The sequence below is a fragment of the Flavitalea flava genome, from assembly GCF_054461575.1.
Map to the genome: position 1 here is coordinate 287,682 of NZ_JBTLQH010000002.1, position 115,343 is coordinate 403,024.

At 46.6% G+C, this 115,343-nt stretch carries 92 protein-coding genes, 1 tRNA gene, 2 pseudogenes and 1 riboswitch (2 of these 96 cut by a window edge); of the genes and pseudogenes, 53 read left to right on the top strand and 42 right to left on the bottom strand.

Annotated features, from left to right (window positions below; translation table 11 throughout):
- The 5 genes from ACX0G9_RS03750 to ACX0G9_RS03770 form a co-directional block, all read left to right on the top strand.
- A protein-coding gene (locus tag ACX0G9_RS03750) for an ATP-binding protein (protein ID WP_459063510.1) crosses the window boundary here: on the top strand, positions 1-319 show its 3' portion. 1,307 nt of this gene lie to the left of the window's left edge; 319 of the gene's 1,626 nt are visible here — the last part of the coding sequence; the start codon falls outside the window, past its left edge; the stop codon is at positions 317-319.
- A 38-nt stretch (positions 320-357) separates the two neighbouring features.
- Entirely contained in the window at positions 358-1,320 is a 963-nt protein-coding gene (locus ACX0G9_RS03755; protein ID WP_459063511.1) for a DnaJ C-terminal domain-containing protein, read from the top strand.
- 104 nt (positions 1,321-1,424) lie between these two features.
- A complete protein-coding gene (locus tag ACX0G9_RS03760; protein ID WP_459063512.1) occupies positions 1,425-2,726 on the top strand; it encodes a formylglycine-generating enzyme family protein in 1,302 nt (433 codons plus the stop codon).
- A gap of 42 nt (positions 2,727-2,768) precedes the next feature.
- Positions 2,769-3,986: a Bcr/CflA family multidrug efflux MFS transporter gene (locus tag ACX0G9_RS03765; protein WP_459063513.1), complete on the top strand. Its 1,218-nt coding sequence runs from the start codon at positions 2,769-2,771 to the stop codon at positions 3,984-3,986.
- 138 nt (positions 3,987-4,124) lie between these two features.
- Positions 4,125-4,406, top strand: a complete 282-nt coding sequence (locus tag ACX0G9_RS03770) for a hypothetical protein (RefSeq protein ID WP_459063514.1) — start codon at positions 4,125-4,127, stop codon at positions 4,404-4,406.
- Here the strand turns inward: ACX0G9_RS03770 and ACX0G9_RS03775 are convergent.
- Positions 4,358-6,331 (bottom strand): tetratricopeptide repeat-containing sensor histidine kinase, encoded by a 1,974-nt coding sequence (locus ACX0G9_RS03775; protein ID WP_459063515.1) that lies wholly within the window; start codon positions 6,329-6,331, stop codon positions 4,358-4,360. The two genes, ACX0G9_RS03770 and ACX0G9_RS03775, sit on opposite strands and share 49 nt — an antisense overlap.
- Positions 6,332-6,804: 473 nt before the next feature.
- Between ACX0G9_RS03775 and ACX0G9_RS03780 the strand changes: the two genes are divergently transcribed.
- From ACX0G9_RS03780 to ACX0G9_RS03800, 5 genes are all read left to right on the top strand, one after another.
- Entirely contained in the window at positions 6,805-7,791 is a 987-nt protein-coding gene (locus tag ACX0G9_RS03780; protein WP_459063516.1) for a PhoH family protein, read from the top strand.
- A gap of 110 nt (positions 7,792-7,901) precedes the next feature.
- The gene (locus ACX0G9_RS03785) at positions 7,902-8,309 is read left to right on the top strand and encodes a nuclear transport factor 2 family protein (RefSeq protein ID WP_459063517.1); all 408 of its coding nucleotides are present in this window, start codon (positions 7,902-7,904) and stop codon (positions 8,307-8,309) included.
- Between the two features lies 1 nt (position 8,310).
- Positions 8,311-8,378, top strand: a riboswitch (Fluoride riboswitch).
- Between the two features lie 27 nt (positions 8,379-8,405).
- A complete protein-coding gene (locus tag ACX0G9_RS03790) occupies positions 8,406-9,827 on the top strand; it encodes a voltage-gated chloride channel family protein (RefSeq protein WP_459063518.1) in 1,422 nt (473 codons plus the stop codon).
- A 92-nt stretch (positions 9,828-9,919) separates the two neighbouring features.
- The gene (locus tag ACX0G9_RS03795; protein WP_459063519.1) at positions 9,920-10,465 is read left to right on the top strand and encodes an inorganic diphosphatase; all 546 of its coding nucleotides are present in this window, start codon (positions 9,920-9,922) and stop codon (positions 10,463-10,465) included.
- Positions 10,466-10,512: 47 nt separating this feature from the next.
- The gene (locus ACX0G9_RS03800) at positions 10,513-10,884 is read left to right on the top strand and encodes a TSUP family transporter (protein WP_459063520.1); all 372 of its coding nucleotides are present in this window, start codon (positions 10,513-10,515) and stop codon (positions 10,882-10,884) included.
- 8 nt (positions 10,885-10,892) lie between these two features.
- On the opposite strand, the gene ACX0G9_RS03805 is transcribed toward ACX0G9_RS03800, so the two are convergent.
- Positions 10,893-11,663 carry a C40 family peptidase gene (locus ACX0G9_RS03805; protein ID WP_459063521.1) on the bottom strand — a complete coding sequence of 257 codons (771 nt, stop codon included), beginning with the start codon at positions 11,661-11,663 and terminating at the stop codon, positions 10,893-10,895.
- A 113-nt stretch (positions 11,664-11,776) separates the two neighbouring features.
- Here ACX0G9_RS03805 and ACX0G9_RS03810 point away from each other — a divergent pair, with 113 nt between their 5' ends.
- The 6 genes from ACX0G9_RS03810 to ACX0G9_RS03835 all read left to right on the top strand — a co-directional run bounded on the left by ACX0G9_RS03810 (position 11,777) and on the right by ACX0G9_RS03835 (position 17,766).
- Entirely contained in the window at positions 11,777-12,358 is a 582-nt protein-coding gene (locus ACX0G9_RS03810) for an RNA polymerase sigma factor (protein WP_459063522.1), read from the top strand.
- Positions 12,355-12,723, top strand: coding sequence for a hypothetical protein (locus ACX0G9_RS03815; protein ID WP_459063523.1), 369 nt, complete (start codon positions 12,355-12,357; stop codon positions 12,721-12,723). The genes ACX0G9_RS03810 and ACX0G9_RS03815 overlap by 4 nt, the downstream gene beginning before the upstream one ends.
- A 68-nt stretch (positions 12,724-12,791) precedes the next feature.
- A complete protein-coding gene (locus ACX0G9_RS03820) occupies positions 12,792-14,651 on the top strand; it encodes a M61 family metallopeptidase (RefSeq protein WP_459063524.1) in 1,860 nt (619 codons plus the stop codon).
- Positions 14,651-15,148 carry a GNAT family N-acetyltransferase gene (locus tag ACX0G9_RS03825; RefSeq protein ID WP_459063525.1) on the top strand — a complete coding sequence of 166 codons (498 nt, stop codon included), beginning with the start codon at positions 14,651-14,653 and terminating at the stop codon, positions 15,146-15,148. Before ACX0G9_RS03820 ends, ACX0G9_RS03825 begins: the two co-directional genes overlap by 1 nt.
- Before the next feature lie 40 nt (positions 15,149-15,188).
- Positions 15,189-17,156, top strand: a complete 1,968-nt coding sequence (locus ACX0G9_RS03830) for a sensor histidine kinase (protein WP_459063526.1) — start codon at positions 15,189-15,191, stop codon at positions 17,154-17,156.
- A 151-nt stretch (positions 17,157-17,307) separates the two neighbouring features.
- Complete coding sequence (locus tag ACX0G9_RS03835) at positions 17,308-17,766, top strand: DoxX family protein (protein ID WP_459063527.1); 459 nt, start codon at positions 17,308-17,310, stop codon at positions 17,764-17,766.
- 93 nt (positions 17,767-17,859) lie between these two features.
- Here ACX0G9_RS03835 and ACX0G9_RS03840 read toward each other — a convergent pair whose 3' ends face one another.
- On the bottom strand, positions 17,860-18,975 hold the full coding sequence (locus ACX0G9_RS03840) for a hypothetical protein (protein WP_459063528.1): 1,116 nt from the start codon (positions 18,973-18,975) through the stop codon (positions 17,860-17,862).
- A 574-nt stretch (positions 18,976-19,549) separates the two neighbouring features.
- Between ACX0G9_RS03840 and ACX0G9_RS03845 the strand changes: the two genes are divergently transcribed.
- Together ACX0G9_RS03845 and ACX0G9_RS03850 are read left to right on the top strand one after the other, a co-directional pair.
- Complete coding sequence (locus ACX0G9_RS03845) at positions 19,550-20,776, top strand: sterol desaturase family protein (protein ID WP_459063529.1); 1,227 nt, start codon at positions 19,550-19,552, stop codon at positions 20,774-20,776.
- A gap of 11 nt (positions 20,777-20,787) precedes the next feature.
- Positions 20,788-20,858, top strand: a tRNA-Cys gene (locus ACX0G9_RS03850).
- Between the two features lie 138 nt (positions 20,859-20,996).
- Here ACX0G9_RS03850 and pgi read toward each other — a convergent pair.
- Together pgi and ACX0G9_RS03860 are read right to left on the bottom strand one after the other, a co-directional pair.
- Positions 20,997-22,652: a glucose-6-phosphate isomerase gene (gene pgi, locus ACX0G9_RS03855; protein WP_459063530.1), complete on the bottom strand. Its 1,656-nt coding sequence runs from the start codon at positions 22,650-22,652 to the stop codon at positions 20,997-20,999.
- Between the two features lie 117 nt (positions 22,653-22,769).
- A complete protein-coding gene (locus ACX0G9_RS03860) occupies positions 22,770-23,789 on the bottom strand; it encodes a threonine aldolase family protein (protein ID WP_459063531.1) in 1,020 nt (339 codons plus the stop codon).
- A 235-nt stretch (positions 23,790-24,024) separates the two neighbouring features.
- Here ACX0G9_RS03860 and ACX0G9_RS03865 point away from each other — a divergent pair, with 235 nt between their 5' ends.
- Positions 24,025-24,483 carry a cold-shock protein gene (locus ACX0G9_RS03865; RefSeq protein WP_459063532.1) on the top strand — a complete coding sequence of 153 codons (459 nt, stop codon included), beginning with the start codon at positions 24,025-24,027 and terminating at the stop codon, positions 24,481-24,483.
- Between the two features lie 303 nt (positions 24,484-24,786).
- Here the strand turns inward: ACX0G9_RS03865 and ACX0G9_RS03870 are convergent, their stop codons facing one another.
- Positions 24,787-25,089, bottom strand: a complete 303-nt coding sequence (locus tag ACX0G9_RS03870; protein WP_459063533.1) for a YtxH domain-containing protein — start codon at positions 25,087-25,089, stop codon at positions 24,787-24,789.
- Between the two features lie 731 nt (positions 25,090-25,820).
- Here ACX0G9_RS03870 and prfB point away from each other — a divergent pair.
- From prfB to ACX0G9_RS03890, 4 genes are all read left to right on the top strand, one after another.
- Positions 25,821-26,907, top strand: a protein-coding gene (gene prfB / locus ACX0G9_RS03875; protein WP_459063534.1) for a peptide chain release factor 2 whose coding sequence is annotated in 2 segments (ribosomal slippage) — positions 25,821-25,880 and positions 25,882-26,907 — 1,086 coding nt in all. Because the reading frame shifts where the segments join, the coding sequence is not laid out codon by codon here.
- Positions 26,908-26,982: 75 nt separating this feature from the next.
- Complete coding sequence (pruA, locus tag ACX0G9_RS03880; protein WP_459063535.1) at positions 26,983-28,614, top strand: L-glutamate gamma-semialdehyde dehydrogenase; 1,632 nt, start codon at positions 26,983-26,985, stop codon at positions 28,612-28,614.
- Positions 28,615-28,829: 215 nt separating this feature from the next.
- Entirely contained in the window at positions 28,830-29,420 is a 591-nt protein-coding gene (locus ACX0G9_RS03885; protein ID WP_459063536.1) for a porin family protein, read from the top strand.
- A 134-nt stretch (positions 29,421-29,554) separates the two neighbouring features.
- Entirely contained in the window at positions 29,555-30,196 is a 642-nt protein-coding gene (locus ACX0G9_RS03890) for a porin family protein (RefSeq protein WP_459063537.1), read from the top strand.
- A 99-nt stretch (positions 30,197-30,295) separates the two neighbouring features.
- On the opposite strand, the gene ACX0G9_RS03895 is transcribed toward ACX0G9_RS03890, so the two are convergent.
- Complete coding sequence (locus ACX0G9_RS03895) at positions 30,296-30,901, bottom strand: YciE/YciF ferroxidase family protein (protein ID WP_459063538.1); 606 nt, start codon at positions 30,899-30,901, stop codon at positions 30,296-30,298.
- Between the two features lie 316 nt (positions 30,902-31,217).
- On the opposite strand from ACX0G9_RS03895, the gene ACX0G9_RS03900 reads away from it, so the two are divergent.
- The 7 genes and pseudogenes from ACX0G9_RS03900 to ACX0G9_RS03930 all read left to right on the top strand — a co-directional run.
- Positions 31,218-31,754, top strand: coding sequence for an outer membrane beta-barrel protein (locus ACX0G9_RS03900; protein WP_459063539.1), 537 nt, complete (start codon positions 31,218-31,220; stop codon positions 31,752-31,754).
- A gap of 165 nt (positions 31,755-31,919) precedes the next feature.
- Complete coding sequence (gene pyrR / locus ACX0G9_RS03905) at positions 31,920-32,447, top strand: bifunctional pyr operon transcriptional regulator/uracil phosphoribosyltransferase PyrR (protein WP_459063540.1); 528 nt, start codon at positions 31,920-31,922, stop codon at positions 32,445-32,447.
- 75 nt (positions 32,448-32,522) lie between these two features.
- Positions 32,523-33,509 (top strand): aspartate carbamoyltransferase catalytic subunit, encoded by a 987-nt coding sequence (locus tag ACX0G9_RS03910; RefSeq protein ID WP_459063541.1) that lies wholly within the window; start codon positions 32,523-32,525, stop codon positions 33,507-33,509.
- 59 nt (positions 33,510-33,568) lie between these two features.
- The gene (gene coaD, locus ACX0G9_RS03915) at positions 33,569-34,051 is read left to right on the top strand and encodes a pantetheine-phosphate adenylyltransferase (RefSeq protein ID WP_459063542.1); all 483 of its coding nucleotides are present in this window, start codon (positions 33,569-33,571) and stop codon (positions 34,049-34,051) included.
- Positions 34,052-34,061: 10 nt separating this feature from the next.
- Positions 34,062-34,496 (top strand): PaaI family thioesterase, encoded by a 435-nt coding sequence (locus tag ACX0G9_RS03920; RefSeq protein WP_459063543.1) that lies wholly within the window; start codon positions 34,062-34,064, stop codon positions 34,494-34,496.
- Positions 34,497-34,621: 125 nt separating this feature from the next.
- A complete protein-coding gene (locus ACX0G9_RS03925) occupies positions 34,622-34,885 on the top strand; it encodes a hypothetical protein (RefSeq protein ID WP_459063544.1) in 264 nt (87 codons plus the stop codon).
- 155 nt (positions 34,886-35,040) lie between these two features.
- Positions 35,041-35,238 (top strand): annotated as a pseudogene (locus ACX0G9_RS03930) (type II toxin-antitoxin system RelE/ParE family toxin); the annotation flags it as partial.
- An 11-nt stretch (positions 35,239-35,249) separates the two neighbouring features.
- Here the strand turns inward: ACX0G9_RS03930 and ACX0G9_RS03935 are convergent.
- A complete protein-coding gene (locus ACX0G9_RS03935) occupies positions 35,250-35,882 on the bottom strand; it encodes an NUDIX hydrolase (protein WP_459063545.1) in 633 nt (210 codons plus the stop codon).
- Positions 35,883-35,954: 72 nt separating this feature from the next.
- Between ACX0G9_RS03935 and pyrE the strand changes: the two genes are divergently transcribed.
- Together pyrE and ACX0G9_RS03945 are read left to right on the top strand one after the other, a co-directional pair.
- Complete coding sequence (gene pyrE / locus ACX0G9_RS03940) at positions 35,955-36,605, top strand: orotate phosphoribosyltransferase (RefSeq protein WP_459063546.1); 651 nt, start codon at positions 35,955-35,957, stop codon at positions 36,603-36,605.
- 82 nt (positions 36,606-36,687) lie between these two features.
- Positions 36,688-37,053, top strand: a complete 366-nt coding sequence (locus tag ACX0G9_RS03945; RefSeq protein WP_459063547.1) for a heavy-metal-associated domain-containing protein — start codon at positions 36,688-36,690, stop codon at positions 37,051-37,053.
- A 78-nt stretch (positions 37,054-37,131) separates the two neighbouring features.
- Here ACX0G9_RS03945 and ACX0G9_RS03950 read toward each other — a convergent pair whose 3' ends face one another.
- From ACX0G9_RS03950 to ACX0G9_RS03990, 9 genes and pseudogenes are all read right to left on the bottom strand, one after another.
- Complete coding sequence (locus ACX0G9_RS03950) at positions 37,132-39,648, bottom strand: TonB-dependent receptor (protein ID WP_459063548.1); 2,517 nt, start codon at positions 39,646-39,648, stop codon at positions 37,132-37,134.
- Positions 39,649-39,778: 130 nt separating this feature from the next.
- Entirely contained in the window at positions 39,779-40,123 is a 345-nt protein-coding gene (locus ACX0G9_RS03955) for a hypothetical protein (protein ID WP_459063549.1), read from the bottom strand.
- A gap of 130 nt (positions 40,124-40,253) precedes the next feature.
- Entirely contained in the window at positions 40,254-41,882 is a 1,629-nt protein-coding gene (locus tag ACX0G9_RS03960; RefSeq protein ID WP_459063550.1) for a hypothetical protein, read from the bottom strand.
- A gap of 47 nt (positions 41,883-41,929) precedes the next feature.
- On the bottom strand, positions 41,930-44,320 hold the full coding sequence (locus ACX0G9_RS03965; protein ID WP_459063551.1) for a TonB-dependent receptor: 2,391 nt from the start codon (positions 44,318-44,320) through the stop codon (positions 41,930-41,932).
- Between the two features lie 113 nt (positions 44,321-44,433).
- Positions 44,434-44,814 carry a hypothetical protein gene (locus ACX0G9_RS03970; protein WP_459063552.1) on the bottom strand — a complete coding sequence of 127 codons (381 nt, stop codon included), beginning with the start codon at positions 44,812-44,814 and terminating at the stop codon, positions 44,434-44,436.
- Positions 44,815-44,901: 87 nt separating this feature from the next.
- Positions 44,902-45,273 (bottom strand): hypothetical protein, encoded by a 372-nt coding sequence (locus ACX0G9_RS03975; RefSeq protein ID WP_459063553.1) that lies wholly within the window; start codon positions 45,271-45,273, stop codon positions 44,902-44,904.
- A gap of 59 nt (positions 45,274-45,332) precedes the next feature.
- Complete coding sequence (locus ACX0G9_RS03980; RefSeq protein ID WP_459063554.1) at positions 45,333-46,751, bottom strand: GntP family permease; 1,419 nt, start codon at positions 46,749-46,751, stop codon at positions 45,333-45,335.
- Positions 46,748-47,341: pseudogene (locus ACX0G9_RS03985) on the bottom strand (hypothetical protein); the annotation flags it as partial. The pseudogene ACX0G9_RS03985 and the gene ACX0G9_RS03980, both read right to left, overlap by 4 nt.
- Positions 47,342-47,546: 205 nt before the next feature.
- A complete protein-coding gene (locus tag ACX0G9_RS03990; RefSeq protein WP_459063555.1) occupies positions 47,547-48,311 on the bottom strand; it encodes a hypothetical protein in 765 nt (254 codons plus the stop codon).
- Positions 48,312-48,392: 81 nt separating this feature from the next.
- On the opposite strand from ACX0G9_RS03990, the gene ACX0G9_RS03995 reads away from it, so the two are divergent.
- Both ACX0G9_RS03995 and ACX0G9_RS04000 read left to right on the top strand, forming a co-directional pair.
- Positions 48,393-49,439 (top strand): LLM class flavin-dependent oxidoreductase, encoded by a 1,047-nt coding sequence (locus tag ACX0G9_RS03995; RefSeq protein WP_459063556.1) that lies wholly within the window; start codon positions 48,393-48,395, stop codon positions 49,437-49,439.
- Positions 49,440-49,450: 11 nt separating this feature from the next.
- Positions 49,451-50,125, top strand: a complete 675-nt coding sequence (locus ACX0G9_RS04000; protein WP_459063557.1) for a 4'-phosphopantetheinyl transferase family protein — start codon at positions 49,451-49,453, stop codon at positions 50,123-50,125.
- Between the two features lie 41 nt (positions 50,126-50,166).
- On the opposite strand, the gene ACX0G9_RS04005 is transcribed toward ACX0G9_RS04000, so the two are convergent.
- Entirely contained in the window at positions 50,167-50,526 is a 360-nt protein-coding gene (locus ACX0G9_RS04005) for a SnoaL-like domain-containing protein (protein WP_459063558.1), read from the bottom strand.
- Between the two features lie 246 nt (positions 50,527-50,772).
- On the opposite strand from ACX0G9_RS04005, the gene ACX0G9_RS04010 reads away from it, so the two are divergent.
- Positions 50,773-53,418: a T9SS type A sorting domain-containing protein gene (locus ACX0G9_RS04010; RefSeq protein ID WP_459063559.1), complete on the top strand. Its 2,646-nt coding sequence runs from the start codon at positions 50,773-50,775 to the stop codon at positions 53,416-53,418.
- Between the two features lie 50 nt (positions 53,419-53,468).
- Here the strand turns inward: ACX0G9_RS04010 and ACX0G9_RS04015 are convergent, their stop codons facing one another.
- Genes ACX0G9_RS04015 through ACX0G9_RS04025 form a run of 3 tightly spaced genes read right to left on the bottom strand, consistent with a single transcriptional unit; the run spans position 53,469 to position 57,510 of the window.
- Positions 53,469-54,545, bottom strand: coding sequence for a glycoside hydrolase family 88 protein (locus ACX0G9_RS04015; protein WP_459063560.1), 1,077 nt, complete (start codon positions 54,543-54,545; stop codon positions 53,469-53,471).
- Positions 54,546-54,601: 56 nt separating this feature from the next.
- Positions 54,602-56,056 (bottom strand): alpha-L-fucosidase, encoded by a 1,455-nt coding sequence (locus tag ACX0G9_RS04020; protein WP_459063561.1) that lies wholly within the window; start codon positions 56,054-56,056, stop codon positions 54,602-54,604.
- 8 nt (positions 56,057-56,064) lie between these two features.
- A complete protein-coding gene (locus ACX0G9_RS04025; RefSeq protein WP_459063562.1) occupies positions 56,065-57,510 on the bottom strand; it encodes an alpha-L-fucosidase in 1,446 nt (481 codons plus the stop codon).
- A gap of 207 nt (positions 57,511-57,717) precedes the next feature.
- Between ACX0G9_RS04025 and ACX0G9_RS04030 the strand changes: the two genes are divergently transcribed.
- Together ACX0G9_RS04030 and ACX0G9_RS04035 are read left to right on the top strand one after the other, a co-directional pair.
- The gene (locus ACX0G9_RS04030) at positions 57,718-57,894 is read left to right on the top strand and encodes a hypothetical protein (protein ID WP_459063563.1); all 177 of its coding nucleotides are present in this window, start codon (positions 57,718-57,720) and stop codon (positions 57,892-57,894) included.
- A 31-nt stretch (positions 57,895-57,925) separates the two neighbouring features.
- Positions 57,926-58,519 (top strand): hypothetical protein, encoded by a 594-nt coding sequence (locus ACX0G9_RS04035; RefSeq protein WP_459063564.1) that lies wholly within the window; start codon positions 57,926-57,928, stop codon positions 58,517-58,519.
- A 15-nt stretch (positions 58,520-58,534) separates the two neighbouring features.
- On the opposite strand, the gene ACX0G9_RS04040 is transcribed toward ACX0G9_RS04035, so the two are convergent.
- A complete protein-coding gene (locus tag ACX0G9_RS04040; RefSeq protein WP_459063565.1) occupies positions 58,535-60,229 on the bottom strand; it encodes a sodium:solute symporter family transporter in 1,695 nt (564 codons plus the stop codon).
- A 59-nt stretch (positions 60,230-60,288) separates the two neighbouring features.
- Positions 60,289-61,182, bottom strand: a complete 894-nt coding sequence (locus ACX0G9_RS04045; RefSeq protein ID WP_459063566.1) for an inositol oxygenase family protein — start codon at positions 61,180-61,182, stop codon at positions 60,289-60,291.
- Positions 61,183-61,326: 144 nt separating this feature from the next.
- Here ACX0G9_RS04045 and ACX0G9_RS04050 point away from each other — a divergent pair, with 144 nt between their 5' ends.
- Positions 61,327-62,337 (top strand): LacI family DNA-binding transcriptional regulator, encoded by a 1,011-nt coding sequence (locus ACX0G9_RS04050; protein ID WP_459063567.1) that lies wholly within the window; start codon positions 61,327-61,329, stop codon positions 62,335-62,337.
- Positions 62,338-62,371: 34 nt separating this feature from the next.
- On the opposite strand, the gene ACX0G9_RS04055 is transcribed toward ACX0G9_RS04050, so the two are convergent.
- The 6 genes from ACX0G9_RS04055 to ACX0G9_RS04080 form a co-directional block, all read right to left on the bottom strand.
- Positions 62,372-62,914, bottom strand: a complete 543-nt coding sequence (locus ACX0G9_RS04055; protein WP_459063568.1) for a DUF1415 domain-containing protein — start codon at positions 62,912-62,914, stop codon at positions 62,372-62,374.
- Between the two features lie 34 nt (positions 62,915-62,948).
- The gene (locus ACX0G9_RS04060) at positions 62,949-63,269 is read right to left on the bottom strand and encodes a hypothetical protein (protein ID WP_459063569.1); all 321 of its coding nucleotides are present in this window, start codon (positions 63,267-63,269) and stop codon (positions 62,949-62,951) included.
- A gap of 32 nt (positions 63,270-63,301) precedes the next feature.
- On the bottom strand, positions 63,302-65,482 hold the full coding sequence (locus ACX0G9_RS04065; protein WP_459063570.1) for a multicopper oxidase domain-containing protein: 2,181 nt from the start codon (positions 65,480-65,482) through the stop codon (positions 63,302-63,304).
- A 17-nt stretch (positions 65,483-65,499) separates the two neighbouring features.
- Positions 65,500-65,718: a heavy-metal-associated domain-containing protein gene (locus tag ACX0G9_RS04070; RefSeq protein WP_459063571.1), complete on the bottom strand. Its 219-nt coding sequence runs from the start codon at positions 65,716-65,718 to the stop codon at positions 65,500-65,502.
- Positions 65,719-65,743: 25 nt separating this feature from the next.
- Positions 65,744-68,089: a heavy metal translocating P-type ATPase gene (locus ACX0G9_RS04075; RefSeq protein ID WP_459063572.1), complete on the bottom strand. Its 2,346-nt coding sequence runs from the start codon at positions 68,087-68,089 to the stop codon at positions 65,744-65,746.
- 382 nt (positions 68,090-68,471) lie between these two features.
- Positions 68,472-69,032, bottom strand: coding sequence for a helix-turn-helix domain-containing protein (locus ACX0G9_RS04080; protein ID WP_459063573.1), 561 nt, complete (start codon positions 69,030-69,032; stop codon positions 68,472-68,474).
- A gap of 105 nt (positions 69,033-69,137) precedes the next feature.
- Here ACX0G9_RS04080 and ACX0G9_RS04085 point away from each other — a divergent pair, with 105 nt between their 5' ends.
- Positions 69,138-69,755 (top strand): DUF2306 domain-containing protein, encoded by a 618-nt coding sequence (locus ACX0G9_RS04085; RefSeq protein ID WP_459063574.1) that lies wholly within the window; start codon positions 69,138-69,140, stop codon positions 69,753-69,755.
- A gap of 54 nt (positions 69,756-69,809) precedes the next feature.
- On the opposite strand, the gene ACX0G9_RS04090 is transcribed toward ACX0G9_RS04085, so the two are convergent.
- The gene (locus ACX0G9_RS04090; protein WP_459063575.1) at positions 69,810-70,379 is read right to left on the bottom strand and encodes an ester cyclase; all 570 of its coding nucleotides are present in this window, start codon (positions 70,377-70,379) and stop codon (positions 69,810-69,812) included.
- Between the two features lie 111 nt (positions 70,380-70,490).
- Positions 70,491-73,700: a VIT domain-containing protein gene (locus tag ACX0G9_RS04095; RefSeq protein ID WP_459063576.1), complete on the bottom strand. Its 3,210-nt coding sequence runs from the start codon at positions 73,698-73,700 to the stop codon at positions 70,491-70,493.
- 244 nt (positions 73,701-73,944) lie between these two features.
- On the opposite strand from ACX0G9_RS04095, the gene ACX0G9_RS04100 reads away from it, so the two are divergent.
- Positions 73,945-74,580 carry a hypothetical protein gene (locus ACX0G9_RS04100; protein ID WP_459063577.1) on the top strand — a complete coding sequence of 212 codons (636 nt, stop codon included), beginning with the start codon at positions 73,945-73,947 and terminating at the stop codon, positions 74,578-74,580.
- A 2-nt stretch (positions 74,581-74,582) separates the two neighbouring features.
- Here the strand turns inward: ACX0G9_RS04100 and ACX0G9_RS04105 are convergent, their stop codons facing one another.
- Positions 74,583-75,491: a DUF6515 family protein gene (locus tag ACX0G9_RS04105; protein WP_459063578.1), complete on the bottom strand. Its 909-nt coding sequence runs from the start codon at positions 75,489-75,491 to the stop codon at positions 74,583-74,585.
- Positions 75,492-75,741: 250 nt separating this feature from the next.
- Here ACX0G9_RS04105 and ACX0G9_RS04110 point away from each other — a divergent pair, with 250 nt between their 5' ends.
- The 3 genes from ACX0G9_RS04110 (at position 75,742) to ACX0G9_RS04120 (ending at position 79,808) form a co-directional block, all read left to right on the top strand.
- Positions 75,742-76,668 carry a family 2A encapsulin nanocompartment shell protein gene (locus ACX0G9_RS04110; RefSeq protein WP_459063579.1) on the top strand — a complete coding sequence of 309 codons (927 nt, stop codon included), beginning with the start codon at positions 75,742-75,744 and terminating at the stop codon, positions 76,666-76,668.
- Entirely contained in the window at positions 76,652-78,802 is a 2,151-nt protein-coding gene (locus tag ACX0G9_RS04115; protein WP_459063580.1) for a family 2A encapsulin nanocompartment cargo protein cysteine desulfurase, read from the top strand. Before ACX0G9_RS04110 ends, ACX0G9_RS04115 begins: the two co-directional genes overlap by 17 nt.
- Before the next feature lie 127 nt (positions 78,803-78,929).
- Complete coding sequence (locus ACX0G9_RS04120; protein ID WP_459063581.1) at positions 78,930-79,808, top strand: MBL fold metallo-hydrolase; 879 nt, start codon at positions 78,930-78,932, stop codon at positions 79,806-79,808.
- A 26-nt stretch (positions 79,809-79,834) separates the two neighbouring features.
- Here the strand turns inward: ACX0G9_RS04120 and ACX0G9_RS04125 are convergent, their stop codons facing one another.
- Both ACX0G9_RS04125 and ACX0G9_RS04130 read right to left on the bottom strand, forming a co-directional pair.
- Positions 79,835-80,251, bottom strand: a complete 417-nt coding sequence (locus tag ACX0G9_RS04125) for a helix-turn-helix domain-containing protein (RefSeq protein ID WP_459063582.1) — start codon at positions 80,249-80,251, stop codon at positions 79,835-79,837.
- Positions 80,252-80,356: 105 nt separating this feature from the next.
- Positions 80,357-80,812 carry a helix-turn-helix domain-containing protein gene (locus tag ACX0G9_RS04130; RefSeq protein WP_459063583.1) on the bottom strand — a complete coding sequence of 152 codons (456 nt, stop codon included), beginning with the start codon at positions 80,810-80,812 and terminating at the stop codon, positions 80,357-80,359.
- Positions 80,813-81,368: 556 nt separating this feature from the next.
- Between ACX0G9_RS04130 and ACX0G9_RS04135 the strand changes: the two genes are divergently transcribed.
- Positions 81,369-82,475: a saccharopine dehydrogenase family protein gene (locus ACX0G9_RS04135; protein ID WP_459063584.1), complete on the top strand. Its 1,107-nt coding sequence runs from the start codon at positions 81,369-81,371 to the stop codon at positions 82,473-82,475.
- Between the two features lie 295 nt (positions 82,476-82,770).
- Here ACX0G9_RS04135 and ACX0G9_RS04140 read toward each other — a convergent pair whose 3' ends face one another.
- The 3 genes from ACX0G9_RS04140 to ACX0G9_RS04150 form a co-directional block, all read right to left on the bottom strand.
- Positions 82,771-86,070 (bottom strand): TonB-dependent receptor, encoded by a 3,300-nt coding sequence (locus ACX0G9_RS04140; RefSeq protein WP_459063585.1) that lies wholly within the window; start codon positions 86,068-86,070, stop codon positions 82,771-82,773.
- A 210-nt stretch (positions 86,071-86,280) separates the two neighbouring features.
- On the bottom strand, positions 86,281-89,478 hold the full coding sequence (locus ACX0G9_RS04145) for a TonB-dependent receptor (RefSeq protein ID WP_459063586.1): 3,198 nt from the start codon (positions 89,476-89,478) through the stop codon (positions 86,281-86,283).
- A 222-nt stretch (positions 89,479-89,700) separates the two neighbouring features.
- The gene (locus ACX0G9_RS04150; RefSeq protein ID WP_459063587.1) at positions 89,701-90,618 is read right to left on the bottom strand and encodes a hypothetical protein; all 918 of its coding nucleotides are present in this window, start codon (positions 90,616-90,618) and stop codon (positions 89,701-89,703) included.
- A gap of 158 nt (positions 90,619-90,776) precedes the next feature.
- Here ACX0G9_RS04150 and ACX0G9_RS04155 point away from each other — a divergent pair, with 158 nt between their 5' ends.
- Positions 90,777-92,108: an FAD-binding oxidoreductase gene (locus ACX0G9_RS04155; RefSeq protein WP_459063588.1), complete on the top strand. Its 1,332-nt coding sequence runs from the start codon at positions 90,777-90,779 to the stop codon at positions 92,106-92,108.
- Between the two features lie 94 nt (positions 92,109-92,202).
- Entirely contained in the window at positions 92,203-93,048 is an 846-nt protein-coding gene (locus ACX0G9_RS04160) for an oxidoreductase (RefSeq protein ID WP_459063589.1), read from the top strand.
- A gap of 3 nt (positions 93,049-93,051) precedes the next feature.
- Here ACX0G9_RS04160 and ACX0G9_RS04165 read toward each other — a convergent pair whose 3' ends face one another.
- Positions 93,052-93,972, bottom strand: a complete 921-nt coding sequence (locus ACX0G9_RS04165) for a sugar phosphate isomerase/epimerase family protein (RefSeq protein WP_459063590.1) — start codon at positions 93,970-93,972, stop codon at positions 93,052-93,054.
- 168 nt (positions 93,973-94,140) lie between these two features.
- On the opposite strand from ACX0G9_RS04165, the gene ACX0G9_RS04170 reads away from it, so the two are divergent.
- A complete protein-coding gene (locus ACX0G9_RS04170; protein ID WP_459063591.1) occupies positions 94,141-94,881 on the top strand; it encodes a hypothetical protein in 741 nt (246 codons plus the stop codon).
- Positions 94,882-94,961: 80 nt separating this feature from the next.
- On the opposite strand, the gene ACX0G9_RS04175 is transcribed toward ACX0G9_RS04170, so the two are convergent.
- From ACX0G9_RS04175 to ACX0G9_RS04190, 4 genes are all read right to left on the bottom strand, one after another.
- Complete coding sequence (locus ACX0G9_RS04175; RefSeq protein ID WP_459063592.1) at positions 94,962-95,321, bottom strand: hypothetical protein; 360 nt, start codon at positions 95,319-95,321, stop codon at positions 94,962-94,964.
- A 10-nt stretch (positions 95,322-95,331) separates the two neighbouring features.
- Positions 95,332-97,242 carry a beta strand repeat-containing protein gene (locus ACX0G9_RS04180; RefSeq protein ID WP_459063593.1) on the bottom strand — a complete coding sequence of 637 codons (1,911 nt, stop codon included), beginning with the start codon at positions 97,240-97,242 and terminating at the stop codon, positions 95,332-95,334.
- 69 nt (positions 97,243-97,311) lie between these two features.
- Complete coding sequence (locus ACX0G9_RS04185; protein ID WP_459063594.1) at positions 97,312-98,778, bottom strand: T9SS type A sorting domain-containing protein; 1,467 nt, start codon at positions 98,776-98,778, stop codon at positions 97,312-97,314.
- Between the two features lie 294 nt (positions 98,779-99,072).
- Positions 99,073-101,688, bottom strand: a complete 2,616-nt coding sequence (locus tag ACX0G9_RS04190) for a glycoside hydrolase family 9 protein (protein ID WP_459063595.1) — start codon at positions 101,686-101,688, stop codon at positions 99,073-99,075.
- A gap of 103 nt (positions 101,689-101,791) precedes the next feature.
- On the opposite strand from ACX0G9_RS04190, the gene ACX0G9_RS04195 reads away from it, so the two are divergent.
- From ACX0G9_RS04195 to ACX0G9_RS04220, 6 genes are all read left to right on the top strand, one after another.
- Positions 101,792-101,953 (top strand): chryseobasin-related MNIO class RiPP peptide, encoded by a 162-nt coding sequence (locus tag ACX0G9_RS04195; RefSeq protein WP_459063596.1) that lies wholly within the window; start codon positions 101,792-101,794, stop codon positions 101,951-101,953.
- A 9-nt stretch (positions 101,954-101,962) separates the two neighbouring features.
- Positions 101,963-103,087 (top strand): multinuclear nonheme iron-dependent oxidase, encoded by a 1,125-nt coding sequence (locus ACX0G9_RS04200; protein ID WP_459063597.1) that lies wholly within the window; start codon positions 101,963-101,965, stop codon positions 103,085-103,087.
- Positions 103,088-103,612: 525 nt separating this feature from the next.
- Positions 103,613-105,382, top strand: coding sequence for a Hint domain-containing protein (locus tag ACX0G9_RS04205; RefSeq protein WP_459063598.1), 1,770 nt, complete (start codon positions 103,613-103,615; stop codon positions 105,380-105,382).
- A 62-nt stretch (positions 105,383-105,444) separates the two neighbouring features.
- Positions 105,445-106,365 (top strand): hypothetical protein, encoded by a 921-nt coding sequence (locus ACX0G9_RS04210; RefSeq protein WP_459063599.1) that lies wholly within the window; start codon positions 105,445-105,447, stop codon positions 106,363-106,365.
- Between the two features lie 84 nt (positions 106,366-106,449).
- Positions 106,450-113,088 (top strand): RHS repeat-associated core domain-containing protein, encoded by a 6,639-nt coding sequence (locus ACX0G9_RS04215; protein ID WP_459063600.1) that lies wholly within the window; start codon positions 106,450-106,452, stop codon positions 113,086-113,088.
- 64 nt (positions 113,089-113,152) lie between these two features.
- A protein-coding gene (locus ACX0G9_RS04220) for an RHS repeat-associated core domain-containing protein (protein WP_459063601.1) crosses the window boundary here: on the top strand, positions 113,153-115,343 show its start. The gene runs 6,656 nt beyond the window's last position; 2,191 of the gene's 8,847 nt are visible here — the first part of the coding sequence; its start codon is at positions 113,153-113,155; its stop codon lies off the right edge, out of view.

Below are 115,343 nucleotides of genomic sequence, written 5' to 3' on the forward strand. Positions count from 1 at the left end.
CACCAATTCCATAAAATTTCATAAACTGGATCAGGTTCCCGAAGTATTTATCCGGGCGGAAAAAGAAGAAGGACACTGGAAATTTTCAGTCCGGGACAACGGCATCGGAATTGAGCCCAACTCCCTGGAAAGGATCTTCATCATCTTCCAACGTCTTCATACCCGTACACAATACCAGGGCGCAGGCATCGGGCTGGCCCATTGCAAAAAAATAGCGGAGTTGCACAGAGGAAAAATATGGGTAGAATCCAAGTTTGGAGAGGGTTGTCAGTTCTTCTTTACGGTAAGCACCGAATTGACCCTGGAAGAGCAGCAGTAAATTGGCGGAGAATACGGAGATTTGTAAAAAAAAGAAACATGGATTTCATAGATTATTATAAGATACTGGGAATCAATAAAACTGCAACAGCCGATGAGATAAAGACCGCCTACCGGAAATTAGCCCGTAAACATCATCCTGACCTGAACCCAAACGATAAAGAGGCCAACAAAAAGTTTCAGCAGGTCAATGAAGCCAATGAAGTACTGAGTGATCCGGATAAACGGAAAAAATATGATCAGTATGGGAAGGATTGGCAGCACGCCGATGCCTTTGAAAAAGCAAAACAATCGGGTGGACGGACCCGCCAGCGGAAAGGAGGAGCTTATTCCGGAACCGGGGCCGGAGGGTCAGGCGACTTCGGAGGAACGGAGTTCGGCGGAGGTTTCTCTGATGAGAATGGAGAGTTTTCCGATTTTTTCGAATCCCTGTTTGGCCGTTCTTCGGAAAGTTCCTCCCGGAATTCCCGGGCGAAGTTCAGGGGTCAGGATATTCAGGTGGAATTCGCCCTAAGCCTGGAAAACGCCTATACAACTCATCAACAGGTATTCACGGTAAATGGAAAAAATATCCGGATCACTATTCCGGCGGGAGTGGAAAACGGCCAGGTTATCAAATTAAAAGGCCATGGTTCCCCCGGAGGGAACGGAGGGCCCGCAGGAGATCTTTATATTACCTTTACCCTTAACCCTGATCCCCGATTCAGAAGGGAGGGTAATGACCTGCTGGCTAAACAATCCCTTGATCTTTATACTGCCGTACTGGGGGGTGAGATAACCGTAGATACCCTGAATGGAAAAGTAAAGCTGAAAGTGAAACCCGAAACACAGAACGGGACCACCGTACGTCTTAAAGGGAAAGGTTTCCCTGTCTATAAAAATGAAGCCCAGTACGGTGATCTTTATATAAGCCTGGATATCCAATTGCCGGTCGGTCTGACGGAAAAAGAAAAAGAGCTTTTCGGCGAACTGGCGCAGATAGCCGGCAAAAAAGAAGGTTAAGAAAGGGATATACTTTACCGGGTATACTCTATTATTTTTGTAGACTATTATTTAGACGTATTTTTGCGGTTTATCGTAATTTCATCAGACCAAATCTCTCTTTTATGTCGTTCCGGATTCCAAGGGTTAACAGGTTGTTCCGTTCCAGCGCAGAATTCCGCACCTTCTTGTTATCCGGAGCATCTTCGCCCCTGGTGACCATTGCGGCCATTGCAGCTATCGCGGCCTTTGCAGCCTGTCATTCAGGGTCAAACAAAAACGAAGGCCAACCGGATACACTGGCAACGAATGTCGGTCAGGCTGCGGCCTACATCGTTCCGGTAAAATTAAACAGATCAAAAATCGAAGCGGCGGTCTCCTGTACAAAAGGTTTATCCGCCAGGGACAGCATCACCTTTTTAAAAGGAGGCGGAGCGTCTTTTCAACCAACGATAGAAAATAAGATCAGTAATGAAGGCAAAAATCCGGATGGCATGGTACTGATACCCGGAGGAGAATTCTCCATGGGAGGCGTGGATCCGATGGGCATGGAGGATGGCGGGCATGAGAAAATGGATGATGCCAGACCCATCCACCGGGTGTATATTGACCCTTTTTTTATGGATGAACACGAAGTGACCAATGCCCAGTTCGCTGCTTTTGTAAAAGCAACAGGCTATATTTCCGTAGCCGAACAAAAACCCGGCCGGGAAGAGTTCCCTACTGCCCCGGAAGAAAACCTCGTAACCGGCTCCGTTGTCTTCTCCCCCCCGGATCATGCCGTGCCGCTGGACAACAATCTCCTGTGGTGGCAATTTTTGCCAGGCGCCGACTGGAGGCACCCCCGTGGAAGGGCTGCCAGGGAGGAAATAAAACCCGATTATCCGGTGGTACAGGTTTGTTACCAGGATGCTGCCGCTTATGCAAAATGGGCTCATAAACGGCTTCCATCAGAGGCGGAATGGGAATTTGCCGCCCGGGGCGGTAAAACAGGTAATCTTTATCCCTGGGGAAACGAGTTCAAACCGCAAGGGAAATGGATGGCCAATATCTTCCAGGGTCAGTTCCCCGATAAGGATATCGCCGCCGATGGTTACGGGGGGATCGCTCCAGTGGAAAGATTTGCCCCCAATAAATACGGTTTGTACGATATGGCGGGAAATGTATGGGAGTGGTGCAATGATTGGTACCGGCAGGATTATTATGCCAGCCTTGCAGCAGGGGGAATAGTCAAAAATCCCCGGGGTCCGGATAAGCCGCTGGATCCGCAGGAACCTATGGCCAGAAAAAAAGTCCAGCGAGGCGGATCTTTTCTTTGTACCGACCAATACTGCACCCGTTACATGGTTGGTACCCGGGGGAAGGGCGAATGGAGATCCGCAGCCAATCATATCGGGTTTCGTTGTGTGAAAGACAGGGAAAAATAAAAAAGGCAATCTTCCTGCAGGTGTCTAATTTTGCCCTTTCTTATGACCCAGCCCAAAAATAGTTCGTTTTTTCTCATCGTAATCCTGGGATTGCTTTCGGCGATCGGTCCTTTTTCGATCGACATGTATTTGCCCGGATTTCCGGCGATTGCTGAAGACCTCCATACGACCATAGCAAAAGTGACCCTTTCCTTATCCAGTTTTTTTATAGGCATTTCAGTCGGGCAATTCCTGTATGGCCCTCTGCTGGACCGCTATGGCAGGAAAAAACCGCTCTATATCGGTATTTCTGTCTACCTGATCGCTTCGGGCTGCTGCGCCCTGGCCCGAAGTGTCGAAATGCTTATCGTTCTACGCCTTTTCCAGGCACTGGGGGCCTGTGCAGGCCTGGTTGCTTCGCGGGCAATGGTAAGGGACCTTTTCCATGTAAATCAGAATGCCAGGGTTTTTTCCCTACTGATGCTGGTGGTTGGCGTTTCTCCGATCATCGCCCCCACCCTGGGTGGTTATATTGCGGCCACTATCGGCTGGAAATACATTTTCCTGGTCCTTACTCTTATTGCAGCGGTAATACTGACGGCCGTTCATTTTGCTCTTCCGGAAAGCCGGAAGCCGGATCCGGGTCTTTCCCTCAAACCCGGGCCTATCGTGAAAGGCTTCTGGCAGGTTTTTAAAACCCCCCAATTCTATACCTATGCCCTGACGGGCGCCTGTGCTTCGGCAGGGCTTTATGCCTATATTGCCGGTTCACCTTATGTATTTATGGAGTTGTTCCGGGTAAGCGAAAAACAATATGGGTGGATATTCGCCCTGGTGGCCCTTGGCCTTATCGGTTCCAGCCAGTTGAACAGCCTTTTGCTAAAGACCTATAAAAGCGAACAAATAATACGCGTGGCTTTATTTCTTCAATCCATCACCGGCATCACCCTTTTTATTGGCAGTTTATGGGGGTTCCTGGAGCTTTTCAGCACGATCTTCTTTATTTTCATTTTTTTATGCTGCCAGGGATGCATCTTTCCAAACTCTTCCGCCCTTTCCTTGGCCCCTTTCAGCCGGAATGCTGGCACGGCCTCGGCCCTGTTGGGTGGGATCCAGATGAGTATCGGCGCCCTGGTTACCGTGATTGTAAGCGCACTCAGCAATCATACCCCCCTTCCCATGACAGGAGCCATGGCCTGTTGCGCCTTATTGAGCTTTTCCATCCTGATGACCGGCAGCCGGAAAATTCAAAAAGGAGCAGAAATGGGGACAACTAATTGACCCTCCCCCTCCGGACTAAATAGTTTTTTCCTAAATTTGTCACAACCCTCCAATCCTGCGTAAAAATTTCGCTTTTCTTTAAGAAGGCTTTACAGATTTGTAGCACAAGAATTGATTATCATAATTAAAGTCGCACTTATGCAAGTACAATTCATTAGAAACATCCAATTCAGTAAACTGGTCAAAGCCGATGGACGGCAGCGTGAATTTAATTTTCGGAAATCGAATGGACTAAGAGAAGGTTTATTTACCGTGGATGTGAGTGATGATCGCGGTAACCGGATCATTTATTCCATGCAGAAAGAAGACGGGATCTGGAAGATCGTAAAACAAAACCTTCCACCCTGGATCTGGGAGAACGAGGCGACTTTTCACACGCTGATCGAAGAAGAGCTGGCTGCTACCGGTATGGCGAAATAGAACCGGCTCCCTTCCCCCCAACTGCTCTTTATCCAGAATCGTCCATTATTTTTTTCGGTGAATTCCCGGCACAGGAGCATACCCAGTCCCGTGCCTTTTTCTTTTGCCGTACCATAAGTAGTGACGCTTTCATTACGGTTTATTTTTTCCAGAACATCTGCTTTAATACCTATACCTGAATCTGCAACACAGATCTCTATAAAGACGTCATTGACCGCTCCGGTAATGAAGATGGAATCTCCGGACCGGCAGAACTTAATGGCATTGCTGAGTAAATTCCTTACGACTACCTGGATCATATCTTTATCGGCGTAAGCCACCCAGGTGGAGGAGATCTCCGTTTGCACCACAATTTTTTTATCAGAGATCTGCTTGGAAAATAAGGCCAGGGTTTCCTGGACCAGTGGGAGAACCGGTAAATCGACCGGATTAACGACCAGGCCATCCAACTGGCTACTGGCCCAGAAAAGAAGATTACTGACCAAATCAGCCGAATAGTCCACATTTCGTTTCAATTCGGCCATCATATTCCGGATCTCCGATTCCGGAAGAGATTTTTCCTTTAGAAAGTCCAATAAGCCTTTTAAGGAGTTCAGCGGTCCACGGAGATCATGAGCAATGATCGAAAATAATTTATCCTTTTGCTGATTGTTGAGCAAAAGCTGAACGGCCTGATGTTCCATCTCCTCCTTTTGACGGCTGATCTCCAGGTTCTTTGTCTGCAGCAATTGATTGGCCCTTTGTTTGTCTGCCCTGCTGCGAAAAAGAATAAAGGTCACGATGCTCAGGAATACGATCGCAATCACGGCAATAAAGATCTGCAGGGCATGATTGCGCACGATATGCTGATGCAGGGCCTCTTTTTCAGACGCATCTTCTTTCATCAGCGCTTCCTTTCGCTCATACTCGTACTTTGCTTCCAGTGCAAAAGTCTTCCTTCTGTTCGTTTCATTAAAAAGGCTGTCTGAAAAATCCTTGTAGAGTTTAAAATAGATCAGCGCACTACGGGGATCGCCTTTGGCTTCATAGACTTCCGACAATACTTTCCCTGCGTCGCGGATCTCCTTACTGCGTTTCAGTTCCCGGGCTAGTGACAGCCCCTGCCGGCCAAACTGCAGCGCCTTGGGATAGTCCTTTAATAATAAATAGGTTCGGGAGAGAAAATTACTGGTCTCTGTCTGCCCGAGTTTGACCCCTGCCCTGCTATAATAATCCATGGCCTTTACATGGAAATCCAGAGATTCCTGAAATTTTCCTTTTACCGCCAGAATGGAACCTATGTCGTTACGGATATCAGCCACAATAGAGGAATCCCGCATTGTCATCGCGATCTGCAAAGCCTGGTTACTATATCCCAGGGCCTTATCGTACTGTTTCTGCCTGAAGGAAATTTCCGATTGGTGAGATAATAAATTTTCCAGCTGAATACTATCCCCATTCTTTTTATAGACTTCACTGACTTTCGTCATCCGGGACAATGCTTCATCGTACTCTTCCATCTGATCGTAGAACAGGGCGATATTGAGGTTTGCCAGTGCAATCAACCTGGAATTTCCGATGCTTTCGGCGATATCCAGGGACTTATGATAAGAGGATAACATGTTCAGGTAATCACCGATGAATTCATAGGTGTTTCCGATCATTCTCCAGCTTAGTGATTCTCCTTTCCGGTAACCCGATTTTTCAGCATATTTCAGCGCTTTTTTTGCGAAGGAAAAAGCACTGTCGGCATTAATGCCATAATATGCATGTGCCATCGAGTTCAAATGATCTATATAAGAAGTATCCTGCTGAAATCCTGCAGTTTGTTCTCTTTCCAGGATAGTTTCCTTTATTGCCGCAATCTCCATAGACTGCGTGAAACTCTTACCGGACAACAATAGCAAAATAAGCCCCAGCCCAACTTTCATACAATACCCCTTCATGCTGCATGCGTATTAATTCAGATTACAAAATGTCGACAGTAATGATAAACAGGCAATTTCACCGGTGAATGAATCCAAATGAACAAACCCCTGACATAAATGTTGTTCTTTTCAGGATCAGGTGAGAGCACTTTAACAAGGCGGACAGGTGTGGGACTGGAAAATTAAAGAAAAAAGTTGACGATACAATCATGTTAAATACAGGACCTGAAGTTTTAACAGATTGCCAATTGAATGAGCAAGACCATTCATCAGCAGTGACCATCAATATTCACATGTTGTTAATAAGTATCAGTAGGAAATTAAGGTGAGTATTAGTTATATTTGAAATAGGGCGGGAGCCCAATAAAAAAACCAGATGGATGCCAGCTCATCCGGCCAAAGGCCTGTAATTAGAACGTTTTCAAGGAAGGATTTCATTGCCGGTAGGTCCGTAATTGAAAACAATTGATAACCCTAAAAAAGGACTGAATTTGACTGAGACAATTATTAATCTGGAAACCGTTAATCCCATTGAATTTTTAGGCGTGAATAACGGGAAGTTAGACCTCTTGAAGAAAAAATTTCCTCTTTTAAAAATCCTTTCCCGCGGAACCCAGATCAAATTGAGCGGCGCTCCGGAACAGGTGGAAACGGCCAAGGAAAAAATCGACCTTTTAGTGCAATACCTTCAACGAAATGGTCATGTCAGCGAAAATTATTTCGAACAGATTCTTGGCGGAGACGATGCCGAGACGGTAGACCATTTTGTAGACCGTCATCCGAACGATATCCTGGTCTTCGGTCCAAATGGGAAAACTGTTCGCGCCCGGACGATCAACCAGAAACGGATGGTGGTGGCAGGTGAAAAAAATGATGTGGTATTCGCCGTCGGTCCTGCCGGCACGGGTAAGACCTATACGGCAGTTGCCCTGGCCGTACGGGCCCTGAAGAATAAACTGGTCAAAAAGATCATTCTGACCCGTCCTGCGGTGGAAGCGGGTGAGAACCTCGGCTTTCTGCCCGGAGATCTCAAGGAAAAGATCGACCCCTATCTTCGCCCGCTATATGATGCGCTGGATGATATGATCCCTGCGGACAAACTCGGTTATTACATGAGTACCAGGACCATCGAGATCGCTCCGCTGGCCTACATGCGTGGCCGCACCCTGGATAATGCCTTTATTATCCTGGATGAGGCACAGAATGCAACGGATCTTCAGATAAAAATGTTCCTGACACGTATCGGTGCGAATGCCAAGGCCATCATTACGGGTGACCTTACGCAGATCGATCTTCCGAAAAATCAGAAAAGTGGTCTGGTAAAAGCCCTGAACATTCTCAAAAATATCGACGGAATAGCCCAGATCGAGTTAGATGAGGAAGACGTGGTACGTCACCGGTTGGTAAAAGCCATCATCAGGGCGTATGAAAAGGATAAGAACGAACAGCCGGAATTTCCGGAAAGGAGATCTTCTTAACCGTATAACCGTATTAAAAAAAAGAAATCTATACCTCCTTTTCCGAAAGGGGCCTTAAAACAATTAAGGCCCCTTTCGGAAATTTTGCTCTTTTGCTATACATTTGCCCTATGACAAGAAAGATCATCCTTCCGTCATTGATCCTTTTAGCCTTGGCCGCCTGTGGGGATCCACATTCCTTTAAAAAGGCAGAAGATGCACAGGATGCAGGCAGGGAGTTCATCCGGGCCTCCCTGGACGGAAATTATGAGAAGGCCTACTTTTATTTGTTTGCCGATTCGACCAACCAGATGCTGCTCGGAAAATGGAAAAAAGATTACGACCGGTTGGACCAGGACAAAAAAAGCAGGTATAAAGAGGCGGATATAATGCCTATCAATATCAATACGCTCAACGATTCTGTCACTACCTATACCTATGCCAACAGTTATAAAAAAGATACGACTACCTTTAAGATCGTTCGCATTAAAGGGGAATGGCTGGTAGATTTGAAAGAGATCCTCAACCCGAAGAAATAATTAATAAACAGGTGATGGTGTTCCACCTAATCAACCGCCCGTAAAAAGGCTGATGACGCCTACAACTTTAAATCATTAAGGTTTAACCCTGTAGGTATGATACAAATCAAGAAATTCTCCGAACATTATTCCATTGCCGCTCATCTGTTGCGCTGGACCATTCTTGTCATTCCGATCGGCCTTACAACCGGCTCCGCTGTCGCCCTCTTTTTATGGCTTTTAGATCAGGTCACCCAAATCCGATGGAATCATCCCTGGTTATTGTTCCTGCTTCCCGTTGCCGGAATACTAATTGTATGGCTGTATAAAAAGCTGGGCAGGAACAGCGGGAAAGGCAATAATCTCATCATGGATGAAATTCATCAGCCCGGGGGCGGTGTTCCCCGGCGAATGGCTCCCCTGGTATTGTTCGGGACCCTTGTCACCCACCTATTCGGCGGATCCGCCGGACGGGAGGGCACAGCCGTTCAAATGGGGGGCAGCATTGCCGGAATGTTCGGTAAATGGTTCCGTCTGAAGGGATTAGACACCCGTATGCTACTGATGGCAGGAATCGCAGCAGGTTTTGGAGCCGTATTCGGTACTCCCCTGACGGGCGCCATCTTTGCCATAGAAGTTTTACTGATCGGCCGTTTGCAATACAATGCCTTTATTCCCTGCCTGGCGGCCTCCCTGATCGGGGATTTCACGTGTACAGCCTTGGGGATCCACCATACCAGTTATCAGATCCTTTTTTCGGCTTCTGCCCCTCTTTTTTTCAAGGGATTGTCGCCTGCCAATTACGTTCTGTTGGGAAAGGTCATCCTTGCAGGAGCCGCCTTTGGCTTAACGGGTTTTTTATTTGCTGAAACTACGCACAGGCTTAAAGCGCAGCTGCAAAAGACGATTCGCCCTCCCCTGCTGATCCCGGTGGCCGGAGGATGCCTCATTATCGGTCTTACTTATCTGTTGGGTACCCCCGATTATCTGGGTCTCGGCGTTACGTCGAACGACCCCGGAGCCGTAAGTATCGTTTCGGCATTTAAAGCCGGAGGAGCGCATTCCTGGAGTTGGTTCTGGAAATTATTGTTTACCGCGATAACCCTCAGCGCCGGATTTAAAGGAGGAGAAGTCACTCCGCTCTTTTTTATCGGCGCGACCTTAGGTAATACCCTGGCCATTTTGCTCGGCGCTCCGGTAGACCTTTTCGCAGGGCTGGGATTTATTGCCGTCTTTGCCGGAGCCAGTAATACTCCTCTTGCCTGTACGCTTATGGGAATCGAACTTTTCGGGGGAGAATACACTTTATATTATGCCGTAGCCTGTTTTACCGCTTATTTCTTCAGTGGCCATTCAGGGATTTATACGGCTCAGAAGATTGCTGTACCAAAAATCTATGACGCTTATTTTTCCGGAGAGACCTCGCTGGAAGAATCCATTTTCCGGAGAAGATCGTTTGCAGAAGGGAAATTTTCTACCTATAAAGATCGAATTAAAGCTAAATGGTCAAAATGGTCCCAAAAAGGCCAGGATAGCTAAATTTACCAAACCGCCCGGGTTTTGTATAATGGCTGTTTTCCAGTAGGTTTGCCATATTAACCTTACTTCTTCACTAATATTACTACCGAACTATGATGACAGTTTCCCACCCATGGCATGGAGTGCCCGTCGGACCCAATGCCCCAAGGAACGTCAATGCGATCATTGAGATCCCCCAGGGCTCCAGGTGCAAATATGAGATAGATAAAGACAGCGGATTATTGAAATTGGACCGCGTAATCTATTCTTCTTTCTACTACCCGGTGAATTATGGTTTTATCCCGCAGACCTATGGAGATGACAAGGATCCCCTGGATATCCTGGTTATTACCTCCCTCCCGGTTCAGGCACTTTGTCTGATGGAAGCCAAAGTAATGGGAGTCATGCAAATGATCGATAACGGCGACTCTGATGACAAGATCATTGCCGTAGCGGCCCATGACCCCAGCGTCAATCATTATAATAACCTGGAAGAACTGCCCAAACATTTTTTTGAAGAGCTGCGTCATTTTTTCGAGGAATATAAAAAATTGGAGAATAAAACCGTTGTCGTGGAAGAATTCGGAGACAAGACAACTGCCCTGAAGGTTATTGAAGATGCCATTGCCCTCTATAATGAAAATTTCAGGAAAAAATAAGGGGGCGCAGTAATGCGGCCTTTTTATCAACCGATAATTTTTTTTGCATGTCCATTCAAACGATTGTTATTCTTTTGATAGTCGGCCTGTTGGCCGGCATGTTAAGTGGATTGGTAGGCCTTGGCGGCGGGGTGATCATTGTTCCTGCCCTGGTATTTTTCCTGGGCTTCAGCCAGCATCAGGCAACAGGTACTTCTTTGGGTATCCTTTTATTACCTGCGGGTATTTTTGCCGTTATAAATTATTACCAGAAAGGATATATCGATGTAAAAGTGGTCCTGATGCTCTTTGGGGGCTTCCTGGTCGGAGGATTCCTGGGCAGCAAATTATCGCTAACCCTGCCGGAAGGAACGCTGAAGAAAATTTTTGCCGTTGCCCTGATCCTGATCGCAGGAAAAGTCCTGTTTTTTGACAAATAAACAGATCGCTATGTTAATATCCGTCGGATAATCCTCAGGTGATGGGTCCGTTCCAGGGTATCCGTGTTCAGGATTCCCTGGTTATCGATCTTATCGATCCGCACTTTTCCCGAGGCGTGAATGATCTCCTGAGTATTCAATAATAAACCGACGTGAGTGATCTTTCCATCTGCATTATCAAAAAATGCCAGATCCCCGGTCTTCGTTTCCTCCAAAAAACCGACAGGCTCTCCCTGCGTAGCCTGCTGGCAGGCATCCCGCAATAAGGGAGTATCCAAAAACTTAAAAATGGTTTGGGTGAACCCGCTACAGTCCGTCCCGAAAACGGTTTTTCCGCCCCATAAATAAGGCGTGTTCAAAAATTTGAAGGCCAGTTGCCTGATCGACTTCGCATCCTTTTCCCCGTTAGACGCATCCCAGGTCTTACCTTTATACCAGACCTGGTTCTTTCCCCAGACGGCATGCCCGTTCTTCATAGCCGTCAGGACGCTGCCCATCGGGACCGTCATAGGATGTCCGTTATACTCCAGGACGGTAATCCAGTCCGGGGTCAGGATATTCCCTCCCCGCTCATACTCCTCCCCGATTGGTGCCAGATGGCTTGCCTGGCACCAGCCTTCATAACCATCATAACTACACTGTACCTTTACCCAGTTATCCGGAGCCTTATCCAACAGCTCACACTCTTCTCCGAATACCAACTGGGTAACCATTTCTTTTCGATGCGAAGCCTCTACTCTTAAAGGACTAACCGGAACGCAACAAATGGCTCTGCTCATAAGGACAATTATAGGTTAAAACGTCGAATAAAAGTTAGAACACCGACATACAAAGTTTGTGCAAATTATGGAATCCTGCATCTTTAATACAGGTATTTTCTTATTTTACTGCTGTGAATAAAGACCCTTTTTCCCATATGACCGATCAGGAATTACTGGACCGATATTATACCGACCGGAATAATGAATGGCTGGGCTTATTGCTTCAACGCTATACCCTGTTACTCTTCGGTGTCTGTATGAAATATGTGAAACAGGAAGAAGAAGCGAAGGACTGTGTCCAGCAGATCTTCGTAAAGATCATCACCGAACTGCCAAAGTATAGGGTAGAATACTTCAAATCCTGGATCTATACGATAGCCCGTAACCATTGTCTGATGAAATTAAGGGACCGGCATCATAAACCGGTTGTTTTAACGGATTCCATGCTGGCAGAATGGGATGAAGAAGGGGGCAGGAGCAAACACCTGGAAAAAGATCAATTATTGGAATTGATGACCCTTTCCCTGGAAGAATTAGGAATGGAGCAAAAACAGTGCGTAATTTTGTTCTACCTGGAAAAACGGACCTACCAGGAAATTGCCGATATTACCCAATTTACGCTCATGCAGGTAAAGAGCCATATTCAAAACGGAAAAAGGAACCTGAAACTGATAATGGAGAAAAAGGTAAGGGAAAAAAGTAAATTGCCATGAACAAAGATCTGCTGAACATATTGTCAAACAGTAATAAAGAAATAGATAACCAACAATTGATGGATTATCTGAGCGGAAGGCTGTCGGGCCCTGAAAAACACGATGTGGAAATGTCCATGGCAGACAGTGATTTTATGAATGATGCGGTGGAGGGTCTTCAGACTGTCAACCAGCAAAACGATATCCATACCTACGTCGAACAACTCAATAAAGACCTCCGTAAAAAACTCCGGAAGAAAAAGGGCCGTCGGGAAAAAAGACGCCTGAAAGAGGGCCCCTGGGGCTATGTCGCCATCCTGGTGATCATCCTTTTATGCATCGCGGGCTTTTTTCTTGTCAGGAAGGCGCTGCTCTATTTCCATTAAGGATGATTTCATTAAGCAGATTTCCGTAAAGCGGAAGAATTGGCTATTTTGAGGGCAATTCTTTTCAGATGCCACAATTACAAAGTTCTACTTTCCTGCGGGGTCTTATCAGATCTTGCTTTCCGGTCTTTATTTTTGTCTTTTCGGCGACAACCTTATCCGCACAACGGATCAGTTATATCGTTAGCTTCCCCAATCTTGCCCACCATGAAGCAAAGGTGGAACTAATCATCAGTGATGTTCCTTCCAGGAATGCTCAATTCCGGATGAGCCGGTCTTCACCGGGTCGTTATGCCACCCATGAGTTCGGTAAAAACGTGTATAATGTCAAGGCCTTCGACGCACAGGGAAAATCATTATCCGTCAACCGGGCGGATGGGGATATATATGAAGTTTCCCGCCACAGCGGTTATATACGCATACAATATACCCTGTACGGGAATTATGCCGACGGCACCTACGTGGGGATCGATCCTTCCGGCATTCACCTGAACATGCCCGGTGCATTTCTTTGGATGAAGGGCGTGGATAATATCCCTATCAGTATTCATTTTACCCTTCCTGAAGAACTCCACTGGAATGTGGCGACCCAATTGCAGCCCACAAATGATCCGCAGACTTTTACTGCACCCGGTCTTCAATATTTTATGGATTGCCCGGTCCTGATCGGAGACCTCCGTTACCGGAAATGGGAAGTAAAAAACCCTGACGGCAAAACATATTCTTTCCGGATCGCCCTGGATGGCCATGGTGAGGATAGTGTATTCACCAATTTCAGCGCGAAGGTTCAAAAGATCGTTCAGCAGGCGCAGGCCGTGTTCGGCGAAACACCACGTTATGATTATGGCAACTATACTTTTCTGGCCAGCATCAATCCATATGTTCACGGCGATGGAATGGAACACCGCAATTCCACCATGATCACCCTCCCGGTAGATTTTAAGGGAGAAGACTTTTTATTGGGGGCCTTCGCCCATGAATTCTTTCACTGCTGGAACGTGGAAAGGATCCGCCCAAAAACCCTGGAACCCTTCAATTTTGAAAAGAGCAATATGAGTAATGAATTGTGGTTTGCAGAAGGGTTCACCCAGTATTACGGCGATCTGTTGGTCCTCCGCTCGGGAATCGGTAAGGATACGGATTATGTGACAAGTAAACTTGCGGGGCTTGTAAATACCCGGCTAAATACCCCTGGTGCCAGGAATTACTCGCCGGTAGAAGCCAGCCGGATGGCAGTTTTTGTGGATGCCGGAGTAGCCATCGACAAAACCAACTATTCCAATATATTCACCTCCTATTACCCATATGGCGGGTCGATTGCCCTGGCCCTGGACCTGGAATTAAGAGGACATTATCAAAAAAACCTGGACGACCTGATGCAGGCAGCCTGGAAAAAATTCGGAAAAACGGAAATATCGTATACCCTATCCGGATTACAGGATCTGCTGGCCGCGGTAACGGGGGATAAAAAGTTTGCCGATGAGTATTTTACCCGTTTCATAAATGGTCATGAAACTACCGATTATTCCGCCTTACTCGCCCCAGCAGGTTTTACCCTTCAAAAAACGACGCCGGGAAAGGCCTGGATCGGCAGTCTCCGGTACACGGAGAAGGAAGGACTGGTGATAACGTCCAATACCCTTCGGGAAACTCCTCTTTATGAGGCAGGTCTGGATATAGATGATAAAGTTATAGCTGTCGATAATCAGCCGGTTAAATGGATGGCCGATCTTACCCGGATCCTGGAAGGCCATCGTCCAGGAGATAAACTGACGATCCGATTTATTCATCGCGGAATAGAAAAGACGACAACGCTTGTCGCTCAGGAGAATCCGTCCTTATCGGTAATTAGTTTTGAAAAGGCCGGTCTACCGGTGACCCCGGCCATTTTACAATTCAGAAAAAACTGGCTGGGAGGTAAAGAGTAATGGGAATAAGAATCGCCACACCCCAGGATGCGAAGGCCATCCAATCCTTATTGGAACAATTGGAATACCCCGGTACAGAAAACTTTCTCGTTGCCAGGCTGGAAAAACTCCTAACCGATCCAGCGGAGCAGTTGCTGGTGTATGAAAAAGAAGAGAGTCCTGGGGGGGAGGGGGGGCGTGCAGGAGAAGAGAGGCCTTGGGGAGAGGAGAAAATAATGGGAAATATCCTGGGTGTTCTCTCTTTGCATTTTATTCCCCAGCTCGCCGTTGAAGGGGATTTTGCGCGGATCAGTTATTTTTCGGTGGATGAATCTGCCCGCAGCGAAGGCATAGGCAAAAAAATGGAGGAATATTGTGCCAGAATGGCCAGGGAAAGAGGATGCCAACTGATCGAGGTACATTGTCATACCCGCAGGACGGAGGCGCACCGGTTTTATGCCCGCCAGGGGTATGAGGAATCGCCAAAATACCTGGTAAAGCGGCTCAGGATTGAATAGTATTTTTTATTTTTGAGGCAATTTCAGTGTAATTTGTAGTATGGAGAAGATCCAAAACCAGCCTGACACGACACTTTTCGAAAATCTGCCTGTTGCCATCTATACCTGCGATTCCGACGGTTTCATTACCTATTACAATAAAGCAGCTGCCAGTCTTTGGGGGAGAGAACCGGAGAAAGGCAAAGACCAATGGTGCGGTTCCTGGAGAATATTTAGCCCTGACGGCGACCCTCTTCCTTTGGATTCCTGTCCCATGGGCCTCGCGCTGAAAGGCAAAAAAATAATTCATGGGGATGAAATTGTCATACAAAGACCCGATGGTACAAAAAGGGTTATCCTCCCCTACCCGGATCCCATCTTGGATTCCGACGGAGAACTGACCGGCGCCATAAATACACTGATAGATATAACCGAACTAAAAAAGGGAGAAACCAGGCAGGCCATGTTGGCTGCCATCATTGAGTCTTCTGAAGATGCGATTATCAGTAAAACATTACAAGGAATAATCACCAGTTGGAATGATGCTGCCGAAAAGTTGTGGGGGTATACGGAAAAAGAAGCCCTGGGAAAACATATCAGCCTGCTTATCCCACCAGATAGGATAAGCGAAGAGGCGGTAATTATTGAAAAAATCAGGAAAGGGGAAAGGATCGACCATTATGAGACGATCCGGCTTACCAAGGCAGGAGAAGAGATTCCCATATCCTTAACGGTCTCACCCATAAAAGATAAAACCGGCCGTATTATCGGGGCCTCCAAAATCGCCCGGAATATCAAGGACAAAAAAGCGGCAGAAGAAGCGCTGAAACAGCATTCCAAAAATCTGGAAATTCTTAATACCTTAGGACAGCTTGTATCCAAAGATTTGGACGTTCAAACCATTTTACAGAAAGTGACGGATGAGAGCACCAAATTAACAGGCGCCGCCTTTGGCGCCTTCTTTTTCAATACGATGGACGAGAAAGGTGAATCGATTATGTCGTTCACGTTTACGGGTGCGCCGAAGGAAGCCTTTGAGAATTTTGGGATGCAGGGGAATATTCCGTTTTTTAATACTACCACCAACGGAGTGAGCGCCTTGAGATCGGACGATATTACCAAGGAGCCCGGGTATGGAAAAAATGCACCCCATCCCGGAACGCCGGAAGGACATTTACCGGTGGTAAGTTACCTGGCCGTACCCGTGACCTCTCCCTCCGGCAAGGTTACCGGTGGCCTGTTCTTTGGCCATCCAAAACCCGGTATTTTCAATGAAGAACATGAAAAGCTGCTGGTTGGAATTGCCGTCCAGGCTTCTATTGCTTTGGATAATGCAAAATTGTATGAAGAAATAAAAATACTGAACGCCAAGAAAGATGAATTTATCGGAATAGCAAGCCATGAATTAAAAACGCCACTGACCAGCATGAAAGGTTACCTGCAATTGCTGGAACGGAATTTATCGGAGGATGTCGATCTGAGCTTTGTAAAAAAAACGCTGCGGCAGGTAAATAATTTATCCGGTTTGGTATCCGATCTGCTGGATGTTTCAAAAATACAATCCGGAAAACTTCAGTTGTCCATGGAACTCTTCGATTTCCATGGCTTACTCACGGAAACTATCGGGAACATCCAGGAGTCAGTTTCCTCGCACCAAATAATCTTACATGCTGAAGAACAGCCCTTCTTTATCCGGGCAGACCGGCAACGATTGGAACAGGTACTGAATAATCTGATCGTTAATGCGATAAAATATTCTCCGGGTTCGAACCTCGTCAACATTGAACTCCTGCCATCCGGCCAGGAAATTTCCGTTTCGGTAAAAGATTATGGAATCGGCATTTCAAAAGAATCTCAAAAAAATATATTCGCTAAGTTTTTCAGAGCCGAAGATCTGGATTCACATATGTCCGGTTTAGGCCTGGGATTGTATATCACTAAAGAGATCATCGATCGACATAAAGGTAAGATCTGGGTGGACAGCGAGCCCGGCAAAGGATCTGTCTTTTATTTTTGCGTGCCGGTCTAAAAGGCGGCCCTTGCAAAACGATGATTTACAATAGGCTATAGAAGCAAAAGATCAACATCCCTTCTCAACACCATTCAGCCGGTATCCGAGGCATTGGAATTGCATACCTTTAGGTAGATAGTTTTATTGTTCTTTCACAAAATCAATTGTTATGGGTACACTACGACACATCCAGGACTGGAGTGCCACCCATCATCCAAGATGGCTAGTGGTATTGCGGATTGGTTTAGGCCTTTGTCTGTTTGCCAAAGGAATACTTTTCATGAGTAATTCTGTTTATCTGGAGGAATTGATCGCCAGAACGCCGATGGCAGAATATTCAGGCTGGCTCCCCATTCTCATCACCTGTGCCAATCTGCTGGGAGGATTCCTGCTCATCGTCGGTTTGTTGACGCGTTGGGCGGCCTTAATCCAAATCCCCATCCTTTTAGGGGCTATAATTTTTATAAACGCACAAAAAGGCAGCGGATTGGTTAATGGCTCGGAATTGAGCATGGCAATCGTCGTATTAGTGCTGCTGATCGTTTTCCTGGTGGAAGGAGGCGGTCCGTTATCGCTGGACTCCTATTTTTATAAAAACCGGGGAAATTCGAGGGGAACTAATCTGTAAATTAGTTCACAGTAAATGTGGTTCAACCATAAAAAAAGACCCGGGCTAAACCCGGGTCCAATATTTTGCTAAACTGGTTATTGATATTGTTGATTATTGGTATTGTATGTAAATAGGTGATGGCTTCTGCTTCAATACCTCTTCGGGTGTGAGCATCCGGCTATTCTGTTTACGGATATCATTCTTATAGAATAATTTAAAGCCGGTGAATTGAACAGGTTCGTTAGCTACATAGGACTTATAGCTATCACGTTTTAAGGTTGGCTCTCCCCATCCATCCATATCCATTACGATCTGAACATCGGGACGCAGAACGATCTGCTTATAATTGGTGACCATCTTCCTGGTAAAACGATGTACTACCAGGATCTTGGGAGGCAGATTGTTCGCCTTGGCCAAACCTTCCAGATAGCCGGTAACAAAATTTACATCCGATGCATCCATGGTTCCAATCACCGTACCCGGTTTTTTACCTGTTTTCATAGAAAATTCAGGATCGATTCCAAGGTGCACATTTGGCATTTTCAGGTATTTTTCCAACTGAGGGATCTCAGCCTGAACATTACTGAAACCAACCTGAACGTCCAGGAATACCAGGGCATTGATCCGGGCAGCCAGGCCTATTGCGGAATCGATCTGTTTGAACGGCATCCGTAACCGGTATTTGCCATCTTTGCCTGGACTTCCCTGAGCCGTGGCGGCAATATAGTGAATAGCCGGTCTGACCGGAATGGAAGGATCTGCAGCTTCCCATTTCTTAACTTCGACTGCTAATTTTTTCAACATTTCATCAGGTGGATATTCCCCCAGCACGCCCATTTTTTTGGAGTAAAAATTCCCGTAATAAGCGACAACCCTTGTAAAGGGAAAAACTGCCCCTGGCTTAGGATAAGCAGCCTTTACCGGCCAGCGGCCCGAAGAATCGCCATTTGCGAGGTGCAGTACCAGTTTGTTATAAAGAGCCGTATCGATCGGTTTGAGTTCAATCTTCACGGCGGCATCTTTCGGTGTTTCTGCCCCAGGAACGGCTGCTTTGGGTGCTGTGGAATCGATGCTCCCCCCCTTCTTTTCTCCTTCCGAATGACCGCTGTTACAACTTCCTGCCAGAATCGACAGACAGCAGAAGCTTAAAAGCCCTGCCACCCTGAATGCCTGAAAAGAATTACGATTACCTGCTTTCTGCCCGAAACTGTGCTGATACTGCTGCATGGGTTTTAAATAGTATTTTAAATATTAATGCGAATTAAACTCATAACGTGCCCCTTGGGGTTTTATTTCATCCGTTAATGAATGTCTTTTTGATGAACGGATGATTTTTTAATTCGCGGGCAAAGCTATGTTTTTTTTGGCCGGACAGTCCTGTTTTTCGGTAACAAATGCCCACATCTGTGGAAAACTATTCTACAGGAGTCCGCCTGCAAGGACAATCAAAATACCCCTGGCGGACAGATGTAACGATGGTTTGGGGAATTTTTGCTGTAAAAAGGCTTAATACGGGCTAATCCGAATAAGCACCGCTCCCGGAGGACCTGTTCATCCGGGGGCAGCCCTGAAGACAGGGAGAAACTGGGACAAACCAGGTGAACCTGGAACAGACAGGAGACTAACCTGGGACAGACAGGAGACTAACCTGGGACAGACACTGTGAACCAAATAGCAGGACTAAAAATTTATTTATAGCAGAATAATTTATTAGTCTACTTTCTTTGTAGACTAATAAAAATGTTTTAATCTTGCCTAAGAATTAATAATCCAACTATAAATGACTTAATGTACCGGAAGTATGAAATTTAATCTAATCGCCTTTGCGGTCCCGTTTTTTGTTTCCTTTATCGCACTGGAATATTTTGCGGCCAGGCGCAAACGGCTTTCTCATTTTCTTTTGCAGGATACGGTAGCCAATCTCAGTGTAGGCATTTCCGAACGTTTGCTGGATGTTTTTACTACGGTGTTCTTTTTTTCGATCTATGATTTCATCCAGAAGAATTATGGTATTTTCCACATACGCCCAAGCATACTTCTTTGGATCCTTTTATTACTCTGTACCGATTTTCTTTGGTATTGGTATCATCGTCTGGCACATGAGATTAATATTTTCTGGGCAGTACATGTCGTACATCATCAAAGCGAGGATTTTAATTATACCGTTTCAGCCCGGATCACGGTTTTCCAGGCCTTTGTCCGGACCGGATTCTGGGCCATTCTACCGTTACTGGGTTTTCCGGCAACAATGATCACCAGTATGCTGCTCGTTCATGGTCTTTACCCTTTCTTTATCCATACACGGCTTATAGGAAAATTGGGCATACTCGAATATATACTGGTCACCCCCTCCCATCATCGTGTGCATCATGCCTCCAATGAAAGATATCTGGATAAAAATTACGGGGATATGTTCATTATCTGGGATAAACTCTTCGGAACCTTCCAGGTGGAGGACGGCAAGGAAGAGATCGTATATGGTCTGACAACACCTTTAAAAAGTTATAGTTTCCTATGGCAGCATTTTCATTTCCTCATCGAGCTGGCCTTCGCCGCCCGCGAACAAAAGGGGTTTCAAAATAAGCTGCGTGTTTTCTTCGGCAAACCGGATTCGCTCGATCCGGCTATGCGTGAAAAAGCCGAAAAAGCATTTAATATTTTTAAAATCGATAAGCCTGTGGATAAGCCCCTGAACCGGTACGTTAAATGGCAGATTACTTTGGTGCTGGCGGCTTTGTTCACCTTTATCCTGCTGGAAAAGAATATACCCGTCAGTCAACAGGTATTGATCAGCCTGGTTATAATGGTCACCCTTATTAATTGCGGAGCGATCATGGAACAAAAGACCTGGATCGTTTATCTCGAATTCAGCCGGCTTCTCCTGGTCATGCTCGGTATCGGCCTGCTTTATCCGACAGGCTGGATTGCCCTGTCCCTTATCCTTCCCCTGCCCCTGATTTATTTTTATTTCCGGGATCTTCAATTTCAATATCTAAAACTGGTGTATGCTAATCCTAATTCTCATTAAATTAATATACGAGTTACGTGGCCGAGCGGAAAGGCGGAGGTCAGCAAGACCTTTTACGGAGGTTCGACCCCTCCCGTAACTGCAAACCTGTGGTGAAGCGCTGTTCGATCTATAACAGTGCTACACAAATGATTTTATGGCAACAATGGTTAGACCTTAAGGGTGGTGTTTCTACACTGCCCTTTTTTTATTGATCCAAATAAAAAAAGATAAATGAATTTTATACCCGCAATTTCTTATATGCATTGATCAAACCGTTCGTGGAAGAATCATGCGAGCTCACCTCTTTGTTATCCTGCAATTCAGGGAGGATTTTTCCGGCCAATTGTTTGCCTAACTCAACCCCCCACTGATCAAAACTGAAGATATTCCAGATAACTCCCTGAACGAATATTTTATGCTCGTACAAGGCGATCAGTTGCCCCAACGTAAACGGTGTAATTTCTTTTAAAAGGAAAGAATTGGTGGGGCGGCTTCCGCTGAATTGTTTGAAAGGACGTAATTCGTCTATCTCCGACTGGTTTTTTCCCGCTGCTTGTAATTCTGCGCTCACTTCTTCTGCTGTCTTGCCATTCATCAGGGCTTCTGTCTGGGCAAAGAAATTGGACAGGAGTTTTACATGATGGTCTCCGATAGGATTATGACTGTTTGCAGGAGCGATAAAATCACAGGGGATAATCAATGTACCCTGGTGGATCAATTGATAAAAGGCATGTTGGCCGTTGGTTCCGGGCTCGCCCCACACCACCGGTCCTGTCGACCAGGTCACCGGGTCTCCGTTACGGTCAACGGACTTTCCGTTACTTTCCATATTCCCTTGCTGGAAATAGGCGGCAAACCGGTGCATGTACTGATCGTAGGGAAGTATGGCCTCTGTCTGGGAGCCAAAGAAATTGGTATACCATAACCCGACAAGGGCCATGATAACCGGAACATTTTTTTCAAAAGGAGCTTGCTGAAAATGGTTATCGGTATGATGTGCGCCTTTCAGCAAAGATTCAAAATGGTCATACCCTACGGTCAGGGCTATGGATAAACCTATTGCGCTCCACAGGGAATAACGTCCCCCAACCCAATCCCAGAAAGCAAACATGTTGACTTTATCGATCCCGAATTTCACGACTTCTTTTTCATTGGTGGATAAAGCCGCAAAATGTTTGGCCACTTCTTTTTCATCCTTTGCGGAATCCAGGAACCACTTACGGGCAGTATGGGCATTGGTCATGGTTTCCTGGGTGGTAAAGGTCTTGGAAGCAATCAGAAAAAGTGTTTCTTCCGGATTTACCTTTTTCAGGGTCTCAGCTATATGTGTCCCGTCGACATTGGATACAAAATAGGGCTGGATCCCTTCTATCCAATAAGCCTTAAGCGCTTCAGTTACCATGACGGGCCCGAGATCGCTTCCGCCGATACCGATATTGACGATATATTTTATTTTTTTTCCGGTATATCCTTTCCATTCCCCGCTATGCACTTTTGCACAGAAGGCCTTCATCTGGGCTAACACTCCCAATACATCCGGCATCACATCCTTTCCTTCGCTATACACGGATCCGCCGGACAAATTGCGTAAAGCCGTATGTAATACGGAACGGTCTTCGGTACGGTTGATCTTTTCTCCGGAAAACATCGCGATGATGGCCTCCTTTACGCCGGACTCCTGAGCAAGCTGTCTTAATAATCCGATCGTTTTATCGGTGATCAGGTTCTTGGAATAATCGAAAAGAATATCATCGAACTGCAGGGAATAGTTGGAGAAACGTCCAGGATCTGCTGCGAACAGGGATTTCATCGCCGTCCCTTTGATTTCCGAGTTATAATGGTCTTGTAATTTTTGCCAGGCTTCAGTGCTTTTGGGTGATTTCTTCGGGAACATAGCTAATGCTTTTTATTGGTATGAATTTATTCTTTATACAGATTTATTCTTAAACAGGCTTATTTTTAAACAGGCTTATTCTTAGACAGGTTTTCCTTTTTTTGCGTTCCGAAGATACTACAAATGGTCAATAATGCCGATCGTCTGCTCCACCATTTCCGCTGTTATATCCAGGTGGGTGACAAAACGTATCTGGGTTGCGGAGATCGCTATGGTCAGTACTCCTTTTTCCTTTAATTCCGCTGCGATAGTTTTGGAACAGTAGGCTTCCTTTACAGTAAGAATGACAAGATTGGTTTCTACCGGCAGGATCGATTCTGTAAAATCCTTTTTAGCCAGTGCGGCAGCGATCATTCCGGCATGCCGGTGATCTTCCGCCAGGCGATCCACATGAAACTCCAGCGCATAGATCCCGGCAGCCGCCATATAACCGGCCTGACGCATCCCTCCTCCGAAAATTTTGCGGACCCTCCTTGCCTGGCGGATGAATGCGGTTGTTCCCAACAGTATGCTACCAATGGGGCATCCCAATCCTTTATTCAGACAAACGGATATGCTATCGAATAAGGGGCCAAAGCTGCTTGCCTCTTTTTGTTGGGCTACCAGCGCATTAAATAGCCGGGCGCCGTCCAAATGAAGTTTAAGGTTATTGTCACGACAAACCTGGCGGATCTTTTTTATTTCTTCCGGATCATAACAACTTCCTCCACCCCGGTTGGAGGTATTTTCCAGGCAAACCAGGGAAGTCCTGGCTTTATGTACATCGTCCGGATTAATGGCGGCGGCAACCTGCTCCGCTGATATGCACCCACGATCTCCTTCGAGGGCGCGGACCTGTGCGCCCGAATTAAAAGCAATCCCCCCGCCTTCATAAATGTAAACATGCGCATTGGAGGAACAGATGACCTCATCACCCGGCAACGTATGGCATTTTATGGCTATCTGGTTGGACATCGTACCGGTAGGGCAATATAAGGCAGCCTCCATTCCAAAAAGACGGGCTGCCGTCGTCTCCAGCAGATTGACGGAAGGGTCTTCTCCAAAAACATCATCGCCGGTTTGGGCTTGCATCATGGCGGCTAACATGGCCGGAGTAGGTCGGGTAACAGTATCGGAACGAAAATCGATAGGCTTCATGCGATTGATTGTACGATTGTTTGGTTGATTGGCTGCAAATTAATACGATTTCAGCAGATTGATGGTTTCGCTGAATAGTTCGGCAGATAATCTGTGCAGAAGCTGGGAAAACGACTGGGGAAAACGGCAATAAATAATTACAAATCAGCATGTTATATATATATTTTTACCCATTTTCGATTTTTTGCTATAAAAAGCCGACCTTCACCCATCACCAAATTAGAAGTTAGAACATATGAGTAAATCCCAGGAAACGTTTAGTAAAAAAGAAAAAGAAAAGAAAAGAGCCAAACAACGCCAGGACAAGGCGGAAAAAATGGAAGAACGCAAGGCAAACGCCAAAAAAGGCAAATCTCTTGAGGATATGATGGCTTATCTGGATGAGAATGGAAATATCTCTTCCACTCCGCCCGATCCCAGGAAGAAAAAGGTCTTTAAAGCGGAGGATATGCAGATCGCCATCCCCAAATTAGTGGAAGGTGAACCGGAAGACGTTGTAAGATCCGGAACCGTCACTTTCTTTAACGATGCCAAAGGTTTTGGATTCATCAAAGATCTGCAAACCCAGGAAAGCGTTTTCATCCACGTCAACCAATTATCGGAGCGGATCACTGAAAACGACAAAGTAACCTTCGAAGTGCAAATGGGACCAAAAGGCCCCAACGCCGTCAATGTTAAAAAGGTAAAGCCCTAGGTCCGTACCGGATACGGCCACACGATGCCCCTTTTACCCACATCCAATTGACCTTCGGGGAATTCCTGCGTCAACATTGCATACCGTTCGAACTTTTATTATCGACCAACCTTAGTTTGATCCGCCAGTAACCATTGGCCGGTAACAAAACCGGCAACCAAAAAATTTACTCCGGTACAGTTCAAATAATAAATGAACGCCTGCAGCAATTATAAAAAAAAGGAGCCTTGATAAGACTCCTTCTTTCCCTATTGCGGCAGGCGTTTATTCCTTCCAGCGATCCGGTGCAATACCGGAATCTGCTTAGGACAGCGCCTGTTCTTTTATATGATTGCCCCTGACCTTGGCGGCCTTGATCAGATCCAGAACCCGGGAACGAACATCGTCCTTTAACCCTTCTGTTTCTTTTTCAAAAATATCTTTTAGTTCGTCCAGCTCATCTGAGGTCATGCCTCTTAATTTTTTGAGTTTCTTTTTCAGTGAATCGGCCGTATCCGCTATTTTCCTGCGTGTTTCTTTTCCTTCAGCGGGAGCCATCAATACACCGATGGCAACACCGGCTACAAGACCAGATAAGGCACCGACTAAGATTCTTTGCGTACTCATAACTATAAATTTTAAATGAATGAATCAGGTTTAAAAAAATCATTTAGCTATGTACTAATTTTCAAGAACCCTGCCAGAATTCGTTAAAGAAAACATTAGGCCTGGTCTGTCATTTATTGTGGATTTTTCTCTACAATTCTATGAAATCAGGGCATTGAGACTTAACAGACTCTATAAGACAGCCAAAAGTTAAAGGGAATAACAATGGGATCCTGGGGAATTTATAAAAAGCGAAAGCATCAAGTCGTTTTCGGTACTTTGGCCTAAGCCTTGGTACTTACTGACCCGATGCTTTCTTTGAGTTGCCGTTAACTTTTGACAGATAATTGCTTCTCAATTGTACCTGTAAGATACATCTTGATTACCTCCTTTTCCAAATTTATTGCCCTTCGGTTTTGCACCTGTTCTGCACCTAATTATGCACATTTGGGCGAATTGGGCTATGGATTTTGGGCAAATTCCAGATAGCCCGTTAGATTAAAAACGCCAAGGGGCAAAGCCCCGACCGAAGGTCAATCATTTGAGATTAAACCGATTTGGTCAAAGGGGTAAATTTCGAAAGACCCCTTCTGGCCAATATCGCAACAGGCCAGCGGCCTGGACCGAAGGTCAATAATTAGAGGATTATCAGTTTTTAATCTAATGGGCAAATTCCAGATAGCCCGTTAGATTAAAAACGGATAAGCATTGGCAAAAATTCATAACGGCAAACTTTCGTACCTTCGCGCCATATGACACAAGAACAGATCAAAAGTATGAGGGACCGTGTGGTCGTCCTGAGGAGGTTTCTTTGACGTCGATAACCGACAATATAAGATCAACGAAGAAAAACAACTGTCGCTAAGCCCGGGTTTCTGGGATGATAATAAACGCGCGACGGAAATTCTTAAAAACATCAAGCTGAACGAATACTGGGTAAAGCTCTTCGAATCGGTGGAATCCGCCGTGGAGGACTTTGCCGTTCTGTTCGACTTCTGGAAAGCAGGGGAAGCCAGTGAAGAGGAAACACGGGAAGCTTTTGCCAAGGGCCAGAGGCTAATCGAGGAAGCCGAATTCAAGAGTACCCTTAACCAGCCGGAAGATGAATTGCCGGCGGTCATGCAGATCAATTCCGGTGCAGGGGGTACAGAAAGTCAGGACTGGGCGGAAATGCTGTTGCGCATGTACCGCATGTACGGTGATAAGCAAGGCTGGACCCTATCGGAGATCGACCTCCAGGACGGGGAAGGCGCCGGCATCAAAAGTGCCACCATCCAGTTCGATGGTCCTTTTGCCTATGGTTTCCTGAAAGCCGAAAGCGGGGTTCACCGTTTGGTGCGTATTTCCCCTTTCGATTCCAATGCCCGTCGCCATACTTCCTTTGCCTCGGTATATGTGTATCCCCTGATCGACGATTCTATCGAGATCACTGTCCATCCGGCCGATGTGGAGTGGGCCTTTTTCCGAAGCGGCGGCGCAGGTGGCCAGAACGTGAACAAGGTGGAAACGGCCGTCCGGCTTACTCATAAACCCAGCGGGATCATTGTAGAGTGCCAGCAGGCCCGTACCCAGGGGGAGAACCGGGAAAAAGCGATGACCATGCTCAAAAGCCGCTTGTATGAAGAAGAGATCCGCAAACAGGAAGCCATTAAGAACGCCACCAATTCCACAAAGAAAAAGATCGAATGGGGTTCCCAGATCCGGTCCTATGTTTTCCACCCTTATAAAATGATCAAAGACCATCGGACGGATTTTGAAGTGGGCAATGTACAGCCCGTCATGGATGGGGAGCTGGACGGTTTTATTAAAGCTTATCTGATGAGCGAGAAAGAAATCTAAACGAAAGAAATTTTATATCAAATCTTATCCGGGAACGACGTTGCCATTTTCACCATTAACATTAAATAATCACACATGAACCTGGGTTATTTTAATTATCCACCGCCTGCCAATGAACCGGTACTCAACTACGCTCCGGGCAGTAAAGAAAGGGGAACCTTAAAAAAAACGTTAGCGGAACTTAAAAGTGTGCAGCACGATATCCCTATGTATATAGGCGGAAAAGAAGTGCGCACCGGTCAAAAGAAAACGCTTCGCCCCCCACATGAAATCGCTCATACCCTTGGTCATTTTCATGCGGGCAACGAAACACATATTCACCAGGCTATCGATGCAGCCCTTCAGGCCAGGGAAAGCTGGGCAAATCTGAGCTGGGAGAACCGTGCGGCCATTTTCCTGAAAGCAGCCGACCTGATCTCCACCAAATACCGTTCTTTTATGAACGGTACTACCATGCTCGGTCAGAGCAAAAACGCTTACCAGGCGGAAATCGACAGTGCCTGCGAAATAATCGATTTTTTGCGTTGGAATGTTCATTTTCTCAGCGAGATCTACCGGCAGCAGCCGGTTAGCAGCCCTGGCATCCATAACAGGTTGGAATACCGGCCGCTGGAAGGTTTTGTACTCGCGATCACTCCCTTCAATTTCACGGCCATAGGAGGAAATCTTCCTACCTCCGCAGCACTTTGTGGAAATACTGTCGTCTGGAAAGCAGCACAAACCCAGATCTTTTCTGCGCAGATGTTCATGCGTATCCTGCAGGAAGCAGGTCTTCCGGCAGGAGTCATCAATCTCATTTATGTGGATGGACCGACATTAGGTAAAGTTTGTTTCAGCCATCCTGATTTTGCAGGCGTTCATTTTACCGGTTCCACCGGGGTCTTTAACCATATGTGGAAGACCATCGGTGAAAACATGGGCAATTACCGCTCTTATCCCCGTATCGTGGGAGAAACCGGAGGTAAGGACTTTGTCCTTGCCCATGAAAGCGCAGATCCCGATGTGCTGGTAACTGCCCTGCTCCGGGGAGCCTTCGAATACCAGGGACAGAAATGTTCCGCTGCATCCAGGGCTTATATTCCGGACAACCTTGCTCCAATCGTAAAAAAGAAACTGGCGGAAGGGATTGCCAGTTTTAAAATGGGAACCGTGGAAGATTTCTCCAATTTCATCAATGCCGTGATCGATGAAAAGAGCTTCGATAAGATCAGTGAATATATCGACAAAGCTAAGAAAGATCCAAAAGCAGAGATCTGGGCCGGTGGACATTGTGATAAAACAAAAGGATATTTTATCCAGCCAACAGTGATCGAGGCAAAAGATCCAAAGTATGTAACAATGTGTGAGGAGATCTTCGGCCCTGTACTTACGGTTTATGTATACAAAGCATCCGAGTTCGATAAAACCCTGGACCTGGTAAATACGACCTCACCTTATGCACTGACCGGTGCGATTATCGCCCATGACCGGCAAGCGGTTGAACTGGCAACGGCAAGGTTACGTCATGCAGCGGGAAACTTTTACATCAATGACAAGCCTACCGGCGCTGTTGTCGGGCAACAACCCTTCGGTGGAGCAAGGGCATCAGGTACCAATGATAAAGCCGGATCGATCCTTAACCTTTACCGCTGGCTGAGCGCCCGGACGATCAAGGAGACCTATGTTCCGCCTACGGATTACCGATATCCGTTCCTGTCGGAGGAATAATCCACCGGAAATATCGAAAATATGGCAAACGGACGGCGGGCAGCCGTCCGTTTGCCATATTCCTGCACTGCATGTTATTTTCAGCCATGCATTGACAAGTCCTTTTCTACTTTTGGCCCACCTTTTGCAAATCAGCTATCTGATCGCCGGAGAAAGCTTAAAATATATGCAATACATTATTCGGCAAATTATTAACCATTAAACAAAATATGAATATGAGCAAGAGATTATTTTTTTTATTGCTGGCTGGAACAACATTCGCTACGGTAAATGCACAGGTAAGGTTTGGTGTAAAAGGCGGTCTTAACATCGCATCCTGGACAGGATCAGGGTCCGGCAATTCGAGCAATTTAGTCGATTTTCATCTCGGTGGGCTCGCAAAGATCTACGTGGGTGAGGGTTGGAGCGTACAGCCTGAATTGGTATATTCCGGCCAGGGCGCGAAAGTCAGCAGCCTGGATGCAACATTCCATGAGGGATACCTGAATGTTCCCGTACTGCTAAAATATACCACTTCTTCGGGGTTCTTTGGAGAAACAGGCCCTCAATTGGGTTTTTTGCTGGGCGCGAAGTATAAAACAGGAGGCAATAGTGCGAGCATTTCGTCCAGTTTCAAATCCACTGACCTTGCCTGGGCTTTCGGCATCGGCTATATGATACCTCGTTCGGATGTCGGTATCAATATGCGTTACAACGTCGGCCTTACCAATATAGCCACCAGTTCCCAGTCCAATGGCACGATCAAAAACAGCGTTTTCCAGTTAGGTTTACTTTATTTTTTCACCGAACCTAAAAAGAGGAAATAAAAAGTAAAAACAACTCTTCTTATTTTACTGTTTTTTTTAGCAATACACAATAAAAAAGTCCTCCTTTCGTAGTATTGCACGTTATGAATCAAGTACTTACATTTGCGCATTCCTTTTAACTAAATGCCTTTATTATGAAAACAAATGTTCAGAAGCTAATGACAAATGTAAACTTTAACATTAAAAAATCAATGATGAACGGATTAAGTAAAAAACTGGCTTTACTATTATTGGCAGGAACCACTTTAGCTACGGCAAACGCCCAGATCCAATTCGGCTTAAAGGCAGGCGCTAATTTCGCAAGCCTAACCAACACCTCCGGGAGTAAAACCTTGGTAGGATTCAATGGAGGGGCATTAGTAAAAATTCCGCTAGCAGGTGCATTAAGCTTGCAACCGGAAGCAGTTTATTCAGGTCAGGGTATAAAGGGTGATGGCGGTTCTATACATTTGAACTACATCAATATCCCCGTGCTTGCAAATTACAGCTTGCCCATAGGAGTATTTTTCCAGACTGGCCCCCAACTCGGCTTCCTGATGAGTGCGAAATTGAAAGCCGACGGGGAATCTGACATAGACTTAAAACCCTCATTAAAATCAACAGATTTCTCCTGGGCATTCGGAGCGGGTTATTTACTCCCGATCACCAATCTCGGCTTCAATGTCCGTTATAATCTGGGCCTTACAAGCTTAGGTAAAGAAGGCGGAACTTCCAAGAATGGCGTATTCCAGGTAGGCGTATTCTACTTGTTCGGTGAAACCGCTAAACATAAATAATCGCTTAACTTATCATACGATAAAGGGAAAAGGCCATCTTTTTATGTTGAATTTACTGATATCGGCGATTCAGCATCGAAGATGGCCTTTTCTGTTTTTTTAATTTTTCCTCGGTTCTTTACTCGCCTGCACATTCACACTGGTTTCTGCAATTTCTGTAAGCGTAATATCCGCCTTTTTTTCTTCTGCCAGGGTTACACCAAGTAATTCAGCTGCATCCGTATAACCTAATGTCCTGGCTAATTGAACCAGACCGCCGTAGGTGGCAATCTCGTAATGTTCGGCCTTCTGACCAGCAAATATCAATCCTACATCACGCTGTGCCGTATTTTCTTCCGTCTCATCAATGATATCTTCTCCTTCATCGATGATACCGGCAATAGCATGGCATTTTTTTGCCTGTGCAGGCTCACCGATAAGTTCAAAGATCTTTTCAAGACGGGTTACATGATTTTTTGTCTCCTGAAGATGATTGTTAAATGCCTGTTTTAATTCCTGCGAGTGGGCAGATTCTTCTAATTTGGGAAGGGTCTTAACCAATTTCTGTTCCGCCCAATATATATCTTCCAACTGATCGATGAAAAATTCCTGCAATTTTGAGTTCCTGGTAACCTCTTTACCGGTAGTATTACCCTCATTACCCGTGGCCATCTCATTACCCGTACTCTTTGCAAAATTGGGATTTTTCGCTATTGTCGTTTCCATATAAAAGCTTTAATTATTAAAAAATAGTTTCATAAGTATGTACTTAAACTATTATGCCAGGGCCGAATCAATCGAAATAAGGGAAAAACAGGGGTGTTTCGGGCACTCTTATTCCCTATTTAGTAGAAAGTTAGCTACAACAGGATTTGCTGAATATAACAACACCAGCTGAATCAAAATCGGCTTCAGGCTGAAAAACAAGGGTTTAAGTATTTATACGTAGACCTTAGGTAAAAATACCCAGTTAATGGTATTTTCTATCCAGGGTCATTCTGTTACTTTTGCGCATCTCTAAACAAAAACTAAATCACTTATTATGAAAAAGTGTTTGCTGATCTTAGCTATTGCTGCAGGAACAACCTTTAGTACCCAGGCCCAAATCAACAAAGAAGGTTTCACTTTCGGAGCAGGTGTTAATGTCGCTTTACCGATTGGAAGTTTTCACGACAGCCATACTTTTGGTATCGGTGGTGAATTACAAGGTGAGTACATGTTCTCGGAAAATTTATCCGCCGTGGCTACCACCGGGTACACGAGTTACTTTGGCAAATCCCAGACCATTGACTTTGGCGCCGGTCCAATTACTGCAAAAAACCCCAGCGTAGGCCTTATCCCCATCCTTGTTGGAGCAAGGTTTTACCCTTCCGAACAATTTTTTGTAGGAGCACAGATCGGTTATGGTATTTTTACAGGTGGCGGTGGTGGAGCCCCTAAAGGTTTCGAATACCGTCCCCAGGTTGGTTTTAATGCCGAAAGTTTTCAGTTGATCCTGCATTATGACGGGGTAAGCGTGACCGGAGGAACCTTAAGCCATCTCGGACTTACCGGCATTTATAAATTCGGAGGCAATTAATACCGACCAGATAACAATTGAGCTTATTTTTTAGAAAGAGCGGCCCGCTGGTATTATCCAGGCGGGCCGCTCTTTTTTACTTACATTTCGTCCCGTTGCCCTATTAATTGACTGCTTTGACTTATTAATTCGCTTCGTTGCCCTATTTTTATAAAAATATTGCGCTTGAAAACAATCCTTCATGAACAACAATTAGCGATAACGATTCAACGTCTGACCCATCAGGTGCTGGAAAATCACCTCGGGTTGGAAAATACGGTTCTCATCGGTATTCAACCCAGGGGCATTTATTTTTCCAACCGCATTGTTGAACAGCTCAAAGGAGAATTACCCGATGTAAATATCCAATATGGTATACTTGATATTACTTTTTACCGGGATGATGTCCGCCAGGGTCTTCATGAACTAAACCAGACCAATATCCCTTTTTCTATAGAAAATAAGAAGGTAATCCTGATCGACGATGTCTTATATACCGGGCGGACCATTCGTGCCGCCCTGGACGCCTTGCTTGATTTTGGCAGACCGGCCAAGGTGGAACTTTGTGTATTGATCGACCGCCGGTTCAGCCGCCAGTTGCCCATCCAGGCAGATTATACCGGTAAATCCATTGATTCTATCATTACCCAAAAAGTAAAGGTTTTCTGGAAGGAAAAGGATGGAAAGGACGAAGTCGCACTGCTTGAAGAATAGGGAGTCTAAAAAAAATCCGGTTTGCTGCAGGAAGCCTGCTGCTTGAAACTAAAAATACCCTAATTTCGCTTTTTAATGCATCTAAGTACTAAACATCTTCTTGGCATTAGAGATCTCCAACCGGGTGATATTCAACTAATTTTAGATACTGCCGTTCAATTCAAAGAGGTTTTACAGCGTCCGATCAAAAAGGTCCCAACCTTACGTGATGTGACCATCGTTAACCTTTTTTATGAGAATTCGACACGGACCCGGATCTCCTTCGAACTGGCTGAGAAAAGACTGTCGGCCGATACGGTCAATTTTACGGTTTCCGGCTCTTCAGCGGCAAAAGGAGAGACACTCCTGGACACGGTTAATAATATCCTGTCCATGAAAGTGGATATGGTCGTCATGCGTCACAGCGCCAGCGGCGCCCCGCATTTTTTAGCCAAACATATTCCTGCGGCCATTGTTAATGCCGGGGACGGGATCAATGAGCACCCTACCCAGGCTTTGCTGGATGCCTTTTCCATAAGGGAAAAACTGGGCGGTCTGGAAGGTAAAAAAGTGGCTATCGTTGGCGATATCATGCATTCCCGGGTGGCTTTAAGCAATATTTACCTGCTGAAGAAAATGGGAGCAGAGATCACTATTGTCGGCCCCCCCACCCTTATTCCGGTCCATATCAAAGAAGCGTTCGATGTCCGGGTAGAATATAACCTGAAAAAAGCGCTGGAATGGTGCGATGTGGCAAATATCCTCCGTATCCAGCTGGAAAGGCAGAATCAGCCTCTTTTTTCCTCCCTGAGGGAATACAGTCTGGCCTATGGTGTTAATAAACGTTTACTGGACAGCCTGAGTAAAGAAATTGTCATTATGCATCCCGGGCCGATCAACCGGGGCGTGGAACTCGATAGCGATGCAGCGGACAGCAAACAATCCATTATCCTCCAGCAGGTGGAAAATGGAGTGGCCGTGCGCATGGCTGTGTTGTATTTACTGGCGGGAAAAAACCCTGCTGCAACCTCCCCTTCACCTGAACCATTAAAGGGGGAGTCCCGGAAAACCCAGGCGGAGTGAAGAACGAAATAATCGGAGATCGGAAAAAGTTTTTTTAACCATTGCTTAAAGCGCCTCTTATGCAACGCATCGGCCTTTTCCCCGGAACTTTTGATCCAATCACCATCGGTCACCTCGATATCATTAACCGATCACTCCCCCTGTTCGATAAGCTGATCATCGGGATCGGCCGGAATGCCAATAAAGAACCGATGTTCCCGGACGAACAACGATTATCCTGGATCAAGGAAATCTATAAGGATAATCCAAAAATTGAAGCGGTGGTCTATGAAGGTTTGACCGTTCGCTGCTGCCAGCAAGTAGGGGCGAATTTTATATTAAGAGGCATACGGTATGTAAACGACTTTGAATATGAAAAGGCCATTGCGGATATGAACCGCAGCCTCGATAAAAATATCGAAACCATTTTTCTTACCTGTCTGCCGCAGTTCACTTCGGTTGCTTCCACCCTGGTAAGGGACGTATTAAAAAACGGCGGCGATGTAATGCAATTCCTGCCTGATGTGGTAGCCAGGTCAATCGGGTCTGTTGAAAAACGGTAAACAAATAATTATGGCTATCTGGTTTAATCCGTCCACGCATATCGACCATCTGCAACCGCTGAGCAATAATACAATGGCTGGCTATCTGGGTATGGAATTCACCGAAATCGGACCCGATTTCCTGAAGGCGAAAATGCCGGTGGATCATCGAACCCTACAACCCTACGGAGTGCTCCATGGCGGCGCTTCAGCTGCCTTGGCTGAAACCGTCGGAAGTGTAGCCTCGGCCTGTGTGATCGATCAATCCCGGTTTATTTGCGTAGGGCTGGAGATAAATGCCAATCATATCCGGAGTGCCCGGGCCGGGGGCTATGTTTATGCTACGGCTTCGCCGTTACATCTGGGAAAATCCACACATGTATGGGATATTAAGATCGTCGATGAGCAGGGGAAATTGGTTTGTGTGAGTCGTTTGACGGTGGCGATATTGGAGAAAAAGGATTAAAATCAATACTGAGTAATGGATTTTAAAGAAAATACAACATAATGACAATCAGGACGAAACAAGAATTTATGTATTCGTTTGGACAGGCAGCTTTAAAAAATTAAATTTGTAGAAATAGGATAGAAATGAGTGCAGCAACAGCAATAGACAGACAAATATCAAACTACCTGGTTCAGTTGAATCAAAAGCAAAAAAAAGCGGTTTTGACGGTAGTTAAGACTTTTGTTGAAGAACAAGAGCAGGAATCCACCCCATGGAAGGATGTTGGATTTTTAGCTGAAATGGATAGGCGAATGGCCGAATTGGAAAGCGGTATGGTCAAGGGCCATAGCTGGGAAGAAGTTAAACAAAAAGCAAGACAATCTTTAAAGGTGAAAAAAAGGAAATGAGTTTTGAACTGATTTTCCATCCTGAAGCAGAAAGGGAATATTTGGAAGCATATCTATGGTACGAAGATTCACGAGCGCAGCGAAGGGAACGAACGAGGAAAAGCGAGGACCGAAGCTTTGCCGAAGTTTAGAAGGGATTAGGAGATCGTTTTGAGAAAATGGTTGAACTGCGGATTCTTGAGATTTCAAAATACCCTGAAAATTATCATTACTGTAAAGCTCCATACAGGGAAGTATCTACGGAAATTTTCCCCTATGTAATTGTGTACAAAATAAATAAAAGAAAAAAGCTGATTTACGTATCGGCAATCTTTCACACCAAACGCAACCCTGCATATAAGTATAGAAAATAGAAAGTTAAGAATCAAATCTTAGCAAAACCCTCTTTCCGCAAAACATCAAGGATCGAAGGATATGTATTTTTAAGGACGGAGTGAAGGTCTTTCTCTGTCACCCATTTCAATTCGGAGATCTGTTCTTCGGTTTGCGGCACAAGCGTCTGTTGCCCCGGAGCTGTCATCCGGTACCAATGTGTTTCCTTTAAAAAATGTTTGCCGCTCTCATCATAGGTATGAAAGGTAATCAGTAATGGTTTTTCCAATTTTACCGTTTTAAGTCCGGTTTCCTCTTCAACTTCCCGCACCGCGCATTGTTCCAGGGTCTCTCCATTATCGAGCTTGCCTTTCGGCAGATCCCATTTTCCCCGACGGAACATAAACAGGCTTTCCCCTTTATCATTTAGTACCAGCCCCCCACCGGCGCGGATCAGGAGAAATTTTTTCCAGAACGCCTTTTTTAACGTCTCCAGGTCCTTGTGTAAAAAGATCCCTGCATGGACTTTTTCCTGCCTCATTTCGTGGATTATGGAATTTATGGAAGGGGTGGAAAATTCATCGATAAAAATGGCGTCGTCGTGATGGGCATAACCGTTGATCTCCTCATTGATCTCATCGCAAAGGAACAGGGGTTTATCGTTAAAATAGATCTTTATGAACATGGGAGGGGAATTTGGCCGGGAATTACCTGCAAGATAAGGTCGGGGGAGCCAATTTTTATTTAATTTCGCGGCATGGCTGAAAAAATGATTACCACGAACGAAAAAGCCGTTGCGGAGAAATTGCTGCAGGTACAGGCCATACGCCTGAATGTTAAGGAACCTTTTACCTGGTCATCCGGCTGGAAAAGTCCCATTTATTGCGATAACCGGAAGGTTCTTTCCTTCCCGTATATCCGGGATTTTATCAAATCCGAGATGTGTAATGTGCTTTTCGAACAATTTCCGCAGGCAGCTATGCTGGCTGGGGTCGCCACCGCCGGGATCGCCTGGGGCGCCATGGCCGCCGATCAGCTCAAACTGCCCTATATCTATGTTCGTTCCAAACCGAAAGAACACGGACTGGGGCAGCAGATCGAAGGATATTATGAAAAAGGGCAGCCTACCGTCGTCATAGAAGACCTGGTCTCTACGGGAAAAAGCAGTCTTCAGGTGGTGGAGATCCTTAGACAGGCGGGATTGGAAGTGGTCGGATTGGTTTCCATCTTTAATTATGGGTTTGAAGCGGGCAGAAAGGCCTTCGAAAACGCCGGAGTACCCTTTATTTCTCTTTCCGATTACCCTACCCTGATCAACCTGGCCCTGGAGAAAAAGATCGTCAGCCCGGAAGAAGAAAGTATTTTGTTAAAATGGAGGGAAGATCCCGCCAGCTGGCAAGGCGTATAGTTTGATCCAGTCATAAGTTTTGTATATTTATAGGGCTAATGAAACCCTTATTATATTAAAAAAACAAGACATGTACCAAATCATGAAAATCCAATTCCTCTTCCTTTTCCTGCTCGGTATTTCCAGCGCAACCATGGCGCAGGTCGTTACCAAGGGCACCACGGCAACGGCAACGATCAAAACACCCACCGTTCAATGCGAGCAATGCAAACAACGGATCGAAAAATACCTTAGCCATGAAGAGGGCATCCTGAAAGTCAATGTAGATTATAAAAAGAAGATCGCCGTCGTATCCTACCTGGTCGACCGCACCAATGTAGAAAATGTCAAGACACTGATCGCCAATGCGGGTTATGATGCCGACGATATTACAGCTGAACCCGACTCCTACAAAAGATTACCACAATGCTGTAAAAAACCGGAAGACGGAGGACATAAAAAAAATTAGCCATCTGAATAATTGAGAGAAGCAAAAAACAGGGCAAGAGAAATAATTTTCTTTTGCCCTGTTTTTATATTTTCGTATTTAATTCTTCAAACTAAAGTCCAGTGGAAATTCAAGTTTGAAAGAAATATTCCTTCCCATATTGTGAATTCCATGAGCGGGATTGGTATCGTCCGCAGAATAGTAAAAATATTTCAACCTGCTCAGATGGTCAAAATAAGCAACATCGGTCAGGTTGTTACCCATGACATACAAATTACAGATAGTTTTACCTTTGCCATTGGTTATACCCGCCCCGATTCCGGCATTGAGCAAAGCATAGCCCGGAGTAGCCCTTTCTGTATTATCGGTGGTATAGACCCTGTCCTGGTTAGCATAATAAGCCAGTTGAACTTTCACGAAACCCTTGACGATATGGTGCGCTTTGGATTCGAAATCATAACGCAGTTCAGATATACCATGTAAAGGCGGAATGAAGGGCAGGTATCTGTTACTATCCGAACGGAGTTTGGGGTCGATCCCTTTGTTCAGCGCGTAAGTCGCGGAAAACGTATTCTCAAAATGCAGCGCCTTCACGGGATGGAAATCCACACTTACCTCTCCTCCATACAACTGCGCCTTGCCTTGTTGGAATTTATAGGTCTGGTTACCGGCAACAATTACGGAGTCTCCGCCACCGGCGCCCAGTAAACGCTGGTTGAAAATATAATTGGTGAGCGTATTGTTGAATACACTCAGGGTGATCACCGCATACTTCGATGAATATTCCACCCCGATATCCTGCTGGAAACTAAATTCAGGTTTGAAATCCCCGTTGCCGATCTGGTAGAGATTTGTTCCCGGATGCACGCCATTGGCGGAGATCTCGGCAATATTCGGAGCACGGTATCCCCTGGACAAATTAATCTTTGCAGATAATTTTTCCGAAAAATTATAGGTAGCCCCGATACTTCCGGAGAAACCCGAAAAAACATGGCTATAATCATAGAAGGGATGAGCGGCCCCAACGGTATCTGCGCCATAAACAGGACTGTCAAAACCGGTTATGGGGTCGGGTTTGGTGCTCAGTGCCTTATTGGTGAAAGAACGGCTGTCAAAACGTAATCCACCGGACAGGTCCAGCTTATTGAACGTTTTTTTAAGCATGGCAAAGGGGCCAAAGTCAAATTGATGATAGGAAGGAATGACAAATTCCGTTCCATTCGTGACGGTATTTGCCTGGTACATGCCGTTCAATCCAGCGCTCAGATTCCAGCCATTATACTCCGGAAAATAATATTTCAGGTCATAAGAATAGGTGTTCAACTGCAGAAAAAGACCTGGCGTCTCCTGCATTTCCGGATGACTGAATTCCCTTCTTACGCTTCGCTGGTATCCGAGATTGACGGCAAGCCGTCCGCTGCCGATCGTAAAATTATTATTGGTAAAGACCCGGTAATGCTGGATATGCTGATGCAGCGGGGTGATCGTATAGGATGTAAGATCTGCGTCCGACACAATTGGCCGGTAGGCATCGTCTTCGGTAATTTGCCGGGTAAATTTACCGGTTGCCGAATCCCTGCTACCGTCCGGGATTTCCTGCAGGTTATCAAAAAGAGAAAGACTTAAGTGTGAATATCCCCAACTGCGATGCAGACCCAAAGAAATATTCGCATCCGTTTCTTTAAAACCGGTGTTAAATACACGTCCGTCAATTTTATTCTGATAGTTGGTTGCCACTTTGCGGGAAATCCTGCCCATCCATTCAAACCCATTCTTCGTGGCACCCAGCATGGCCGATCCGCCGAACTGCCCGTTATTGGTATGGTACTCTGTTACGATGTCCCCGACCATTTTACCTTCCGGAGCCGGTGGTGTGGGGATGAGGTTCACGACGCCCGCGAGAGCATCGGATCCATAAGTCAAACTGGCCGGACCTTTGATGACCTCTATTTTATCTACCCCATACTGGTCCACTTCAATCCCATGTTCATCACCCCATTGCTGTCCTTCCTGCCGGACTCCGTCAAATAAGGTTAATACCCGGTTATATCCCAACCCCCGGATAAAGGGTTTGGATACATTTGGGCCCGTTGTGAGGGCACTGACGCCTGGAACTTTCGCAATGGCGTCGATGATATTGGTACTTAAATTGGTGTTTATATAATCATGCGTTACGGCCACCACCGGAACCGGGCTCCGTTTGATCTGGGTAGCCTTGGACAAACCTGTCACCACTACCGGGCTCTCTTCCACAAATTCGTCCGACAAGGCAAAATCCTGTACAGTCGTCCCTTTTATGATCACCGTCCTGGTCACGGTCTTGTAGCCTACATAATGCGCCTCTACCAGGTAACTCCCGGAGGGTATGTTCTTAAACTGGTAATGACCGTCGGCATCGGCAACGACGCCCAATTTAAGATCGGGAATATAAACGGATGCCTTGGGCAACGCTGCCCCTTTATCCTTTTCTGTCACTTTTCCGGACAGAGAACCCTCTCCCGGGTTTTCATCCCGGACAGAATCACCTGCAAAAGCCACGGTGCCCATTATGCCGGAGGAACCGATTCCCAGGCAGGTTATGAATAAAAAGATATATCGAAAGGAAGAACAGTACATTTGATTCGTTTTAAACCAACTAACGACAATGAATAGCTGTTATTAAACCATTACTGACCCATTGCTGAACCGGGGCTATTCATTTCGAAGGGCGGAATGAAGAAAAATAATAAATTAATGGCAAGCGGAGTTAGCAGGAAGCAGCAACCGGAGGCCCCCGAAGACCAAAAAGAAAGGGGGCAGTGCACAAAATTTGATGGGCGGCCCTGACCTGGTAAATCAAAAAACAGACAGGCAGCCCTATTTGGACGTCGGTGAAAGAATAAATAAAAGGAGACTCTACGACCAGGTTATCACAATCACAATGAAAACCGGCCTTATTATATTGATCTGCCCGGTCATGTTTGCCGGTCAGGTGGGTATCCTTATGATCCGCTACCAAACTATGAACGGCAATCTTAGGCGTGATACCCAGCGCGAACAGCACCAGCATCCCTAAGGCCGAAATCGATCGTATGATTCGTTGGTTTAGCAAATGATTATTTGATACAATGTTGCAAATTAAGGGAATTTTTATGAATCCAAGCCGACCCATCTATTTTCTACCACAAAAAAACAGGATTTTCAGGAGGGAACTCCTGAAAATCCTGTTTAGTAACCAGCGGTTAACAAAAATCTGAAGTTCTTTTTTGCCTTTTAACATATAACCGCAACCCAACCGTCACCAGCACGATCTGGGCCAATGCCCAGAACATTGTACTTAGGTCTTTTACCCCTTTCCCGCCCCAGGACATAAACTCATGTTTGTGCAAAAAAGCAAAACTATAGTCTTCCAGTAGGCTTTGGTCATCCAACCGTTTGGAAAGCTGACCGGTGGCTGTTTCAACAAAATACCGTTCATGACCATGGCCGGCATAACTTATTTTCCATACCGGCAAACGTTTGTCAGAAAAATTATATTCGCTGTTAAACCTGGAAACGGAGGTAGTTGCCAGGATTTCGTTCTCACTATGACCGCTAAAACGAGTAGCCAGGAATCCGGCATATCTTTCCTCTCCCCGGGAAAGGACGGAAAGACTGTCGGTGCGGATGTACAGCACATCCTTTGCTCCGGCGCCGGGCAAGCGATCTGACCCCGGTTTGTTGAGAGCAGGGGTATTTACCTGCCAATAGGCACCCTCTTTTAAATATACCAGACTGATATTGGTGATCCGGTTACCGGAAAGCGCTTCCAGGGCCGGCACATCAAAATCAACGGATGAAGCGGCCGTCCGGCGATCCATAAAATACAGATCCCTTTTATCGTCACTGAATTTTGATAAAAGATGCACGGAACCGCTGAAGGTAAACATCAGGGTAAATAAAGCAATCGTTATGGAAGTGAAACGGTGAATCCTTCTTGCCTTCACCATACTATTTCCTTTCGATGGTTTGCTTTTCGTGGAAAAGAAAATAATGATTCCCATTACAGTAGTCAGAAATGCCAGAAGTACCAGGGTAAACTCAACCACTAACCTGCCCTTTCCCAGGAAATCCAGCCAGCCCCAGGTATGGATCAGGGTAAATATCCGGTCAAATACATAGCGCTTGTCGTCCATGGCAAAGGCAAAACGATCCTGCGTGGTTTCTACAAATACCCGGATCCCGTCTGCCCTGTCAAAATTGACCCGGTAAACAGGCATCAAACGGTTGATACTTTTATATTCCTTGTCAAAATCATGAAGCAGGGAGACATTCGTTACTTTAGCCCCCATCGGACTGTTCAACACGCATTCGGTAGCAGCTCCGCAACAATCATGCGCCTCTGGTTCCTTGTATAGGGCAGGAAGAGCTTTCATCGGACTTTCAGCAGGTACATGTGCAGGCGGAGGAGATTGCCCATGAGAAAATGCCTGTCCCTCCAGGAATTGGCGGGCAAGATACTGGGCATAGAGCCAATCCCCTGCCGGCAATGATTTCCCGTTGGTTGCGCTCAGGTACACCGGCGGGCTTTTTGCCTTGAGCTGGATCTGATAAAACCAGTTGGTGTCGATATGTACCAACCGAAAATTAAAGAAACTATCCAGATGATTCTGTTGCAGGGCCTTTTGCAAAGAGACCTGTATCCTGCTACTTTCCAGGTTCTCCGGAACCAGGGTTTGTGTGACCAGCTTCGGACGCATATTTGTCATGAGTGGGTGCATAAATCCGCTGGCTGCCCATAATAATACAGGGATCGCAATGGTAACGGATATAAGGCGATGCCATTTATAAAGCTGTTTTTTATTCAGGAGTTGATTTATATCAGGAAGCATTTTGTTGTTGTTTTTCAGATCCGGACAGGCCTCTGTTATTATAATTATTATTGTTTCCCAAAATGCCAGGCTACCCCTACCGTATATTCAGCCGGATCGCCCAGATTATAACTATATCCGTAAGCCGATTTAGTGGCCAGCGATGCATAATATTTATTAAAGGCATTCAAAGTGTTGGACCAGATCTCCACCTGTTTGAATTTATAGCCTGCCCGTATATTGAAGATGTTAAAACCGCTGTATTGGCGGGTATTGGCATTATCCATCCAATATTTTCCCAGATGCTGCCATTCCATTCCAATACGGAACCCTTTGATGAATACCGGCTTCCAGGTAAATTCTGCGTTGGCGATAAAATGCGGAGCTGCGGACATTTGGTTACCGCTGTAATCCTGGTTGTTCTCGTATTGCACGATGAATGAATGATCCGCATCGGTGGCGCTTACCCGCAGGCTCCATTCCGCGGATGGTTTCCAGGTCAGACCATATTCAACGCCCTTATGCCTGGTCTTACCGGCATTCGTATTGATAAAGGTCCCGTCATTCTGACGAACGGATATGATCTGGTTCGTGCCTTCCAGCAAATAGAGACTCCAGTCTGCATAAAGCTTGTTCTTCAACAGGGATAACCATCCGCCAATCTCATAATTGAAAAAGGTCTGCGGTTTCAGGAAAGGTACTTTTACGCCATTGTATAGTTCGGTTACCTGCGGGGGAACATAACCCTGGCTATAATTGACATACCCACCCACAGCTTTGTAATTATAGGTCAACCCGATCTTAGGGGTCAACCGTTTAAAATCGTTCTTCGTATCGGGAGAGGCCGTCGAAGCAGAAGATGGCAGGTAATTGCGAAAATTATAATGATACAGATCATAACGGAGAGCAGCAACGAATTTTAATCCTTTGGCCGGGCTCATTTCATAATTAAGATAAGAGGCGATATTGGTTATGTCAGTAGCATAATTGCTCAGCAGGGAATCGGTTTTGGCATAAGTTCCGTAATCCCCTTTGGCATCCCGCTGAATACGGATATAATTAGCAGCATAAGAGCTGGGACTTATGTCGGCACTGATGCCGGCAATCAGTTTGCTGTCCAGCCAATGAAACTTCTGCTGATGCTGGGCCACCAACAGGTAACTATTAAAAGAACTGTTGTTGACCTGCCCGTTGGCCAGCAATGGATTCGTCCGGTCATTGGAAATATAATAGGAAGGATTCTGTTTGATACTGTTGTTCCGGTAGGCCAGCGCGATCTGTGTTTCACTTTGACCATTCCACCGGTAGTTCAATTGGGATTTTACCCGGAATGAATTTACTTTGCGATAGGTAAAAGAATAAGGTGTATTATAATTCTTTTGCGCAAAATGGGCGCTGTCCAATGAGCCATACATATCGCTGTAATAATCGACATAGGTGAGGGTATTAGTCCAGACTACCCGCTCATTCACCTGGTAATCGGCCCGAAGGGTGACCGCCGTTTTGTGATAATCGCTGTATTCAATCGGGCCATTGGTCCTGTTCGCATAATAACCGCTGGCCAGGATCCCCCATTTGCCAACACTGCCCCCAGCCTGGGCATCCACCCGTTTGTATCCGTTATTATTTCCCTGAAGGCTAAGGTACCCGCCGGGAATGGCAGGAGGAGCCTGGGTGATGATATTCACCGCTCCGCCGATAGCTTCCGCTCCATACAGCGCAGAGGCAGGCCCGCGTATGATCTCCATCTGCCGGATGGCTGTCATATTCATTTCGAGCAGGGCATTGTGATTGTAGATGCCTGTCGTTCTGATCGGTATTCCATCTTCGAGATAAAGAAAAAGGCTCTGTGTGGTCATTGGCTGCCGTATACTCATTTCATGCTGTTCGTTGCCCAGGTCAACCATAAAAACCCCGGCGACCTTGTTGAGAAGCTGGTCCATTTGATTAGCCCTGGTATCGGCGATCGTTTGAGTATTAATGGTAGTAATGGACACAGGCGCTTCCGTCCTCCTCTGAACGGTCCGGTTACCGGTTACGATCAGTTCCTGTAATTTATTTTGCAACGGGACCATGGCGATGGTTAACCGATTATTGGTTAACCGGATATTGGAGATAGGGATGATCTGTTCCTGGTAATCAATGCAGGAAACCCTCAATTCATCACCCGAGGTTGCCTGAATGGAAAAGACGCCGTGTACATCGGTTGTAGTTCCGTTGCCTTGAACGTTGGAACCTTGAATGCCTGTGCCTTGCTTTTTGCTGCTGATCGTCACGGAGGCCTTTACCACCGGTTCTTTGGTGACCTTATCGAAGACGGTACCTCTGATTATCGCTGTGCCTCCTACTACCTGTTGAGACCAGGCATGATAACCTGTTAACAAAACAAAGAAAAGAAAAAGAGGGCCAATTATTAAATGACGTTGTTTATGATAAATATTGCTGTTGGGAAAATTCATTTTCTGCCGTTAATGGGTGAATGGCGCATATCATTGATCCTACGCCGGATTGCTGTATCAGGTACTCCGCAATTTGTTCATTTTGCAATTTGATCATTTTGCAATTTGTTGCCTTAACAGCCGGGAGGGTGAAAATGAGAAGTGGGGCGGTCGACAGGTCGGAAGACCTTTACGGGCGGGTAATTTGTTGAAAGAAAAGACATACAGGCAATAAGCCCGGTCGGATAAAAAGTTTTCGAGGAGATGACCTCATTTTTGTTTTCGGATCTTCTTTCCGGATTTTCGTTGTCTTTGCTGTCTTCCTGTTTGAAACGTTTTTTCAACTGGCATTTACCTTCACAGTCGATAGCCGTATTGTTCCTGTTCACGCAGAGATAACGGGCAATATAGTCCTGGTTGGCATAAAAATCCGCGATAATGACAGCCTTGCTGAAGGATTGCGCCACCAGGGAAAGCAGTAATAAACCGGTTATACTATGACGGATGAAAGTCATGGTCTGTTCGTAATACAAACAAAATTTCAGCAGGAATTAAACCTAACCCTAAACACGATTAAAAAAAAAGGAAGAAAAAGGAATAAATCAAGCCTGGGGAGGATGAAAGACGGAAATGGGCACTTCCCTGGAAACGGAAGCCAGGTAACGGGTCCTGTTAATAACGATGATCGTTTGGCCGGATTTGTCCGGCAAATTATTTTGCAGGGTAAAAAGCTGAAGTGGAGACTCCTCTTTCTGCCCTCCCTTTCCGGGAGTTTGCTGCTGCGTTTCATCGGTAGACATCTTCTTATTAAGATAACACTTGCCATGGCAGCAACAGGAAGGTTTTGCCCGGTTGATACAAAGATTTTTGGCGATATATTCCCTGTTGACCTGGTAGTCCAGGATCACACACCATTTACTGAAGGTTTGCAAACCGATCAGCAGAATCAATAGTATGGTTAGCGGATATTTCAAGACTGCCGCAAAATTACGGGTATGCAGGATAATCTGATCGGTTTAAGAAAAAAAAATTGTTATGCCAGGAACAAAGACAGGATAAAGACCGTCAGCATGGTCACCAATCCCATCAGCAAAGTGGCGACGGAGTAGACCTTCAACATGGATTTCATATCCAATCCGGAGAATCGCGTAATGACCCAGAAATAGGCATCGTTGGCATGTGAGATCATCATCGATCCCGCTCCCATGGACAGGACACAAAGTAAATGGGAATGCGGGGCAGTAAGCCCCAATGCAGGCAATAAAGGTTGAATGATCGAAGCTGCCGTAATGATCGCTACCGTAGAAGAACCCTGTGCCGTTTTTAACAAAGCCGTCAATAAGAAGGGGAATAGCAGACCCAGGCTCCCTCCATGGAGCGTTCCGCCTTCAAGCATGGCCCCGAAATGGCTGCCCGGGTGGGTTGCAGCGATTACAGCCCCAAATCCCCCTCCTGCACCGATGATCACCAGGATGCCTCCTGCCTTTTCCACGGCATCCTGTAAAAGTTTGCCGGTACTTTCCCGATTCCAGGAGCGCCCTCCATAAAAGGCCAGCAGGATACCCACAGAAAGAGCGATTACGGGATCACCCATAAAAGAAAGGGCATGCAGCCATCCGTTATCTGCACCTTTATCAACAGCCAGAAACGAACGGGCCGCGATCAGCAGGATAGGAACTCCTATAGGTAGAAAAGCTTTTAGGACATACGGACGGGAGAATACTGAAGAATCGGGGGCTACGCAAGGACCGGGAGTTACGGAAGTATCGGAAATTTCACTCACCCCGGAAATGGAGGAATCCTGAGAAGGTTCCAGCGAAATTCCCGGTTCGACTGATGCTGTCCGGGTCAGGAATTTTTTCCCGGAGAACCTGGCCCACCAGTAGCCCGTCAGCATCGCAGGAACGGCTACCGGGATACCGACTAGGATCAGTTGTCCAAAGTCCACGGCAAGGGCACCGGCGGCAGCGGCAGCCCCGGGATGGGGCGGGATCAGGCAATGGACCGCGTAAAGACCGGATGCCAGGGAGACACTCATGGTTATAACTGGAATGCCTGTACGTTTGGCAAGCGATTTGTTCAGGCCGCTCAGAACGATATACCCCGAATCGCAAAAGATGGGAAGCCCGACGATAAAACCGGTAAGGCTCATCGCCAGGGATGCGCGGGCCTCTCCGGTACGTTTCAGGATAAAATCGGCCAGCACCTGGGTGCTGCCGGTATGTTCCAGCATTACGCCGAGGGTAGTTCCCAGTATGATGATCAGCCCCAGGGAACTGAGGATACTCCCAAACCCCTCTTTCACGGCCGTGATCACAGCCGCCACCGGGATCTGCATGCACAGGCCAACGGCAAAGGAAGCCAGGAGCAAAGCGAAAAATGCATGAACCTTGTATTTCGTAGTCAGCAGGATAATAAGGGCGATTCCAATGGCCAGGGAGATCAGGATCATTCGTTCTTCTTTTTATCGGTCTTGTTATCTGTTTTGTCGGTCTTATTTGTTTTGTCTGTCTTATCTGTCTTGTCGGTCTTTTTTTTATCTGCTACGGTCTTCAATCTTCCTGCCTCTTTCAGCGATTTGTTCAGCATCCATTCAAGTTGTCCGTTGACACTGCGGAATTCATCGGCCGCCCATTTCTCGATAGCCTTCATCGTATCGGCATCTATCCGTAAAGCAAAAGGCTTTTTTTCTGCCATTCCTAATTGGTTTAATGTTCCTGTATTCACTACAGGCTGCGTGTTCTTATCGCCGCAAAGTACGACCATAAGATTACTCACCATAGCTGCTTTTTTATCCTCATCCAGATCTACGATCCCTTTGTCCGACAACAGGCGTAAGGCACTTTCCACCATACTGACCGCGCCTTCTACGATCTTATGCCTGGCCGCCACCACGGCAGAAGCCTGCTGACGCCTCAGCATGGAATGTGCAATTTCGGGAGCGTAGGCCACATAACCAATTCTGGCATCCACGACTTCTATACCCGCGATATCGAGCCTTTCGGAGATCTCCCGTTCGAGAGCCGTGTTCACATCGTCGAAATTAGTACTAAGCGTAACACTTGCCCTTTCATCCTCAAAATGATCATAATTTTCAAATTATCCTTAAAAAAAGAGCTGCCTAAGCGGGAAAACTAAGGGAGGTAAAACGTTACCCTGAGCGTTACGAGAAGCGTTACGAGAAGCGTTACGAGAAGCGTTAAGAGAAGCGTTAAGAGAAGCGTTAGGAGGAGCGTTAGGAGGAGCGTTACTGCTTACTATTCAGCTCATTAATGAGAACAGTCCAATCCGCCTCCGATTTTAATTTTAATTTCTTTTCATCCACGACCGATTGAATATCCTTCTCTCTGCCGGGTAGAAATCCTGTTAAAGAGTTCTTGTTAAGCCGGATCTTTAAAAGGGTATTAGCAGTGGAATCATATATATACCAGGACCCGGTGGTAAGGATGTTCTTAACAGGAATGCCTGCTGAGTTATTGATCTGAAGCAGTTTTTTGCCGGTTAATTTTAAGAAGGAAATTTTGCCGCTCGCCAATACCTGGTAAAATGTTTTGGCGGTTCCGCTGCCTGCCGCCGGAAAACCGCATCGGAATGACGCATCGATCCTGGTGCTGTCATCCGGATTATATAATCCAAATTCCGTGACCGGCAGGGAACCATCCAGGACAAGCGCCTGGCTGTCCTTCCATATATAAATCTCATTCGTGGCCGCATTAAACGACAAAGTAATATTGTTTACTTTTTTGGAGCCGTTAAAAAGGAGGAACCCCTTTCGCCATCCTTCATTAAAGAACCAGGTCCCCGTAACCCCTTCTCCGGCACCGAGGTTAGCACCTGCCTCCCTGGCATTGGCCGCCCAGTCCCGGTAGAGAAGACCTGTCTTTTCATTAACGGTTTGATTAGCGGCCAGCGACCCTGTATTTACCGGACGGGGGGCAGGTTGAGATTTGACCGAAAAGGTTCCTGCCACCAGCAGAAGGAGCAGAAATAAAGATTTTAAAGGTCGGGGCATATACAGATGGTTTAACTCAATTTACGAAAATCCGGTGCGAACTGCTAAACTTTTGGGTTTCCGCACTGTTATAAACGGACTATGCCTACTAAAATCAATTTAAGCGTATTGGACCAGACCCCCATCCGGCGGGGAAGCAATGCCCCACAAGCGCTGCAGGAAACCATCAAACTGGCCCGTCTGTCGGACAAGCTGGGATATACCCGTTACTGGCTTTCCGAACATCACAATACTACTACCCTGGCAGGAGCGTCTCCCGAGATACTGATCGCCAGACTGGCAGCAGAGACAAAATCTATACGCCTGGGATCGGGCGGGATTATGTTACCCAACCACAGTACCCTGAAAGTAGCGGAGAATTTCCGGCTCCTGGAAGCCTTATATCCGGGCAGGATAGATCTGGGGCTGGGTCGCGCCCCCGGCGGCGACCGTCTTACCGCACAGATCCTTAATCCTTCCAATACCTTTGATCCCCAAGAATATATACAACAGATCACCGATCTGGATGCTTTTCTATCCGATAAGGCGACAAAAGGGACTTTTCATGGAAAAATAAGAGCCATTCCCCGTATCGAAACCCGCCCCGATCTGTGGATGCTTACCTCCAGCGGAGAAAGCGCTTTTCTGGCAGCCCATTTTGGGATGGCCCTTTCCTTTGCCCAATTTATTAACCCGGTTGGGGGAGCCGCGGCGATCAAGGCTTATAAGGAACGTTTCGTTCCTTCCGACCAATTATCCGCCCCAAAGGCCAATGTGGGCATTTTTGCCTTTTGCTCCGATGATCCTCAAAAAGTAAAAGAGGTAGAAGCCGTCATGGATTACCGGCTGTTAAGTTTTGAGAAAGGGAAATTCGATGAAATTCCTTCTTATGAAATAGCCAAGGCTTATGAATATACAGAAGCCGAATGGCAGCGTGTTTTATTCAACCGCCAGCGTACGGCAGTTGGTACCCCGGATTCGATTAAAAATAAATTCGATATATTGACCCAGGAATTTGGAGTCGACGAACTGGTGATCTCCACTTTTTCAGAACGGCTGGAAGACCGGATGCATTCGTACGAATGGCTGGCCAGTATCTTTAAACTGACTTCCGGGGAAGTCGTTTCCAAGGCAAGAATGTCTCTTTAATTAGCTGATTCATGGAGATTTCCATTTATTATTCGAATATCCGGACCCTCTCTTCCGATGATTTGATGAACAGGGCTTTGACCCTGTTCCCGGATCCACTCCAAAAATCCATTCTGCGTTACCGTACCAGGGAAGACCGTTTGCGTGCATTCGCCGGAAAACTGCTCCTGTTGCGGTCAATAAAGGATTGTTCTTTTGATAAAGGCCAGTCCCTCTACGACCTGAAATATACCCCTTACAACCGCCCGTATTTTGATGGTCAACCTGATTTTAATATAACCCATTCGGGAGATTACGCGCTTTTGGGAATAACAACCACCGGGAAAATTGGGATCGATATCGAAAGGATCGCACCTCTTCATTTTCACGATCTAAAGGAAATATTCACCATAAAAGAATGGGATGCCATCCGGCACAGCCCGCTGCCAGAAAAAAAATTTTACGAGATATGGACAAAAAAAGAGTCCATCGTTAAAGCCGTTGGCAGAGGATTGAACATCCCTTTCACGCAATTCCAAGTCGACGGTTCATTGGTCGAAATCGAAAACCAATGTTTCCGGATTTTTGAATTGGATATCGACACACATTATTATTCCTGTTTTGCTACAAATGGAGAGGCTCCTGCTGTGCCGGAAATGCAGGGGATCGATCTGACAGAATGTATCTATGAATTTTTGGATGCCTGAGCTCAGGGAGATGAAATACTTGACCAGCGCTACTATCGGTTTTACATAGAAAATTGTTCGGAAACGATCTTGCCCTCCTTAACCTGGTAAACACAAAGCTCACCCATCTTCATGCGGTCTTGCCCTTTCATGGTCACGTCCATATTTAAAGTCAGCGCTATGCTGTTGCCTTGAACCAGGGGCTCGGAAACACGCTGGCTGTGCATTTCCTGTACCATATTCTGAAATTTATGCCCCTTTTCGAGAATGGCCGGCAATCCCTTCGTTTCTTTTTCAAAAAGCGGTGAGGCTTCCGGTTCAATACTAATGGCATTATCGGCGAATAATTCCTTTTGTGCAGTTTCATAGTCCCCCTTGCTGCAAAGTTCAACCAGGCGGGCCGCGATTTGTGGTGTTGTCATGGTATGTTATTTAGCGTATTGTATGCAATTCCCTTGCCACCCGAATAGATACAGACAATATTTCCTAATGGTTTTGGGGAGTTTTCCCTTATCTCTTTCTATAATTGCAGGAATCCGGTTTGTCTATTAAAAAAAATCGTAACTTATTGGCCATCCATTCTTCTATTAAAAGCAAGCGCTTAAAAGCACGGCTTCCCTCCCTTTTCCACATTTCTATTTCTTTATTTATTATTTAAAAACCGGTTTATGAAAAAAAATTTACTCCGTTTTTTTATCGGCAGCGGTGTGCTTTTGGGAGTCTCGCTCCAGGTTACACAGGCGCAGATCAAGGGTGACCCTGAGTTAAGAACCACTACACTTCAGCAGCCTGGCCAGCCAAAGTCTGCTTCCCGGCTAAGCCCGGATCTTAAGAGTCTGTCAGAAAAGTCCGGACCTAATGCAAAAGTGATCGAATCAACAAGGAAACCAGGGCTCTCGACAGACGCATTGAGCAGGTACATGCAGATCAGCGGCAATAGTGTGGTCGTCGATATCACGGTAACGGATGATATCAATACCGCTCTGCCAGCCCTGACCAAGATTGGGTTGCGTGTCAGCGGAGTGTTCGGACGGGTAATTTCCGGCGCCATTCCCATCAGTGCCCTTTCCCAATTGGAAGCAACTCCTTCCATCCGCTTTGCCAAACCCGCCTATAAACCGATGCATCTGACCAATTCTGCAGGCAGGGCCGTTCCGGGGGCCAGGGCCATACCCGGATCCACGACTATGCCCGGCTATCTAAGGTATCTCACTCAAAGCGCCAGGAATACAGCTAAAATGGCACCAACCCCAAAAATAACCCCGGTGATCAGCCAGGGAGATACGGCCATGCTTGCTTATGTGGCGCGAAAAAAATATAATGTAAACGGAAAAGGTGTAAAGGTCGGCGTCCTATCCGACAGTTATAATAATCTCGGTGGTGCGGCTACTGGCGTTTTGCATGGAGAGCTTCCCGGTCACAACAATCCCTTTAATTTTAAGAAACCCGTTCAGGTTTTGAAAGAACTCGGCAGCGGAGGTACGGATGAAGGAAGGGCTATGATGGAGATCATCCATGATGTAGCTCCCGGTGCAGAACTGGCCTTTCATACTGCCGACAGTGGCATGGCCGATTTCGCACAGGGGATCGTAGATCTGCAAAAGGCAGGCTGCGACGTGATCGCAGATGACGTCATTTATTATGCAGAGCCTTTTTTCCAGGATGGTATTATCGCCCAGGCGGTAGACCAGGTAAAGAAAAAAGGAGCTACTTATTTTTCTTCTGCCGGTAATTCGAGTATCCGCTCCTACGAAAGCGAGTACCGGCCTACTCATTTTTTCCCGTTTGCAGACACTACTTTGGGAACGGCTCATAATTTCAGCGGCCCAACAGATCCTCCCCGTTATGCCCAACCGATCTATATCCCACAAGGAGGAATTCTGATCTCCTCCTTCCAGTGGGATCAATCCTCCTTTACCGCCAGCGGTGTAGGGCCGGAATCCGATTATGATATTTATCTGACCAATAGCAAAGGACAAATTGTCGCCGCCGGAAATTCCGATAATATGGCAAGCGGTGATCCGATTGAAGTTTTTGGTTATTATAACGATACACAGGATGTTACTTTTTATTTAACGATCGTTAAATTTTTTGGGCCGGATGCTACCCGCCTGAAGTATCTCCTGTATAACGATGCCCTATTCTACCTGACCAGGGTACCCATTCCGGGCATCCTGTCACCCGCCCTGGTCGGCCATGCGAAAGCTGCAGGAGCCATCGCAACCGGCGCAGCTTTTTATTTGCAGACTCCTCCTTATGGTGTGGATACTCCCGTCGTGGAAGGTTTCTCATCCGTTGGCGGGACTGCCAATTATATAGATATCCTGGGCAACCGGATCGCACCACTGGTCCGTAACAAACCGGAGATCGTTGCGCCCGATGGCGGCAATACTTCCTTTTTCGATCCTTTCGGGAATGGAGATATCACCGAGGATAAGGATTCTTTTCCAAACTTCTTCGGGACCTCTGCTGCTGCCCCGCATGCTGCCGGCGTAGCCGCCCTGATGATCGAGGCGCAGAAAATACGAACGATCACCCCGGATCAGATCAAAGGAGTCATGTCCTCCCATACCTGGGATATGGATGATCCCTATACTACCGGTTTTGATAAAGGATTCGATTTTACCACCGGTTATGGTCTGATCAAGGCCGATAAAGCAGTCGGTGCCGTAAAATTCCCGAACCTGTATATCAAAAATCTGGATCTGGATCCAATTTGCTCGGACAATCCGACGACAACCAGGAACTGGAGGATCAGGAATCCAAATCCTTTCCCGGTTGAAGCTCATTGGATCGTTCTTGGCACCCAACTAAAGGGAACCATTTACGTTCAACCTGGTGATACGAGCTTTTCGACAAAGGCCCAATATTGGGGCAACCGGCCCATACCAACGATTGTCGTTATCGACTGGCAGGACAATTTCGAATTCCCGCGTTTCGATATTGCCTACAGCACCAGGGCCCAATGTAATAAAGACATGGTTTCCGAAAGCAACAGCGATAAACAGCTTAACGGTAGCGGAAACAAACTGGGAAATGGTGTCGCTGATGCCTTTGCCACCAATAAAATCAATATGGCTGAAGTTTATCCCAATCCTTCCGTCAATACGATCAAATTATACTTGTCTCTTTCCGGAGATCAAAGTACGGATATCGAGTTATACAGTGTGGATGGAAAAAGACTGCAGACCAAACGTGTCGCCCAATCGAACGGCGTGATCGATATCGATGCCTCAGCTTACCGGCCAGGGGTATATATCTTAAAAGTAGTACAGGGTAATTTTGTGAAGACCATCAAAGTGATCAAACAATAATTGAGCTGATTGAAAGAGAGGCGATTTTTAAGTGGAATCGCCTCTCTTTTTTAATGAGTTGATCGTAATAAAGCTTCCAGGTAATAATAATCCGCATAATTCAGCGGGACGTCCACTTCACTGTTTGACGGTTTGGATCCGGTGCTGTGTAATAATAGGAAGCCCTTATTGGTACCGGCCTCCGCCCGATAATGCTCCGACAGGTTCCTTAGTATGCTGTTGGCAACAGACCGGTATTCCCCGGCCGTTCCCCCATACCCGCTCAGTTCGTAGAGAGCGGAGGCCATGACCGCGGCCGCCGAAGCATCCCTGGGTTCCTGCGGAATGGCCGGCGTATCAAAATCCCAATAGGGTACTTTATCAACCGGCAAACGGGGATGATGCAATAGGAATGCTGCAATATGTCTTGCTTGCTCCAGGTAGGCCTTATCCTTTGTAAAACGGTAACACATGGTAAAAGCATATAAACCCCATGCCTGACCGTGGGCCCAGGATGAAGAATCCCGGTATCCCTGCCAGGTCATTTTTTTTCTCACTGCTCCGGTTAGAGAATCATAATCCACTACATGGAACGAACTGTAATCCGGCCGGTAATGATTTTTCATTGTCGTGTTAGCATGACTTACAGCTGTTTTGAAGAAGGAAGAATCACCCGTCAGCCTGGTTGCGGCGAATAATAACTCCAGGTTCATCATATTGTCAATGATAACCGGAAACTCCCAAAGCTCCTTGTGATGATCCCAGGAACGGATACAGCCAATGCGTGGATTGAACCGGGTGGAAAGGGTTTGGGCAGCACGGATGATCACCTCGCGGTAATGTTTATCTTTCGTAAGCCTGTAGCCATTCCCAAAGGAGCAATAGATCTTGAAACCCATATCATGGGTCGTCCCGTTCGATTTTTCTTTCTCCATTTTCGCAGTAAAGGTCCTTGCCGCTGTTGACCATTCCTTTTTACCGGTATATTGATAGAGCATCCACAGTACTCCCGGGAAAAATCCGCTGGTCCAGTCTGTTGAAGCCACTAATTTCAGTTTGCCGTTCTCTATGGTTCTGGGAGAAAAGGCTTCCGCTCCAAAGGAGTCCTGGTTGATGTCCGTACGGATCTGGCGGATCTCCAGTAACATTATCCGTGAAAAGATTTTTATAGTTAAGGCTCATAGTCATTACAGGATGTCCGGAATTAATGCAAGAAGCTGATCTTATAGGTAACCGCATTTTCTGAGGGGTAAGAGGCCGATGCTTTTATCACCAGAGCATCCGCATTTTGTGACCAGCTCACTTTGTCGGTACTGCCTACCAATTCTATACCAGCAATTTTACCGTTTCCTGCCTTGGCCGATAAGGCTTTTATAGTGGTATTACCCGATGGCACCCCTAAAAGGATGGCATATAAAGTTTCGCCTTTGGTGGTGAACCGGATATCTTTTGCATTAAAAGGAATTTTCTGTTCGCTGAAGGATCCGCTGGCTGACTCAGTTGGGCCTTCCCCATAGATCTTCCAGGGTCTGGTCCCGTAGATGGCCTCTCCATTCACGTTCAGCCATTTTCCTGTTCCCAGCAGAACCGCTGTTTCCGCCTCTGTAATCGACCCATCCGGACGTGGTCCGATATTTAGCAGCAGGTTGCCATTTTTACTAACGATGTCGATCAGGTTGGTAATGACATATTTCGGGGTTTTGAACGTATTGGTGGTGGTATATCCCCAGGATTCATTGCCGATGGCGTCGTCGGTCTGCCAGGGCAGGTTACGGATACCGCCCAGTTTTCCCCGTTCGAGGTCCAGAACGGCCGTCCCTTCCGGATAAGCCAGGTTCTTATAATTGACCACTACGCCTTTGTTCCATTCCAGTCCTTTGTTATAGTAATAGGAGGCAAAAGACTTACGGTAAGGATCCATGGCAGGTTGTTCTATCCACCAGTCGAACCAGAACAATTGAGGTTGGTATTTATTGACCAGTTCCGTACACCGGAGCAGCCAGTCGTTCATATATTCAGGAGAAGGCGTATCCATCTGGTCTCTGGCCGGTCCGTAAAAATCGGCATATTTCGGATCGTTCACATCCGAATCGAATTTACGGCCTCCGTTCATGAACCACCAATGTTCGATCCGGTGCGAAGAAAGTCCGAATATCAGCCCTTGTTTGCGGATCGCCTCGGATAAAAGACCGATGATATCCTTGTGCGGTCCCATTTCCACTGCATTCCATTTCGACATGGCTGTCTGATACATGGCGAATCCATCGTGATGCTCGGCAACGGGTACTACATATTTTGCACCTGACCGTTTGAAAAGATCAGCCCAGGCATTCGCATCAAAACGTTCCGCTTTGAACAGGGGAATAAGATCTTTATATCCGAATTTGTTTTGAGGGCCGTAAGTAGCGACATGGTGTTTAAATTCATCCGATCCCTGCTCATACATATTCCGGGGATACCACTCGCTCCCAAAGGAAGGTACGGAATAGACCCCCCAATGGATAAAGATCCCAAACTTGGCATCCCGGAACCAATCCGGGGTCTGGTATTTTTTAAGGGAAGAGTCCCAGTTCGCCTGGTAGCGGTCCTGGGCGATGGTCTTTACACTTGCTGATAATAAACAGATCAGCAGAACGAGCGGTACAATTTTTCTTTTCATATGTCAAATTATGGGAGGGTATTGTGAATTTTAATAACAAAACCGTATTGGGTCGTGATCTTGTTCGGATCGAAGGAGGGCATGGTGATAACAAGGTCATTCCCCTGTTGTTTGCCGGCAAGACGAGTATGCGTTTCCAGTAATTCGATCGTTGTTCCCGGGGAAAGCTTCAGATCACGTATGGTAAAAGTACCGGTATGCCAACGCGGCAGCAGGACGAAAAGGTCTTTTTGTGCGGCATTATAGGTAAAGAAACATTCCTTCACCGCGAATCCCGGATCGGGGTCAACGGTTAACTTCAACAGCAGATCTCCGCCACCATTGGCCGGTTTGTAATCCCGCTTTCCCGTTCCCCATTGCGCAGGAGTTCTCCATTTGGTCGTTCCATAAATGGCCTCTCCGTTAATCTTTATCCAATCCCCGATCTGCAACAGACGTTCCTGCATGATGGGAGGGATTTTCCCGTGTTCATCCGGCCCGATATCCAGCAGGAAATTACCTCCTCTGCTCACTTTGTCTATCAACTGAAAGACCAATGCTTTTGAAGAATTATAATCCCAGGCATCTTCTTCGCGGTTATATCCATACGAAAAACCCATCCCGCGGCTTTCTTCCCAGTAATGATCGTCCTTGATCTCCAGGTCGGGCTGATACTCCGGCGTATATACTCCTCCGTGATGAAAACGGATACCATCGCCCCAGCGGTCATAAGTAACCACCCTGTCTTTGACGGGGCTTTCATTATATAACCAGGAAAGGAACTCCGGCGATTTCCACAAGGTATCCTTTGCATCCCATTCCCCATCGGTCCAGAATACATCAGGCCGGTAAGTATTGACCAGGTCTTTCATCTGTGGCCACATATGTTCTTTTACATAACGGGGCTTGTCATTTAACCAAAGAGGATTATACCATTCGTACAGGGAGTAATACATCCCAGGATGAACGGAGGTTTTGCGAAGGGCGGTAAAAAGATCGCCCAACAGATCGCGGTGAGGACCCGCCTCCACTGAATTCCAGGGGAATCCCCAATCCCGGCTGGCCTCTTTGCTGGGCCAGTTGGCAAAACCATCATGATGTTTGGAGGTCAGTACGACGTATTTGGCTCCGGATTTTTCGATGAGTTTGGCCCATTCGTCCGGATTATACAATTCTGCCTTGAACTGATCGGCTAACTGGTAATAGGTAAGATCACCGAATTTTTTCTTATGATAGTTTATCCGCGCCGTGTCTTTTTCATTTAAACCATGCTGGTACCACTCGGCATATTCTCCCTTTTTGCTGTAACCGGGGACGGAATATACTCCCCAATGGATAAAAATCCCAAATTTGGCATCCTTAAACCACTGCGGAACAGGTCGTTTGTCCAGAGACTCCCAATTGGGTTGCCAGGTTTGTGCAAAAAGCGGAGTGCCTGCACAAAAAATAAGCAAAGCGAACAGGTGTTTTCTCATGAAGCTATCGTTTTTTAATGATCGGAAATTATCGTGTATACAGGGATAAAACTATCGGATTTGGGTATGGAAAATACCCATGAATTTAACCTTTCTATATGGTATTCTCACTTAAAAAGGGGTGGAAACAGAATTTGTAAGGGAGTGTGAATAAATAAGTTGGGCAAGATTTTTTGATATCACACCAAATATTTTATATTTGCATATATGAACGAGAAAGAATTCAAAGAGTTTGAGGAGCTTTTACTAAAACAGCAAGAGGAAGTTAAACATTCCAAAGTTGCTGCCAAAAAATTGCTGACTAAACTTGGAATTATGCATCTTCTCGTCCCCAAAGGTACCAATAAATTTTCCTCCGCTGTTTCTGCAGTCGCTCCCCGTTAAAAAATAAGTCTTACTAATTAAACTTATTTCAATGTATCCCGCAAAGCCAGGATTGCTAATAGGATTTCATGGGTGTGAGGAAACAATACTTAATGACATTGTTTCTGGAAAAAGTATTTTAAAAACAAGTGAAAATGGTCATGACTGGTTAGGTACCGGCTGCTATTTTTGGGAAAACAATTATGAACGGGCCTTGGATTTTGCCCAAAATCCACCCGGTAAAAAGAAATTCAAATCTCCGGCTGTTCTAGGAGCCACAATTGACTTGCAATTTTGTTTGGACTTATTGGATACTTCCTATCTAAGGTTGGTAAAAAACTCCTACTATTCTTTATCTTTCTCTGCGAGTACTCTTGATCAGGAACTTCCCATTAATCGACCAATTAAAAATTCCAAAGATTTACTTATCAGAGAACTGGACTGCGCTGTGATTGAAAACCTGCATTTAAAAAGGATTGAAACTAAATTAAAAACATTCGATTCAGTAAGAGGTGTTTTTGTGGAAGGACAAGAGCTCTACCCAGGTGCCGGCTTTCATGAAAAAAACCATATCCAGATTTGTATCCGCAATCCAAATTGCATTAAGGGCTTCTTTATTCCCCGCCATGAATTACAGTGGGTATAAACCCTAAGCCCATACTTACCAGAACCGCACATAAAGGGCGGAAAAGATCAGCAGAATAAAAGCGATCAATATCCAGTTGACTGGTTTGAGGCGGAACATTTCCAGATCCAGGTGGAAGGCTTTGGGGTTGATGCGAGGTCCGCCCATGCTGATCAGCACCATCAGGATCACCGTATAAAAAAAGGCCCAGCCCATACAGATGAAAAAGGGGATCTCGTAAACGCCATTGCTATTCAGGAAGGCAGAATACATCCAGGTTTCGGTTCCCAATACCTTGACGGCAAACTGGCCGAAGAATACGGACAACACAAAACCGGAAACGATACCCGCGATTGCCGCCGCACCAGTTGTCCTTTTCCAGAACATCCCCAGGATAAAAGTGGCAAATACACCCGGGCTGATATAACCGGTATATTTTTGAATGAAGGTATAGCCGCCGTCGCCGCTGATACCTAACAAGTCTTTCCAGGTAAAGACGATAGCCACGATCATGGCCAGCAGGATGGCAAGACGGCCGGTCCAAACCATCTTTTTTTCGTCAGCGTTTGTATTGATGTATTTTTTGTAGACGTCGAGCGTGAAAATCGTGGAGATGCTATTGGCCTTACCGGCCAGGGAGGCAACAATGGCCGCCGTGAGGGCTGCTATCGATAAACCTCTTAAGCCACTGGGGAGGAAACTGAGGATCGCCGTATAGGCCTCGTCCTTTCGACCACCGACCAGTTGAGGAAGATGACCATTTTTATACAGGACCCAGGCAACAATACCGGGTAACATTACGATGACAGGCATCAGCAGTTTCAAAAATCCGGCAAAGAGGATTCCGTTGCGTGCCGTTGGCAGGTTTGCACCAAGCGCCCGCTGGGTAATGTATTGGTTGCACCCGAAATAATTCAGGTTGCCTATCCACTGACCGGCATAATACATCGTAATACCCGGCAAGATGAGGTATTTATTGACATATATCTGGGGAGAGTCAGCCGTTGGCTTCTTAAAGATCAGGTGAAAATGATCCGGGGCATCCCTCAGCAGCACCTGGAAACCGGCGATCACACTTTTGCCCATTCCAAAGGTTTCACTGACCAGGGTGAGCGCCATATAGGTCGTCGCCAGACCGCCCAGGATAAGTACAGCCACCTGGATCACATCCGTATAACCGATGACCTTCATTCCGCCCAAGGTAATAAAAAGGGCAAAAACGGCCAGAACGATCATGACCGTATGGAAATACCCGCCGCCCAGCAATCCGTTGATCGCCAATGCACCCAGGTAAAGAATTGAAGTCAGATTGACGAAGACATAAAGAAATAACCAGAAAACGGACATGATTAGCGCCACGGTTTCATTATACCGCGTCTTGAGGAACTGCGGCATCGTGTAGATCTTGTTCTTCAGGTAGACCGGCATAAAAAATACCGCTACGATGATCAGCGCGATCGCGCCAAGCCATTCATAGACGGCAACTGCGATTCCGGCAAAGAAGCCGTCTCCGCTCATCCCGATAAACTGTTCGGCAGATATATTGGAGGCGATGATAGAGGCCCCGATTGCCCACCAGGTGAGTGAACCTTCGGCCAGGAAAAAATCCTTGGTGCTCGTTGCTCCGCCTTTTTTACCCTTTTTACGGTAAATCCAATATCCATAGCAGGAGACAAGAATGAAATATGCAATAAAGACTATATAATCACCGGTAGCCAATCTATTATTCATAAGCAGCAATCAAACGTATATGTATCCGACAAATGTAAAAGAAACTGGCAAAAATCCGGTTAAAATTTCAGGGTAGCCGGTAAGTATTTTGTCACCAGCGCCTCATAGTAAGAACGGAGCTCGTTCCAATCCGGAGGAGTGGGGCTCTTGGAATACAGGTCATATGGATTGAACAGCCTGACCCATTTAAACATTTCCCGGTCATGCTCATCCATCAGATGATCATAGGAGTTCTCCCGGTGCTGGGAATAAAAGGAGTGATACCGGAGCATATATAAGGCCGGCTCCGGAAGATGATCCTTCATCATATGGTAGATATATTCGTCATGTCCCCAGGACATGTCCACATTGCGCAAACCGCAATTGGGTGAATAGACCCCGTATTTGGTAGAATATATTTCATGATCATGATCCGGGTTAAGCGCAAAAAATTCCGGATAGACGATCTTGTCAGCATATGCACATCCAACGGGAAAAGTATCCCCTACAACTGCCCATTGCGGCTCGTCGAAGAGACATAATGTTTTTCCCATATCATGAAAAAGACCAGCCAGGACCATCCAGTCCGGGTGACCATCCGCACGGATAGCTTCCGAAGTTTGCAACAAATGCTGGAATTGATCAAGGTCCGTATCCGGATCTGAATCATCTACCAGCTGGTTCAAAAAATCAAAGGCAGCCCAGACCGTCATTTCTTTTTTATCAAACTTCAGATAGTCCGCTTTTTTCTCCCGGACAAAATCATAGGTTTGATAAGTGTGGTTCAACTTATAAAACTCCCGTACGGATTCCTTTTTTGTTGATTCATAATCCCGGTATTCTTCAGTGGTTTTTGCCTTGGCAATAGACTCCGGGTCAGGATAACGTTCCAGCAAATCTTCTTCCCAAACATCCAGGGATGAAAGAGGATTTGGATTGGGGTTGTCCAGCGTTAGATTAGCGTTGGGTGTCATGGCTTTCTCGTTTGATCGTTTTGAATGGTGACATGCCGGCTATTTAAACCGGTAAAGTAAATTTGCGACCTTTTTTGACGATATTATGCATTAATTTAGAACTTTATTTACTTAACCGTTTTCGTAAAAAGGGCTACCCTGCTAATGGAAAATATAACTATCCGGATCTTAGCCCGCCAATTACAACTTTCGGCAGCAACGGTTTCCAAAGCCCTTACGGATAGTCATGAGATCAGCGAAGGGACCAAAAAAAGGGTGCGGGCGCTGGCGGCAGAACTCAATTACATTCCAAACCCCTATGCCAGCAGCCTTCGGGGGAAAAAGAGCAAAACGATCGCTGTCATCCTTCCTGAGGTGGCCGATAGTTTTTTTGCCCAGGCGATCGATGGGATCGAGGCCATTGCACAGGATAAAGGGTACCATGTCCTGATCTGCCTGACCCATGAAAGCGCACTGAAAGAGCAGGCAATTCTGCGTGATTTCCTGGGGGGCCGGGCGGACGGAATCCTGCTTTCGGTGACCTCTGAGACCAATAACCCTGCCTATATGCAGGAATTGCAGGCAAAAGGCACCCCGCTTGTTTTCTTTGACAGGGTCTGTGAGGGGGTGGAAACCGCCCGGGTCGTTACCGACGACCTGGAGAGCGCCTATAAGGCTACCGGGCACCTTATTACCTCCGGTTGCAGCCGCATTGCCCTATTATCGATCTCTCCCACCCTGTCGATCAGCGAACAACGAATCGAAGGGTATAAAAAAGCCTTAATGGAGAATCATATCGGGTTCAGGCCGTCAGATATTATCTCCTGTACCAACGATAATGCCCAGAATCAAAAGATCCTTAAAAAATTGATGACCAGTACTTGCAGGCCGGATGGAGTTATAGCTACCGTGGAAAAACTGGCTACCGGTATTTACCAGACCTGTTACGAGCTCCAAATATCCATTCCGGACCAGGTAAAAGTGATCGGATTTTCCAATCTTCCCTCCGCCATGCTCCTCAACCCTTCGCTGACTACTGTTACCCAACCCGCATTTGAAATGGGGAAGGCTGCAGCATCCTTGTTGTTCAAGGCCCTGGCCGGGAAAAATGGCAATCTTTCCAAACAGAAGGAGGTTATCCCTTCCTCCCTGGAAATCAGGGGGTCGACGGGTTAACGATCTACAGATTAATATTTAGAGAATTTGCCCATCACAAACAGTCTTCCCGGAGCTTTTTCATATAAGCTTCTCCTTTTCCCCGTGCAAAACTGATATTGCGATCAGGTATTTGTCCGGGATCGGGAAAACGTTCAAGCGCTTTTTCGATGCTCGCTTCCCTTAACAAATGCAGCATCGGATAAATGGATCGATTCGTATAATTGGCGGCATCATTGGCCTTGGCACCCCCAAAACGGTAAAGGGGATGAAAACTGGCAACCTGGTATACCCCCTCATATCCACTCTTTTTTAACAATTCTTCCGCAAGGGAAACCAGGTCAAGGTAATCGTCAAACTGCTGAAACCCATTGGTCAGGATCAAAAAGGAAGTTTCTATGGATTCTTCCCGGTCCAAACGCAGGCATTCCTTCATAAAGGATTCCAGGCAGGTCTTCTTATCGATAGCCGGCTCTACCTGGTAGTAAATGGTTCTTTGTTTAACCTCGCGGGCGGCGAACGGACAAAAGTTACAACCCACTACGACCGTATCTATCCATGTACGGGTTTGTTCAATTACCTTATCCGTTGTGTCCATTATAGTTTATTGCATTCATCATCGTGCTATCCTGTTATTCTCCCTTATCTTCTTCCAGGTCATCATGATCATCGCCTCCGAGGCTATAATAATTGTTCTCTTCATCTTCTTCTCCGATCTCTTCGTCCTCATCGTCCAGTTCAGAACCGGGCACATCAAGATCATCCCCGGGAGCGGGATCTTTTTTCTTTTTCCCTTTAATCACCGACTGGGTGTCCAGATCGATATCGCCTTCTTTTTTTTCTTTATTATAAATATCCTCGTTTTCCGGATAATGAGGATATCCCGGCAAATCTTCTTTTTCTTTTGGGTTCTCTTTGGCGTTTTCCGGCTTGCCTTTGGATTGTTTGCTCATACCTGTTTATTTCCAACAAATCTACGGATATATCAATAGCTTAAGGTTATCCCTGCGCCAAATTTCATATCACTGTCATAATGAGTAGACAAAGAGAAGTATTTGGTGAATACGTACCGGATACCCGCCATATATTCCTTATCTGAATTGGCCATAAAATTAAACCGGAGCCTGCCGGTTACCGGAATATCCTCCCTTCCCAGCTGAAACCTCAATTTACCTTTACTATCTACCCGGGCATCGGCAACGACCAGCATCGGTAACAGATATTGGATACCCGCACATATTACTTTCCTGTCATCCCTGGTGTCCAACTGTCCAAAAATGTTTTTCTCTCCATCCTTATTGTTCCGGTGTCTGATATCAAAACCGACATAAGGGAACCAATATTGCATCCTTCCCAGGTATCTTCCGAAATGCGTTTCTACTTCATAGCCACTTTCCGCATTTAAACCAACCCGCCATTCCGTCTGGAAGCGGTACCGGGTATTGAACACATTAATCTCTCCGTCGCTGCCATTGCTTTCCAGGGATATCTTCCCGGAGGGATGAAACATCCGGTCATCCATATAGACCATTTTCAAGGCCATATCCGGATCGGGCACTTCCGGATTCGGCGGTGAATTCTCATAGCTGAAGATCCTGCCCATCCCACTCATCATATGGTAAAGGATATGGCAATGAAAAAACCAATCCCCGCTAAAATCCGGCGCATCCGGCAAAAATTCCAGGGTATCCCGCTCCATAGGCATAATGTCCAGCGTATTCTTCAGCGGGGAATAATCACCCTGTCCATTCAGCACACGGAAAAAATGGCCATGCAGATGCATCGGGTGACGCATCATCGTATTATTATACAGAATGATGCGCACGATCTCTCCTTTTTTGATCAGGATCTTATCCGTTTCCGAAACGGTCTTGTTATTAATACTCCAGACATAACGGTTCATATTACCCGTCAGGTCAAAATGCAATTCCTTTACCGGACCATCCGGGAACTTCGTTTTTACCGGCGAACGGAGCATGCCATAATTCAACGTGACGACCGGCTCCTTTGACTTTGCCTTTCCGGTTATCTCCGGGTACATCACCGTATTCATGTCCATGACCTGGTTGCTCATTTTCATCCCCATATCATCCATATCCCCGTTCATCTTCATCATGCCATTCATCATCTTCATCCCCTCAAAATAATCCAGACGGGGAAAAACGACCGCGTTCACTTTTTCCCCCTCTCCCACCCATAACGAAGCAGACCCGGTCCTGTCCTCCGAAGTCGCCCGGAATTCAAAGCGTTTATTGTCCGGAACCGTCACGATCACATCATAGGTTTCCGCCACTCCGATGATCAAACGGTCTACTACAACCGGATCCGTCTCCATGCCATCGTTTGCCACAACCGTTATTTTCCCACCCGCATAATTCAGCCAGAAATAAGTAGAGGAAGAACCATTGACTATATGTAATCTTATTTTATCGCCTGCATGGAAAGGAGGAGTTTCATTTTCCGTTGCTCCATTGATCAGAAACCGGTCATAGGCCACATCGCTCACATCCATGGCCATCATACGTTTCCATTCATTCGTTAGCTTCGTCTTAAGCTGTCCTTCTTTGATTGCCTGACCATAGTTCTGCGTACTGCCCTTTTTTATGGCGTACCAATCCGTGGCTGCGTGAAGGCTTCTGTCCACCTCATAGGGTTTTTCATCGATCCAATCACTGATAAGAAGCGTGTATTCCTTTTCGGGAGAAACACCCGATTCTCCGGATACCTGGTTTCCGGATGGCTTTTTCCGTTTGTGGATGACAATGGCCCCATAGACTCCGCTCTGCTGCTGCCAGGCCGAATGGGAATGATACCAATAGGTTCCTGTCTGTACGATCGGAAACCGGAACAAATGTGTCCGCCCTTTCCGGATGGGCGTGGTCGTAAGATAGGGCACGCCATCATATTGATTGGGAAGGATCAGGCCATGCCAATGGATCATGGTTTCCTTGTCCATTGAATTATGTACATAGATCTCGGCCGTATCCCCTTCCGTAAATTCCAGGACCGGTGCAGGAATCGATCCGTTGATCGCCATCGCATGTCTTGACTTTCCCGTGTATTTCACGATGGTATCCCTGACATCCAGGTGATAGACAACCTTATGCTGACCATAGATCAGAGAAGAGAGGCCAAGCAGGATACCAACAAGAATTATTTTCTTCATTTTCAGTTTTTCTTTGTTTAATTGACCGCTTCGCTGGTATATCCTGCTTCCTTCAACGCTGCTGTCACCTCTTTGCTGGTGACGGCAGCGGAATCCGGTCTGATGGTTAAAAGCTTTTCAGGTTTGGTGATATCCACTTCCCAGTTTTTTTCCCCTACTGCCTTATTTAAGAATGGCGTTACCGAAGCGATACAACCTGAACATTTAATATTGGTCTTGAATTGTAAAGTTTTCATTGTGTATTATTTATGGTGTTTGTTACTATTGAATTTTAGTTGTTGGCGTAAAGGTCCGTAATTTTAACCGCAGACTATTGCCGACCACAGAGACAGAACTTAAGGCCATGGCTGCTCCCGCGATCATAGGATCGAGGAGGAAGCCATTTACGGGGTATAAAATGCCGGCGGCAAGGGGAATACCAATGATATTATAGATAAAAGCCCAGAAAAGGTTCTGGCGTATGGTGGCCACCGTATATTTTGATAGTTTTATGGCCTGGGGTATTTTGGTTAGATCGGAGGATATTATAGTCATTTTTGCCACATCCATAGCAATATCGGACCCTTTTCCCATAGCGATACTAACATCGGCCTGGGCCAGTGCGTTGCTATCATTGATCCCATCACCGACCATTGCCACGATCTTCCCCTGTTGTTGCAACAATTTTATAAAGGCAGCTTTCCCAGCCGGTAAAACGTCTCCTTTATAACTATGGATACCAGCCTGCCCGGCTATAACCCTGGCAGTAGCCTTATTATCACCCGTAAGCATGTATACTTCTATTCCCGCCTCCTGCAATTCACGGACTGCTTGTCTGGAAGTAGTTTTGATTCGGTCTGCGATAGCCAGTACGGCCAATGCCTGTCTGTCACTGGCAAAATAAATAACGGTTTTGGCCTGGAGCACCCATTTTTGCGCATGAGCCGCTAATATTGGATCAATCGAAACCGACCGGTCCTTTAACAATTGTTGGTTCCCCACATACCATTTACTTTCATTGATTACCGCTGTGGCTCCTGAGCCGGTAATACTTTCAAATTGTTGAACGGTTAAGGGCCGTTGATTTCCCTGGTTCCCCGGACTCCCCAGATTCCCCGAACTCCCATAATAATTAACGACGGCCTCCGCCAAAGGATGTTCTGATTGTTGCTCCAATGCTACCAGGATGGATGGCCAATGCAGCTCTTTCGCTTTTGCCTCATCAAGCCAGTTAATATCGGTAACCTGCGGCTTTCCTTCGGTGATAGTGCCGGTTTTATCCAATACAATTGCGTTGATCTTTTTAGCCAGTTCAAGGCTCTCAGCGTCCCTTATTAAAATCCCCGCTTCCGCTCCTTTTCCCACCCCTACCATGATGGCTGTTGGAGTAGCCAGCCCAAGCGCACAGGGACAGGCAATTACCAGTACGGTAACGGCAGCCAGCAAACCCTGCGTAAAACCATTTTCACCTCCCGCCACTATCCAGGATGCAAAACTTAGCAAGGCTACTCCGATCACGACTGGCACAAATATACCGGCTATTTTATCAACCAGTTTCTGGACCGGAGCCTTACTTCCCTGAGCCTCCTGTACCATTTTAATAATATGGGCGAGTACCGTATCTCCACCTACCTTTTCGGTCCTGAACTGAAAACTGCCCTTCTGATTGATCGTACCGGCGAATACGGCAAGCCCCGTACTTTTTTCTACCGGAACCGGCTCCCCGCTGATCATACTTTCATCTACAAAAGAAGTTCCGGTTATTACTATTCCATCTACAGCCACCTTTTCACCTGGCCTGACCAACAATATATCCGTTAACTTTATCTGTGCCAGCGGTATCTCTGCCTGATACCCCCCTTCGTGAATGATGGTAACTGTCTTTGGTTGAAGTCCTATAAGCTTTTTTATAGCGGAAGTGGTATTGCTTTTGGCTTTTTCCTCCAGCCATTTGCCCAGTAGTATGAAGGTGATTACCACCGATGAAGCTTCAAAATAGACATGTCCATGTAAACCCCTGGCATGCCAGTACCCCGGGAACAAGGTGTTAAAAACACTGAAGAAATAAGCAACTCCGGTACTTAAAGCGACCAGGGTATCCATATTTGCAGAACGATGACGGGCTTGTTTCCAGGCGTTTATAAAAAACTGTCTTCCGCACCATAGGAGAACGGGTGTAGAAAGCCCCCACATGATATAGTTGGCGTAAGGTATGTCCATAAAGAACATGGCAATAAAAACAAGAGGTAGAGAAATACCGATTGCGCCCCAGGTTTTTATTTTCAGTTCGTTGAATTTCTTTTGCTGTAAATTCTCCAATGCATCCTTCGCTTCTTCCGTGTCCTCGATCATCAGATCATATCCAATGGATTGCAGACTTTTCTTTAATTCTTCCGGATTAGTCTGTTGGGGGATATATTCCACCTGCACATTGCCATTCGCATAATTTACCGTGGCGGAGATTACGCCTGGTTGTGCTTCCAACATACTCTGTGAGCTGATTGCACAGGAAGCACAGGTCATATTGAGCACGGGAAAGGTCCGCTTAACGGAATCGATCGCGTTGTCTTTTTGAACCAACTTATTTTTATGAGTTTGATTGTTATGAGTTTGCGTAGGAATATCCATTGGGTATCTTTTAAGCAAAGCTCCTTCAACGCCAGGAAGGAAGCGTTACAGAATTACTGCAATTCTTTGTAAGATTTAATTGCCTAAGTGAGGTTTGACTGGGTAAGTTGACTGAGGGAGCAGACTGGAGGAGCAGACAGGGGGGCAGACAGGGGGGTATATGTTTTTTTTTAGGGATTTAAAAAAGCAGGTTTGGGAAATCAACAACAGGATTGAAGATCAGCTATTTACAAATTTTTAATTATTATATATCTAAATGGCTGATTACCAGACTTATTTTTTATTGATAATCAATGCTTTGCGATTTTTTTTAGCGCTTTTATGAGGTTTTTCACCAGTATGCATATGCGCTATACCCTGCAGGCTCGTTATGCTCTGCAAATTACACCTGATCCAGGGGAATCCTTTTCTTTTCGCGGATGGTTTTAAAGTGAGAAGGTGTGAAACCGGTCACTTTTTTAAATTGGTTACTTAAATACCCGACACTGCTATAACCAAGGCGAAAAGCAATTTCGGAAAGGGTAAGTTCATCATACATCAGCAATTCTTTTGCCTTCTCGATCTTTTGTGCAATAAAATACTTCTCAATGGTAATCCCTTCCACATCGGAGAAAAGAGTACTCAGGTAATTATAATCGTGATTCAGTTTGCTGCTGAGAAAATCGGATAGATTGGTCCTGGGTTGTTCTTCCGTATAGTGAACCAAATTTACCAGCTCATTTTTTATTTTTTCAATTATCCTGCTTTTCCGGTCGTCGATCAGCTCAAACCCCAATTGCAGCAATGAATCACCCAGCCTGGTAAGAACCTCCTTTGAAATCTCTCCTTCAACTTCTACTTCCCCCAGCGTTATACTTACCGGTTGAAGCCCCAAAAGCTCCAATTCGGCCCGTACCGCCGTAATGCACCTGTTGCAAACCATATTCCTGATATATAACTTCATCCCGCAAAATTATCAAAAATTACTTATCTTTTGGCAGAGGCGATCAGGAGCATACATTTACAAGGCAATTATTACAAAACCTCAATACGTTATCCAGTTGATCACATGAGAAAAAATAACACCTTACTAATTGGCCTTGCCATACCTGCCATTCTCATCGGGATCTATCCCTTTTTATACCCGGTCCTCGATATGCGCCATCATGGCTTACTACAATCTAAATCTAATGAGTTGCTGGACAGCTATTGGTATAATTTTTTCTTTTACATCCATATCGCCATGGGTGGCCTTGCCCTCCTTACCGGATGGACCCAATTCAATTCCGGGTTAAGAGCACGAAAGATCAATTTGCATCGTTTTACCGGCAAGGTATACCTACTTGCCGTCCTGTGCAGCAGCCTTGCCGGGTTTGCCATCGCATTTTTTGCGACAGGAGGGTTAATCAGTACGCTGGGATTCGGTACCCTCGCCCTGGTATGGCTCATCAGTAATATCCAGGCATATGCCTTTATACGTAAACGTAATATCCCTAAGCACCGGAACTGGATGATCCGAAATTATGCCCTTACCTTCGCAGCAGTGACCCTGAGGATCTATTTGCCGCTATCGGCCCTGCTGAATCTGCCGGGCCTGGATGCTTACCGGGCTATCTCCTGGTTATGCTGGGTACCTAACCTCTTTTTCGCTGAATTCCTGATCAGCCGTCAGACACAATATATTTAGTAAAATGATTACTGTCATCTAACGGTTTTAAGTTGCCCCAAACTGTCGTCCTGATCAGCTGCCGGCCCCAATTTGCTTCATAAAGGCTGCATTGTCCCAAAACAGGTACTCCTCAGCCATTTTGTCCCCTTTCCAATGTCCGACCGTACACATCTTCAATTTAAATTTCCGGCCCGTAGGTTTTAAAAACCTCCCTTTTCCCATAGGCATTGGTTGGGAAAAGGTCCCTTCCATTACTCCTATTACTGCAGTCCAGTCACCGCCTGCCACACGAACTGGGTGCGTTTGGATCTTTGTGTCAGGGGCAAATACGAAAATTGGTTTCAAGGCATCGATATGTTGGGGGTCCAGCCCAATGGTGGTGCTCCCATCCGGATAATAAACAACAATATTATCTGAATGGCTGACAGACAGCTCATCCCATTTCTGGTTGCTGTAAATATCAAAGTCAAGTGAATCGAAACGCGTCAAACGCTGTTGGTTCAAATCCTCAGCACTCGTATGCTTATTCAATTCATTTTGTAAGGAATCTACTTTTGCCATTAACATCTGTGAAGGGGTACTGACCGACGAACAGGATTGTACTGTTAGAAAGGAAAGAAAAAAAGGTAAGAAGTTTTTCATTGATGTGATTTTAAAGAAAGCGTCCTTGTTAAAGACTAAATATATTAAATATTTAACTAATAACAAAGACGCAAGGACGACAATGTTCAATAACTATAGCAAAAACAAAAATCAGAAATCAAAATTGCCTACCAATACGGTTCCGTTTGATTCCTTTAGCATTTGCATGGTAATGATCCTGCGGACCTGATGTTTTGTTCCGTACCCGGTAAATACTTCCGCCATTATAGTGGTCGGACCCGCAATTTTTTGTTGAGAATCTCCGTAATAATTCACCTCTATCTTATATTTCCCTTTCACCGCCTTTTTCAGCATAAATTGTTCCGGCCCCAGTCCCCTGGTAAAATCGTTTGAGATCCTGCCTCCAATTTCGGTATTACGATGACTGTAATAACATTTTTCACCCGCAGGATCAGTCACCCAAAGATCGATATCCGTATCATTCATGTTCCAGTTGAGTACTACCCGTATATCCACCGGCATATTGGCAAAGAGCTTTTTGGGAATATTTCCGAACTGGAGTTTGTCTGCTTTTGCTGTAATAAGGCTATTGATCTCCGGCAGGATGGTTTCCTCGATTCCCGGATATAAGGCGCTCACGCCTGCATCATAGTTCTTTACCAATGCCAGGTAAAGGGTATCCAATGCCTGCTGATAATAACCGGCATCTTCCAAAGCCAATCCATAATCGCGGTAACTCTGCGGCTCGAATGGGCGCCAGTTCAATACTTTTTTAAAAACAGCACAGGCAGCCCCGGCCTCTCCCAACTCTTTTAATTTATAACCCAACATTTTGCCAAGCTCATAGTTTTCGATATCCAATTCAGCAATATTGGAGAGTATTCTCAATCCGGTGGCGGCGTAGGCCTTTCTGTCCTTTTCATCCGCAAAACTATGGGCCGCATCCAGAAAATAACCGGCCGTATTAAAATAAAAAGACGGCGTTGCGATATATTTTTTCCGAATCTTTAGATAGACCGAATATCTGTCCCGGGGGCCTGCTCTTTTTAATTCATCCAGGTAGGCCGTGTTGACTTCAATTTTTCCAGACTTGAAATAACCACTTCCATCCGCGTTATTATTATTCCTATTATTCCTGCTATTCGCATTATTCCTGCTATTCCCCTTATTCTTATTATAATTAAAATCCGTTTCAACTTTTTCATCATTTTCCTGTTCAGGGGAAGTACCATTCATTATTTCACTCCTTCTAACGGTTGCCACGGAACCCGTTAACGTTCTTTTTTGCCTGGCCCCACTATAACCCGTTACCACTACTTCATCCAATTGACTGCTGTTTGCCTGATTGCCCTGAAAGCTGCTTTGCCCCCTTATTCTTATCTTTTTATCAGCTCCCGGGGCCCTTGCGGGGGTTATAGAAATTCCAGAAACCCTTCCTTCCAAAGCCTGCTGAGCCGGAGGGGCTATGTAACCAGATAATGAATCGGCACTTCCCCGGGTATTATCATTTTGAAAATTCAATTGGCCCGGAATTGGATTATTCCCGATAGTCGTAGGTTCGGGGATCTCCTTCTTAACAACCTTATTATACGGTGTTTGCCACCAGTTCAGCAATTCGGAAAGATAGGATTCAGCATGATCGACGGAAGAACGCCGGACCTGGTTTTCCATTTGCCCCCTTTGTTTCATGATCCGGTCATATTCAGCTCTTAATTCTGAGGGAGGTTCTATCTGATAGGTGATATAATCCTGTATACTCTCTAAAACAATCAGGGAAGTATTTCGGGTAATGATACCATAACGTTTGCCCAATTGCGATAACTCCATTTTGTTCTCTTCGTATCTTCGGTCCAGTTCTTCTATTTTCTTCTGCGCCCAGATATGGGAAAGGTCGGTATTAACCTGTTGTTTGGAAAAATCCAGCTTAACGGTTTTTTCCATGATCACTTTGCCTCCATATCCAAATTGTAAAACCAGATCATGAACGGAATGGTAGCTTATACCGGCAATCGAAATGCTACCCGTCACCGGTATCGGAAGGGAAGGATAATTTTCTTCAAGACCGTCAGAAGCCTTAACACCCATGAAATATAAACTTTGAAACGCTAATTGTCCGGCGGCATCTGCCATTTCCATTTTTTCCAGATTGATCAATTCTCCGCCTGTCATCTGAACGATATTTTGCAGATTGGGGAAGTCCGTCACCGGCGAAGAAACTATGGCATAGACCGGTTTGCCTCCAGGTTGTAAGTCCGGGCTACCAAATGTAGAATGCCCGTCACTGAATAACAAACATTCTTCTCCCGGGTATTTTTTAAGATCCAACGCACCAAATTGAGTAGCCCCGTCATAAACGGTATTTTTTAATTCTTCCTTCAATTTATCCCAACTGCCGTCCCTGACCGTAAACTGCTGCGGAGCCTGAACGGTATTGCTGAATTTAACCAGGGTTAGGTCTACCTCTCCCAGCCTGGAAAAATAGGCATCCAGTAAATTCAGTTCTTTATCCAGGTTGCGGGAGAGTCCGCTCAGGGATACATCCCAAAGGACGAGTGAACTGGCTATCTTTTTCTTTTTTATTTTTTGGGCCTTCGGAAAAACGCTTAGGGAATAAAAATAATGATTGCCGGTTTGCTGCATCATCACTTCGGAGGATTCGGGTGTTTTCGGAATCCGGATAACGATGGATTTATTCGCGGCAAAATTTTTCCATTCCCTGAAAGCGGTATAAACCTTATTCCATTCATCGAAACATAATTCATCATCGATATTTTCTTCAAATACCGGCTTGAAACTTCCCCGGATCACATTTATATTTATCTTAAACTCTGCAAGTGGTTTTTTAAAGGCCAGGGGTAACCGGTAAAGCAACGCTTTGGCAGGCCCTGGGCCAAAGGAAAGTTCTTCTTCATATCCGATCAATACGGTTCTCGTTCCATTAGGGTTAATGGGATAGATACGTGTACGGAACCCATTTCCATCTACCTTCTCCAGCAATCCCGGATCGACGCGCCGGCGCTCGATATTCTCAAAAACCATCGTGCCTTTTTCTTTTTCAACGGGAACCGCTTCTCTTAACCGGCCATTAATATCGAGGGCATACCTGGACACACTTATCCCTTCGGCCAAGGGAAAATTAAGTTCACCCTCCAGTATTCTGCCCGTAGTGTTCTTAAAGGTCATCGTCCAGGTAGTGGAAGCAATTGTCCCGTTGATCTTTACATCCACCTCAAGCCTTTGCAGGTAGACGAGATTGGATTCTTTTCCTTCCACTTTGATCGAAGGGAACTGGGCATGGAGGGAAAATGAAATTCCGATTAACAAAAAAGTACCGAAAAAAAAACTTAGGGGGTATCTCATAAAGGCAATTTCCCGATAAGATGCCCCCTATGGAGAAATTACATACAGAAAGGGAAAGATTATTATGCTTTCACACCCCCAGAATGAATTATTATTTTAACGGTTCTTTAGCAAATCGGGCATACTAGTTTTTTTGGAAAAGGCGTTTTGGGTATCTTCCACCATCCTATAAATACTTTTTTCCGAAGGATGTTATTTCCAAAATCCTTTTCCGGAATCATTCGGCTGGTAAAATATTTTCACTATGAATACCCATACCGGTAAGGGGCGGCCATTCAAGATAATGGCTGTAGTGGCTGTGTCATTACTGTTCTCGATTCTCCTGGACAATTTCTGGGTAACCAGCCAGTTCCCCTGGATATCCGGATTTGTGGGCATCAATCCTATAATCGTCTTTCTGGATATTCCCGTCCATCTTCCCTTTACCATAGACCTTTTACCCGTATCCGGGTTATTCTTCATTTTCTATCCGATCTTTCTTTTAGCTTACCCGTCTGCGGATAAACAATCTCCCCGGAAGAATCTCAGGAGAAGGCTATGGGCCGTCATAGCCGGTCTTTCGTCTATTTTGGTTTGCCTTCTTGCAGGAGGATTGACCTATTATTTAATACAGGATCACCTTCCCAGGAAAGTGAGGAATGGAATAGATTCTTTTGGAATAAATGCAGATATCTACATTCCTTACCCTGGTCATGAGGTCATACATCTCCGGGGAAGTATGATTCTCTTACTCTGCTTTTACATGGGTATGCGGATCTTCCTGCGAAAGATCAATAAGGAGCCGGAAACAAAAGGGAACCCTATATCATTCGCGGACCCAGCAAACCAGGGAAGCAGGCAAGAGCCACCAGAGGTCACTAATCTGCAGCAACCTGCATAAAGTCACTCTACCTCCACCACCTCATAGGCATTTTGCCCGTTGAATTGAATTGGCTGATACCAATCCCCGTTGTATTTTAAATAGGCAATATTACCGGCATAAACCGTAGTACAGCCTTCGGGAAGATTATATACGATCGCACCTGCCGGACCTCGTACGACCTGGTACCCCCTCTCATCCTGATAATAAAAGGTCCCTGCAAAATAGTAGTAGGGTTCCCCGTCGACCCGCATCGATACCGCTCCCGGAGGCAGAGAAGAGACGATAGCCCCGAATGGAGGAAGTACTACCTGATAACCTCCGTTATACGGTTCGTAGAATACTCCTGCATCATAGCGGTACTGTGCATTATTGATGGCGATGATGGTGGCCGTAGTGGCAACCGCACCCAGGAAAAAACCAAGGGGATGAAACCCGGGGCCATAAAAATAGGGCCTGTACGGATGATGATAATAGGAATAATAGCTGTAATAACGGCGGCCGGCCCAATAATTCGGAGGGCGGGTATAGGCTGGACGACTTGGCCTCCAGTTTGGCGGACGATGGCCTGCGGAAGGAGGCCGGTAATTGGGTGGACGGGTATTATTGGGTGGACGATAATCCGGAGGACGAGTATTGGTTGGAGGACGGGTATTTCCGGGAGGACGAACTGTCTGTGGAGGACGGGCTGGCTGCACTTGCGGTCTTTGTTCCGGACGCGCAGGCTGGACCTGAGGCCGTGGAGCCGGGCGCGTCTGCTGGACAGGGCGTTGGGCCGGAGGCTGTGTCGCAGGGCGTTGCGGGGCCGGCCTTGGTTGGGCAGGACGGGAACGATCCTGGGCATAGGATAAAGAAAACGTAAAGCAAGTCATGGCCAGAATACCCACAATGGACCTGGTTAACCGCCTGCCAAACAGAAAAGAGTTTCGCATAATGCTATTTATTTTATTGCATGAATGAATTCCGGGTTGCGGGAATGCTTTTCAGGAATGCCTTTTAAAGCGACAGGGATTGTCAAGGTCAGCCGTTTAAAGTTAACCCTTTTCTCCTGTAAAAATGAGATGCGCTCATATGTTCTTTATTAAATAAAATTCAATAAATTTGTTTCAACCACCGCAATTCGGGGATTTCTATGTCCCTGGATCAAAAAAGTATTTCTCACTTTAAAAATTTATTACTCACATGGCAGAGCAAAACAAGCCCAGAACACAAACGGCACTTGGAGATGTCGCTGCGAGACAGTTAGCCATTGCAACCCGTACGGTGCCGCAAATGATTACTATCACTCCCCGGTGGCTTACCCATTTACTGAGCTGGATACCCGTTGAATCAGGTGTATACCGTCTGAATAAAGTGAAAGATGCCGATAGCGTGGAGGTAGACTGTTCGGGACGTGATGAAAGAGCATTGCCTCAAACATTCGTAGATTATATCGAAGAACCGCGGGAATATAACCTGGGCGCGGTCAATACGGTCGTTGAGGTGCATACCCGCGTATCCGATCTTTACAGTAAACCCTATAATCAAATCAGTGAACAATTACGTCTGACTATTGAAACGATCAAGGAACGCCAGGAAAGCGAGCTGATCAACAATAAGGAATATGGTCTGCTGAACAGCATTTCGGCAGCACAGCGGATTAAAACCCGCACCGGAGCCCCTACCCCTGATGACCTTGATGAACTGATCACTAAAGTCTGGAAAGAACCGGGGTTCTTCCTGCTTCATCCTCTTGCTATTGCGGCGTTTGGCAGGGAGTGTACCCGCAGAGGCGTACCACCGCCCACCGTTTCCCTATTCGGATCCCCTTTCCTCACCTGGCGCGGCATCCCACTTATCCCATCGGATAAAGTACCGGTCGTTAAAGGAAAATCACATATTCTTTTGATCCGCACCGGTGAAAGCCGTCAAGGGGTCGTGGGTTTGTATCAACCTAATTTACCAGGCGAACAATCACCGGGTCTGTCTGTCCGTTTCATGGGCATTAATGACAGGGCTATCGCCTCCTACCTGGTTTCTTTATATTGTTCACTGGCCGTTCTGGTCGATGACGCTATTGCCGTTCTCGATGATGTTGAAATCGGAAAATACCATGAGTACAAATACTAATCCATTCGAATTTCCCGATCAGGATGTACTGGAAAAACTTGCCAACCAATTTTTCAGCGCGTTGCCGGGACAGGATCCCTTTAATACAATCCCGGATTTACAGCAAGGAATGTCTATACACCAGCAAGATTCACCAGGTTCTGCCAGTTCACCAGGTGGGCAAGGTTCTCCAGGTGGGCCAGGTTCTTCAGGTGCGCAAGGTTCTCCAGGTGGGCCAGGGTCTCCAGTGTCTCCAGGTTCCCAAGGAACAGCAGGATCTTATGGAGCGGCGGAATCACCGGCTTCTTTCGGTCAGCATTCAAAACCCGGTCAATCTTTTCCGGGAGGCAAAACCATTCCGCCCTCTGTGGCTGGAAGCGGTAAATCGCCTTCTGCAGCCCACTTGCAGCAAGGCAGTGTGGATGATATCAAAGAACCCCCGACCAGTTTGCCTGATCCTCATTTTGCCGGGAAAGGGAATATCCCTTCTTCTGTAGCAGGCAGTGGAGTTTCTCCAGCCTGGGCAAAGACTTCGCCTTCGGGCAATTACCAATCAATTACAGCTAATAACCAATCCCCCGATGAATTGCCTGCAGCCGCGCGGTATCAGCCTGATAAAAGGGCTGCACAGCAAGGGGCCGGCAATAACCCTACCGGACAAACAAAGGATAATAAAGGGACACCGGAATCTTTTATGCCGGAATCTTATCATCATTTGCCATTTGGCTCCATTCAACCTTTTGAAGCGGAGATCAATGTTTTGCTGAAGCCGATCTCCTCCTACACTCCTGGCCCACAATTACCTTATGGTCAGGCGCCGGAATCCGGAAACCCTTCCTTTTATTTTATGCCGGGAACGGAAGGTCCTTCCCTTCCGGGGATGGGTACCTCCTTTTTACAAGGACGTTCAGGTGGAATCTCTGATATGGCCACTCCTCCTTTTGACGTCAACCGGGTCCGGTCAGATTTCCCTATCCTGCAGGAGCGGGTGAACGGTCGCCCGCTGATATGGCTGGACAATGCGGCAACCACTCAAAAACCCAAACAGGTCATTGAGCGGTTAAGTTATTTTTACGAACACGAAAATTCAAATATTCACCGGGCCGCCCATGAACTCGCAGCCAGGGCAACGGATGCGTATGAGGCTGCCCGTAATAAAGTTCAGGCTTTTTTGAACGCCTCCTCACCCAACGAAATCGTTTTTGTCCGCGGTTCTACGGAAGCAATCAATCTCGTCGCCAAAAGCTGGGGGGAGCAACACCTGAAACAAGGTGATGAGATCATCATCAGTCACCTCGAGCATCATGCGAATATCGTTCCCTGGCAGCAATTGTCAGAGAAAAAAGGAACCGTACTAAAGGTGATCCCGGTAGACGAGGATGGTCAGATCATTCTGGAGGAATACGCGAAATTACTGGGTCCCAGGACCCGTCTTGTCTCCATAACCCAGGTCTCCAATGCCCTTGGCACGATCACACCTGTTAAAACGATCATTGAAATGGCCCATCAGGCAGGGGCAAAAGTGCTGGTAGACGGGGCACAGGCCGTATCGCATATAAAAGCGGATGTGTGTTACCTGGATTGTGACTGGTACGTTTTCTCCGGCCATAAGATCTTTGGTCCGACAGGTATCGGTGTTCTTTATGGCAAAGAATCCCTGCTGAACGAAACACAACCCTGGCAAGGCGGAGGAAACATGATCCAGGATGTTACGTTCGAGCATACCCGCTATCATAACGCCCCCTCCCGTTTTGAAGCAGGCACAGGAAATATTGCCGACGCCGTTGGTTTGGGTGCGGCCCTTGATTATGTAAGTAAGATAGGGATCGGACTGATCGGTCAGTATGAACATGCCTTGTTGTTATATGCTACCAAATTGCTCAAAGATGTTCCCGGTCTCCGTCTGATCGGTACAGCTCCTGATAAAGCCAGTGTATTATCTTTTGTGCTGGAAGGTTTTCGAACGGAAGAGGTAGGTGCAGCCCTCAACGAAGAAGGTATTGCCGTTCGTTCAGGCCATCATTGCGCACAACCGATCCTTCGCCGGTTCGGACTGGAGGCTACCGTAAGGCCATCTTTGGCATTCTATAATACCTGTGGGGAGGTAGATGTGCTGGTGCGCGTTTTGCACCGGCTACGCAGCGCAAGAAGATAAACCCAGGAGTAAGGTGCTTGAAGAAGAAGGGACAGGGTTATGGAAAGGGCTGAGGAGAGGGTTGTTATGTATGATTTAAAAAACAGTATCCCAAAATTGGGCAAAAACCGGTTTCTTTGCACCCTGAATGTCTCTATATATTACATCGTTAAACTCGGGCAGTAACGGCAATTGTTATTATGTCGGCAATAACAGCGAGGCCATTTTGGTCGACGCCGGTCTTTCCTGCCGGGAAACGGAAGCCCGGATGTGCCGGCTTGGTTTATCCATGAGCAAAGTAAAAGCCATTTTTATCTCCCACGAGCATTCCGATCATATCAAAGGGGTGCCTGTCCTGGCAAAAAAATATCAGTTGCCGGTCTATATCACTGCCGCCACCCTGAAAAATGGCGGTCTTCGTATAGAAAAGCAACTTATCACCGCCTTCCTGGCTAATGAACCGGTTACTATCGGGGAGCTGACTATTACTGCCTTTACCAAGTTGCACGATGCGGCCGAACCACATAGTTTCATTGTGGCATCCCCGGAAATAACCATTGGCGTTTTTACGGATATCGGCGCTCCCTGTGAAAACCTGATCCATCATTTCAGGCAATGCCATGCTGCCTTCCTGGAAGCGAACTATGATGAAACGATGCTGGAACAAGGCAGATACCCTTATTATTTAAAAACGCGTATCAGAGGAGGGAACGGACACCTGTCCAATACCCAGGCTCTGGAACTTTTTAAGACCCACAGGCCCTCTTTTATGAGCCACCTGCTCTTAGCCCATCTTTCCAAAGACAATAATTCGCCATCCCTGGTTGAAGAGCTGTTTAATCAGCACGCGGGCGGGGTAAAGATTATCATTGCTTCACGCTTTAATGAAACCCCCGTTTACCAGATACTTTCTCCAGATCCCGCATTTTTGAACAGGGTAAACGAACAGCCTTCTGCTGCTTATGCGCACCAGAAACCGGTAAAGCCCCCTCCATCCAGGGTTCCTCAGCAAACTTCCTTATTTTAGATTCAGGCAGTCAGCCGGCCGGAGATTCAAAGAGTTCTGGTATACTCGGATGGCCGGTAACCTGTAATTTTTTTGAATGCCGTACTGAATGTCTTTCTATTCCTGAACCCGCATTGTGGGAACAGGATTTTAAAAACCGGCGAACCATCCCGTTCCCGTTTAATTAATTCCTGGCAATAATCAATTCTGTACCGATTCAGATATTCTGTAAAATGAACTTTCCAGGTGCGGTGGATCACAGAAGATAACTTCCGGGAGGATATGTTCAATTCTTCCGCGAGATCCCGGACCGAATAATCTGCCTTGAGAAATGGTCTTTCCTTGCGCATATGAAACTCCAGCCTTTCTTTAAGCTGTTCAATCGCCCGGGTCTTGGAATATTTTGTTTTTTGGGCACTTTTTCTTTTTTTTCGGGCTCCGAATATTCCAAAAAAGTCAAGCATTTTAATCCTTAGGTTGCCTTTTTGCGAGCGAATAAATAACCGGGGTTTAAATTTATGGGAGTGTACCATTTTCTTCAGATAAAGCTGGTTAATTAATAATTGAACTTACAAAACGGAACAGGAATTAAATTGACTGTTTGATTTAGTGTAATCAAACGGTGTAGATCCTGTAAATTTCTTAAATGCCGTTGTAAATGAGTTCCTGTTATTAAACCCGCAATTCCCAGCCAACCCTTTCAGATTCAATTTAAAGGCGGATCCTCCTCTGATCAGCTCTTCCGAATAAGCAACCCTGAACTGATTGATATAATCATTAAAATTCAATCCTTTGTTTCGGTTGATATAGGCCGACAATTGATAACAAGGGACCTGAAGATCATTTGAAAGATCCTTCATGCAATACCTGGATTTTAAGAAAGGTTTGCCATTTCTCATTAACTCTTCCAATCTCCGGCCTATAAGTTCCATACGTTCTTCAGTAAGATAAAAGGAGGTACTATCTTTTTTGGAAGTTGTCTGGGTATCCAGAAAGGATAATAGTTGTGTAAGGTTACTTTCCATGATCACATTTTTTGATAAAGAATAATGTTTAGATAAGCGATTTTATCAGGGTAGGAATTATGCGTTAAATACGTTACCTGTAAGTTACTACCAGACCAAAAAAGAAATCAGATTTCAGGCCCGGCAATTGCATGGAATAATAATTTTTGGCAGATTTGATAATTTCAGGCTTTGGCTCCGGCCTTTAAAGAGGCAATACACCCGGCTTACCTCACGATCTCCGGAAGCCACGATAAACGGATCAAAATAAATAAACGTGAAAACCATGTTAAGAGATTCCTGGCTTTCGTTTATAGGTAATAATACGCGGGGTTAAAAGAAGGGTCAATACAAATACGTTGTTATTCAGCAAAATACAAACAAAAGATAGTAATTATTTTTAATGTTTAATAAATTTACTAGAGATTTTTAAGGGTTTGCACTTACTCAAATATACAAGAATTTATATTTCAAATCCCCTGATTTTGCATAATAAATACCATTTTTTGCCAATATTTGTAAATTTTGTCAAAAAACGCCGGGCTGGACATTAAACAAAAAACACCTATTTTCCCGGATGCAAACGAATTCCTTTTTGCTTTACGGATCCAATGGTTATACGGGGGAATTAATTGCCCGGCATGCACACCTTTATCATTTACAGCCAATTCTGGCCGGAAGACGGGAGGAAGCCCTTGCGCCGCTGGCGGCGAGACTCAACCTCCCCTATAAAATATTCGACCTTTCCGATACGCGGACCGTAGTATCTGCTTTAAAAGAAGTCAAACTGGTCATGCATGCAGCGGGTCCCTTTGACAGGACTGCCCGGCAAATGGCAGAGGCCTGTCTGCAAACCGGTACTCATTACCTGGATGTCAACGGTGATATCGGGGTATTCGAAATGCTGAAAGATTTTGATACCCTTGCCCGCCAGGCGGGAATTATGATCCTGCCCGGAACGGGCTTCGACGTGGTACCCACCGATTGCCTGGCTTTATTATTAAAAAAATTATTGCCGGACGCCATTGAATTAAAACTAGCTTTTGCTATCCTGGGTGGATCCTTATCACACGGGACCGCTGCTACGATGGTTTCGAAATTAGGGGAAGAAGGGGCTATGAGAAAACAAGGTAAGATTATCTCCAGCCCGGTCGGTGAAAAAAGTCTCCTGGTTGATTTTGGTCCTAAAAAACTATTTACCATGACTATCCCCTGGGGGGATATCTCAACGGCACATTTTACCACCGGCATTCCGGATATCGAAACCTATTCAGCCATCCCCCCTGCCGTCTACCGGCTAATGAAAGGACAATCTCTGTTCAATTGGTTGTTACGAACCTCCCTTTTCCGACGGATCATAAAAAACAAGATCGACAGCCGCCCTGCCGGTCCCGGGGACGATAAACGCAGCAAAGCCACTGCTTTCGTCTGGGGGCAGGTAAAGAACCTTGCCGGGGAAACCGCAACCGCCCGGCTGAGCGGTCCGGAGGGTTATACCTTAACTACCCATAGCAGCCTGCTCATCATTCAGAAGATCTTAGCCGGGCAATTCCTGCCTGGTTACCAAACCCCGGCAAGTGCATTTGGGGAGGATCTGATTCTGGAAGTGCCGGGGGTCAAGCGTGAAATTTTGGGTCCCAAAGGTTGGGGAGTATTGGGCCTTGGGGGTCTTGTGAAAAAATAACCCCAGGCCCAATACCATTATGCGTGGCAACAAAGGGAGGGCCCTTGGGAATCCCCTTTATCAATGTACACAAGGTCATTTAATAAACTCAATCTTCCAGTAAAGGGGTTTACAAAGGGGCTCTGCCCTTTTGTCGCGACGCATTGATTTTTTTGCGCCCGGAGCGACACATTTTATTGGGGGAGCACCGGGCGCAAAAAAAATAGCCATCCCATAGACATGAGATGGCTTAAAAGGAGAATTCAAGACTACAGCGTTAAAAAAATCTCGTTTATATCTTTCGAAGTTTTCTTTTTTAGAAACTATACTTTACCCCCAGTTGTCCCTGCCAGCGTGAATTGATCGGATCATTGGTATAATAATGATTCTGACCGGCCGGAGGAGCCAGAAAATTGAAAGTGGGCAGATAACCGGAAGCGGGTGAACCCGGAGCCTTACCGCCTGCATCGTTTGCAAACTTCAGGAAGTTCACGGTATAGTTGTTGACATTGGTCACGAAAGTGACATGGCCCCAGTCATTGTTGATCAGGTTTAGCACGTTGAATACATCGAAGCTGACCGTAATGGCATGTTGCGTATTCTTGGTCGATAATTTGAATTCGTGCATCAGTTTTAAATCCAGATCATGTACCCAAGGCGTGCGAAGACCATTCCTTTCGGCATATTGACCTTTGCGTGTCTTCAGATATTTGTCGCCATTGATAAAACTATTCAGTTCATTCCACTGTTGATCGGCCGTATACATGTTTCCGTTGGACAGTTTATAATCCGCCAGGTTGATCTGGGATCTGTCGCCCGGAATAAAGGGCAGCGAAGCATTGGAAGAGTTACCGAATTTAGCATTGGTATAGATCAGGGAATAAGGACTTCCAGACTGACCGGAGTAGAAGAAGGCAAGCGAAGTTGTTTGACGGTCATTCCAATGCAGGGAACCTCCCAGGGTAGCAACGATACGCTGGCGCAGATCAAAGTTGGAATAGGCCAATGACGAGTTTTCCGGATTGATCGATGGATTCAACTCATAGTTGGACTGGAAGGAATTACGGATACCATTGCTGACATCTTTTGATAATCCATAAGTATATGCAGCCGACCAGTTCAGGCTTAGGCTGGCATGACCAGCGAGCTGGAGGTTCGTGGCTTTGGAAAGCTGAACAGTAAAATTATAGCGGTATCCTTCTTTTGTATTGGACAGCAGATATACATTTGAATAGGCAGTGTTCAACTTACCTCCAACATAATAAGGAGTCTGGGTTGGTCCTGTGCTATATCTCTGAGAAGAATCCTTGATATTGATCTGCTGAAATTTCACATCATAGATCGTTTTGGTATACATAGCATCCACGGTCAGTTTGTACCCCTTTCCGAATTTAACGTCAAGAGCGATACTGGAGCGCCAAACAGAAGGAAGTTTAAAATTATTATCGACCAGATCTACTTCGCGGGTGGCAGATGCGCCATTACCGCCATATTTGCTAACGGTGTCTTTCAAATTGGCCGGATCAATTGCCAGACCGACAACTTTACCACCGGGGCTGTAATCTATATTACCATAATTATTGCCGGTAAGCGTGCTGGCATATCCTAACCAGGCAAAGGGCATTCTTCCGGTAAAGATCCCGGTTCCTCCTCTTAATACAAGGGTCTGATTGCCTTTGATATCATAATTAAAACCTACACGGGGAGACAAGGTTGGTTTACCCAGCCATTTATTATCGAACTCATTAAAAGGTGTATGGGAATAGGTAGGATTAGCGGAAACATAATTCGGTGTGGTAGGAATACCCGCATCCATCGTAAATTGTTTGTTCAGGAATGGATAGTCTACCCGCAAGCCGGCTGTCAGCTTGAACTTTCTTGTCAGGCTGATCTCATCCTGAGCGTATACGCTGGTGAGATTAACATTATAAGAACTGCCAGGCAGGGAATTGTACAGGCCTTCTCTGTCATTCTTGGATGCATCAGTGGCAAAAGCACCACGGATACGGGATGGTTTGTTAGCCAGGAAAGCACTCAGACCGCCTGAATATTCCCAACGACCATTCCAGGAATTGATAAATCCATAACTGAGCTGATAAAATTCATTATGGGTGCCGAAGGTGAATTTATTGATCCCTTTGATCCAGGTGACGTTGTCTGTGAATTCAAAGGTCTTTTGTTTCATGTTATAGACGGAAGCCTCTCTCCAGGTTCCTGCCCAGATCCTACCATTATCGATATCCATAAATGGAGCAACGGCGGAAGCTGCCGGCTGACCGGCGGCATTAATACTGGATGGGAATTCACGGTATTCGTGCACATCGATATAACTGAAAAGCAACTGGTTGCTTACGTTGTTATTGAATTTGGTCTTTAATTCCGCTACCAGGTTAAGATTTTTGGTATGCTGAATGAAGTCTGTAGAAGAGAACTGGAAATTGGTGGAGGTACGTTCCAGATTATTACCGGAACCATTGGTATAAAGGGCACGCAGCATCAGGGTATTGTGCGCGTCCAGGTTCATGTCGATACGGCCAAAGAATTTATCGCTCTTTGTTTTGAGCTTAAAAGTATTGTATGTACCGGGATCGTAATTATAATTCGTTTTCAGGAAATTGGAGATCTGCTGCGCTTCGGCAATGGTGATGGCAGCACCCGGATCACCGGCATTATAAAAGGTCGGCTCTGCACGACGGGTCATTTCATAATTCAGGAAGAAAAAAACTTTGTTCTTCATGATCGGACCACCCAGGGTGAAACCTGTCTGGTAATCATGGAAATCCGAACCCATCTTTGTCTTCAACCCATCCACGCTTTTGCCTACCAGGGAGTTATTCCTTCCATATCCGTAAAGCGAACCATGGAAATCATTGGAACCGCTCTTGGTCACGGCATTAACACTTCCGCCGGTAAAGTTCCCGATCTTTACATCGTATGGAGCTAATTGCACCTGTACTTCCTGAATGGATTCAATGCTGTAAGGATTAGTACGCGTTCCGGAACCGGCAGTACCGGATTGACCGCCGCCACTCTGGCCACCGAACGAATTGCTGAAACCTATTGCATCATTGTTGATAGCGCCATCCAGGGTGAAATTGTTGTAACGGAAATTGGAACCCGCAAAGGAGTTGTTATTGGACTGAGGGGTGAGGCGGGTAAAATCGCCAAGGCTCCTGCCCAGGGTAGGAAGCGTAGCAAGCTGGGCTTTTCCTACGGTGAGACCTGAGGAACCAGACCTTTTGCCGCCGACAATGACCACTTCTTCCAATACTTTGTCTCCGGACCGAAGGCCAAAATTATAGTCGGGGTTATTTCCCAGGCTGAGGTTTACATTTTCAAGAACCTCGTCTTTAAACCCTACAAAAGTTATTTTAATGGTATAGGGGCCACCGGGTTTAAGATTGGGAATAACGAACAGACCTTTGTTATTGGTCTGGCCTGCCGAAATAAAACCAGTAGGCACATGTTTGACAGAAATAGAAGCTCCGGTGACAATGGAGCCTTTGGGATCGGTGACAATCCCGCTCAGGGTTGCAGTTGTTTCCTGAGCCCGGGCCAGGGTCATGGATAGGATTCCAAGGGCCAAAAAGAACATAGTCCGAATCTCGCGATACATAAAGTTGAATTTTGCGCAAAGGAACCTGGTTGGTGTTAACAAGATGTTATTCCCATATTACCAAATTGTTAAAGGTTGGCAGAATCCACTCCTGTAAAATGTAAGATGCGGAAGGATGATCATCCCTCCGCATCTTAGCAGTATGCTGCACCAGGCGGTAAAATTTATAGTTCTTTACCTGGCAAAGCCGGGTAGTACGGAATCCATACGTTAAAACGAATAACGCACGCCGAACTGAACGGAATAGTAGCTCGCCGTTTTCTGTTTGGTGCCCGCATTCGTATTTACGCTGTAGATATAAGATTTACTGGCCTGATCAAAACCTGTTACGTTATACAGGCTGGTATTGATGATCTGGGAGTAACCACCCCATTTATCATTAATCAGATTCAATACATTAAAGATATCGGCCCGCAGAGTTATCTTCTGCGATTTGTAAAGTTTAAAATCCTTGGCGATGCTCATATTCCATTGGGTGCGCCAAGGCATCAGGCCGCCGTTATAAGGAGCAAATTTGCCATAGTTATCCTGCAGGAACTTCTTGAACTCCGGACTTGTCTTTTGTAACAAGGTTTGCATACCGGTCTTGATATTGGCCGGAGTGGCTGGATTGTTCGGGTCGTATACATAGGCCAGGTTGGTTCCATCGTTGCTTTCCCCGATCACATCTTTGTTGATGTAGGCAGAATAACGGGTATTCTGATAAGCCTGGAAAGAAGAACTTACGCTAAAACCATAAAAGGTAGGGCTGAGGAACAGGATCACCAGTTTGTTGCGCTGGTCGCCATCGCTGTACCATTTTTTTCCGTATGAGCTATATCCTGAGTAAGAAGAGGCAACACTGAAGTTGGCATTACGGGGATCCCCGTTATCATAGGGAGGAGTGCCCGTTGCTTTTCCCCGGGCATATGAAATGCTCAGATATCCATCCTTTTTAATTTGCGCTGAGGCCTCGATCATGGCACCCACGTATTGGGAAGCCCAGTTGGCATTGGTGAACATACGGACCTGGTTAAAATTGGCCGATATCCTGGAATTGGCCAATACCGGAAGATAACTGGTAGAACTGGTATTGGTCAATGAACTGGCCGGTACATAAACCTCACGTCCTTCATTGGTCACAAATTCTGGTGTACGTTTCAAATTCATATCATACATGTAGAAATTATCCCAGGTATTGTTGAAGTATACATTCGCTCCCATCCGGAACCAGCTATTAAAGTAATGATAATAACTCAGGTTGGTTTTAAAAGTGAGCGGATTCTTTAAGTTTTTATCCAATACCAAAACGGTAGCCGGTTGTTTGGCCGGCAAGGTATTATAATAATCCACACCGGGGACTTTGCTGAAATCGGATTGATAAGCCTGCCAATCGGGAATGGGAACATTCGCCCGGATATCGACCTGCCGGAAATCTACGCCATTATCGATATGGGAAAAAGTGATCGGCTGAGTCGTCAACTCGGATGCAAAAAGGCCGGCTCCGAATTTAACTATATCCTGTCCATTGTTCTTTACATCCCAGATCAGGTTTACGCGGGGCTGTATATTTTTTGCATCGAAAGGAACCACATCGCTCCGGACGCCAAGGTCTTGCTCCAGCAAGGGATTGTAGGTGGGTTTATTCCCGATGATCGTCGCATCCCAACGCAACCCGACAGTTAAATTCAGATTTGGTTTCAGATTGGTCTCCATTTGGGCAAACAGACCCAATTCGATCAACGGAACGCTGATCGCCGGGTTGGTCCCATTCAACGGGATCTTACGGTTAAACCGATAGGGGTTATTATTGGCCATATCGGTAACGGACGCATAGTAGAACTGTCCCTGCTGATCATGTGACAGACGGTCTGTTATATGGTTTATATTGTTGTCTGTTCCAAAAACAAAGCTCAGGTTTCCGGTCTTAACACGGAAGTTATCGATGATCTGGATAACGTCGGAAGCATCTCTTTCCGGTACCCAGTTCTGGTTTCCGAAAGCAACGGTCGTATTGCCTGTGCTGCCATCGGCAAAAGTAGAATTGACATTAACGAATCCTTCCGGTACCCGGTTATTTAAGAAATGGAGGAACTTACGATAGGTACTGAAATTCACCTTCAGGTCATTGCTCATTTTGTTGGAGAACTCCGTCCGCAGACCAAGCATAACCGCATTGTCAATTTCGATCCCGGTATACTGGGTGGATAATAAACCCGCAGACTTCAGTTTGTTGGGATCGACAAAATGGAGATAGTTATATTTTAAGGTTAGGAGGTTCTTTTTGTTAATGTTCCAATCGAATTTGGCAAAGGCATTTTTTGTTTCCTGTACGATATTTTTGGTACCATATTCCGATGCCGCTGTACCTGGAAAACCGAATTGTTTTTCCATGATCGTAACGATCTGGTCCATATTGGCCTTGGTAATATTCAGATTTTTTTCAGCCTGTGCCTGGGTTGCACCGGCATAGGTAAAATCATATGCCCGGAAAGGGATCGTATTCTGGTATTGATCATAGGAGATCAAAAAGTGGACCTTGTCTTTGATAATGGGACCGCTCAGATAGGCACCGCCCTGTTTGATCTCGTATTTGCTGGTCAATTTGTTGCCGTTCACATCTTTTTTTGCAGCCAGCGAATTGGCTCCGTAATAACCCCAGGCTGCACCCGAAAGCGTATTGGTACCTGATTTGGTAATGGCTTTCACCACACCACCGGATCCTCTTCCATTGGTCACATCATAAGCATTCGTGGAGACTTCGAATTCCCGGATAGTTTCCGACGAAATGGAAAAGGCAGCATCAGTCAGTCCTCCGAAGGTGGCTCTCCGGTTGCTTACCCCGTCAAGCATATAACCGGTACCGCCGCCTTTAGCCCCTGCCAGGGAGGTTCCATTCGCCAGGGGGGATAAGACCATCAGGTCTGTATAGTTACGGGAAACCAGGGGGATTTTTTGAATGGCCCTGCCGCTAACCGCGGTTCCGGTACCCAAACGATCGATACTGTTGTTAAAACTTCCCCGCTGAACGGTAACTTCGGTAAGTACGGTGGCATTTTTTCCAAGGGTGATCTTATGTAAGACCAAACGGTCGCCCAGGTTCAAGGTGTTATCCTTTAATACGGTATTCTGGAAGCCAATGGCAGAAATTTCAATGTTATACGTACCGACAGGCAGATCACTGAAGGTAAAATATCCTTTTTTATTACTTCCGGTCGAAGTAGTAAAACCAGTATTCGAATTTTTAATGGAAATGGTAGCCCCGTCCACTGGTTTGCTCCCTTCATCATAGATAAAACCACTAAGACCCGATCCACTGGATTGGCCGTAAGTGACGGAAGCGCATAGCACGAAAAAAAAGGCAAAAAGAAGCCGCGTGAATGGAATAAGAAGAATAGCTCTGAAACGCGAGCTCAAAAGAGAATACATAAGCGATGAGTTTTGGCCGCAAAATTATGACTTATAGCCCGCTTTCTGCATCGTAAGCAAAGGGTAACAGTATGGTAAAATAAAATTAATACAAAGTTTATAGACAAGACTAAGTGTAAACGAATAAGGATTATTTTCCAGTTACATACAGTTTAAATTTCCCTGCCATATATGGAATTTCAGGAGACCCGCAGGCAAGCCCTTATACTTGAAATCAACTTCCTACCTGGATGGGCGAGCCACGGGAACAACCTGCCATATTTTATTTTGTTCATAAAGCTGGCGGTCCTTTTTTCCCCCTCCTATCCTGCCGAGAGAACCGGTACCGATAGACAAACCAACCCCGCCTCCACTGCCAAAGGACCCCATACCTAAACCTCCTCCGATCGAAACACCACCACCGCCTCCTCCTCTCTGCCGCACATTGGCATCAGGAGGAAAACCTTCCACCACAAAACCTACGGCAATGCTCTTTCCGGTGGCATTATTTTTGGGAAAAACTGTTTTTAACGGAATAGAGGCTTCATAGATCATTTCACCATCCTTGTTAAAACCTATTTTCACACCCACTTCCGCCTCGTTATGGTCACCGTAATCATAATTCCCCACATTTCCATCGGGGAGAAATCCATATAACGAATAATCCTTAAGATCTTCGAGGGTAGCAAATTTTTCCTTAGGTTCATCCTTCCGGCCATTACCGTTACTATTTCCGTTGACATTGCCATTACCCCTGTTGCCACGGGCTTCTTCCATTAACCGACGGTCATGATCTTTACGGCTGTCCGTAGGAAATCCGATCCCCACTGCATTGCTCTCGTTTTTCTCGGCCGATCCATTGACCCAGACCGTCATACCGCCTTGCAGGATCTTTTGTTGTTCGATCTCGTCCTTTACAGCAAGGAGGATATAAATATTCTCCCGGTCATTGGTTATGGAATAATTCAATTTTTCCTTCTTATCCGTATACGGCAAAGGCCTGGTCCAATCACCATCCTGTCCATCGATAAAAATGGGCTGTTGTTGCCAGATCCCCGTTTGTAAGGCCGTAGTTTGCTGGTCGGACCTGGAGGAACGGCAACTCCCGATAAGGGATGCAACAGAGATTACTACGCTATAGACAAAAAGAGACGTTTTCATGTTGGCAAATTTACAGCTTTGCCTTAAAGAAGATTGCCAATCGTTTGTTATTTCTGCCCGTCAGGCCTTATGATCCGGAAGCTCATTCCGGCTTGTGTTTAGTATTTTTACTTTACATTTAAAAGAAATTCTTTCCCGCATTCCAAATAACTACGCCCATGAAAGAACAAATGACCGGATGGGGCAATTATCCCAAGGCCCAATCCTCGCTTATCCGTGTCAGGAACCGTGACGAGGCTGCCGCTGCTCTGCGGACAGGCAATATTATTCCCAGGGGTTTGGGCAGGAGTTATGCCGATCAGGCTATTAATAATCAGGGTTATATCGCGGTTTGTTCGTTAATGAACCTTTTCCTGGATTTTAATGAAAAAGAAGGAATACTCACTTGTGAAGCCGGAGCCAGCCTGGAGGAAATCATCCGTTTTTTTGCTCCCCGGGGATGGCTGCCTATGATCTGTCCCGGAACAAAACTGGTTACCATAGGCGGCGCCATTGCCAATGATATTCATGGAAAAGCACACCATATCGACGGATCTTTCGTGAATTGCGTCCTGTCCTTTACCATTCTTTTGGCGGACGGAACTGTCCTTACTGCATCCCGTTCCGAAAACGAAGATCTTTTCTGGGCAAATTTCGGAGGACTTGGCCTGCTGGGCATTATCCTAACGGCAACGATCAGCCTGAGAAAAATCGAAACCACCTATTTCAGTCAAAAGGCCATTGTCATCAGGAACCTCGACGAAATGCTGGCAGCCCTGGAAAAATACGATCATACCTATAATTATTCCGTTGCCTGGATCGACGCCCTGGCAAAAGGAGATAAACGGGGAAGCGGTGTATTGACCCTGGGAAATGCGGCCCGGATAACAGAGCTTCCTGAATCGCTGCAAAAGGCTCCTCTGAAGATCCATACTACGCAAAAGCTGTCGGTTCCTTTTAACCTTCCGGATTTTGCGCTGAATGGTCTAACGGTAAGGCTCCTCAATAAGGTCATCAGTACCGTTCAAAACACCTCAAAACCTTTTGCCCACTATGAAAAATTTTTCTTTCCCCTGGATGCCATCAATAACTGGAACAGGGGTTATGGAAAAAGAGGTTTTATTCAATACCAGTTTGTCATCCCTATCGAAAAGGGAAAAGAAAACCTGGAAAAGATCCTGCAATGTATCGGTGAAAGCGGGTGCATTCCTTTTTTAAATGTTTTTAAAAAGATGGGGAAAGGACAAGGCATTTTATCCTTTCCCTTTGAAGGATATACCCTGGCCATTGACTTTCCGATGACACCCAGGTTGGCCCCTTTCATCCGCCAGCTGGATCAGGAAGTCCTGAAAGCCGGTGGCAGGATCTACCTCGGAAAAGACGCCATGCTTGACCAGGAAACTTTTCGCCTGATGTATCCCCAATACCGGGAATGGCTGCAGATCAAACATAAATACGACCCCGGTCAGGTATTTAAATCTGATATTTCCAGGAGACTGGGATTAACATAAAATTGTTTGAATTTTGCAAGGATTGCTTTGAATGACGTAACAGCTTCAAATCTAAAGCTGCCTAATTTTGTTCTATCAAAAATTGAATGAGATTATGGCAAACAAAAAAACATGGCTCATTACCGGAGCCTCAAAAGGATTAGGACTTTCCTTCGTCAAAAAATTATTGGATAGTGGATACCAGGTTGCAGCAACTTCCCGTAGCAAAGAGGATCTAAAAAAAGCCGTAGGTACCGATCATCCTGACTTCCTTCCGTTGGCAGTGGATCTGAAAACAGAAAAGAGTGTTGTTCTGGGAATAGAGGAAACCATCCGTCATTTTGGCAAGATCGATGTAGTGGTCAACAACGCGGGTTACGGGCTGATCGGCAGTCTCGAAGAACTGACGGACCAGGAATCCCGGGATAATTTTGAAATCAATGTGTTCGGTGCCTTAAACGTTATACGCAATGTAATGCCTTACCTGCGTAAACAAGGCTCCGGTCATATTTTTAATATTTCCTCCATTGGTGGATTTTATGGTTCCTTCCCCGGTTTTGGCATTTACTGTGCAACAAAATTCGCCCTGGAAGGATTTACAGAATCCTTAGCGGCAGAAGCAAAACCTTTCGGGATTCATGTCACTGCGGTTGAACCCGGTTATTTCAGAACGAGCTTCCTTAATTCAGGTTCATTAGCCGTTCCCAGGAATCCGATCGAAGACTATAAAGCGGTGAGAGAAACGCAGCTCCTTCATCAAACCGGCATTGACGGTAAACAACAGGGGGACCCGGAAAAAGCGGCAGAAGCATTGATCAGGATCGCCTCCGAAACCAATCCTCCCCTTCATCTGTTCCTCGGTCAGGATGCGTATGATATGGCGCAGGTTAAGATAGCCGCTCTGCAAAAGGAGCTGGAAGCCTGGAAGTCAGTGACGGTGTCAACAGGATTTGGAAACTAAATGTCAGCTCCCGAAATGCCGTTTCATCGCCATGGGGTAATCGGCCAGGGCGATTTCCGGGGCGGCGATTTCGGGATGCCACATCTTCTCCCATTCAAAACTGAAGAAATGATTATAGCCTCCTGCCACCAGAAGATCGATGGCCTGAAAGATGGGAGCTTCCCCCTGACCCATTAAGGTATATTGTTCCTTGCCATCGACGGATTTCCCGTCCTTTATATGTGTATGGCGGATGTATTTTTTCAATCGGTCATATACCTGAGAAGGAGATTCTTTTGTTACCGACCACATATTGTAGACATCCCAGACCAATCCGGCTCCGGGGTCGGTTGCCTGTTCCATAATTTTTTGCAGATCTTCGCTGTGAACTACGTCACCATGCGTTTCCATCAGGACGGTTACACCGCTCCCGCGCGCATGAGCAGCCAATTCCAGCAGCCCTTTTGCGATCAGATCCAAGGTAACTTCCCGGTTCTGTTCTTTGGGCAGTTTATTTGGAAATACCCGCACATTCGGACAACCTAATTTATGGGCCAGGTCGATAAACTTACGGCCATCATCCAGGTTATGTTGTCTTTCGGTCGCACCGGCATGATGCAATTCGGCGGAGGCACCCAGCCCGACAATGGTCAATCCTTTGTCTTCCACCATCCTGCGGGAGGAACGGATATTGGCATCACTGTTAAATTCGGGACATAACGTAAGATCGAGCTGTCGCTGGATTCCCCTGATCTCGATGCCCTGGTAGTTATTGGCGGCGGCAAAGGTTAGAATGGCAGGAAAGGTCCAGTCCGGGCATCCCAGGGTAGAAAAAGAAAGCAGGGGCAAAGGTCTTGCCAGGTCTGAAAATTTCCCCAAAAAAGCCATTCCCATAAGCCCCGAACCGGCTTTTAAAAAATCCCGGCGATTGGATAAATGCTTCATATACAGGTTGTTTATCCACACAGGAAAATTGACAGGTCCTGGCGGGTTTGGCACTAAATTAAGGTCTATTTACCTCGCCGATGCATTTTACATCTTAATTTTTACCAGATTTTTCCTATTTTGTTGCTGTAATCGAACTATACGATTCCCCAATAAACCATATTACCAATGAAAGGTTTCTCTTTTATTTCGGGCCTGCTGCTGACCCTTCTCTTTCTCTCCTCCTGTCAGAAGGAAATCAAGAACCCGACAGACACTATAAATACCTTACCAAAAACCTATACCGAGAATGTCACGTCTTCCGTTCTGGGGAATTCCGTTACCACCTTTAATTTAACCTATGACAACAATAACCGGATACTCAGCGTGATCGCTTCTGCAACACCCGGTAATAAACAGGTATATACATACAACAGCAATAATTTTACGATGGATCTGTATAATAACAACCAGCTATCCATCCACGAGATCTTTTTTATCAACTCCCAATCATTGGTGGACAGTACATTTCAATACAACGACACGAATGACTCGTCTACCGAAAAATATTTCTATAATGCCGCCAAACAACAGATCGGCCTGAACGAATATGATTATACCAAGACAACGGGAGGAGTACTCTATAACAAGCATGAATACGTTTACGACAATTCCGGAAACCAGGTAAAAGATACGGACGACTATTCTCAAACGGCTTTTGCCTACTATTCCAATTATCAAAATACAGTTTCCGTAGGGGATATCTATTTTTATCACCCCACCAACCTGATCAAAACAACGACCTTCACATCAGGCGGCTCTACGGTAACTCTAGATCATACCTATACCTTCGATAGCCAAAACCGGTTAATCAGCGAAAAGGCTGTTGCCAGTAGCGGGGATATCATTATCAAAAGTTATACTTATTAGCTTCTCCCATATTAGTTGCCCCTTTATTTGTTGCCTTTATTTGTTGCCTTTATTTGTTGCCCTTTATTAGTTGCCTTTTATTAGTTGCCTTTTATTTTCCTGGCAGAATCATTTTGCCTGACCAGCAGTTCCCCGGCCTCTTTGGCGGAAAAGTCAGAAAGAAATCTTCTGTCCTTCTTTGTCTGGTCCGTCTTTATCTTATCGGCAACTTTAGGGCTGGTTCCCGAAGGATCGGCTTTCCGGAAGGGAACGGTGATCAACTGTGTATTTTTGGGCTGCGTGTTATTATCACTCTTACGGACAGGGAGCAAGGGTGCCACATTCGGCTGAGGCCTGGTCGTGCCACTCTTAACAGGCGGGGTGCCGGCATTTTTTGAATCCTGAGCCCGGGTGATTACCGTTATGCCAATCAGGAGAATAAACAAGAGGAAACGTTTCATATTATACATTTTATTTGACATTGACCAATACCTTAATTTTTCCGGTAGTTCCGTTAAATTCTTCCAGCGCTTTGCCGATTGCCTGTCCGGGTTTCAGCTTGTTAAGATCAGCTTTCATCGCGCATCCCGGTATGGAGGAGGTAACCAGGATATCTCCCCGGTGAATGGAACCGCCCTCCTTGCAAACCTTTGTTGGAATGACTCCGACTACACCCATCGGAATTTTATCCGCCAGGCTGCTTTTCCCTGATTCTTCTGTCAATAAAACACCGGGTTTGGTAGCATATACGCCTGCCACCAAAGATGAATAGGCTGCGTTTGATTTAACCAGTGTTCTGTCGGCCTGCGTGGAGATCAGCAATACATCGCCAGGTTCATAAGCGGCAACTGATCCCTCCACATCAAATGCCTCTGCCAGGTCGGCGCCGGAATTCTGTGTCCCTCCATTGAAAAATCCCCTTCCGGAATGATCGATCCGGGCAACATTAATACCCCCTGCCTGGAAAGCAGCCAGGTTTCCAGTGCCTTCATGATCCACCATCATGGCATATCCCTGATCATTACTAATTACCTGAAGCGTTACACCAAAACCGGTCGTTTCGCTGTGTTCAAAATATCCTGCATATCCCCCTGTACCGGATGCCACTCCATAAACCCCGGCCGTACCGTTATTACCAAATATGGAATTAACCTCACCGCGGACACCTGCTCCTACACCGCTGGTATTGTTATTGAAGAAATTTCCGGCATTCCCTGTGGAATGATTCGCGATCACTCCTTGTGTATTGGTGGTCACATTTAAGGTATTAGCCGTATTGGATGAATTTGTATTGGACAGGGCACAGGCATTACCGGTGCCTATGGTGACTACCTGAAGGACAGGCTGCGCATTGGCAGCATTGGTATTTTCGAAATTGACAACCGTACCCAAACCCGCGCTGCCGGCATATAAGGAATTACCGAACCCGGTCGTATTGGAATGTTCAAAATAACCGCCATACCCACCGGTGCCGGAGGCCGTTCCGTAAACACCCGCCGTGCCATTGTTGCCAAAGATGGAGTTGACTTCCCCGCGGACTCCGGCACCCACGCCACTGGTATTGTTATTAAAAAAATTACCGGCATTGCCTGTGGAATGATTGGAGATAACACCGCTGGTATTCGTAGATACATTTAAGGTATTGGCGGTATTGGATGCATTCAAATTGACTACGGTAGCGCCATTTCCAGTACCATTGGTCACCGCCTCCAGGGTAGTCGCAGCATTTGCCGCGTTCAGGTTCTCGAAATGCCCGGCAATACCCGTACTACCGCTTATCCCCACACGACCAAGAACCCCGATGCCCGTTCCGGTATTATCCGTCGCGATAAATCCGCTCAACCCATATCCGGGCCCATCGTTACGGCCGACGACAGCTCCGGTTGGCGTACCCCCAACGCTGGCTGTTCGCCCGGTAACCCCTTCTCCACCCGATAAATTATCTGCCAGGAGACCGGCGCTGCTCAGGGAACCTGTCACTCCATATATGCCGGTACCTCCCGTACTGTTCCCGCTGATGGCCATCCCGCTTCCGGTATTGGAAAGTGCAAACAAAGTAGAGACAGAATTGAGGGAAGCCGAGAAAGGAAGGGTCAGCGCTCCTGAACTATTCGGGATTTGCTGCCAGCCCGTCCCCATCTTATAATACCAGAAACCCTGGGTATCCGTATCATAGACCCATAATCCGTCCGCAGGCGAAACAATGAGGAGACGTTCGGAAGTTTTTACCCTGGGTGCCAATACCCCCCTGGTAGTACTTTTTACATCCAGCATCGCGCTGGCATCCGGCAAACTGGCATCTGTATTAATGGCCACCTGCCCCTGTAAGGTGAGTTGCCCACCGAAGAAAAAGAAGATCAGGATTCCGGCAATGTGTTTCATATAGCTTGATTTAAAAAGAATGGGTTGTAGAAAAAATTCAGGTAGTTTATTACCAATAAAACGAATGGCCTATAACCGGATAAGGCTGGTCATCAGTACCGTATCAGAAAGCAACAATTTCACGAGATAGGAACCTGCGGCAAACCCGGATACAGGTAAGGTAAATTGATTGATCCCCGGCTGAAGATTCCATTGGCTGCTGTATATCAATTGGCCGCCCGAACTCCATACCTGAAGAGTAGCCGTTACCGCCTCCCGAACAGATAGCTGTGCTACTGCCTGACCTGGTGAAGGATTGGGATAAACCAAAAAGGGGATCGTAATATCCGAACAACCTCCCCTGAATACCGGAGAATAGGCAAAACGGGCAGAACGGTCCACCATTTTTAACCGGTAGAGCGAACTAATTTGCGGGTGGGCGTCTTTAAACGTATAGGAAGATCCATTGGGATCATCTGTTGCAGCCATTTGAGAAAGAAAAGTCCAGTTGTTACCATCGGTACTTGTTTCAATTTCGAAATGGTCCATGCTAGCCTCATTACCTGTCTGCCATTGGAGAAAGGCAATACCGTCCTGGCAGGTAGCCCTGAAGGAGAGCAAGGTTAGCGGAAGCGGGTTGATAAGGTCAGACAGGGTCCAGTAACTCAGATCGGCAAGTCCTGTTTTCTCGACGTATTTAGCGACGGTATTACGGCTATCAGCGCCAACCTGCAACCAGTTTACGCCATCAATGCTTTTCCATAAAGAAAGGGTATTGGGATCATCTCCATTTAATTCCGCATCCAGATAATAAAAACGCAGGGTCGCATTGAGGGCTGTGTTGTTTTGCGGTTGTATAAGGTAGGTTCGCTGAATGCCATGCAGAGCGCTGTTGCCGGGATTGGAAGCTGGTTTTCCTGACCTGCTGACAGATAATGTTCCCAGGTTGGCGGTGGAAGTGATCGCCGCACCCAGATTTCCGGCATTCAACTGATTGGGGTTATTGATACCGGTAAGAGTAGTCGTTACAATCCCGCCCAAAAGTCCTTCCATGCGGCTTGTCTCACTTTCACCCTGAAGCGTTGCTCCATTTGTCAACAGGACGCCCTGATTAAAGAGATCGATCAGCCCCTGCTGGAAATTAACCGCCTGAGTGACCTGTATGGTTTGCTGCATCGTTAACGTGGTGGCCGGAGAAGTATTGAGGTTCAATACATTTATCAGCGGGGGCGTACCTGCGCCACTAAACGCAGTGTTGTTGGCGCCTGTGATCCACAGGTTGGCATTCGAGCCATCAAACACACCGTCACATTGAAAATCCGTATTGTTCAATACCAGGACGTTGCCTGTGACAGTCATCGTAGTCCCTGCCAATATGTTTAGACGGGCATTCTGCGCAGCCGTCTGTTCCAGCAAAAAAAGCAGAAGGGCCATTAAAAATGCAGCAGGTAATTTACCGGTTAATGATTTGCTGATTAACGATCTGCAGATTATGCTGTTGCTTGTTGACAATCCGCGGGGGTGGAAAGAAAAAAGCATGCGTATAGTTATACCCATATGTATATATTGAGTTTAAGCTGCACAGGAGGTCGTTAAAAACAATAGTACCCGAGGTCGCAGGTCCGATAAAACCAGTCAGAGGTGATAAAATAAGATAGGCTTATAAAAAACCGGCATTGGTTTTTCGGAAATGCCAATTAATGGAGCCGGCTGAGGCAGGGGTCTTCAGGTGGAAAATGAGAGAACAAATCTTTTAGGGTAAAGCGTTAAAGCTAATATTATCAATAATTACAATACAAAGATGTAAGAATTTTTTGAATATCCAAAGAATGCGTTAAAATATTTTTGGGATCAGAGCAGCTCATCTATCCTTTCGAATTGATAACCTCTTTTTTTCAATTCTCCGATCAATTCCGGCAGATAGGCATAAAATTTATCCTTTCTTCTTGGATCCGTTCCGATATGTATCAACAGGATAAACCCGTTCAGCCCTCCGGGCTTTTGTTGTTCAACTCTTAAAATTGAAGTAAGTATGGTTCGGCTGTCGATATATTTTGCTCCCATTTCAGGATAGGTATAATCCGCATTGCTGCGTGTGCCCGGAGAAAAATTCACCAATAACAAACCCATTCCCCTGGTCCATGCTGCGATCGAATCATTATACCATTCATAAGGAGGCAAAAAATGGTGTGCGTTCTGTAAACCGATCCCGAATTTGGCGAGTTCGTTATAGGAATCCTTCAAATCCGTTTCAAATTGCCGGCGTGATACCAAAAGACTATCCCGGTTGATCCAATCGCAGTATAAAAGGTGTTTGTCGGAATGGGAGCCCAGGTAATGCCCATCCTGCTTTACCTGGTCGATACTATTGCGGAAAGCGGAATTGCGGTAAAAATTGCCCGTCAGAAAAAAAGAAGCATGGATTTTTGCCTGTTGTAAGGTTTTGGCAATAAAGTCTGCGCCGTCACCAAATTCATCGCCGGTAAAGACAATCGCTATTTTTTTTGAGGCGGTATCGCCGCGAATGATGGCGCCGTGATCGATGATCACCGATGTTTTTGGTGCCGCGGATGCTTTTATCTCAGCTTCTTTCTCCGCCAGTAAATAAACCAGGGAGGCGGTTCCATCTGTGGTTGGCTCATTCGTACTATAATCCCCCGGATCATCATGATAAACGACCAGGTCCGATTGAAATTCAGCATAATCATCCGGCTTGTATAATTTCAATCCTCTGAGATTTCTGTAAATGCTCCCATATACTGGTCCATCCACCATCGCCCCATCCAGGTCATATTGGTTTAGCACCGATAATGAAGAATGTGGGTGCCTGGGCGTATTCCCCTGCGCAGGCAATCCGTATACCATGCTTTTGCCCCAGGGATTACAGCCGAACAGCCAGTCAAAACAGGCTTGTTCCAGTCCGGCATATTGCGTATCCCCGGTCAATGACCGGTAGAGATAACATTGGATCGCAAAGGATACGGTGAGATTATTGGAGCACCAGATAAACGGTACACCCCGGAAAAAACCGTTTCGTTTGGCTTTGGCCCAAACCCGTTCGATACCCTGCCGGTAATATCCCATTAATAAAACCTTGTTCGCCTGATCGGCCTTTTTTGCCAGTTCATAATGCCCGAAATTATGGAAGGGGTACCATTGATAATGCCGCGCCGTATCGGCACCCATCCAGGGAGTGACTTTTTCCTGTTCACCGTAAACAAGGGACTGGGTAAAGTATTTTTTATCCCCGGTAAGCTGATAACGATCAGCCGCAGCCAATTCCATATCATCCACATAATTATCTTCTTCATAAAAATAAGGCTCCCTGTTTGGCGCCGTTTGGGCTACGCCAGGTTTGTCCAAACCTAACTGGTAAGCAGAGGCCGATCTCTCTGCTAATAATCCTGAAAATTCAGGGGATTTTTTTTCATACAGCATTGAACCAAGGGCAAATGCGCTCGAAAATTTGCCGGCAGCGGAAGCAACTCCGGTGGATCTGTTCTTGTATTTCCCAAGGCCCTGCGGTTTGCCGGTCGCAAAATAGACCGGCCGCCCCTGCCCTGCCCCCAGGCCATAGTCGACGGAATCCCGCGTGGGTAAGCGAAACCCATGATGATCCCGGTCATCGGCAAGCTGCGTGAATAACCAGTCCTTACGGGGATGCATCTTTAATAACCAGTCCAAACCCCATCTGGCCTCATCCAATACATCTGCCGTCCCGTTCCCGCCACCGAGCCCATTGGCCAGGTGGCTGTCGCCAAAGACTTCGGGAAAATCACGGTAGGCTGCTAATAAGTGATAGGTGGCATTGGCAGATGTTGTGACATATTGCAGATAATCGGTCGCATCATGCCATCCGCCCGCCACATCGATATGCGTGGTATCCGGCATCGGGCCGTACATGGAATACCCATCCTTTGTATGACAGGAATCCTTTAGAAACGGATTGTAGCCGCTCCGTTGCTGACGAAGATAGTTCAGTATAAAATCGGCAGCCCCCTTATAGACGTCGTTACCAATCCGGAAAATGGGGGATCTGGCAGTACCGCATCGGATATAATAAGAACCCGGGTTTTTAAAGGAGGTAAAGGTTAAACGGAGAGTCCTGGCGAAGGGACCGTAAGCGCCAAACGACATACCTGTTTTGGCGGAGAAGACCGGCTTCGAGGACAGAGCGTCGATTAATTCAAAGGAGGACGGGAGCAGGGAATCCTTACTGGCCCAGACGGCTACCTTGATCCCGGTGCTGGGATATCCCAATTGATTGATGCGGATCCATTCGGTAGCAGGATCTCCCGGCGGACGATGTTCAGCGCCAGCTTGTTTGAGTAAGGCGTTTTGCGGTACCAGTTCTGCTGACGACAGGGGTGCCTTTTCAAAAGACAAACCAATGATAGCCAGAGAAAACAGGGAAAATATCGCCAAAAATAAAAAATACGGAGAGTTACCTGTTGGCTGATTTTCCATAAAGGGTCCTTTTGGAAATAAATGTAAAGAAAAAGAAAGAAAAGGATACAACGTTTTTACCCTTCTTCTTGTCACAGGAATAATAACCTTAATTACAAACACCATGAAATTATCAAAATCACTGCTCTCCGCCATCCTGATCGGCATTGCCGTTCAAACCACTCCATCCTGTAAAAAGGATAAGGTAACACCTGATGCCAAAACAAAAAAAGAAGCCGAAAAAACGACCCCTCCACAATACTGCCCTGCCTGCGGTATGGGATAAAACTATACGGTGGCGAAACTTTTCTCTTCCCTGGCCTGTAATTTGGATGCCGACATCCTGGGCGCCTCCCTTCCTCTGCTGGAGGAATCCAGGGTCGAAGCCATTGAATGGTCCTTCGATACCCTTTATCGATTTCAGGAAATCCCTCCATGGTTTTCAGCATTATTAACTGCCTTCGGTACAGAAAATAGGCTGATCGGCCATGGAGTGTTTTTTTCGCTTTTTTCCGGAAAATGGCTTCCGGGTCAGCAGGATTGGATCAAACTCCTGAAAAAAACCTGTACCGATTTCCATTTTGACCATATCACCGAGCATTTTGGCTTTATGACGGGTAGGGATTTTCATCATGGCGCTCCGTTGAACATCCCTTATTCGGCCAGTACGCTCGCTATCGGAAGGGACAGGTTAAAACGAATTTCAGAAACATGCTGCTGCCCCGTGGGTCTTGAAAACCTGGCCTTTTCCTATTCCCTTGATGAAGTGAAAAGACATGGCGATTTTCTGGAAAAGCTTCTCGAACCGGTCAATGGTTTTATTATCCTGGATTTGCATAATCTCTATTGCCAGATCCATAATTTCTCCATCGCCTATGACGAAATAATTGCTTTATATCCCCTTGACAAAGTCAGGGAAATCCATATTTCAGGAGGAAGTTGGGAAGATGGCCTTGCGAATCCCCGAAAAAAAATAAGAAGAGATACGCATGATGAAGCTGTTCCCAATGAAGTCTTTTCCCTCCTGGAAAGAACGATCAGAAAATGCCCTACTCTCAAATATGTGGTGCTGGAGCAATTGGGTACTGGTCTTAAAACAGAGGAAAGTAAAAAATTATTTTACGAGGATTTTCTCAGGCTTGAAAATATCGTACAGGGAAATAACAAACTCCATCGCCCCAATCCGTGCCATTCCTTTTTACCCGCGCTACCTTTCCCGCCATATGCGATTGAGGAAGATGAAGCCCTGTATGAACAGCAACTGCAGCTCTCCCTCATCCTTGAAACATCCACATCCTTTGACGCGGCTATAGATGCGCTGCATCGATCCTCCCTTGCACATACTGATTGGAAAATTGAAGAATGGGAACCGAATATGATCGAAACGGCTTTGAAGATCGCACAGAAGTGGAAGAAGTAAGAAATTGCTGCCGCAGAAGTTTCTGAAGCGACCATAAGAAAAATTAAAAAATCGCTCAACTAATACTTTCTTTAAAATATTAGAAAGACCCTTATTTGGAAATCCTCCAGGAAAGGGTCTTTTTCTTTAGATATATTAACGATTATAATCCGGATTGTCAAGCGCTGGAAAATGGTCGCTCTTAAAATACCGTATAAACACCTGAACTCATAGGTTAAAACACGGTATTTTGCATTTATCCGTGCAGTTATACATCACTTTATACGAGAATAAACTATCTTCCTTTTCAGGATCAGGAAACAGGTTTCCTACATTTTAAATTAAGATGGAAATTTCATCTACACCAAAATTGGCCATCGGATACCGGCAACCTCCTCTTTATCCATTCTCAGGCAACTGATTAGCGTCCAGGCCTATTACACTGAATCCATTCAGTGGAAACTTTTCTATACCCTGTATCAACCATTGCGTACCTGGATTAACACCAATGATCCTGCCCTTGCCATTCCACCTAAACCTTTTCTTATGATATGGAAGATGCGTTATTCTGTTATTTGCATTTATGTATTTTGTATGCTGGTCTTCCTGTTACCCGGATGCGGAGTCAACCGCACGGATACAAAGGGACCCGGCCCCTATTCCAAACAGACTGAATCGGAAGACGCCAAATACCTCTTGCGAAAAGGAAAATACGGTCGCCAAAATCATTTTAACTATGCGGACGATGTGCATTACCGCTATCATACCGGGATGCTGAAAAAAGCCGGTTTGAATGAAGAAAACCGTCCGCAACTGTTCACGGCACTTACTGAGGTCAAGGATAAACAAACGCGGGTCCCTTCCAGTCCCAAAAACATGGTCGGGGATCAGCCCGATTCCACCTTGCCGCTCGATACAATGAATATCATTACCTCTCTTGGCACTTCAAACGGACAGGTCTATGCTTCCTCCGGTGTTTCTTCCGTACCCGGAGGAACTTCCATCACGCATTTGGTTCTCCAGCTATATGATAAGGATACGATCCCCATCGGAGATCCCGGGCATACCGAGCAATATAATGGCGGGGATACGGTTTTTGTCAATACGCAGAACCAAATGCAGAGCGGAGATACGGTCATCGCCATGATGAGCTATTTTTATAACACACCGGATGGAGGTACCGGTCAGGGATATACTTATGAATCCGGCGTTTTTTATCCTAAAGCCATCAACAATTATTTCCCGATTGATTCCAACGGCAAATCGCCCAACCTGATCCTGATCTGCCTGGTCCGGATGGAAGCCGGCACCTGCGACTACTATCGGAATTCGGCCTCTCCCTGGCCGGTGATCTTCCCCATACATGGAAGAGCCATTTATTTCGACAGTATCCAACCCATCCGTTATGATTCGACAGGTGCGCCGATCAATGCTTTTGCCAGTGTCTCGCTGATCGATCCGTCCCGCAGTCATGACGGAGGATGCCAACTGAGCATGCCCCAGGATTCCTTTTTCCGGTATGTCCAGATGAACGGAGATACGCTAACCTGGGATATTCCGGCCGCCAGTTTTGGAAATGCCTGCTCCGGAAACCTGAACCCGGTGATCTATACCATGCATCTCGAGGTCTCGATAAAAAATACGGGAACCGTCGGATTTTCCATTACGAATGCTTCCGGAGCCACTCCTAACCTGAATACCGTAGTCATTGCTCCCATGGAGATTGCCTATGGCTGCCTGGCGACAGGGACGCACGTACGAATAAAAGGAGGCAAGGACAAACCTGTCGAAGATGCCCGGATCGAATCCATCACTGTAAATAAAAAAGTCCTGTCTGGCAGGCAACCTGGTTCGCCGTCCTCCAGGGGCGGGAAAGAAGGCCCCTTCCTAACAGTGACCAGCACTACCATCGGTCTCGAATCCAAGCCCATGATCAGAATAAAGGACGACCAGCAGCATGATCTGCTGCTGACCGACGGACACCCGGTTATCACTACCAGGGGCATACTGCTTGCGCTTCAATTGAAGATAGGCGATACCCTGTTTACGGAAAAAGGGAATAGCCGGGTAACGTCCATTGCTAAGGAAAAATATACAGATCATGTCTGGAACCTGAAGGTCGGCGACGAAAAAGATGGCATCGCCCTTACCAACGATAACAGGAGTTTTTATGCCAACGGAATCCTGGTAGGAGATGCCGACATGCAGCGTTTTTATGAGAAGAAATATTTTTCAGACAGCAAGACTATATTATCCGGCTTACCCGATAAGTGGAAAAAAGATTATCAGCACTCTCTGGATAAAAAACCTTCGTAACTGGCCTTTTGAAATGGCCTTTTGAAAAAAAGGTCCTTACCTGAAAAATAAATGTTTCGGACATGCTGGCTCCAACTATCGTTTCCATCGGTTATGATGGAACGCAAACCGAATTCGAATGGCAACCGTTGCAGGGTACGGGTATTACATATTCAGCCATTATCCAGGCAACGGATGGCTCAACCCAATTTGCTTCGCCGCCCGTCACGGGAACTTCCGTCGCCATTCCCCAGGTATTGCCTCCCGGGCATACCTATCAGGCCCAGGTATTCGGCACCCAGAACGGTATTCCCGGTCCGGGCTCAAGCCCGTTGACCCTGATTCTGGACGCTCCACAACTTTCAAGCGTCAATTACGACGGGACCAATGCAACCGTTTACTGGAATTCCATGACCTTACCTTCCGGTACGCAATATGCAGCCCTGGTGGAAGCAACGGATGGCAGCTTTGAAGAAGCGGCTGCACCGACTTCCGGCACGAACGCAGTTATCCCTTGCTCCCTTGACACACAAAAAACATATAACGCCTCCGTCAACCTGGTGTCCGGCGTTGTGTCCGGTCCCCCATCCAATCTATCGACCATTCTGACCGCACCGCCAGGCACTCCACTTATAAGTTATGACCTCATTAATCTTTCCGGAACCTGGACCGGCGTTTCCGGGCAAAATATATTGTATACCGCCTTGGTCTATGCGACGGATGGTTCTTTTTCCGAGGCTACGCCACCCTCCCCCAACCTATCGGCATCCGTCCCCCTGGTACTGGAAGGAGGAAAAACTTATCTGTTCAAAGCACAGGCCATGCAGGGGTCAAACCAGGGGCCCTGGTCCGTCCCAGCGCCTACACCTTTTGCCACACAGGTGATCTATCAGTATGACCAGCTAAGCCGTCTGCAGACGGTAACTTCGGACGCTGCTTTTGTTTATACCTATTCCTACAGTGATGCGGGGAATCTGAATACGATCGCAGCAGCGCCGGAATAATCCGGGCATAACCATTTAAAAATCATCAATCAGGAAGCAATTTTCAGGATCAAGCAACAATATTTTTTATCAGCCTTATCGTATATGCCAGTTCTTACCGCCCAGCTCAATTATTCTTCCAGCCAGCTCCCCGGCCCTGTCCAGGTATTTACCTTTAACGGAACGGTAACGACCGGTCTAAATCCGTTCACCAATTTACCGGTCGGAGGTTTTACGTTTTCCTGCTGGATTCAGACTCAGCAAACGGATGCGGGTGCCGTCCTGATGAGTTATTCGGTTTCTAACCCGATAGGGACGCCCCGGCTGTTTATTAAAGGGCCGGATAATATTACGATCGGTTTCGGCAGTAATACCATCGCTACCAATATTTCCATTGCCGATAATTACTGGCATTACCTGGCTATAACCCTTGCTCCTTCTGATGATACCCATTTTATGATCAAGGTTTATAAGGACGGGATGCCGGTATTTTCGGGTAGCGGAGCCCTGTCCCGGACCTCCGGACAAGGTTTTGTTGCAGGAGGCGCCCTGGCGCTGGGTTTGGGTAGTGCATCGGGAGAAATTAATTTCCAGGGAAATATGAGCGAGTTCCGATGGTATACCGGCGTGCTGTCCGATGACGAGGTGCTAAGCGGCATGCAGGTAAGAGGTTATGGGCCTCCCCTGATACAATGGAGTATGGATACCACCGCCAATTCAGGAACGGTATCGGGCACTCCTGTATTCATTCCTTCCACCCTGGTATTTCTGACGCTGCAATTACAGGTCTCCTGGACCGGCGGCACGGCAGCCAGTTATTCGCTGCAGCTCACCGATACCACTAATGGTAGGGTACAGGTTTTTACCAACCTGACCGGAAGTTCAATGGCCGTTACTATTTTCCAGGTAAATCATGGGTACTCCGCCATTGTCCAACCGGCCGGGGGAGATTGGAGCGAACCGGCGACCGCAAGAACACTAAATCTGCAACAGGTATTGCCAACCGTTATACCGGCACTTAATGGATCGGTGTTGACCTGTCCTGCCGCCTGGACAGCAACGGATCAGGCGGCCGGTTACCAGATCGCCCTGTTTAAGAACGGCGGACCTTTACCGGCAACAACGCCGGTGATAGTAACCAACCCCGGTTATGATCTGGCGCCTTCCCTGATCTCTGAGGACAGCTGGCAGTTCGTTTTCCAAACGGCTACACTGAACGCGTTGGGGCCGGCCAACCCGGCACAACCCTCTCTTCCAGTCCTACCTGTCTTTTATTATCAAAATGATGCCACAGCTCCATTTTTTCAGTTAAACTGGAACGCTCAGCCTCAGCTCTCTGGTTATTATGTCCAGATTTTTAAAACGATCAGTGGAACCGATACCCTGGTATTCCAATCCCTCCCGGCAGGACAATCCTCTTCGCTAACCATCCCTGCCGCACAATTCGAATATTCCGTCGGAGACCATATAAAGGCGAGGATCCGAACGCTGTCGGCGGGAATGATCGGCGCATGGACGGCCAAACAGCAGGTTACGGTTCATACTTTCGACGGACCGTCCAATCTCGTCGTAACGGCAGCCCTCGCCCAAAATACGATCACCCTGAATTGGCAATTTACCGCTGGCGTCAATCCGGGTTTCCGGGCAAGATTTTGGAATGGAACCGGTACCCCCAGCTATACCTATATGACTGTTGCGTCCGGCACCACCTGTGTCTTTACCAATGTGCCCATGGCGCTCCACGATCAATTTTTTGCCCAGGTACAGGCCGTCCAGGATAATACCTATGGGATGTGGTCCCAGCAACAAAGTGTAATCGTCGGTCTCACCTGCAGTCTTTCCATTGCCAACCTGTATCCAACTACCAATGGAGAGGGCAAAGTTACCGCAGTTTGGTCCAACCCGGAATGTGTGACAAATACCCTCTTCGATCTGGCTATTTGCCGCGCTTCATCCGGATGCCCGGATTATAGTTCCACCGAGACCGCCTGCCAACTGGTCGGTCCAAACATAGCACGTGAAAATGGAGTGCAGACTTCCTTTTCTATCGATTGGAATAACACCCAATTCAAAGGTGATCCCGATACGACAGTCTATTGCGTCCAGGTTAGAGCCAAACAAAATGATTTTACCGGGGACTGGAAAAAAGGTAATATCACATTCACCAAAAATCAGGTCACCACGATCCCGCCCGGAACGGGAATAAATTTTCCCAAAGGCGGAGATCCGGTGGACCTGTCTTCAGGCAGCTATTCTTATTCTGCAACCGACATGGAAGTGCCGGCCTTATTGCCATTAAGGTTCATCACTTTTTATAATACCTATTCGCCCATTGCCTCCGAAAACCCCATCTATACAGGAACGCCAATGGGTAACCGGTGGAATCATTCTTATAACACCCGCATTCTCACAGACCCGTCAAATCAAAAACTGGTCGTCCTCTGGGGCCAGGGCAGTGTCTCCGGCTATAACATTCCCTCTTCCGTAACCGGGAATTATATTCCTTCAGGAATTCCCAATGGGGAACAGCTTTATTTCGGTCCCTACGACCAGGGAAACACCAATCAATATGTATTGACAACGGCGGCTCAGACGAATTATATTTTTACAACAAACGGCCAGCTCAGCGAAATCATATCTTTACAAGGCTATAAAACCACGCTGCAGTATGACGGGCAGAACCGTTTGCAAACGATCACGGACAGCCAGTTCGGGGGAACACTTACATTACAATACGATGCCAATTCGAGGATTCACCAGGTAACGGACCAGACCAACCGCCAGGTAATTTATACCTATTTCACGAACGGAGACCTTCAAAACAGGACGGACCCCAACGGGAAACTCCGCTCCTTCATATATACTGACAGTAGCCTGTCCCTGATGCAGTCGGCTTCCGACCAGAACGGCAATACGGTGAATACCTTTATCAAAAACACTTATGATTCCGGCAACAGGGTCCACTTTCAACAGGATGCCCGCGCGGTCGCGTCAGGCGCCTCTTATGGATTTACCTTTGACTATGCGGAAACCGTGGAGAACGGAGTAACGATGATCACGGCAACCGTGACCGACCGTATGTCGAATACTTCTACCCTGAAGAGCATAAAGGCAAATGGCAATTTGCTACTGGCTACCTATAATCTCCCAAACAATGGGATCAGGCAGATAACCAACACCTATGACGGGCTGAACAATTTGAGTACCCAAACCATTTACGAGGGACAGGCGGCGCAGGCGGGAAATTTTACTGCCAATTGCGCTACCTATACCTACGACGGCAACCGGAACCTGCTCAGTCTGTCCTATCCTGCCCCACTAGGCCAGGTAGCAGCCTTTACCTATAATGCCCAAAATCAACCATTGACCTTTACCAATGCCATCGGAAATATTACTTCCTATGCTTACTATCCCGATGGAACCCTAAATACCATTACCAATGCCCTGGGCCAGACCAAAGAAATGACCTATTATCAAAGTCCGGCAATTTTAAATGGATTGCTGAAAACGATGAAAGACGAAGCGGGCAACCTGACTACCTATACGTATATCAACGACGATCCCCGCAACATGAAAGTCGTTTTCGCAGATGGCAGCAGCAATCTGTGTACATTGGATCCCTTGTTCCGCCTGAAGGTAATCCAATATGCGGATCCGGCTTCCAACATACTGAAAACGATTACAAGGACTTTTGATAACCTGGGCAAAACATTGACCCGGTCGATCCAATTTTCGGGCCAGCCTTTGGGCAGCGCTTATCAAATGGTCAATACCTATAACGATGTCGGATTGACGGCTACCGTCACGGATCCTTTGCAAGCGGTCACCCAATACTTTTATAATCCGAATAACCTGCTCAGCCAGATTATTTATCCTTCTCCAACCGGGCAGACCATGACCACGCTATTCGGGTATGATCAGAATGACAATCCAAACACGACTACTTTTGCTCCTGGGATCGTCGACCAATTCGCCTATGATGCCACCGGTCGGATGACATCCTATACCGATGGAAAAGGCAATGCCTGGTTGTATACCTATGGAATGTTGCTGATCAATCCCGGTCCTTATGCTTCCGCAAGCGGAGTAGTATACCCCCTGTATGATCCAAACACGCCTTCCCTGTATAACACCATACAATTAAGAGACTGTCTGGGACGGGTGACCGGGCTGATGAACCCAGCGGGTCAGTTGATCAGTGTAAATTACTGCATCCTTCCCGGTACCCTGCCCAATACGTTTTGTCAGCAAGTGACCTATACGCTGCCTCCCATTTCATCAGGCGCACCGGTATATACAGTCGTCGAAATTTATGATGCCCTGGGACGCCTCGTATCCTACCAGGACCAGAAAGGAAAAATCACTGCCACTCAGTATACTATTCAGCCGGATCCGGCAAAACCCCAGGTATTTAATTCCCTGGTCACCAGCACAGACCCCTTGGGCAATCAATACGCCATCCTCTATAACGCCGCCGGTCTCCCGCTGCAATATGCCGCCACAAATCCGGACGGAACGACTGCATCCATCAGTATTTATTTGTACGATACCCTGGGACGTATCCTGCAAACCACCGAGCAGAAGATTGCAGGAACACAAATCGTTACCGCCTATAGCTATGCCTATAATCCAGCCACCAACCTGATGGATGTGAATGTGGGTCTACCCGGTAATCCTTCCACTCCAACCATACTATCCTTTAATGGGAAGAACCAACAGGTTAGTGAAAAAGATGCCCTGGGCAATGTCCTTTTGCGCACCTATACTCCGGCAGGATTACTAAATACGATCACCAATGCCCGCAATGAATTGATCAGCTTTGGCTACGATGCAGCCCAACGCTACAACTCCCTCACGCTTCCCGGAAATGTGGTGATCCTGCAGGACCTGGACAACAACGGCAACAGCCAGGGAACCACCGTCAACGGAACGGCGATGATCAGCCGGACATTCGATACCCAGAACAGGCTATCCACCCGCACCTCCGTTCCTTCCGCCCAAACGGTAGGTTATCAATATAACTCCATGAACCAGGTGGCGCAATTGACCTATCCGGATCAGAAAAAGGTCGGCTATCTCTACGACGGCCGATCACAATTATACCAGGTAACGGATTGGCATAACCGGCAAACTACCTACCAGTATTATCCGGATGGATCCCTGCAGAACGCGGCCCTGCCCAATGGCACGAATGCCGCTTATGTCTTCGACGATGCGGGCAGACTGACCAGCCTTTCCAATAAAAACGGACAGGCAGTAATTTCTTCCATAGCCTACAGTAAGATAGACGCCCTGGGCAATCGTGGGCAAATGGACGCCATCCTGCCGATCGCCCCGGGTCAGACTGCCGTTCAAAATTCCACGCAGTATAATACAGCTAATGAATTGACTCAATTCAATTCGTTACCACTGGGATTCGACACAGACGGAAATACCAATTCCCTGCCCGGCAACAGCAATACGCTCGCCTATAATTCCCTGAACCAGCTTACGGGATTCGGTGCGGACAGCTACACCTATGATCCGGACGGCCTGCGAACCCAATGCACGATCCAGGGTCAGACAACAGATTATGTCCAGGACATAAACGGTTATGCAAGTCCGCTATTATCTGAAGCATCCTATACCAGGTCCATTACCGGAACGGTTTTATCGGGTTTTCCGAATGGCAGTAGAATTCCCGTTCCCCTGTCCCTGCAACTGCTCCAATCGCCGATCGTCCTGAGCAATACCTTTTATCCTTCCACTACCCAGGAATATACCTCATTTACCCGTTTGCTGGTTGATGCCAATGCCGGTTACCGGACGCTGACCACTATTTTCCGGTTGAATATGCCGCTGGATACCGGTAAGGCACAAAACCGCATCCTGCAAACCGCTCAGTCCGGCAATACGTCCCTGAGTTTCGTTTACGGCCAGGGGTTGATCAGCAGCGAAGACAGCAACGGAAATCTCCGGGTCTATCATTTCGATGCCAGGGGCAGTACACTCGCGCTGACTGACAGTCAGAGCATCCTAACCGATAAATATGGTTACGATCCTTATGGCAATCTGGCCGCTCAGAACGGAGCTACCATAAACCCCTTTCTTTATTCGGGAAGAGACGGGGCCGTAAATGATACCAATGGATTGTACTATATGCGCGCCCGTTATTACGACCCGGGCATCCGGCGTTTTATCAACAGGGATTTTGTTTTCGGAAGCACGCTCTTTTCCCAGACATTGAACCGCTATGCCTATGTCACCGGCAATCCCATTTCCTTCACAGATCCGCTGGGCCTGGGTAGGCAGGACGGCGGGGGCGGCTATAATCCATGGGCATGGATTGCCGGAACCGCGGGGGCCATAATTGGCGGGATTATATTGATAGGCGCAGCAGTCGAAGGAGCTATCTATTTTGGCCTGATCGGCGGAGGAGCTGCTGCAGCCGGAGGTGCAGCAGCAGGAGTGGCAGGAGCAGCCGGAGCGGTCGCAGGTGCTGCCGGTGTGGCAGGAGCCGCCGGGAACGTAGCCGGAGGCGCCATCGCCGTAGCGGACGCAGGAGGAGCAGGCGGAATAGGGGCAGGTGCAGCAGCAGCAGAAGCGGCGGCGGTGGAGATTGAGATGTCCGTAATCAGTGCCGAAGCAAGTGCCTCCTATTCGGAATTTGCCCCCCTCCTTGAACAGGGAGGGTCAAGGTTAATGCCGAATGGTACGATGCTGATCCACCGGGTTCCTTTTGCATTTAACGTAGCGAATCTGTAAAAGATCATTTACAAAAGATTCATCAAAGATTCACCAAAGATTCACCACCAACAAACCTATCCAGATGAGCGCAAACCAAATAGATCTGCATAGCGGCCAGGCGGCCTTCTCTCTTCCGCTGGCCTCCCTGCCCGGACGCAACGGCCTCGGTGTCGATATCAGCGCCGGTTATAACAGCCAGGTTCAAAAACAGGCGATCACCTGGAATACCGAAGCTCCAACCGGCCTGGTCGGTCTGGGATGGGCGATTCCCTTCGAGGCCATTTATGCCGACGCCAATGGCTGCGCGAATCCAAATGACCGGCGTTATTTCCTGGTTTCGTCCGGGCATGTCAGCCGGCTGGTAAGAACAGGGACCGGAATTAACGGTTCACTGCTTTACGCCAGAGAGGATTATGCCTTCCAACTGATCAGTTATTCTCCCTCTTCGGAAACCTGGACGATTATCCGGGAAAACGGGGACACCTGTATTTACGGAGGACTGACCAGCGGCAGGAATACCGTTCAATTGAACGTCCATTGGGACAATTGGGCAGGCAGCAGCAATCAGACCCAGGACCAGCGTCAGGGAGTTATTGGTTGGAATCTCAACCAGGTGACCAACCGCTTTAACGATACGATCACCTATCAGTATATGAACGTCAATGTTCCCGTTGGATCCGCTACAGGATCTGTTTATACCCAGGCCTCCTATCCGGCCAGGATCACCGGTGTGGAAGGTGATTACCTGGTATTCAACTACTCCTCCAAAAACGCCCTGGAATACCAGGATCCGCATATCACCCCTGTTCCTCCCAATGCGTACCAGGATCGGTTCGAAACCAATTATCTCAGCAGTATCGGGGTATTTTCTCCGCAGGGAACTCTGAAATATACCACGCAACTTTCTTATACCAACCCGGACGGTTCAACGGCCTTCCTGGGCACAGGTTCCTTGTCCAAAAGATTGCTCACGGATATAAGCACCCTATACCCGGATGCGCCAGGCTCGCTGCCGGGAACTCAATTCAGTTATTACGGACAAAACGTTGCAGACGGTGTAAATAATTTCGATGTTTTCAACTGCGGTACGCAGGCCTTGTACGGAGCGATTAATACCGTTACCGTTCCAACGGGGGGAATTACCATCTACCGGTATGGTTCCCTTTCCCCGGCTTTCTCCAACAGGCAAACGAACCTGCCGGCCCCTATCCTGTCTGGGGTTGTCTTCAGTAATCCCGTATTTTATTTTCAGGATGATTACACCCTGGTCACCTGGTATGGGGATAACAATACCGCCCATCTCTTCGTTTATACCTGGGCAGGGAGATGGATACTGCAGGATCTTGGCTCCGTTCCGGTCGCCACCATAACAGCTTACGGCGCTTTACAGGTCTCCCTGTCGGATTTTTTTTTCGCGGTGTATGCTCAGAACCAGGTCCACCTTTATCAGGCAGACCCCGCCAACGCGGGAAACTGGATCCAGCCTGCCGTAGGGAGCAGTCCAGTCCTTACCTATTTTACCACGGCCTTTACCGCCGTCGAAACAGTAGTACTGGTTACCGGAGACCGCTTCGCCGCCGTACTCGGAGAGACAAGCGGAACGTTATATCGTTATAACTGGAACGGGATATCCTGGCAGGCGACCACTTTGGCTACCCCCGCGGGAACGGCCACGAATCTCACATGGGCCCTGGCTGGTGATAATAATTATATCCTGGCCGTATATACCTCGCTATCCACAACAACCGATCCTCTGCATATCTATCTCTCTTACCTGGACGAAACCGGAGCATGGTCAACAGCGGCTTCTTTTACCCGGACACGTCCATTCAGTTCAATAGGCTCCTTAACGCTCTGGCCGGAAAAAACATTCGTTGCCGTACGGGTAACCAGTTCCACCGGTGGGCAAAACACGGCAGATTACCATGTTTGGCGTTGGAACGAAAGTTTCTCCAGCCTTCACCATACCGATCTCGGTACGATCAATTCCGGATCCGCCGCGTCTGCCGATCTTTTAGTAAAGGGCAACACCATCGCCCTGGGTCAGCAATTCTTCCGTTATGACGGCGCCGAATGGAACAGCCAGGCAGTTGGTACGCTGGATCCTGCAGGAGCAGGAACGATCCTTTCCCTGACATTGGGAATCGACCAGGCGGTCCGCGTCCTGCAATTGCCCGGGGGAAATTTCCTAAGTGATGTCCTGGTCTTTAATCCCAATATTGGAGCGGGTACCGGCTGGAACATTCCAACGGGCCTGTCGGCGACCGGCGCTA

Excerpts from the sequence above, each read along its gene's own strand:
- ACX0G9_RS03755 (WP_459063511.1), top strand. The coding sequence starts at position 358 with ATGGATTTCATAGATTATTATAAGATACTGGGAATCAATAAAACTGCA.
- ACX0G9_RS03760 (WP_459063512.1), top strand. The coding sequence starts at position 1,425 with ATGTCGTTCCGGATTCCAAGGGTTAACAGGTTGTTCCGTTCCAGCGCA.
- ACX0G9_RS03765 (WP_459063513.1), top strand. The coding sequence starts at position 2,769 with ATGACCCAGCCCAAAAATAGTTCGTTTTTTCTCATCGTAATCCTGGGA.
- ACX0G9_RS03770 (WP_459063514.1), top strand. The coding sequence starts at position 4,125 with ATGCAAGTACAATTCATTAGAAACATCCAATTCAGTAAACTGGTCAAA.
- ACX0G9_RS03775 (WP_459063515.1), bottom strand. The coding sequence starts at position 6,331 with ATGAAGGGGTATTGTATGAAAGTTGGGCTGGGGCTTATTTTGCTATTG.
- ACX0G9_RS03785 (WP_459063517.1), top strand. The coding sequence starts at position 7,902 with ATGACAAGAAAGATCATCCTTCCGTCATTGATCCTTTTAGCCTTGGCC.
- ACX0G9_RS03790 (WP_459063518.1), top strand. The coding sequence starts at position 8,406 with ATGATACAAATCAAGAAATTCTCCGAACATTATTCCATTGCCGCTCAT.
- ACX0G9_RS03795 (WP_459063519.1), top strand. The coding sequence starts at position 9,920 with ATGATGACAGTTTCCCACCCATGGCATGGAGTGCCCGTCGGACCCAAT.
- ACX0G9_RS03800 (WP_459063520.1), top strand. The coding sequence starts at position 10,513 with ATGTCCATTCAAACGATTGTTATTCTTTTGATAGTCGGCCTGTTGGCC.
- ACX0G9_RS03805 (WP_459063521.1), bottom strand. The coding sequence starts at position 11,663 with ATGAGCAGAGCCATTTGTTGCGTTCCGGTTAGTCCTTTAAGAGTAGAG.
- ACX0G9_RS03815 (WP_459063523.1), top strand. The coding sequence starts at position 12,355 with ATGAACAAAGATCTGCTGAACATATTGTCAAACAGTAATAAAGAAATA.
- ACX0G9_RS03820 (WP_459063524.1), top strand. The coding sequence starts at position 12,792 with ATGCCACAATTACAAAGTTCTACTTTCCTGCGGGGTCTTATCAGATCT.
- ACX0G9_RS03825 (WP_459063525.1), top strand. The coding sequence starts at position 14,651 with ATGGGAATAAGAATCGCCACACCCCAGGATGCGAAGGCCATCCAATCC.
- ACX0G9_RS03830 (WP_459063526.1), top strand. The coding sequence starts at position 15,189 with ATGGAGAAGATCCAAAACCAGCCTGACACGACACTTTTCGAAAATCTG.
- ACX0G9_RS03835 (WP_459063527.1), top strand. The coding sequence starts at position 17,308 with ATGGGTACACTACGACACATCCAGGACTGGAGTGCCACCCATCATCCA.
- ACX0G9_RS03840 (WP_459063528.1), bottom strand. The coding sequence starts at position 18,975 with ATGCAGCAGTATCAGCACAGTTTCGGGCAGAAAGCAGGTAATCGTAAT.
- ACX0G9_RS03845 (WP_459063529.1), top strand. The coding sequence starts at position 19,550 with ATGAAATTTAATCTAATCGCCTTTGCGGTCCCGTTTTTTGTTTCCTTT.
- pgi (WP_459063530.1), bottom strand. The coding sequence starts at position 22,652 with ATGTTCCCGAAGAAATCACCCAAAAGCACTGAAGCCTGGCAAAAATTA.
- ACX0G9_RS03860 (WP_459063531.1), bottom strand. The coding sequence starts at position 23,789 with ATGAAGCCTATCGATTTTCGTTCCGATACTGTTACCCGACCTACTCCG.
- ACX0G9_RS03865 (WP_459063532.1), top strand. The coding sequence starts at position 24,025 with ATGAGTAAATCCCAGGAAACGTTTAGTAAAAAAGAAAAAGAAAAGAAA.
- ACX0G9_RS03870 (WP_459063533.1), bottom strand. The coding sequence starts at position 25,089 with ATGAGTACGCAAAGAATCTTAGTCGGTGCCTTATCTGGTCTTGTAGCC.
- pruA (WP_459063535.1), top strand. The coding sequence starts at position 26,983 with ATGAACCTGGGTTATTTTAATTATCCACCGCCTGCCAATGAACCGGTA.
- ACX0G9_RS03885 (WP_459063536.1), top strand. The coding sequence starts at position 28,830 with ATGAGCAAGAGATTATTTTTTTTATTGCTGGCTGGAACAACATTCGCT.
- ACX0G9_RS03890 (WP_459063537.1), top strand. The coding sequence starts at position 29,555 with ATGAAAACAAATGTTCAGAAGCTAATGACAAATGTAAACTTTAACATT.
- ACX0G9_RS03895 (WP_459063538.1), bottom strand. The coding sequence starts at position 30,901 with ATGGAAACGACAATAGCGAAAAATCCCAATTTTGCAAAGAGTACGGGT.
- ACX0G9_RS03900 (WP_459063539.1), top strand. The coding sequence starts at position 31,218 with ATGAAAAAGTGTTTGCTGATCTTAGCTATTGCTGCAGGAACAACCTTT.
- ACX0G9_RS03910 (WP_459063541.1), top strand. The coding sequence starts at position 32,523 with ATGCATCTAAGTACTAAACATCTTCTTGGCATTAGAGATCTCCAACCG.
- coaD (WP_459063542.1), top strand. The coding sequence starts at position 33,569 with ATGCAACGCATCGGCCTTTTCCCCGGAACTTTTGATCCAATCACCATC.
- ACX0G9_RS03920 (WP_459063543.1), top strand. The coding sequence starts at position 34,062 with ATGGCTATCTGGTTTAATCCGTCCACGCATATCGACCATCTGCAACCG.
- ACX0G9_RS03925 (WP_459063544.1), top strand. The coding sequence starts at position 34,622 with ATGAGTGCAGCAACAGCAATAGACAGACAAATATCAAACTACCTGGTT.
- ACX0G9_RS03935 (WP_459063545.1), bottom strand. The coding sequence starts at position 35,882 with ATGTTCATAAAGATCTATTTTAACGATAAACCCCTGTTCCTTTGCGAT.
- pyrE (WP_459063546.1), top strand. The coding sequence starts at position 35,955 with ATGGCTGAAAAAATGATTACCACGAACGAAAAAGCCGTTGCGGAGAAA.
- ACX0G9_RS03945 (WP_459063547.1), top strand. The coding sequence starts at position 36,688 with ATGAAAATCCAATTCCTCTTCCTTTTCCTGCTCGGTATTTCCAGCGCA.
- ACX0G9_RS03950 (WP_459063548.1), bottom strand. The coding sequence starts at position 39,648 with ATGTACTGTTCTTCCTTTCGATATATCTTTTTATTCATAACCTGCCTG.
- ACX0G9_RS03960 (WP_459063550.1), bottom strand. The coding sequence starts at position 41,882 with ATGCTTCCTGATATAAATCAACTCCTGAATAAAAAACAGCTTTATAAA.
- ACX0G9_RS03965 (WP_459063551.1), bottom strand. The coding sequence starts at position 44,320 with ATGAATTTTCCCAACAGCAATATTTATCATAAACAACGTCATTTAATA.
- ACX0G9_RS03970 (WP_459063552.1), bottom strand. The coding sequence starts at position 44,814 with ATGACTTTCATCCGTCATAGTATAACCGGTTTATTACTGCTTTCCCTG.
- ACX0G9_RS03980 (WP_459063554.1), bottom strand. The coding sequence starts at position 46,751 with ATGATCCTGATCTCCCTGGCCATTGGAATCGCCCTTATTATCCTGCTG.
- ACX0G9_RS03990 (WP_459063555.1), bottom strand. The coding sequence starts at position 48,311 with ATGCCCCGACCTTTAAAATCTTTATTTCTGCTCCTTCTGCTGGTGGCA.
- ACX0G9_RS03995 (WP_459063556.1), top strand. The coding sequence starts at position 48,393 with ATGCCTACTAAAATCAATTTAAGCGTATTGGACCAGACCCCCATCCGG.
- ACX0G9_RS04000 (WP_459063557.1), top strand. The coding sequence starts at position 49,451 with ATGGAGATTTCCATTTATTATTCGAATATCCGGACCCTCTCTTCCGAT.
- ACX0G9_RS04005 (WP_459063558.1), bottom strand. The coding sequence starts at position 50,526 with ATGACAACACCACAAATCGCGGCCCGCCTGGTTGAACTTTGCAGCAAG.
- ACX0G9_RS04010 (WP_459063559.1), top strand. The coding sequence starts at position 50,773 with ATGAAAAAAAATTTACTCCGTTTTTTTATCGGCAGCGGTGTGCTTTTG.
- ACX0G9_RS04015 (WP_459063560.1), bottom strand. The coding sequence starts at position 54,545 with ATGTTACTGGAGATCCGCCAGATCCGTACGGACATCAACCAGGACTCC.
- ACX0G9_RS04020 (WP_459063561.1), bottom strand. The coding sequence starts at position 56,056 with ATGAAAAGAAAAATTGTACCGCTCGTTCTGCTGATCTGTTTATTATCA.
- ACX0G9_RS04025 (WP_459063562.1), bottom strand. The coding sequence starts at position 57,510 with ATGAGAAAACACCTGTTCGCTTTGCTTATTTTTTGTGCAGGCACTCCG.
- ACX0G9_RS04030 (WP_459063563.1), top strand. The coding sequence starts at position 57,718 with ATGAACGAGAAAGAATTCAAAGAGTTTGAGGAGCTTTTACTAAAACAG.
- ACX0G9_RS04035 (WP_459063564.1), top strand. The coding sequence starts at position 57,926 with ATGTATCCCGCAAAGCCAGGATTGCTAATAGGATTTCATGGGTGTGAG.
- ACX0G9_RS04040 (WP_459063565.1), bottom strand. The coding sequence starts at position 60,229 with ATGAATAATAGATTGGCTACCGGTGATTATATAGTCTTTATTGCATAT.
- ACX0G9_RS04045 (WP_459063566.1), bottom strand. The coding sequence starts at position 61,182 with ATGACACCCAACGCTAATCTAACGCTGGACAACCCCAATCCAAATCCT.
- ACX0G9_RS04050 (WP_459063567.1), top strand. The coding sequence starts at position 61,327 with ATGGAAAATATAACTATCCGGATCTTAGCCCGCCAATTACAACTTTCG.
- ACX0G9_RS04055 (WP_459063568.1), bottom strand. The coding sequence starts at position 62,914 with ATGGACACAACGGATAAGGTAATTGAACAAACCCGTACATGGATAGAT.
- ACX0G9_RS04060 (WP_459063569.1), bottom strand. The coding sequence starts at position 63,269 with ATGAGCAAACAATCCAAAGGCAAGCCGGAAAACGCCAAAGAGAACCCA.
- ACX0G9_RS04065 (WP_459063570.1), bottom strand. The coding sequence starts at position 65,482 with ATGAAGAAAATAATTCTTGTTGGTATCCTGCTTGGCCTCTCTTCTCTG.
- ACX0G9_RS04070 (WP_459063571.1), bottom strand. The coding sequence starts at position 65,718 with ATGAAAACTTTACAATTCAAGACCAATATTAAATGTTCAGGTTGTATC.
- ACX0G9_RS04075 (WP_459063572.1), bottom strand. The coding sequence starts at position 68,089 with ATGGATATTCCTACGCAAACTCATAACAATCAAACTCATAAAAATAAG.
- ACX0G9_RS04080 (WP_459063573.1), bottom strand. The coding sequence starts at position 69,032 with ATGAAGTTATATATCAGGAATATGGTTTGCAACAGGTGCATTACGGCG.
- ACX0G9_RS04085 (WP_459063574.1), top strand. The coding sequence starts at position 69,138 with ATGAGAAAAAATAACACCTTACTAATTGGCCTTGCCATACCTGCCATT.
- ACX0G9_RS04090 (WP_459063575.1), bottom strand. The coding sequence starts at position 70,379 with ATGAAAAACTTCTTACCTTTTTTTCTTTCCTTTCTAACAGTACAATCC.
- ACX0G9_RS04095 (WP_459063576.1), bottom strand. The coding sequence starts at position 73,700 with ATGAGATACCCCCTAAGTTTTTTTTTCGGTACTTTTTTGTTAATCGGA.
- ACX0G9_RS04100 (WP_459063577.1), top strand. The coding sequence starts at position 73,945 with ATGAATACCCATACCGGTAAGGGGCGGCCATTCAAGATAATGGCTGTA.
- ACX0G9_RS04105 (WP_459063578.1), bottom strand. The coding sequence starts at position 75,491 with ATGCGAAACTCTTTTCTGTTTGGCAGGCGGTTAACCAGGTCCATTGTG.
- ACX0G9_RS04110 (WP_459063579.1), top strand. The coding sequence starts at position 75,742 with ATGGCAGAGCAAAACAAGCCCAGAACACAAACGGCACTTGGAGATGTC.
- ACX0G9_RS04115 (WP_459063580.1), top strand. The coding sequence starts at position 76,652 with ATGAGTACAAATACTAATCCATTCGAATTTCCCGATCAGGATGTACTG.
- ACX0G9_RS04120 (WP_459063581.1), top strand. The coding sequence starts at position 78,930 with ATGTCTCTATATATTACATCGTTAAACTCGGGCAGTAACGGCAATTGT.
- ACX0G9_RS04125 (WP_459063582.1), bottom strand. The coding sequence starts at position 80,251 with ATGCTTGACTTTTTTGGAATATTCGGAGCCCGAAAAAAAAGAAAAAGT.
- ACX0G9_RS04130 (WP_459063583.1), bottom strand. The coding sequence starts at position 80,812 with ATGGAAAGTAACCTTACACAACTATTATCCTTTCTGGATACCCAGACA.
- ACX0G9_RS04135 (WP_459063584.1), top strand. The coding sequence starts at position 81,369 with ATGCAAACGAATTCCTTTTTGCTTTACGGATCCAATGGTTATACGGGG.
- ACX0G9_RS04140 (WP_459063585.1), bottom strand. The coding sequence starts at position 86,070 with ATGTATCGCGAGATTCGGACTATGTTCTTTTTGGCCCTTGGAATCCTA.
- ACX0G9_RS04145 (WP_459063586.1), bottom strand. The coding sequence starts at position 89,478 with ATGTATTCTCTTTTGAGCTCGCGTTTCAGAGCTATTCTTCTTATTCCA.
- ACX0G9_RS04150 (WP_459063587.1), bottom strand. The coding sequence starts at position 90,618 with ATGAAAACGTCTCTTTTTGTCTATAGCGTAGTAATCTCTGTTGCATCC.
- ACX0G9_RS04155 (WP_459063588.1), top strand. The coding sequence starts at position 90,777 with ATGAAAGAACAAATGACCGGATGGGGCAATTATCCCAAGGCCCAATCC.
- ACX0G9_RS04160 (WP_459063589.1), top strand. The coding sequence starts at position 92,203 with ATGGCAAACAAAAAAACATGGCTCATTACCGGAGCCTCAAAAGGATTA.
- ACX0G9_RS04165 (WP_459063590.1), bottom strand. The coding sequence starts at position 93,972 with ATGAAGCATTTATCCAATCGCCGGGATTTTTTAAAAGCCGGTTCGGGG.
- ACX0G9_RS04170 (WP_459063591.1), top strand. The coding sequence starts at position 94,141 with ATGAAAGGTTTCTCTTTTATTTCGGGCCTGCTGCTGACCCTTCTCTTT.
- ACX0G9_RS04175 (WP_459063592.1), bottom strand. The coding sequence starts at position 95,321 with ATGAAACGTTTCCTCTTGTTTATTCTCCTGATTGGCATAACGGTAATC.
- ACX0G9_RS04180 (WP_459063593.1), bottom strand. The coding sequence starts at position 97,242 with ATGAAACACATTGCCGGAATCCTGATCTTCTTTTTCTTCGGTGGGCAA.
- ACX0G9_RS04185 (WP_459063594.1), bottom strand. The coding sequence starts at position 98,778 with ATGGGTATAACTATACGCATGCTTTTTTCTTTCCACCCCCGCGGATTG.
- ACX0G9_RS04190 (WP_459063595.1), bottom strand. The coding sequence starts at position 101,688 with ATGGAAAATCAGCCAACAGGTAACTCTCCGTATTTTTTATTTTTGGCG.
- ACX0G9_RS04195 (WP_459063596.1), top strand. The coding sequence starts at position 101,792 with ATGAAATTATCAAAATCACTGCTCTCCGCCATCCTGATCGGCATTGCC.
- ACX0G9_RS04205 (WP_459063598.1), top strand. The coding sequence starts at position 103,613 with ATGATATGGAAGATGCGTTATTCTGTTATTTGCATTTATGTATTTTGT.
- ACX0G9_RS04210 (WP_459063599.1), top strand. The coding sequence starts at position 105,445 with ATGCTGGCTCCAACTATCGTTTCCATCGGTTATGATGGAACGCAAACC.
- ACX0G9_RS04215 (WP_459063600.1), top strand. The coding sequence starts at position 106,450 with ATGCCAGTTCTTACCGCCCAGCTCAATTATTCTTCCAGCCAGCTCCCC.